The following is a 115,343-nucleotide window of genomic DNA, read 5'->3' as shown; positions in this document are numbered from 1 at the left end:
AAGATCATTGTTGATACCTATGGTGGCGCTGCTCGTCACGGTGGTGGGGCATTTTCGGGCAAAGATCCTTCAAAAGTGGATCGCTCTGCCGCTTATGCCGCACGTTATGTAGCAAAAAATATTGTTGCCGCCGGTTTAGCTGATCGTTGTGAAATTCAGCTTTCTTATGCCATCGGTGTGGCTGAGCCGACTTCCATTATGGTGGAAACCTTTGGCACGGGCAAAGTGAGCAATGCATTATTGGTAAATTTAGTGCGTGAGTTTTTTGATTTACGCCCTTATGGATTAATTAAAATGCTTGATCTCATTCAACCAATCTACCGCCAAACCGCAGCTTATGGGCATTTTGGACGTGAGCAATTCCCTTGGGAAAAAACGGATCGTGCTGAAGAATTGAGAGTTGCTGCAGGCATAAATTAAGATAGTCTGAAAAAGCGCTATTGCAATGATGTGTGATCTGCACCCCAAAAGTTGGACTAAACAACTAACTGATTAAGGTGCAGATTTTTTATGACGAAATATACTTAAAGTTTCAAACAACAAGTGCTTTGGGTCAGATCAGTGTAGTAGTGCTTTTTATTACTTAGGCTGGCTAAAAATAAGCGATAAAAATGTAAATAAGGCAATATGTGAGCTGGCGGAGAGTTTTGTTAAATTTAGTTTATTTTTATTTTCTTAGCAATTTTTTTATGATTGATTTTTGGTCAGTTATTTTTTATTCATTTTATTTATGTATAGATAAAACCTCGTAGCTATTATTTATAGCTATATTTAACCTACTTACTAGGTCTTGATATAAGGGAATATAACTTGAAAATTGAGAAATATTTATTGAAATGGTAAAAAGATTGGCGGAACGGACGGGACTCGAACCCGCGACCCCCTGCGTGACAGGCAGGTATTCTAACCAGCTGAACTACCGCTCCGAATCTAGGATGCTAAATTGGCGGAATGGACGGGACTCGAACCCGCGACCCCCTGCGTGACAGGCAGGTATTCTAACCAGCTGAACTACCACTCCGCATTAGCGAGAGGCATAATAATAGTGAACGAAAAGTTCGTCAAGCAATTTTTATGCCTCACTGTTTAACTGATTAATGAATGAGCGTTAATGTAAGGTTTCGTCCTCAGTTCGCTTCATCCATAGGCAATTATCTTTGCTTTTTTTGTTAATCAATTTTAAATAATCTAAATGTGCTTGCTCTTCTGCATCGTCAGGGGTAATCACCGTGAAATCTTGCGAAAAAAGCACCGCACTTTCAATTTGTACCTCTTCCTCAATTTGTTGTATTGGCTCTTCGGTTTCTGCTTCGTCAAATAAACTCGTTTGCCCACCGGTCATGGCTAAATAGACATCACCCAGGATCTCCGCATCAAGCAACGCCCCGTGTAAGGTACGTTTGCTATTATCAATGTGAAGGCGATCACAAAGGGCATCTAAGCTATTGCGTTTGCCGGGATATTGTTGGCGAGCCATTTGTAAGGTATCGGTAACGGTACAAATATCGCTGGTTTTCACATTGCATTTATGCTTTTGAAATTCATAATCCATAAACCCGACATCGAAGGGCGCGTTATGAATAAGCAATTCAGCCCCTTGGATAAAATCAATAAATTCCTGCGCAATTTCAGAAAAATTTGGTTTATCAGCCAACATTTCATCGGTAATCCCGTGAACTTTAATTGCCTCGGGATCAACGGGGCGATCTGGTTTGATGTATAAATGCAGTTTTCGCCCTGTGTATTTGCGATTGATTAATTCAACCGCACCAATCTCAATAATGCAATGTCCTTCATAGTGCGCACCAAATTGGTTCATCCCCGTAGTTTCGGTATCCAGTACAATTTGACGTTCAGGAAGAAGTGGCGTTGTCATAGTTTTCCTATCTCTTTACTCAATTTTGCGGTATTATCGCCCCATTTGAAAAAAAATTATAGCTAAATTTATTTGAATTTATGTTAAAGCATATTGACGTTTTCACTGATGGTTCGTGTTTAGGCAATCCCGGCAGGGGGGGCATTGGTATTCTATTGCGCTACAAACAGCACGAAAAACAAATTTCACAAGGTTATTTCAAAACAACAAATAACCGAATGGAACTGCGAGCCGTCATAGCGGCTTTAGCGAGCTTAAAAGAGCCTTGTCAGGTAACGCTACATAGTGATAGTCAATATATGAAAAATGGTATGACTAAGTGGATTTTTAATTGGAAAAAAAATAATTGGAAATCTAGCACGGGTAAACCTGTGAAAAATCAAGATTTATGGCTATTGCTCGATAATGAAACACAACGACACCAAATTCATTGGCAGTGGGTGAAAGGACATAGTGGACATCGAGAAAATGAAATTTGTGATCAACTTGCAAAACAAGGTGCAGAAAATCCAACGTTGGAAGATGTGGGCTATGAATCTTAAAAGTATAAAGCGGTGAAGGAAAGTTCACCGCTTTTTCTTGATGTGATAGCTATGTAAGGAGCGTTATAATTGTGTTGGTAACCTCGCAATCACAGCGTAGCCCTCTTCAATTCCTGTTATTGAATATTCTGAGTTTGCGCTGATAAAGGTGGATTGACCTTGTTTTAAGTGAAGTGCGGTGGAATTTTCGCTAATTTTTAATTCGCCACGCATTACTAATAAAATTTCTGCACTTTGTGAATGTAAACGATGTTGTTCACCTTGTTGATAGCTCACTTGAGTGAGGGCAAAGTCTTTTGCGGGTGTTTGGTAAGTAAAAACTGGCTCATTTTTTGGTGCAATAGGGATAATTTGCGGTATGACTTCTCGGTAGTCAATAACTTTCAACAATTCAGCAATATCAACGTGTTTTGGGGTTAAACCACCACGAATAACATTGTCGGAGCAAGCCATTAATTCAATATTTTGACCGCGTAAATAGGCGTGTGGAATCCCCGCATCTTGGAAAATACCTTCACCTTTTTTTACTTCGACAATATTAAATAAGTAGAAGCAAATCAGTCCTACATCAAGTTTTTCAGGTGGAATTTGCATCGCTTCCATCGTGTAAAGTACCCAATAATCAGGATTATCAAGGCTAAGTTGCTGTTGTGAATAAGCCGTTTGATTAGCTTGAATAATCGGATTAAGCCACATAGCGAGTGCTTGTTGCTCTGCTTGCATCAGATCAGCATAAAAATCCGCTAAAGATTGTTGTGCAAGTTTTTCAGCAAGCGGTACAAGAGACGGGCGAGCTTGTAGTGTTTTGATAATTGCTTGCTTGGTTTTGAAGCCGTGTAAGAGCCAAAAATTGGACAGCGCGATCATCATTTCCGGCTTATGATTATTATCTTTATAAGTTCGCGTTGGATCATTAAGTGCAATACCGAGGGCATTTTCTTTAGCAAAACCCGCTTCTGCTTGTGCTTTTGTTGGGTGAAGCTGAATTGAGAGGGGCTGTTTTACATCTAAAATTTTGAGTAAATAAGGTAAGCTGCGACCAAATTGAGCTTGGCTTGCTTCCCCAAGTGCGGTGGGATTTTTGGCTAAAAATGCGTTTAATGGTTGTGATGTACCATTTTCTTCAATGAGCGATGGCGCAGAATTGTGATCGCCTAACCACCATTCGGCGTAATATTGATTTTTTTGCGCAGGAATGCCCAGAAATTCTGGTAAAAATTGCTGTCCGCCCCAAACATAATGTTGAAGCTTGCCGTTTAATGGGTAAAGCATAGTTATTTTCCTTTTTTATTTTGTTTTTCGCTGTGGTGTGCGGTAGATTTTTGTTTTGCTTGCTCTACAGCATTTTGAGCTTGTGAAATGCGTCCGCTATCAGTGAGATATTGCAAAATTTTTTCCACATCTTTAGGATTTTGTGCGGCTAAAGATACCGCTTTTCCATTTTTTAGCACTAACTGCAAGAAACCATTTTCACCAATATTAATGGTATTAATGTAAGCATATTGCAAATAAAGATTATTTAAGAAAAAGCCTTCTTTTTTCAAAATAAAGACAGGGTAGCGGATAAAGAAATGATAAATCATTAAAATGCCAAACATTACCAATAAAAACATTGTGTAAGGTTCAATGCCTTGTGGTAAGGCTTGATAAATCGCGATACCAACTAGCGCAAGCATAATAATGCCTTCAATTTTTGATTTACGACGTAAACGCACATTTAAGACCGTTTCACCAAAGCGTTTTTCCATAAGGAATTGATCGTAGAAAGCATATAAAAAATAAAGAATGATAAAGACTAATAAAGCGGTATTGATCATAACAACGTCCGTATTCTGATTATGTAAAAAATAAACTCTCCACGAAAGTTCGAGGAGAGTTTAATTTTATCATTATTCTGTCTTTAAGTAACGATTAAGCGAGAATACCTGTTGCTGCACCGATGATACCGATGACAAAAATACCCACGATAATCCATAACGCATTGACACGATTGCGTAATAGCCACATACAAGCAAAGGTAAATAGCAATGGCAGTAAACCCGGCATCAAGCTATCGAGGATAGATTGCACGGTGGTAACCTCAATCGTACCATCTTGTTTTTCAATGGTAGAAACCACCAGAGGTACATTAATGCTTGTCCATTTTTGTACCAACGCCCCCATTATAAAGAGACCGAGAATAGATGCACCTTCGGTCAGTTTTTGCAATAATCCGCCACTCATATCTTGTACAACATCAAGCCCTTTCTTATAGCCATAAACCACACCGTAATAGCGGGTTGCTAAACGTACAAGGTTAAATAAAAAGAAGAATAATAATGGGCCAAGAATGCTTCCACTTAGTGCTAAACCTGCGCCGAGTGCAGCAAATACAGGGCGTGCTGTTCCCCAGAAAATCGGATCACCCACACCAGCTAGAGGCCCCATTAGCCCTACTTTAATCCCGTTGATTGCCGCATCATCAATTTCTTTCCCATTGGCTCGCTCTTCTTCCATCGCAATGGTTACACCAAGAACAGGTGCAGCAACAAAGGGTTGAGTATTGAAAAATTCTAAATGGCGTTTGATTGCATCTTTACGTTCTTGTGAATTCGCATCAGGGTATAAGCGTTTAATCACGGGAACCATTGAATAAGCAAAACCGAGCGCTTGCATACGTTCAAAGTTCCAAGAGCCTTGGAAAAGGTTAGAACGCATTACGACTTTATTTAAATCACTTTGGGTTACTTTTTTCATTTCTATTGTCATTTTTCTTACCCCATTAATCTAATCTGTTATCAAGATCATTGTTACCATTAGAAACCACTTGCACCACTTGTTTACTTTGGTTGTATTTTGGGTGAAGTTGGATATAAAGTGCTGCCATAATTGCACCTAGCACACCTAAGGCAACAAGGTTAAAATTCGTAAAGGCGGCAACCACAAAACCTGCGTAGAAAAATGGCATTAAATGCCCTGCACGCATCATATTAATCACCATTGCATAACCTACCACGGCGATAATTCCACCGGCAATTTTTAGACCTGTTGTAACTACTGCTGGAATCGCATTTAGCATTGATTGTACAGCGTCTGTTCCTGCGGTTAAGGCAACAATCAAGGCTGGAATAGCGATACGCATTGCTTGTAAAATTAAGGCACTGCAATGAATCCAGTCTAAGCGGTTTAAATTACCATCTTCAATGGATTTATCGGCAGCGTGTTGGAAACCAACGGTGATTGCACGCACAACATAAGTTAGCACTTGACCTGCGGCTGCAAGTGGGATAGCCAAGGCAATTGCGGTGGTAATTTCTTGACCGCCAACAATCACAAGGATCGTAGAAACGACGGAAGCAAGGGCGGCATCTGGCGCAAGTGCTGCACCAATATTCATCCAACCCAGAGCGAGTAATTCTAACGAACCACCAACGATAATCCCTGTTTTAATATCACCGAGGACTAAACCAACAAGCGTACAAGCAATTAATGGGCGGTGAGTTTGGAATTCATCAAGGATTGATCCCATACCTGAAATACAGGCAACAATAAAGACAAGAATAATTTGTAGTGTTGAAATTTCCATTATAGTCATCCCTTATACAAGATTGTTTTTCTTTAATAAATCCATCATATATTGACGGCTATCATTTGATACTTTACGCACATCAAGTTCCACACCCATTGCGTCAATGGCTTTGAATGCGTCAATATCTTTATCATCAACGGATACGGCACTGGTAATCATTTTTTTACCATCTTTGTATGCCATACCGCCAATATTGATCGATTTCATATCAAATCCTGCTTCAAGCAGTTTTAGCACATCGGTTGGATTAGTAAATAACAGCATCATACGCTCGCCAGCATATTCTGGGTTATTATAAACGCGGATCATTTTTTCTACGCCTACAACGTGTGCTGTTACCCCGGGAGGGGCAACGCTTTTCAGCATTGTGGCACGAACGCTATCTTTTGCTACATCGTCATTGACGACAACAATGCGAGAAACCTTGCTTTCTTTTGTCCAGCGAGTGGCAACTTGACCGTGAATTAATCGGTCATCAATACGCGCAAGCCCAATAACGAGATGTCCCTCTTTATTTGGCGTTACGACTTCTGGTTGGCTTGATGCAGGTGCGGCTTGAGCAACGGCTTGTGGCGCTTGCTCTGGCTCTTCTTCCACATATCTTAAGGCACGGACACCGGTTCGTCCTGTTTCTAAGGCGATTGCCACCAATTCTTGCAAACTAGGGCCATCATCGCGAGCCATAAAGGTTTCTACCAACATTGGCACGTTTACCCCAGTAACAATATCCATATTGTCTTTTCCTTCTGATACTCGGTTTGCCGCATTAAACGGACTACCACCCCAAGTATCGACAAGGAATAACACTTCATCACAATGCGCAAGCGTTGTGCTGAGTTTTTCCTGATATTTTGCCATAATCGTTTCTGCATTTTCGCCGGGAACAAAATCAATTGTGGCAACATTTTCTTGTTCACCAATCAACATTTCGGTCGTTTTGAGCAGTTGTTCTGCCGCTACGCCGTGTGTTGCGATGATGATCGCAATAGCCATAAGGACTCCTTATACAAGTGGTTATGGTTTAAGTACTATAAAATTAGGCGCGCATTCTAAACTAAAATGCTCCAAAATAATGTGATGAAGATCACGGATTTTGCACTGTATTAAATAAAAATTGTGATTCATCTCATCTTTTTTATTATGTGGTTAAAAAACACACTTTTTTTGATGAATTATTTCAATACTTTTTGGAGTGAAATTTTATAAATTCTTATCTTATTGAATTTTTTCAACAAAAAATGCTCAATAAAGTAGCAGAATATTTTTAATATGCAAGATGACTATTTATTTTTGCGATCTTGATCGTAAAAATAAAGTGCGGTGGTTTTTTTGTGGATTTTTTGGGATAGGCTAAACATAGCGACTGCGGATAAATGAACGAAGGAATAATGAAACTGTTTAATTGGCAAGCCTATAATTTTTTACAACAAAAACAACAAGGAATGATCGTGGCTGAGAATGTTGAAATGGCACGACAAGCTTTGTTTCAACGCCAGTTGCAAAATATCAAATTGCAGCGCAACTGGCAATTGCCGCGCAAGCCAAAAGCAAATGAGTTATATGAATTGATTAACCAGCTCGCATTATTGCTAAAATCTGCTGTGCCGATGAAGCAAAGTTTGCAGTTATTAGCACAGAATTGTACGGTCATTTCCTTAAATCTTTGGCTTGGGCAATTGATTAATGATCTTGAAAGTGGATTAAGTTTTTCACAAGGGATTGAAAAACAAGGAAAATATTTTTCACAGCAAGAACAGCAACTCATTCAAGTTGGCGAAATGACAGGCAAGCTCGCACAGGTGTGCGAGCAAATCGCCCAACATCGTCAGCGCTCTTTAATTTTGCAACGAAAAATCCAAAAAATTTTACTTTACCCAATGCTGGTGCTAGGTATTTCCCTGCTTTTAACGTTGTTACTGCTAATTTTTATCGTGCCACAATTTGCCGAGATGTACGCGAATAATAGTGCCAGTTTGCCTGTATTTACCGCGTTTTTATTGCATCTTTCAGAAGGGCTACAACAACACTTTTGGCAGCTAGGTTGTTTGTTTATACTTACTTTGGTCTTTATTCGTTTTCGTTTAAAACACTCGTCAATGTTGATCAAATGGAAAAATCAATGTCTCAGTAAAATGCCAATTTTAGGCAAGATCACGCAATTAGCGCGCCTGATTCGCTTTAGTCAAGCGCTTGCGTTAATGTTGCGTTCCGGTGTGCCGTTAAATGTGGCACTACAATCTTTTTTGCCAAAACGGCAAAGTTGGCAAGTAGAAAAAAATGATGTGGCAGATCAGGTGTTAAATCAAGCCGTAGAAACGGCGTTATATTGGCTTAATCAGGGCTATAAACTTTCTGACAGCGTAGCCAGTGATTTTTTTCCAATGACTGCGCAACAAATGCTAAAAATTGGTGAAGAAAGCGGACAGGTCGCCCAAATGCTACAACATATTGCTGATAAATATCAGCAAGATCTCAATCACCAAGTGGATCTCCTCTCTCAATTGCTTGAACCACTTTTGATGCTGATTATTGGTGGCCTGATCGGGGCTGTTTTACTCGGAATGTATTTACCAATTTTCAATATGGGATCAATGATTCAATGATAGATGTTGCGACATTTTTGTTTGGTGGATTAGTGGGGCTACTGATTTTTATATTTGTTGCTACATTTGCTCAACGATTAAAGCAAAGCGTGTGGCACGATTATTGTACACTTTTCCAACCACAGCAAAAAGAAATGCCTATGCCACATTCCTTGTGGCAAAATAAAAAGTGCGGTGGTTTTTTGTATTATATTTTTGCCTTTGCGGGACTATTTGTATTGTGTTGCAAGCTAAATACTGATCCTTATATCGCATTATGGTGGGCAATTTGGCTCAGTTTTGTTATTTTAATCAGTATTATTGATTGGCTTTACCGATTAATTTCTCCGTTGTTATGTATTTGGCTGTTCTTATGGAGCTTGCTAGGCGTACATTGGCAAATTGTATCTGTATCGTTAGCGCAAGGTTTAACAAGTGCGGTGATAATTTTGCTTATTTTTTATGGAATTTGTGGCATAAGCCAAATAATGTTGCATAAAACAATGTTAGGCGAAGGCGATGCTTGGCTTGCTTTTGCGCTTGGAGCGGGAATAGCCTTACCACAATTGCCCCACTTTGTTTTTCTTGCTTCTTTTTATGGGCTTCTTTTTTGTAGCATACAAAAATTACGTAAGCGTGATTATCAACAAATTCCTTTTGCGCCTTTTTTAAGTCTTTCGGCATTCAGCCTCTTATTGCTTCAGTAAACAAGAGCGCGTATGATTTAAGCAAAATAAGACAAAGGTAGAAAAGAATGAGCTATATTGTTGGCGTAACGGGGGGCATTGGCAGTGGTAAAAGTACCATTGTGGATTTATTTGCCGAGTTAGGGGTAGAAATTATTGATGCAGATATTGTGGCACGAGAGGTTGTGGCGAAAGGCTCTCCGTTACTGGGGAAAATTACTGAGCATTTTGGTGCGGAAATTTTATTGGATTCGGGGGAATTAAACCGCCAAGCCTTACGCCAAATTGTCTTTGAGTGTCCACAGGAAAAAGTTTGGCTGAACAATTTACTTCACCCAGCAATTCGTCGTGAAATGTTGCATCAGCTCGCTCAAAGTCAATCTCTTTATGTGTTGTGGGTTGTGCCGTTGTTAATCGAAAATGATCTCACCGCATTTTGTGATCGTGTGCTAGTTATTGATGTGTTGCCAGAAACCCAGTTGTTGCGTACTGCGAAGCGTGATCAAAATAAAATAGTCTTGATTAAAAAGATTATGGCATCACAAGTAAGCCGAGAAAAACGCTTATCTGTTGCAGATGATGTGGTGAATAACGAGCCAGAATTAAGCCAAAATCTGCCTTATTTAAGGCAAAAAGTGTTAGAATTGCACCATCAATATTTACAATTTGCGAAGGAAAAAACAAGAAATAATGCGTGAAGAAATTTTTGAAGTACCTTGTCCAGTGTGTCAAAAAGCCGTACCTTGGACGCCAGAAAGTCAGTATCGTCCTTTTTGTAGCAAGCGTTGCCAGCTTATTGATTTAGGTGAATGGGCAAATGAAGAAAAAGCCATTCCTTGTGAAACAGCGGATTTTGCCACCAATGCGAATTTCGATGAAGATTGGCGTGGCTAGTTAAAAAATATAGCAAATAAGGAAAAAAATGAATATTCAACATCAACAAAATGAACAAGATGGCGAGTTTTTTGTGCTTGATGATCAAGGGCAGAAAGTGGCAAAACTCACTTATTACTTTATTGATGCCCATAGCATTAATGCCAATCACACGTATGTATCGGAGCGTTTACGTGGGCAAGGGGTGGCAGATAAACTTTATCAAGCGTTAGTGCAATTTGTGCGAGAACATCAATTAAATTTAGTACCAAGTTGTAGCTATATCGAAAGAAAATGGCTGCGTGAAACCCGTTAATTCCTTACCCTCTCCAAATTTTCACTGGAAATTCATCTATTTTGCGTAGTAATAGTGTTTTATTAAAACAGCATTACTACCATTTTCTATACATTGCCGTCAATTCTCGTAAAGGGATTGAGAAATGAAAATTATCTTGTTAAAATCCACCGCACTTTTTTATAAAAGTATGTTCGGACGAAGGTAGCTGGAGAGTAGGGAATTAACCCTGCACCGACGAGGAAAAATCTTTCAGGTGCTATTAAGTTAGCGAGGACTGTTACTGGACGAACCCTTGGAGAGATCCATTGCATAGGCAAATGGACGCCGAAGGCGCAAAAGAGCGGTGTAAATTTTCATCGTTTTTCAAACGCTCAGGCAAAAGGACAGGGGCAAGAGATTATTTCAGGTGATATAACGCAAGGCTTTGTGTTGTCTTTTTTCTATTCGCCAAACTCTTTTCGCCTCCTTGTAAACCGCAATTTTTTTACGAGGAACATTCAATGTCAATGACACAATTATTATCATCAATTAACGCCTTTATTTGGGGACCGCCCTTATTAATTTTATTGTCTGGCGTAGGGCTTTATTTCACCTTTCGCTTAGGGTTTATTCAAGTCTTTCAATTGCCGAGAGCGTTAAGTTATTTATTTAAACGTGAAAAAGGGGCGCAAAAAGGAAAAGGTGATGTTTCCGCCTTCGCAGCTTTAAGTACGGCATTAGCGGCTACCATTGGAACGGGAAATATTGTTGGGGTAGCAACTGCCGTGCAGGCTGGTGGTCCCGGCGCAATTTTTTGGATGTGGTTAGTGGCATTGTTTGGTATGGCAACGAAATACGCCGAATGTTTACTGGCGGTGAAATATCGCATTATTGATAAACGTGGTTTTGTTGCCGGTGGCCCGATGTACTACATTGAACGTGGTCTAGGTATAAAATGGCTTGCAAAAATGTTTGCAATTTGTGGTATTTTGGTGGCCTTTTTCGGTATTGGGACGTTTCCGCAGGTGCAAGCCATTACGCACGCAATGCAGAATAGCTTTCATATTCCTGTGGAAATAATGGCGCCAATTATCACGTTATTGGTTGCCGCGATCATTTTAGGCGGCATTAAACGCATTTCTTCTGTGGCGGCCATCATTGTGCCTTTTATGGCCGTGCTTTATGTCGCGATTTCTATCGTCATTATCACCTTGAACTGGCAGCAAGTCCCTACCGCAGTAGGATTAATTATTGAAAGTGCGTTCAATCCACAATCCGCCTTAGGGGGAGCATTAGGCTATACCGTAATGAAAGCGATTCAATCGGGTGTGGCACGAGGCATTTTCTCAAATGAATCAGGCTTAGGAAGTGCGCCAATTGCAGCCGCTGCGGCACAAACCAAAGAACCTGCGCGTCAAGGTTTGATTTCAATGACGGGAACATTCTTAGATACCCTTATCGTTTGTACGATGACGGGCATTGTCATTGTGCTAACAGGTGCTTGGCAATCACCAGAAGCCGGTGCGGCAGTAACCAATCTTGCCTTTTCGGAAGGTCTGGGAACAGCAGCAGGTGGCACGATTGTAACCCTTGGATTATTATTCTTTGCATTCACCACGATTTTAGGCTGGTGTTATTATGGTGAGCGTTGTTTTGTGTATCTTGCTGGTGTTAAAGGGGTAAAAGCGTACCGTTTTATCTTTATTATTATGGTGGCTTGTGGGGCGTTTATTCATCTTGAAACCATTTGGATTTTGGCAGATATTGTAAACGGACTAATGGCATTCCCAAATCTTATTGCGTTAATTGGTTTACGCAAAGTCGTACTTGACGAAACAAGAAGCTATTTTGAACGTTTAAGCATTGCACATCAAGATGCAGACGATTAGAAAACGTTAAATAAACATTGGTCATTCATTGAAGCACAGTAGAAAATCGCCTTTTACTGTGCTTTTTGCTATTTTGAAAGAGAGAACCGGAAATTGATTGAACACATTGTTCAACGTTTATTTAGCGAATTGACACTTAAAAGAGAAGCTATTTATGAATATGAACCTAGGAATAATAACAACTTTTCCATAAAATGAAAGTCTCTTTTTTGAAATCTTCTACTTAGATCATAAATTTACATTTTTCTTTTTTATTCTTAAATAAAGCCCTTGAAAAGTTCTGCTAACAGGACTATGTTGTAGGTATGAGATTTCACACAAGTAGAAATACTTACAATCAAAAGAGAGGTAAATGCTATGACTCTAAATATCACAAGTAAACAAATGGACATCACCCCAGCAATCCGCGCTCATATTGAAGAAAGACTTGCTAAATTAGGAAAATGGCAAACTCAACTGATTAATCCTCATTTTATTTTGAATAAAGTACCAAAAGGCTTTGCGGTGGAAGCCTCTATCGGCACACCATTTGGTGATTTATTTGCAAGTAGTGAAGCTGATGATATGTATAAGGCGATTAATGAAGTGGAAGAGAAACTTGAACGTCAGCTGAATAAATTACAACATAAAAATGAATCTCGCCGTGCAGAGGAACGTTTAAAAGATTCGTTTAATTAAAAACTTTTCTATTTTAGCCCGCACTTTTGCGGGCTTTTTCTTTGCCTCATTTCCCCTTTGTTGTACAATATCGCCCTTATTTCGTGGCTGGATAAAATCTAGCTGTACCCGTGGTTCGCAACCCTCCCACGCAAAAAAACTAGGAAATTTTATGACAACATTCAAAAATCACAACCGTAAAGCGGTTGTTATCTTTTCTGGTGGGCAAGATTCCACCACCTGTTTAATTCAAGCTATTGCAGATTATGGTGTTGAAAATGTGGAAACAGTTACTTTCCACTACGGACAACGCCACGCCATAGAGTTAGAAAAGGCGAAATGGATCGCACAAGATCTTGGTGTAAAACAAACCTTCATTGATACCTCCGTGATTAAAGCGATCACAACAAATGCATTAATGAACAAAGACGCAGAAATCAAGCAAGAAAAAGATCAACTGCCCAACACCTTTGTAGATGGACGCAACGCATTATTTCTGCTTTACACCGCCATTTATGCAAAAGGACAAGGCATTTCTGACATTATCACGGGCGTGTGTGAAACCGATTTCAGTGGTTATCCTGATTGCCGTGATGTATTTATTAAGTCGATGAATGTAACGCTTAACTTAGCGATGGATTACCATTTTAATCTTCGCACACCGTTGATGTATCTTACCAAAGCCCAAACTTGGGCATTGGCAGATAGCCTAGGTGCGTTGGATTATGTTCGCAATCATACTCACACCTGTTATATGGGCGTAGAAGGTGGTTGTGGTGAATGCCCGAGCTGTGTATTGCGTAATAAAGGCTTAAGCGAATATTTACAACAAAAAAGTGCGGGGCAAAATGTTTAAAGTTTCTAAAGAATTCAGTTTTGATATGGCACATTTGTTAGATGGACACGATGGCAAATGTCAAAATCTGCACGGACATACTTATAAATTGCAAGTGGAAGTGCAGGGGGAGCTACACGCCAGCGGGGCAAAAAAAGGAATGGTGATGGATTTTTCTGATCTAAAACAGATCGTAAAAGAACAGATTCTTAGCCCAATGGATCACGCCTTTATTTATGATGAAACGAGCGAACGAGAAAGCAAAATTGCACGATTGTTACAAGATCTTAATTCCAAAACCTTTGCTATGCCAACCCGTACCACCGCAGAAGAAATGGCACGCTTTATTTTCCAACGATTAAGTATACACTTGCCGATTAGTGCCATTCGCTTGTGGGAAACGCCCACTTCATTTTGTGAATATCGGGAAGAGTAATGGTGGAATTGATCTCTAATCCAAGCTATCCCATTGTAGAAATTTTCCAGAGTTTGCAAGGCGAAGGGGCGAATACGGGAATGCCTTGTATTTTTATCCGCTTTGGAAAGTGTAATTTAACTTGTCCTTGGTGCGATACGCCCTACAATGATTTTGAGCCGTGGTCGTTACAGCAAATCTTAGCGAAAGTGCGGTTGTTTTCTGCGAAAAATATTATTATCACAGGAGGAGAGCCGACGATTCAACCGCAACTTAGCTTATTGCTTGAGCAACTTAAGGCGGACGGTTATTTTCTTGCCATTGAAACCAATGGATTAAAACCGATTCCCGCACAAATTGATTATATCGCCACCAGCCCTAAGCGTGCTTATGTTGAGAAATACCGCCAACGCTGTATTGCTCAAGCCAATGAAGTTCGCATTGTGGCAGATGCAGATGTACAAGCATTTTGTGCATTCATTGAAAAGCAAATTGAGGCAGAGCATTATTACCTTTCACCTTGCGAAACCAATGGCGAAATGAATTTGCTCCACACAATTACCCAATTAGGCTTACTAAACCAACGCCCGAATAAACCAAAATGGCAATTAAGTCTTCAAACACATAAGCTGATTGGGATTGAATAAAATCTAAGAAAAAGCCACCGCACTTTAGAAAGTGCGGTGGTTTTTTAACGAGTTTTAATTATTGTTGGTTGTAATATTGATATGCTTCATCAATGGAAGGAAAATCTAATAATTTTCCTTTTTCTAATACCTTAGCATTATCACAATATTCACGAATTGCAGAAGGACTGTGAGAAACCAGAATAATAGAACGATCTTTGCGTTTTTCAAAAAGCTCATAACGACATTTTGCACTAAAGCGAGAATCCCCAACGGCAATTACTTCATCAATAAGATAGCAGTCAAACTCTACGGATAAAGATAATGCAAAGGCTAAACGCGCTTTCATTCCCGATGAATAACTTCTTACAGGTTCATAAAGATAGTTACCTAATTCTGAGAACGCTTCGGTAAATGCTGTTACATAGTCAATATCAGCATTATAAATTCGGCAAATAAAACGCAAATTATCCATTCCCGTTAAGCTCCCTTGGAATGCCCCACTAAAAGCGAGTGGCCAAGATATGCTCATTTCACGGCGAATAATACCTGCTGTTGGCGCTTCAACCCCGCTCATTAAACGAATTAGAGTTGATTTACCTGCACCATTCCGTCCTAAAATCCCTACTTTTTCGCCTTTCTCCAGTTTAAAATTAATATTGTTTAAAACTGTGACAGAGCCTGTTCTTGTGTGATATTTCTTGTAAACATTTTCTACACTGATCATCTTGCATTAATCCTATTACTAAAACTGCGTACCATTAATAATCCAATTAAAAGCATGACTAAATCACAGGCAAGAAGGTAACTAGGTGATTCCATTGTCACAATGCTTGAGCCAAAATAGCCGTGCCTAAACATTTCTGTACCGTGAATCATTGGAAACCATAGCAACATAGATTGAGCATTGCTAGGTAAACTGCTTACTAAAAAGAATGCGCCTGAAATAGGAAACATCAAAAAGGTCAATGTTCCCCAGATCTTACCAAAAACTTCTAAATAATAAGCTAGCGAACAAATGATTAAACCTAGACCAATCGCAAACAGCGCCATTAAAAACCAAGCGAAAAGCATATATAGCACATCGTTTGGCATTTCAATCCAACCAATCATTACAAGAAAAGCAAGCATCAAAATCTGTGCAACGGTGGCCCCCATAATTTCCAACGTCATTCTGGAAAAAAGCGTATCTAAAGGACGAACATTACGGTGATATAATAAGGCCATATTCGCATCAATTGCACCAATAGCTCTATTAGACGCATTACGCCACATCATTAATAATGGATAGCCTGTGATAGCAAAAGCAACAATATTTAGCGTAGAAAATCTATCAGCCCTAAAAAAGTGCCACATTAATACAATCACAAGGGTCATCATAAAGGGTTCGACAAATAGCCATAAGAACCCTAAATTTTTACGCCCATAACGAGTAATAATTTCACGTAGCAATAATGCTTTTAACACTCGCCATTGAATCTGAAATGATTCTCGTAATGAAGTTTGTTCACCATACTGCATTAGTTTTTATGCTCTCTCACACCTGCTAATAATAGTGTTAATACACCATAAAGCACTAAGCCAAGAATCAATGTTGCTAAAATATTGTATAAACGATGTGGCTCTAAAGCCAAATCAGGATGATTAGGTTTAGCAATAATTTCCAAATATAATTGCTGTCTGCCTGCTTCTTCTTTTGCACTTTGCAATGCTGATATCGCTGCAGTTAATTGTTGCTTCGCTAAAGTATCATCTAAAATCAAACGCTGATACTCGGCAGATTGTGTGGTTAAAGATTTTTTCCCTTCAAATACCACATCTAACTGCTGTGATAATTCTTCACGAATACTTTTTTGTCTCGCTTGTAACACTTTGACTTGCGGGTTATTCGGCGATAATGCTCTTACTTGATCAAGTTGAGTTTGAATTGAAATTAATTCATTTTGTAATTTCTGTACCAACGTTAAAACAGATTCTGATTGGCTCGCTACATCAAAGATTGCATTTTTAACACGATATTGACTTAATGCGACAGAGGTTTGAGTTAAGTGATTTTCTGCCTCATTAACCGATTGCTCTGCAAATTTAATGGTATCTCTACGTGCACGATCATTCAGTTGATTTACTAATTTTTCTGCTAAATTAAGTAAAGCATTGTTTATTTGTTGCGCTGAGGTTGCATCAAAAGTACGCACCCTCAAGGTTGCAATGCCAGATAATGAATCAATACTGATGGATAAGTGATTACGGAAATATTGATAAAAAGCCTCTTTGGAATTGAATAACCCTAGCGGATCAAAACGACTAAAGAAATCCCCTTCGTTATAATATTTTCTAAGTGGCAAATCATTTTCTAAGGTGCTTAAGGCATTGCGAGAACGCATAAATTCCTGCACTGTAAAAGTATCATCTTGAGAGCGTGCAAAGCCGATGCTTTGTAATAATGCCCCCATTCCGCCTAAACTCGCTTGACTACGCGATGAACGCACAATAAAGCTAGATTCAGAAATATAGACATCTGAAGCCCAGATAGAAAAATAAAAAATTGAGCAGAAAGTAGGAATGATCACTGTTATCCACAATAGTGGATTAATTTTCTTTAAATTCAATTTTTTCTTACGTTTTGTAATGGGTTGATCAATATTTTGTTCCATTCTTTATATACCTACATTCTATTAATGCTATTGATCGTTGATAATGCTGGGTTTACTGTTCCAAAGATCATACGAATAAATTTTTGGTATTCAGCTAATGGTGCATTAGATACATAAACAATATCTTTATCTTTAATTGGAAATTGTTGAATCCAAAACATTGATTGAGGTTCAAGTAAATTTGCTTGATATACTGTTGGAATTTTCATTCCGTTGTGATATCCCTTGGCTTCCCATTCATTTTGTTTATTTAATGACATCTCTTCAAATGGAACATAACGGAAGATAAATACACCTCTTGGATCGGCACGATTATCATTCAAACCGCCAAGACGACCTATTGCCTCTGCTAAGCTTAAACCTTCTGCTGAAAAACGAATTTCTTTACTATTTCCTACCGCACCCATTGCCGTGAATGAAAGTGGATTATTTATTAAACTTAGGACATCACCGGAACGTAAAAGGATATTTTCTTGTGGATCCCGTGCTAATTTTGCTAAAGAAATGGTTCTTACTTGATGACTGCGAGTAAGTTGCACTGCAATATCTTGTAATTCTCCGCTTGTTCCACCTGCTGCGGTTACCGCATCTAGCACACGTTCACCATAAGTTGTTAATGGCATACGCACAGCTGATGATTTAGTTAATACAGTTACATTCGCAGAATTATTTTTTACAACGCGCACAATCGCTTGCGGCTGATTTGCGATAGACTGTAAACGATTAACAATGTCAGTTTGAATTTGCTCTGGCGTTTTTCCTGCCACACGCAAAGAACCAACAAATGGAATGGTAATGCGTCCATTATTGCTGACCATTTGCTCGGGCAAATGCGTACTTTGGCTAGATGATATACCACTTTCATTTAACACGCTACCAAATAAAATGGCAGGAGGTGCTTCCCACAGGGTAATATCAAGTAAATCACCTGAGCTTACCACGCCCTGATAACTTTGCTTAGAAGGAGATAGCTGTTTAAAAGATTGAGTTTGGAAAGAATTAGTTTTTACAACTTTATCATCTAACTCAATTAACTGGACAGCAGGAATATTGGCATTTTGCTGTTCTACTTTTTCAATGCTGCCTTTATTTGGTCCTGATGCGGGCAAATTTGCGCAGGATACAAGTAAACAGCAAGTGATTGTAATGAGAGATTTGTGCATAGGTTTTCCTTAGAATTTTTATATAATGTATTTTCCATCATAAATTATCCAATAGATGATAGGAGAAATAAAAAGGATCGGCAATAGTATAATACATAAATATGATTTATGGCTCATTTTTCTTACTTATCAATAATAAAATTGCATTAGTTTAGCGCAAAACAAAAAAAAGATTGGAATTGGAATAGTCACTTGGTACTTAATATTAGATAGGCTACTTAGTCTTGAGTAAAAATATTAATCATAAATTGACAAAATAATTATACTACGATACGATAAAAAATTTAAATTATTGGATGGTAATAGTATATGAAAGTATTAACAGTCTTTGGAACTAGGCCTGAAGCGATAAAAATGGCTCCATTGGTGCATGAATTAAAGCGCCATGCAAATATCATTTCTAAAGTTTGTGTAACCGCACAGCATAGAGAAATGTTAGATCAGGTGCTGAACTTATTTGATATCCAGCCCGATTATGATTTGGATGTCATGCAGAAAAAGCAAACATTAGAACAAATCACTACATCTATCATTGAAGGATTATCTCCGATATTGGAGGACTTTAGACCTGATTTTGTTCTTGTTCATGGAGATACAACAACAACTTTTGCAACAAGCCTCGCGGCATTCTATAAAAGAATAAAAATTGGTCATGTTGAAGCAGGGCTAAGAACTGGCAATTTATACTCTCCTTGGCCAGAAGAAGCTAATCGCTGTTTGACTTCGGTATTGTCAACTCTCCATTTTTCACCAACTGTTGGTTCCAAAAATAATCTCCTTAAGGAAAACATTGATGAAAATAAAATCTTTGTTACAGGTAATACTGTTATAGATGCATTACTAGAAGTTAGAGAAAAATTGAATGATGTAAACATCAAAGCACAAATGGAGTCTTTGTTTCCGTTTGTTAATAAGAATGATGAACAATCTAAGTTGATTTTAATCACAGCTCATCGTCGTGAAAATCATGGTAATGGAATTAAAAACATAGCTAAAGCGATTCACCTATTAGCTGATAAATATCCACAACTACAATTCGTACTACCACTACACTTAAATCCTGCTGTACGTAATACCTTTGAGGAATTTTTATCGAATCATCCAAACATTCATCTTATTGAACCTCAAGAGTATTTACCTTTCACTTATCTAATGTCAAATGCTCATATTATCTTGAGTGATTCAGGTGGAATCCAAGAAGAAGCGCCTACATTAGGAAAACCAGTTTTAGTATTACGTGATACTACTGAACGTCCTGCCGCAGTGGAAGCTGGCACGGTAAGGCTTGTAGGAACAAATATTGATTCCATTGTTGAAGAGTTCTCTAAGCTAATGGATAATCCTAAAGAATACCAAAGTATGTCAGAAGCAAAAAATCCATATGGTGATGGTACATCGGCAAAGCAAATTGTTAATACATTGTTACAATATTAAGGGAAAAATATGAGTCAAAAAATTATTTCTGTTATTGGTTTAGGTTATATTGGATTACCTGCCGCTGCTATGTTTGCAACTAATGGTGCGAAAGTAATTGGAGTCGATGTTAATCAATATGCGGTTGATACAATTAACCAGGGACAAATTCATATCGTAGAACCAGGATTACAAGAGATTGTCTCCGAAGCAGTGGCTAGTGGGCAATTATATGCAACTATTAAACCGGAACCTGCTGATGCATTTGTTATTGCAGTGCCTACCCCCTTTAAAGGCGATCATGAACCCGATCTAAGCTATATTGAAGCAGTTTCTAAAGCATTAGCTCCCGTCTTAAAGAAAGGAGATACTATTATTTTAGAATCAACTTCTCCAGTAGGCACAACTGAACAGCTAGTTAATTGGCTATCGGAAGCTCGACCTGAATTAAAATTCCCCCATGAATCAGATAATGGTGAGCCTGATATCTATGTGGCTTATTGTCCTGAACGTGTATTACCAGGACAAGTGATTAAAGAGCTTGTAGAAAATGATCGAATCATTGGTGGTATTACAGACATTTGTTCAGAAAAAGCGATTGAAATTTACAAAATCTTTGTCCAAGGCGAATTAGTAAAAACTAACGCCAGAACCGCAGAAATGAGTAAATTAACAGAAAATGCTTTTCGCGATGTAAATATTGCCTTTGCAAATGAACTTTCTTTAATTTCAGACCGCTTAAATATCAATGTATGGGAACTAATTTCTTTAGCAAATCGCCACCCTAGAGTTAATATTTTACAGCCTGGTTGTGGAGTGGGCGGACATTGCATTGCTGTAGATCCTTGGTTTATTGTTGATAAAACACCAGATCTAGCAAAAATTGTAAGATCTGCTCGTGAAGTAAACGATAGTAAACCTGAATGGGTGATTGAACAAGTAAAAAATGCGGCTACAAAAGTGGCAAAGCAAACGAGTAAATCCATTCATGATTTAAAAATCGTATGCTATGGCTTGGCATTCAAACCAGATATTGATGATTTACGCGAAAGCCCAGCCTTAATGATTACTGAAAAGCTCATGGATCTTTACCCGAACCAAGTCTATGCAGTAGAACCTAACTACTACAAAGACATAGAACATCATGGTAAAAAAGAAATCAATCTAGTCGATTATATAGAGAGTCAAGAAATTGCAGATGTAGCAGTACTATTGGTTAATCATAAAGAATTTATGGAGAATAAGCCTGATTTCTCTAATGATGTGGCTATTATAGATACAAAAGGAATTTGGGCTTAAATAATTTATATCTAGGTAAAGCTTTATGAAAAAGACTAAAAAAAGAAATAAATTTATACAAGAAAAACAATCTTCCGATAATTTAAATCTTGCTGAAGACTTAAACCTAATTAAGAAGGCTGTATCTGATTTACATCAAGAGTCTATTCAATCTTTTAATTTTATAATTAAAAAACAGAATCAACATTTTGATGAACTTTCTACAATAAAATCACTTCAGTTAAAATTAGAAACCTTACAAAAAGCTAATTCTGAACAAGAACATACTATCATTAAATTAAAAAAAGATTTAGCTAATACAGCAGAAAAAATAGCTCAAGCTAAAAAGAATGTTGAAAATACACTCTCTTTTAAGTTAGGTTATGCTCTTATCCATAGTACAAAATCATGGAGTAATTTTTATAATTTACCTACAACACTTTGGAATATAAGAAAGTTAGCTAAGAAACGAAAGGATTCGCCTAAAACTATATCCTCATCTAAAACTCTCCCAGATTTTAGTGTTATAGAAGGGAAATTTAAAAAACAATATGGATTCAGATTTATTTCAATTTTAGATGAAATTTCACATGTGTCATTCGGGAGCGAGTTTAGACTTTTTCCACTTAATAAAGCATCTTATGAACAGCAAATAAAAGGTTCAAGCTCATTAGGTTTCTTTATTGAAAGTTGCTGGAAAGGTAACTTTGGAGCGTGGGAGTATGCATTTACATCACCTAACTTACAACATAATAATGCACAAGCACTTCTTAAAGCACTTGAAATTTCAAAAAATAGGAATTTCCCAGTTATATTTTGGAATAAAGAAGATCCTATGCATTATGATAAATTTCTTCCTATAGCCAAAAAATGTGATTTTATATTCACTACAGATAGTAACAAAGTAGCGGATTATCAACGAGATGTCCCTAATGCTAAAGTAGAGGCATTGCTATTTGCAGCTAATATTAATATTTGTAATCCTGCTAATAGATTTAGAACTGAACAAGAAAATATTTGTTTTGCCGGTTCATACTATAGCGTTGGTCATGATGATCGTAAGAAACAAATGGATGCATTACTACCAGCTATTAAAAGCTGCAAGGGGGTTATTTATGATAGAATGTCTCAACTTGATAATAAACGCTATGCCTATCCTAGAAAATATAGAAAATATATTCGTCCAGCAGTTCCATTTAAAGAAATAGTAAATGTATATCGTAAATTTAAGATTTTTTTGAATGTTAATACAATAACAGACTCTCCTACGATGATGTCGCGTCGAGTATATGAGTTATTAGCTTGTGGAACACCCGTGATTTCAACTCCTTCATTAGCAATAGAAAAACAATTTAAAGGGATTGTTCAAATAGCTAGAACAGGAAAGGAGGCGAAAAAAATTGCTGATCGTTTGCTCAATAATGAATGGGAATGGCTAAGATTATCACATAGAGGATATAGAGAAGTGATGCTCTATCATACTTATGAGCAAAGAGCAATACAAATTGTTAATGCTCTTGGGCAAAAGATAGAGCAATATCAACCTTTAGCTAGTATTGTAATGGCATCTAATCGCCCCAAATTTATTGATAGAATTGTCGAGAATGTCACACAGCAAGTTTATCCTAATATCGAACTTATTATCATCGCACAGAATTATTCAGATGAACAAATCGGTGAATTAAAATCTAAAATTAATAAATCAGATAAGAAATTTATCAATGTTCATATCATTAAAAATGACAGCGATGATACTCTTGGAAATCGATTAAATCAAGCAATTCATCTTACAACAGGTGAATATGTTGCAAAATTTGATGATGATGATTTTTATTTTCCTCATTATCTTCAGGATATGCTAATACCATTCAAGTTTGGAGACTATGGTATAGTAGGTAAGAAAGAAATATTTATCTATTTAGAATCGCTTGATAAAACTTATGTACGATTTAAAGGCCAGCATCACCTAGAGACTAATTTCTTAACAGGAGCAACATTAGTTTTTTCTAGAAAAGCATTAGATAAACTAAAATTTGGTAATCTAAATAGAGGAGAGGACTCCAATATATTAGAACAAGCAAATAAATTAGGGATAAAAATGTATGTAGCTGATCCGTTTAATTTTATTGTATATCGAGCAAAAGATATCAATAATCATACTTGGCAAGTAAGCGATAACTTTTTTACAGAAAAAGGTGAGTTTATTGGAAATGAATTAGCAAGAGAGATTACGGTAGTTTAAATGAATATTATTATTTTTGGTAGTTGTGTAACTAGAGATGCATTCACATTTGCTAATGAAAGTGATTCTTTTAACTTAATAAGATATTTTGCAAGAAGTAGCCTTGCAACAGCTTTTGATTCAAACGAAATAGAAGATAATTATACATCGGCTCTTACTTCTCCTTTTCAGAAAAAAATTGTTGGAGCTGATTTTTCGAAAGAATTTAAAAAAGTTATCTCAACACAAACATTTGACTATCTTATATTAGATTTAATTGATGATAGATTTGATATCTTTAAATTTTTCTCAGGTGAGAAAGTTCTTTTATCTGATGAACTTAAAAACACTAATTTTTTAAAAGTTAATAAAGATAAAGGTAACACTATTGAAGCGTGGACTGATACTTGGTTTGAAGAATGGAAAAAAGGTTTTGATGAATTTATTCAGGTTGCGAAAAAATATAATTTTTTATCAAAAATTATTCTAAATAAGGTATTTTGGACATCAAAAGTTGATGAAGGAAAAGACATTGAAATTAAAAATAGAATAGAAAAAGCAAATATTTTCCTTAACAAACAGTATATAGTAATAGAAAAGGCTATTCAACAATATGGTAGTATAATTATACATGATAAATTTATTGCCAAAAGACAACATACTTGGGGATTAAGTCCTTTTCACTATACAGATGAATTATATTTAAATACAATATCAACTTTAAAAAGTTTATATAGCATTAAGGAAAAAGAGATGAATCCAGCTACTACAATTTCTACAGAATTCTCAAATTTTATCTACATAAAAACACCAGAAGTAATTGGTAACCAAGTTTTTTTCTCTTGGACTATTACTTATGAAGCCAATTATATGGCTGATAACTTTTTTGTTGATTACTATGATATAGATATTTCACAAGTTCCAATTGACATTCATTATAACACTGTAATTGGATTATTATTAAATAAACTGAAAAATCTAAAAACTACAAATATTATAATTACAGAAGCTCCTATCTCAACTGAGATTGCATCATTTTGGCTGAGCTATCATGACCTCAAAAATACTTATTTTGCAAATTTACATAATAATACAATAATAAAATCTCACTTCCTTAAAGATGAAAGTACAATTGGCATCTTATATGGTGGAGGAAAAGATTCCTATTCTGCATTAGATATATTTTCAAAAAATCCTGAAATAAAAAACATAAAGTTAATTTCTTTTGTGATACCTGCGGAACACAATAATGTAGAAGAACTAGAAAAAAGAAGAGATAAATTAATTCTTAATCCTATTTTAAATAAATTTAATGTTGATGTTATTAAAATAAAGACAAATGCTCGTTCTGCTATTCCTGACTATCATTTAGAATTATATTTTGCCCCCCTGGGCGTTTTAGCATGGCTGAATTGTTTTGATTATTTGACCTTTAGTTATGAGTTTTGTCACTATTATAATAGTTTAGATAACAAAGAAACTTTTGGGTTTAAACGTTCTCAAAGTAATTACATCAAGGCAATATCTTCATTTTATTCAACATATATTTCTAATAGAAGATTAACTATCTTTAATGCTAATCAACATATGACAGAATTATCTGGATTTGGATATTTAGCAAAGAGCAATCCTAATTTTTATAAAATGCTCGTTATGTGTGAATCAACAACTGATATAAACACAAAATGGTGCTGTTCCTGTACTAAATGTGCTGAATTTGTATTGTTTTCAATGTTTTATGAATTAGATCAAAATGAAATTAATATTGATGAGTTTTTTAGTTATTCTGGCTGGGTAAAAAAAATACTTGATAAAATTGAGAATTCGCCTAAAAAAGGAGCATTTTTTCCTGGTATAACTTTTATGCTTCATTTTGATTCATTTAAATTTGTGATAACTCAATTATCTAAAAGAAATATTCAATTTAATTCTGTTACTGCAAAGCAAAATTTTCAAAGACTAATAGATTATTTTTCTGATCATAGTGTTCAGTCAGAAGACTGTTTTTATCCTAGTGTATTAAAAAATATTTATCCTGTTGAATTGCAAGACTCAACTTTATCAATACTTATTAATCAGAAAATTACTGTTAGTGATTATCCAAGGAAGAAACATGCGGGTAATCAAATTATGACGTTTGATATCAACAATGAACCCAATATTAATTATTACACTCCAGATCTATCTCAGAATAAATTTTTCTCACTATTGACTAATAACCAATTCAGCGAGAGAAAGAAAGTTTCTAATGGTCTTTATACTTTTATTGAAATGGCTGAAATCATTACTTTAGGAAGTTTAAAAAATATTGAAATAATAAAGAATATTACTACAAAAGCCATAGATATTTATATTTCTAAAAATCCTATGTATGTTAATGATGGTTATGATTTACACTTTACTATTCCTAGAAAAGCATCTCAAAAAGCACTTTCATTTATAATAAAGGTTCCGCATTTTAGCGAAGAGCTAGAAAAACGTTTTTCATTAAAATTATCTATTAATGGGCAGCAAGTACATATCCCATTAAACAAATATAAAAATGTTAATGTTGTGTATAATTTAAAAAATGAAAATATTCAAGATGAAATAAGAATTGATTATAGTCTCACCGCATTGAAGAATGTTGAAAAATGGAATTGGGGCAAAGCAGCTAGAGTCATTTTTACCAATTTCATGCTATTCTCTAATATAGAGAATCTCAAAAATAATATGTCCACAGAGGTCCTCTATATTAATGATTAATATTTTATTGATTTCGGATAAGTTGACTAGCTCATCTTTGTTAATTTCTAACTCAGTGATAACTCAGTATATTAATAGTAATATTTTGAGCGCTTACCAGAGTATGAAAAATATTGATTTTTTACTAGTTGAGTCCGCCTGGCAAGGCTATAAAAATCGTTGGAAATATAAGATAGCTTCTTATCCAGATCATCCTAAACGCAATAATGATGCATTACGACGTTTAGTTGAAAGAGCAAAGGATAAAGGAATTCCTACTGTCTTCTGGAATAAAGAAGACAGTGTTCATTTTGATCGTTTTATTGATTCTGCTAAACATTTTGATCATGTGTTTACTGTAGATGAAAATTGTATTCCCAGATATAAGGCTATTATGGGTGAAAATGCCTCAGTACATACATTAATGTTTGCTGTACAACCTAAATTTCACTCATTTACCGGTTTTAATTTTAAATATAACCGAGCTAATTTTGTGGGAAGCTATAGCCATCACATCCACTCCTTACGTAGAGAATGGCAAAATCAATTATTTCATTCAGCATCTGAAACTGGTCTTGGCTTAACTATATTTGATCGTAATTCCGATCGAAAATCACCTAACTATCGTTACCCTATATTACCTAATATGGATATTTTCCCTGCACTGGAATATCAACAAACAGCTCAAGTTTATAAAGATTATCTAGTATCGTTGAACGTAAATACAATTACTGACTCAGCTACTATGTTTTCTCGCAGATTAGTGGAAATTTTAGCTTGTGGAGGTATTGCCATAACCACACCTGCTCTATCTGTGCAACGTCTCTTTTCCGATTATTGCTACATAGTAAATAATCCTGATGAAATGAAAGAACTATTTGCTCGCTTAAAATATGGGCCAAATAAAGAGGATCTAGAAAGAGCAAAAGCTGGCTCTGATTACGTTTTAGCAAACCATACTTGGGAGCATAGAATCCAACAAATTTTAAATGTAATTGGATTGTCATAATATGAGCCTATTAATCCCTTCTTTTGCCATAAAGAAAATTCCGAAGCTATTTACTTTTTTAGAAAAGGAAAAGTATTTAACTGAAAAGAAATATATTATTGGTTGGGGATTAAAATTTTCTGGAAAAAGAGCTAAGTGGCTAGGGAATTTCTTTAATTATACATGTATATTAATTGAAGACGGCTTTCTGCGTTCTACCGGATTAGGGGTTGAAGGATACCCACCATTTTCTTTGGTTGTGGATGATGTGGGTATTTACTATGCGGCAGAAAAGCCTTCACGGCTGGAAAAGTTAATTGCTGATTGCAACTTAAATGATGAGCAAGTCGAGCAGTCTCATCAAGCAATGGCATTGATTCGTGAATGGCAATTATCCAAATATAATCACGCACCTTGTGAGCCAATAGCTACAGAGCCTAAAAATCACATTGTATTAGTTATTGATCAAACATTTGGTGATATGGCGGTGCAATATGGTTTGGCTGATGGGAATAGTTTCCGTCAGATGTTGCAATCAGCTTTACAAGAAAACCCCAGTGCTGAGATTTGGGTGAAAACCCATCCTGATGTGATTGCAGGAAAGAAACGTGGATATCTAACTGATTTATTAGATCAACCGCGTGTGAGAATTATTAGCCAAGACATCAATCCACCAACCTTGTTATCGCAGGTAGATAAAGTGTATTGCGTTACATCCCAAATGGGATTTGAAGCATTACTACAAGGCAAAGAAGTCGTAACCTTTGGTGTGCCTTGGTTTGCCGGCTGGGGATTAACCGATGATCGACACCCTTTTGTTGCTGAACTGATCACACAACAACGCCGCAACTCGCGTGCGTTAAATGAAGTGTTTTATGCCGCTTATTTTCAGTATAGCCGCTATATTAATCCGTTTACGGGTGAAACTGGCGATATTTTTGATGTCATTCATTATCTAAGTTGGGTTAAGCATTGGCAATCTGTATTAGTAGGCGATTTTTATTGTATTGGACTTTCTTTGTGGAAAAAAACGGTATTAAAACCTTTTTTTCACTTGCCAAATTGTCAATTGCATTTCGTCCGTTCGTTTTCTAAATTTAAGAAAATCTCGCTGGGTGAAAATGCAAAATTATTGTTATGGGGACAAGGTAAAGATGAATTTATTACCTACGCTGAACAAAATAATATTCCAATTTGGCGAATGGAAGATGGCTTTATTCGTTCCGTTGGACTGGGTTCTAACCTTGTTGCACCACTTTCTTTAGTGGTGGATCCTTTGGGGATTTATTTTAATCCGCAACAACCTTCGCAATTAGAATCTATTTTGCAAAATGCAGATTTTTCAGAAAAAGATGAATATGTAGCACGAGAAATACAGCAACAATTAATCCAAGCGAATATCGGTAAATATAATGTAGGTTCTACTGGCTTTGCACGTCCAAATACGGAGAAAAAAATCCTTTTAGTGCCAGGGCAAGTAGAAGATGATGCCTCTATTCGTTTTGGTTCACCAAAATGTCAATCAAATCTCACCTTATTACAACAGGTTAGAAAAGCTCATTCTGATGCTTATATTATTTATAAACCACATCCAGATGTATTAAGTGGAAACCGAAAAGGTAATGTCACACAAGAACAAGCATTAACCTATGCTGATCAAATTGTTACTGATGCGAATATTTTAGATTGTATTCAAGCGGTCGATGAAGTACATACAATGACGTCCTTAGCCGGTTTTGAAGCGCTATTGCGGGGTAAAACGGTATATTGTTACGGTTCACCTTTTTATGCCCATTGGGGATTAACCATTGATGCTTATACGTTACCGCGCAGAAAAAGAAAATTAACATTAACGCAGTTAATCGCTGGAACTCTGTTATACTATCCACTTTACCTTAACCCTAATACAATGCAATTAACCAATGCAAGCACCGCAGTTAAGATATTGTTTGAACAAAAAAATCAATTGAAAGATACGGGCTTATATAAGAGTTGGTTAAGCAAAAAAATAGGGAAATATTGTTACTTTTTACGCACATTTTGGCTGAAATAGCTATTTTATACCTAAGGGAACACAATGGTTGTAAATAATTTAAACGAATTAGTGGTAAGCTCAAAACGGATTTTATTATTACAAGGACCTGTTGGACATTTTTTTAAAGAGTTTGCTGATTGGTTATCGGAAATACAGCAAAAAACAGTATATAAATTAAATTTTAATGCAGGGGATAAATTCTTTTTTTCCACCGCACTTAAAAATCAATTTATTTTTGACTATAACAACACATTAGAGCACTTTGATGCATTTTTATTGCAGTTTTGCAAAGAGCATAACATTGATACAATAGTGTGTTTTGGAGATAATCGCCGTTACCATCGTATCGCAAAGGCAGTAACTAAAAAATTAGGATGTGCCTTTTGGGTGTTTGAAGAAGGGTATTTTCGTCCACATTATGTTACCTTAGAAAAAGAAGGCGTAAATGCCTATTCATCATTGCCACGAGATAAACAATTCTTTTTACAACAAGTTAAAGATTTATCCCAAAATCCTCAACCTATTCCTGTTGCAAACGGGTTTTTCCCAATGGCGAAACTTGCTACAAAATATTATGTTGTCGCAAGAAATAAAGCAAACTACTTCCCTCACTATAAACACCATCGTATTTATAATCTTAATTATTATATAAAGTTATGGCTTATTTCAGGAATAAAGCATATTTATTATGCTACAAAAGAAAAATTTTTTATCCGTAAAATTGACCAAAATAAATTAGGTGATTTTTATATTTTACCGCTGCAAGTGTATGATGATAGCCAAGTAAAAGTACATTGTGATTTTGAAAGTGTGGAGCAGTTTTTAATTTACGTATTAGATTCTTTTGTAAAGTACGCCCCTCATTCACTCACGTTGATTGTAAAACATCATCCGATGGATAGGGGATTTATCAGTTATAAGCATATTATTACACGTTATCTCTCTAAATACCCCGAATTAAAAGAGCGGTTGTTTTATGTCTATGATATTCCAATGCCCGTGTTACTTCGCCACGGGAAAGGTATGGTAACACTCAACAGCACAAGTGGTTTATCAGCGTTAATCCATAATATGCCCGTGCTTACACTCGGACGTGCTCATTACGACATTCCTGATATCACTCATCAAGGCTCATTGGAAGAATTTTGGCATAATCCGCAAAAACCTGATGCAGAGGCATTCCAAGCTTATCATCTTTACCATTTACATAAAACCCAACTTAACGGCAGCTTTTACAATAAAGTTATTTTGCCTGAAGAAAAAATTGGTGGATAGCGATATGAGGCTATCAAAGTTGACGGGAAGGAAGTTAAATATTCTTTCTCTTTTAATCGTACATTGTATGATATATGATTTTATTGTTATAGGCCCTAAGTAAAATTTGATATATATACAATTATTGAGCAAGAAAGCTTTAAGAAAAAAGCAGAATAGCTATGGAGTGAAGAAGAAAGATCGATATTTTTTACTTTTATCGCTAACAATCCATTAGCTGGTGATGTTATTCCTAATACTAACGGTTTACGCAAAATTCGTTGGCGTATTTTAGGAAGAGGTAAGCGAGGAGGATTAAGAGTAATTTATTTTAACCTCTTAAATGATGGTATCATTGTTATGCTTGATATGTATGCTAAGAATACAAAGGAAAATGTTTCTCAAGCTGAATTAGGCAAATTAAAGCGAGGAAGAAAATGAGTGATATTCAAGAAAAAATTGCGTTTGCAACAAAAGGTTGGAATGTTGATGAAATTGTAAATGCGGTCATTGCTGATGACCCAGAAGCTGTGGTAATTAAGGATAGTTTAACGGACGCATTGGAGCAGACTAAGAAAGGCTATATAGCGAGAGAGAGAAAAATAAACTTATCTTCCATTGTTGAAACCCGAATAAAATCAGGACTTACACAAGATAAATTTGCTAATACATTAGGTATTTCAGTAAATACATTGCGATCTTGGGAGCAAGGTGTACGCAAACCTAGTGGTGCTGCAGAAACATTGCTTCGATTACTAGAAAAACGACCTGAATTAGTCGCTGAATTAAGTTTTTAATTGAATAAAAATCTTATAAAAAACCACCGCTCTTTCTAAAGTGCGGTGGGTTTTTACAAATTTTATCCTCTTGGGTGATATCTTTCGTGTAAGTGTTTTAAACGTTCTTTGGCAACGTGGGTGTAGATTTGTGTTGTGGAGAGATCGCTGTGACCTAATAGCATTTGTACGACACGCAGATCGGCACCGTGATTCACTAAGTGTGTGGCGAAAGCGTGGCGTAAGACGTGTGGGGAGAGGGCTTCGCTGTCGATATTCGCTAAAATTGCATAATGTTTAATGCGATGCCAGAATGTTTGCCTTGTCATTTGTGTACCTCGTCGGCTAGGGAATAACACATCTGAGCGTAATCCATCAAGTAATGCCATTCTGCCATAAAGGATAAATTGTTTTACCCAATAGGTTGCTTCTTCGCCGATGGGGACAATGCGTTCCTTGTTACCTTTACCAATAACACGCACAACGCCTTGTTGTACGCTGATGTTATCAAGGGTCAGTGAAACCAGCTCGGTAACCCGTAAACCTGTGGCATAAAGCAATTCTAACATCGCTTTATCACGTAATTCTAAGGGGACTTCCACACAAGGGGTGTTAAGTAAATCCGTAACCTGTTGTTCCGTTAAGTATTTGGGTAATCGGCTCGGTAATTTTGGTGAAGTTAAGAGGACACTTGGATCGTCCGCACGGTATTTTTCTCGATATAAATATTGAAAGAATTTCCGCAATGCACTCAATAATCGTGCGGTGCTTGTGGCTTTGTAACCCGCTTCCAATCGCTCTCCAAGAAAACCTTGTAAATCAATGGCGTCTAAGCTTTCAAAGGTGAGATTTTGTTTTTCCAGCCAATTTGCTACCGCACTAAGATCTAAGCGGTAGGATTGAATGGTATTCTCCGAAAGCCCTTTCTCTAGCCATTGTTCGTTAAGAAAAAGATCGATTAATGCACTGTCTTTCATTACGAATCCTATTCTACTCTTCGCACTAAAAAGGCTTCTACTTTACGCGGAATAATCGGCAACGCGAGCAAGGCAAAAATCATCATTGAAGTAAAGGCTATTTGTGGCGAAATCGGGTATAACACGCCAGCTAGCGCGGTGAGCAAGGCGATCACCGCCGAACCTGAAATACCATTATAAAGCCCTTGTAATTTAGCCATCGTATTTTGTGGCTGTGTGGTGATGTAACGCACCATAGCATAATGTCCGAGCGCATAGGTTAAGCTGTGCAATAATTGCACTAAGGCAATTAACCAAAGGCTTGTCGCATTTCCTAACACGCCCCAACGCACCACGCAGGCGATGGCTGCGCAGTAAAACAGTGTACTGACTTTCCAGAAACGGAATAATTTGGTCGAAAAGAAAAAGAGCAAAATTTCTGCGACGACACTTAAGCCCCATAGCAAACTGGTTGTTTGCACAGAAATGCCGATGCTTTGCCAATACAGCACGCTATATGCATAATAAGCCGCGTGTGATCCTTGAATGAGCGAAATGGCAATAATTAGACGTAGCGTGCATTTATTCTTTAATAATTGTAAAAATCCAACGGAATTTTCCACCGTACTTGCTTGGGTATCTTGTGGCAAAATCTTAGGCGTTGGTATTTGCATTATGGCATAAAGGGCTAAAAGTGCGGTTAAAATCCATACCGTAGAATGTTCACCAATAAAGCCAATGAGATTACCAAACAATGTTACGCCTACGACAAAGGCGGCTGAGCCGATCAATCGTGCTTTGCCGTAATCTAGATTGATTTGCTGTTGCCAAGTGGTTGCAAGGGTATCACTTAATGGCATTCCCGCCGCATTAATCATTGCAAATAAGGCAATGCCAAGGCAGAGCAAAGGGAAACTTTCCGCCACAAAGCTTATATAAAGCATTACGCCACAACTTGCCCAAGCGAGATAACGTAAGGCATTGAGCAAATGTCCTGCTTTTTTAATCATTGCGGAAAAGCCGATCCCGCCTAAAAAGCGGAAGACATAAGAGCTGGCAATAATAAAGCCAATAATTTCCTCGTTGTAAGATTGAGATTTTAACCACGCAGGAAAAAATGGCACAAACACGCCATAGGCACAGTAATAGCCAAAAAAGCTCAAGGCTAACCAATTAAAAGGGCTAATTTTCATTAAAATAATTTTTCCATTTCTTGTGAGCGTTGCACGCACGCTTCAATGGCTTGTTGCACCGTGTGCGATAATTGCTGTTGCTGGAAGACATTTAGTGCCGCTGCCGTTGTGCCACCTTTTGAGGTAACATTTTCCCGTAAGGTCGAAATTGCCATATCAGGCTGTTGTTGCACCATTTTTGCCGCGCCCAATGCCGATTGTTGTATCAATAGGCGAGCGGTTTGCGCTTCTAACCCTAAGTTTTTTAAGGCGTGTTCCATTGCTTCCATAAACAGAAAAAAATAAGCGGGGCTACTCCCAGAACCTGCGGTAACAAGATGCATTTGTGCTTCATCTTCTACCCAGCAAGATTTCCCCACCGCATTCATCAGATCCTGAGCAAAGGTTTTGAAAGGGGTAGGAACGTTCTTGTCTGCAAATAAGCCTGCCATTCCTTCAGAAACGAGCGCCGGCGTATTCGGCATTACACGAATAATATGCTGTGCAGAAGGTAAAAGTGCGGTCAGTTTTTGCACGGAAATCGCTGCCGCAATAGAAATCACTAATTTTTCGCCAAAATCCACCGCACTTAAGGGTTGGCACACTTCCGCAAGGGCTTGTGGTTTCACGGCTAGCACCACGACTTCCGCATTTTGTATGGCTTGTAGATTATTTTGCGAAATATTGACTTGGCGCTCAGCAAACAATGCCAGTTTATCTGCGTTAGGATCGCTCACGGTAATTTTATCCGCAGGATAGCCATTTTTCAGTAAACCAAACACAATTGCTTGTGCCATATTTCCGCCACCGATAAATGTAATCAATTTCTGTTGCATATTTTTGCCTTAGATCAGTTACAATAAGTTTTTATCTGCTCATTTTACCTGAATAAGTAAGGAATGCCTATGTGGTTTAAGAACGTTATGACCTATCGTTTAACAAAAGAATTAGATTGGTCAGCTGAATATTTACAAGCCCAGCTTGCGCAATGTGAGTTTCATCCTTGTGGACAGGGAGATATGCAAAAGTTTGGTTGGATTTCTCCATTAAAAACCAGTGAATTGTTGCATTTCTCTGTGGGAAAACAGATTTTATTCGTTGCACGTAAAGAAGAAAAAATGCTCCCTGCGCAAGTGATAAAACGCGAATTAGCGCAACGTATAAATGAACTTGAGCAAAAAGAAAATCGCAAATTAAAGAAAGTAGAAAAGCAAGCGCTAAAAGATGATGTGGTAGCAATGTTGTTGCCGCGTGCTTTTAGCAAGTATCAGGAAACGGCGATTTGGGTGGATAGTGAAAATCAGCTAATTTATGTCGATGCAGCCTCCAGCAAAAGAGCAGAAGATGCCTTAGCTTTATTGCGAAAATCTCTCGGTTCTTTGCCTGTTGTGCCACTTGCTTTTGCTTATGAGCCAAGTGCAGTAATGAGTAAATGGGTGAGCGAGGAAAATACGCCAGAATGGTTAATTCCTTTAGAAGATGCAGAATTACGGGGCGATCAAGATAATGCCGTCATTCGTTGCAAACAACAAGCATTAGATGCACAGGAAATTTTGTCGCTTTTACAATCAGGTAAAGTGATTACAAAGCTGGCTTTAGAATGGGAGGCTCATCTTATGTTTGTACTCAATGAAGATGGCACCTTAAAACGTTTGAAGTTTGCCGATGAAGTGCGGGAAAAAAATGACGATATTTTGAAAGAAGATGTCGCACAACGTTTTGACGCTGATTTTGTATTAATGACCGGTATTTTAGCCAAGCTGACAGAAAATCTACTTGATGAGTTTGGTGGTGAAAAAGAGCGGTTGTAATTTTATTCTTTTTTGTAATGGATAAAAGCAAAATGGCGGAACATCAGATTCCGCCATTTTTTTCTTTTAACAGCTTACAGCTTATTTCTTATATTGATAAGTCCCATTAGCCTGACGAATAAAGGTGCTGCCATTTGCTAAGCGAAGTTGTTCCACACGCCCTTGTGAATTGACTGAAATCTGTACTTTATCACCAGGTTTAAAGCTACTTAAGGCATTGCCAGCGCCATTTGCTTTTGTCATCGCATTCACATCTGAAATATTCAGGTTGTTATCACGGAATACCTGCATAAGCGATACGCCTTGTGGAATGGTCAGGGTTTTGCTCGTGCCAACTGTTTTGCTTGTCGCTGGTTTTGCTTCAACCACAGGCACTTTTTTCTCCACTTTCGCTTCCACTTTTTTCACGGTTTGTGCTTTGTTTTCCGCTTTTGGCTTAGCGGTATTGGTTGTTTGTGTTGTTGCTTTTACCACCGGTTTAGGCTGTGCTTTTGGTGTGGTTTGTGTAGCTGGTTTGCTTGCGGTTTTTGCTGTATCTACCACTGGTTTTGGCTCAACGGAGGTTGGTTGTGGTTTCACCGCTGGCACAGGTTGCTCTGTTTGAGCGCTTGGTTGCGCAACTGGTTCAGGGCTTGTAGATGGATTGCTTTGAGCATTGTCTGCATTATTTTCTGCACTTGCCGTTGTTGCCGTTTGGGCATTCTCATTGTTGCTTTGTGTGTTTTGTGCATCTGCTTGCTGTGCCGGTTGTTGCCCTTGGTTTAAGTTATCCAACACATTATTTTCTAAAGGTTGTTCTTGATTAAGTGATTGGAACTGGGTTGGAATGCTGTTTGATGGCTGTTCAAAAGCATTTACGGTATCCGCACTTGGTTTTAGCCAAGAGATAATCAATAAAATGATCACCGCAAGCAATAAAACAATAAAAATACGGCGGTATTTTGCTGGAATAAAGCCTAAAATTGCCCAACGTTCAGGTTTGTTTATTTTGCTAATAGGAGCTGGTTCATTTTGTGTTTGGGTGTTTTCTTCTGCAAGACTTTCTTCAACATTATTCTGCTCGTTGCCTGTGGTTGTTTCCGCAATCACGGGTTCAGCCTGTTCTGTTGCTTGTTCTTTTTTTCCTAACCCTTCCATTAGTGCTTTGGCTTTATCAAGTAAAGAGGGTTCGTGAGTAATGTGTTTTTTTGGCGTGATAGGCTCCATTTGATTAAATTCTAAATTTAATTCATTTTGAGCCGTGCTATCTGTGTTATTTTGAGGTTTATGTTGTTCAGTCACAGTGATTCCTTAATATTAATTAAAAGCACTTAGCGTAAGTGCGGTGTAAATTTCGCTTATTTTAAAGGATATTTTGTCATTGTTCTATGCCGAATTACGCGGAATATAATGTTTTATTTGGTTCATTGGCAATTTCGCGTGCTAATTTAGGCACTAAATAGCCTGACGTGAGTGTTTGTAATTCTTTGTAAATTTTTACCGCACTTTCATCATCAAGATAAAAATGGCTTGCCCCTTCCACTTTATCAAACAAATGTAAGTAATAAGGCAAAATACCAATGCGAAAAAGTTGCTCACCTAAGGTTTTAAGAGTGTGGGCGTTGTCATTAATCTTTTTCAGTATGACCGCTTGGTTAAGCAAAGTAATACCGGATTTTTTCAGCTTCGCCATTGCTTGTGCTAAATTTTCATCAATTTCATTGGGGTGATTGATGTGGGTAACCAGCACCGTTTGTAAGCGAGATTGTGCCAGCAACGCACAAAGTGTGGTGGTGATCCGCTGTGGAATAACCACCGGCAAGCGACTATGAATACGTAAACGTTGTAAGTGCGGAATTTTTTCTAATTGTTTTATGAGCCATTCTAGCTCGTGATCTTTCGCCATAAGTGGATCGCCACCTGAAAAAATCACCTCATCAATTTCTGAATGTTGCGCAATATAATCTAGGGCTTTTTGCCAATTTTTTTTATCTCCCTTGTTTTCAGCATAAGGAAAGTGGCGGCGAAAACAATAGCGACAATTAATTGCACAGCTATTTTTTACCATAAATAACAAACGATTATGGTATTTATGCAAAATATTGGACGCGGGTGTATGCTGTTCATCTAATGGATCTTTGCTAAACCCTTCTGCCTGCACAAATTCTAAATGGGAAGTCATCGCCTGTAAAAAGAGCGGATCGTTTGGGTTACCTTTTTCCATTCGCGCTACAAAAGGCAACGGAACACGCAAAGGAAACAGCTTGCGTGCGGCAAAATCTTTTTCAAAAAGAGAAAGAGGAAGGTTTAATTGTTCCAACAAGATTTTTGGATCTGAAATGGCATTGGCGAGATGATCAGCCCAATTTTCTACTTCTCTAATGGGGATATTTCGGGTTAAAATACACACTTTTAAAAACAATCTCTTTTTATTTGAGGATAATATGGCTACATATACTACCACTGACTTCAAACCAGGTCTAAAATTTATGCAAGATGGTGAACCTTGCGTTATTGTTGAAAATGAATTTGTAAAACCGGGTAAAGGTCAGGCATTTACTCGCACTCGTATTCGTAAATTAATTTCAGGTAAAGTGTTAGATGTCAACTTTAAATCGGGTACTTCTGTAGAAGCTGCAGATGTGATGGATCTTAACTTAACCTATTCTTACAAAGATGATGCGTTCTGGTATTTTATGCACCCAGAAACATTTGAACAATATTCTGCCGATGCAAAAGCAGTCGGTGATGCAGAAAAATGGTTATTAGATCAAGCAGATTGTATCGTTACTTTATGGAACGGTGCGCCAATTTCTGTTACCCCACCAAACTTCGTTGAATTAGAAATTGTAGAAACAGATCCAGGCTTAAAAGGCGATACAGCAGGTACAGGCGGTAAACCAGCCACATTAAGCACCGGTGCAGTAGTGCGTGTTCCATTATTCGTACAAACAGGCGAAGTCATCAAAGTAGATACCCGTTCAGGTGAATATGTTTCGCGTGTGAAGTAATCACAAAATTGAATGATTGAAAGCCGTTATGATTGACGGCTTTTTGTTTATATATAACTTATTAACGAAAGTGCGGTGCAAATTTTTCTGATTTTTGCACCGCACTTTCGTATTTATTCATCATCTTGCAAGAAATGATAAATTGGTACAATAGCGGCACCAATGGAAATATCTTCAAATTTTATCTTTGATGCGCTCAGTTGCGCTGAGGTGCGGTTGATGTTTTGTAGTTGTTCTGAATTTTTAACGTAATCAATTAGTTGATTGATTAAGGTTTGAGGCAACATTCCGGTTAGGGCGATGACTTTGGGATCAAGCCACGCAATGGCGGAGAGAATGAGAGATAGCACTTGGGGCTGGCTATGTGCTAGCCAAGTTTTTACCGCGGTGTTGTCTAATAAGTTTGTTTTATGATTATCTTCGCCAAGTTTTTCGGTGAGATCTTTCCAACTTGGTCTAGGCGAGTTATAGGGGAATAATAAGCCGATTTCTCCCGCGTTACCAAACCCACCACGGATCAGTTTACCTTGTGAAATAATGCCTGCGCCAATACCAAAATCAAGGCTGATAACTACCATATCGTCAATATCATTCCATAAACCTGAATAATATTCACCTAAGGCTACGGTGTTGATGTTGTTTTCAATATAACAAGGGTAGCCCAATTTTTCGCTCAATACTGTGGCTAAATTAGGAATATTTTGTAATAAAGGAAACCAAGGGGAGGAAATCGATTTGTCTTCCAAGAGATAGCCAGAAAGCGAGAAACCAATACCAAGGATTTTGGCTTCAGACAAAAATTTCTTTTCAAGCAATTGCGTAACAGCGCTATGAATTTTTTGGCATAATTCATCAAATTGTACGATGTTGTTATATACATAGCGTTCATTCGCAATTTTATTACCAACAAAATCCACAATCGCCAGCTGAAATGCGTGATCAGAAAAAGTAACCCCAATAGAGCAGCAGGCGTTGGGATTTAAGGTTAAATGAAAAGAAGGCGTTCCCCGTTTTTTTACCATTTTTTCCGTTTCTTTGATTAAGCCAAGAAACAAGAGTTTGCGACAATATTGTGTTACTGCCCCGGCGGTTAAGCCTGATAATGTACTGAGTTCCTTGCGTGAAGGGGCATATTGGCGAATAAGGCGTAATAACAATTTTTCGCTAGATTTTAAATTGAATACGGAATTATCTTTTTTCATTTTTCTGTCTTTATGAAATAAAAGCCTCACTTTGGCGATCAGAGAGGCTTCTCAGTCAATTTTACCTTAATTTACACAGATAAAAGTGTGGTATTATTTTAACGCATTTTCAACGGCTTGATAAAAATCAGCCATTTTACATAAACCTTGCGCATTGGTTGGGCAATCTTCTAGCTGTAAGGTAATACGATTTGGTGGATTAGTCAAAGTGAGTTTCGTGCCATTACGTAATTGGTCAATGGTTTGATAAACGTATTCTACTTTCATAAAGGCTTCGCCACTTGGCGCGACCCATTTTTCAAAGGCAACTTTGCCACTAATTGGTGTCGTTTCCAGTTGATCGGGCAGGTGGTAAGGTTTTACTTTTAATAATGGTAAGAGCGAACCAACATTAGAATCGTGTCCGACCAACAATACGACCTTGGCATTGCGTGCGTTTTCAATGTAAGGGTGTTGGTAACCGTAGTCTTTAAAACTGTTTTGAATAAAGGTGAGCAGCGGCGTGGCAGCTTCTTTTGCCATTACTTGCGTGCCGAATAATAATTGGTTGTAGCGTTCTTTGATATCAACAATTTTTTTCCAATCTTGCTGATTATTAATGCGACCCCAAGCCACATCTTTAGCAGGAAAGCCTTCGTAATATTGCAGTAGGAAGCTATCTGCTGCCCCTGTTCCATCGCGTAATGCACCTGTGGTTTTCGGTTGTTTTCCTTGAGTGAAGGTGAGGGTATTAGGTTCTTGGTCTAAATTACATAAGTGTTTTTCTTGGCATAAGGGTGATTGTGCTTGATTTAACGCTTGTGCAAGGGCGTTGAAATTACTTTGTAGATGTGCGTTTAGCTGAGCAAATCCTCCTTTACCGACTAATTCATCGACTGCGTTGCGGGCTTTTTGTTCAAAGGCTTTATCTACTTTGCTGCGAATTACGGGATTAAAGGTGTTATCCATCGTGTTATATTTGCCAAGATAATTCACTCTAATGGCGCAATGGGAATATGCTCCTTTAGCAAAACTTACCCCTGTATCAATGGTGCGTGGGCGAGCGTTGGTGTAAATAAAAAGATCATCTTTCGGGCATTGTGATGACAGAATGCCAGTTTGTTGCAACCATTCAGACCAGTAAGCCGCGAATAATTTTTCTAATCTTGCCCCTTTAGCAGTGAGATAGCCTGTTTTATCTTGCCATTTCACCCATTGATAGGGCGTGGCTTGAGATAAAATGCTGTCTTTTCCCACTAAGGGCGTGCGAATACCGTGTCGGCTGAAAATCACGATTTTTTCTAATTGTAGCGCTTCTGCTTGGTGATTGTCTGGCACATTAGGCGCCGCATTAAGATTTGTGGCATAAAAGAATGTGCTGCTAAGTAAACTAAGGCTTAAGGTGAGCTTTTTCATAGAATGTCCTCCAAGATTAGGATAGAAAGGAAAGGGCATTATTGGCACGAAATGCCCTAAAAATTGCAAAATTTTTAACCGCACTTTTGCACTAACGATATTAAATCTAACTTGATTTTGTTGGAACAATAATCAAAAAAAGAGAGAAAAAAATGAGTTAAGGCAGAACCTTAACTCATTAACAATGTTATTTGGCGATCACTTCTTTGGTGAAATCTGCAATCGCGGCTTTGCTCCAATCTAATGGGAAGAATGGAATATCCGCTTCGCCGACTTCCGCATTTAATGGGCGAATACCAAAATGAGCGGCTAATTTTTGTTGGGTTTCTGGTGAGACTAGCCAGTTGGCGAACACCAAACTTGCTGCTGGGTGTGGCGCATTTTGTGCGACAACGACGACATTCCCACCGCCCGGCATACCAAATTTTGGCACATAAAATTTCAATCTTGGTGTTACCGCACCTTGTTTTTGTAAGCTAAATAAATGATCTTGCCACGCAGAAACAATATCTAATTCCCCATCATTTAAGCGTGTTAAGCTATCTGCGTTAGAGGCGGTACGAACCATATTTTGTTTGTTTTGGTTAAACCAATCCCACGTGCTTTGCCAGTTTTTCGTTTGGGTAGCATCAAATGGCGTGTTTTGATAATCATATTGACCGCTTACATTAAGTAAGGCTTGGAAAATAAACGCTTTACCTGAAGCCCCACCATTTGGATCGGCATAACCAAATTTTTTCGGGTGAGTTTGAATGTAGGTAACGGTTTCTTGCCAACTTTGTGGTAATTGATCTTCTGAAACCCGTAATGGATCATAAGCAAAGCCTGTTTGATTACCCCAAAATCCCATTGCTTGATTGGCAAATTTTACCCCTTGTAAGGCGTGGTTAGCTTGGGCGAAATTTGGCAATTTATCGAGATTTCTTAATACCTCATTTTTCTGCACAATCGGGTAGTTATCCGCCGCAATGGCGATCACATCCATTTTGCCTTTGCTTAGTGATTTTTCAGCAATGAGCTTGTTCATATTGCCATCTAGCGTTCCTTCTGGGATTTTCACTTTGATGCCATAGGTTTTTTCAAATTCTTTCACAAAAAGACGGAATTGTGGTTGTAAATACCATACGCTAAAGGTGACGGAGCCTTCTTGTTTGGCTTGTGCCATAATATCTTCCCAGCTTTTTTGGCTGAGGTCTTGGGAGGCCGATACGGATAAGGCAGTGGTTAGCCCTAAACTGATTAATGCGGTTTTGATAAGACGAGTTTTCATCATTGTGTTCTCCTATGATTTACAAGGCTATGGTTTACAAAATTAGGCTTTACCTGTGGATTGAGATAAATAGTTACCTTTTAATAAACGTTCAATAATTAACAATAAGATCACGTTTGGAATTAATAAGATGATTGAGACCACGGCGGCATTTGGGCGAATGAAAGAATAGCCCAAGAAAGAATAAAGTATGGTTGGCACGGTGATAAAATCTGGCGAACCGATAACAAAGGAAATACTAAATTCTTCAATACTTTTGACTAAACAGAAAATAATGGACGCCAAAAATGCGGGTTTTAGCATTGGCAAGTACACATCTTTAAAGGTCGTAAATTTTGATGCCCCAAGATCGCGACTTGCATCAATCAGATCTTGCGGAACGGCTGAAAATCCTGAAGACAAAATACGAATAGCGTAGGGTAACGTCATTACCGTATGTCCGATAATAATACCGATCATTGGATTGTTAATATTTAACTGAATTAACACCGCACTAAAGAATAAGGCAATGATCATTCCCGGAATTACTAAGGGAATAAGGGTAATCAGTTCGGCAATTTTTTTACCGCGGAATTCCATTCGACCAAAAGCATAAGCGGTTGGCAAGGCGAGAGTGATGGCGATTAAAGAAACAATCGGCGCGATGGTGTAGCTATTAAACATCGCTTCTTTAAGTGCGGTGTTTTCCCATACATAACTCCAGCGTTCAAAAGAAAGCACGGGTGGAAAAATATCAGGGTAGCTCCAAGGGTGTTGTGGATCAACAAGCGACCATAAGCCCGCCATTAAGAAAGGCAAAACAAGCCAAACAAAATTCACCAGCACAAAAAAGATCAGCACAATGCGGTTAATTAAACGTGTGTTTTTGCTTTGTATTTTGTTCATTTTACCGCTCCTCGTTTAACAGATAATGGACGAATAATCAGCGTAATTAAAATTGAAGCAAGTGCAGAAGTGAGCATTATCACCATTGCGAGTACCGCACTTTGATTCCATTCTTCAAATTCATAAGCACTCATTTGCATAAAGCGAGCTAAAGAATAGGTATCACGTGGGCCTGCAATGCTATAAAAGGCGAAATCACCTAATGCACCGATAAAAATCAAAATAAACGAAACTTGTACTGCACTGAGAGTGAGTGGGAAAATCACATAAATAAAACGTTGCCAACTGTTTGAACCTAGGTTTGAAGCGGCATCAAAGAGATCGCTTTTTAACGAATTGACTGCACCGCCAACAAGAATTAAGGCGAATGGAATATTTTTCCACATTTGTAAAATCACAATTCCCCAACCAAAGCTGTCATTTTGCAAGGATTTTGGTTGTTCCCAAATGCCTAACCAAACTAAGGTTTCATTAAGAATACCGTGGTAGGAAATCATATTCATAAATAAGAATGCCGCCACTAATCCCGGCACAAGCATTGGCATACGGAAAAAGGTAACGATAAATTCTTTGCCTTTAATCGGATTACGTAACCATAATGCAATGGGGTAAGCCACTAAAATGGAAAATACCGCACCCAGAAAAGAAACCCGCACCGAATACCAAAATGATTTATGAAAGATAGGGTTACTTAACACTTCTTGCCAATAATCAAACGTGAAGTGAGACGGTTCGCCATACATATTCTGTAAGCCAAAGCTTTGGGCAACCACTAAATAAAAGGTCGAACCCATTAATAATAAAATGGTGCCAAGCCCTGTTCCAAGCAGTAGCCAGGCTTTGAGATCTTGTTTTAAGGATTTCATACCGCCTCCAAGAAACGAATGGCATCACGAGCAAGGGTGAAATGTAATTGTTCTGACTGATTTAATAACGGTGAAAACTTGGTTAATTGCAACCGCACTTTCTCATTTGGCAAGCCAGAGGTAACCAAGCCTTGCACTTCAGTCATATTACCCATAAAGGCGGTTTGTAGAACCTTGACACTAAATTTATTTTCTACATTGCTATCAGCTTCACAAGGGATCGCATCTTCAGGACGGAAACAAATATAAATATTCTCAGCCACAGGTTTATGTGCCGATTGCACAACGAATTTGCCCCATAAGGAATCCACCTGATAGAGATCCTCTTGCCAGTGTTTTACGTTTGCTTTGGTGATGTTTGCGACACCAATGAAATCAGCAATAAAGCGGTTGTTCGGTTGATAATAAATTTCTTGTGGTGTTCCCACTTGCTCAATTGATCCCTTATTTAGCACGATGATTTTATCTGACATTGACAAGGCTTCCGCCTGATCGTGGGTAACATAAATACTGGTCAGATTATATTGATGAGAAAGTTGCTTAATTTCAAAGCGTACGCTTTCACGCAGTTTGGCATCAAGATTAGAGAGTGGTTCATCGAATAAAATCACATCAGGACGGGTAACCATTGCACGGGCAAGGGCAACACGCTGTTGCTGACCACCTGAAAGCTCAGAAGGTAATTTTAGTTTCTGGGTTTCTAAATCCATTTGTTTTAATGCCACATTTAAGCGTGCGATTTGTTCATCAATAGGAATTTTCTTTTGTTTCAAGCCATAACAAATATTGTGGGAAACATTTAAGTGAGGAAAAAGCGCATAGGATTGAAAACACATTGCGGTATTCCGTTTTTCTGGTGGAATGTCATTGACTTGACGATCGCCAATGACAATTTCCCCCTCATCGGCACGGTGAAAGCCTGCAATTAATTTAAGCAAAGAGGTTTTCCCACAGCCACTAGGACCGAGTAGCGTAACGAATTCCCCTTCTTCAGCAGTAAAAGAGATGTTATTTGCTGCATAGAAATCACCAAATTTTTTGGTGATATTGCGTAATTCTAGTTTTGCCATAATCGATTTCTCCTCGATGATAATTTCGTGAATACTCTAAACTAGAAGATAAAGCGCGATCAATTACAATTTAAAAAATAAACTCATTTAAGTTTGTTTTTGTGAGTTTGATCACGAAAATTAGATATTTTTTCCATTTGATTGCAATAGTGTTTGCGTGATATTTCTATTGTCTCTAAAATGAGTTTAGTTTTTAAATTGAATGTAAGAGAGAGGTTAAAAATGGCATTTGAATTTAATGTAACAGAGAAAGGAATCATTCTCGCAAATAGCCACCGTGGTTATAGTGCCAAGTATCCAGAAAATACAATGCCTGCCTTTATTGGCGCATTAGAAGCGGGAACACATAGCATTGAACTTGATATTGCAATGACAAAAGATGAAAAAATTGTGGTTATTCACGATTTTTCGATTGAACGTGTTTCTAATGGTGAAGGATATGTGGAACAAATGACACTGGCTGAATTACAGCAGTATGATTTCGGTGAGAAATTTTCCCCCGCTTTCAAAGGCACGCACATTGTAGAGTTAGAAACAGTTTTAAAATGGGCGCAAGAAAATAATGTAGGGTTAATTGTAGAAGCTAAACAACGTCGCAATCATCAGCGTTTTGCGGAAGTCTTAGCTGAGATTTTGCAACGTACCAATACAGTGGATCAAATTTTATTATTAGGCTTTGATCACGTTTTAATTAATAAAGTGAAAGCCTTATTGCCAGCCTTGCGGTTGCAAGTGGTTACCCTTGCGCGCTATAACGATCAACTTAGTGCAGTATTGGGATCAAATGCCAGCAGCGTTTGTGTGGAATATCACTATGTCGGCAAAGAAGATTTAATTGCCTACAAAAAAGCGGGATTATCGGTGAGAATGTATTTGCACGAATCAAAAGAAATGCCTGTGCTAGCAATGTATAACCAAAAATATGGTTACGATACAGAAAGTGAAATTATCCAATGGTTACGTGAAGGCCTGATCGATATGCTAAGCCACGATGATATTCCGTATCTCAAATCATTAATTGAAAAAGCAGGCAAAACGCCTTATTGATGATTGAGTGGAGAATTATTTGCATCAAATTTAATCTGACAGCCTTCCATTTAAAACTGGCACCTGTCAGATTAATTTGAGTTTAAAAGTCTTTTTCTATTAACATCTGCACATATTTTTCTGAATAGGAAAACATTGAGGGAATATTGCTATTCTGCTTTTTCCAGCGGAATTGTACTTTTGGCACAAAACCCAAATACTGCCAATCTTGTTTCCATAATGTCAGATTTAGTGAATAGATCTTATCACGGCGGATTTTATCTAACGGCAAAATATTACCTAGCGAAGCAAAATCTTTATATTGTCTCAATGCTATTGATCCATTTATTTGGCTTGCTATTGCATACCCCCAATTTTGTCGCCAACCTAATCGTAACGCTTTCATATCATTGCTATATTGTTTAAGTTGCGTATTTTCACGAATAAAATCCGTTCCTAAATAATAATAGCCTTTTCCAGTAGGTTGCCAAATGAGTGTGGCAGAGGCCAGTTTAATCGTACCGCTTCGTTCAGTCTGTGTGAAATAACGTGGTTGGCTAAACTCTAATGCGGTCGAAATTTGCCAATGTTTTGAAAAGTTCAAACCATACTCAACTCTTAACCCATTCGCCCAGTTATAACGATGTCCACCAAACCATTGGCGTTCATAAAAGGGTTTTAGGTCAAATTGATATTTAGCATTTTGATATTTATAGCCGAAATAAGTGCGGTTGGCGATTTCATCATAATCGTGATTATCCCAATAATTTTTCCCATAAAGATTATTGGTAAAATAGAGATAGTGAGATCCTATGATATTCCAATTTTTTTGTGCATCAAAATAATAAGTAAAACCGTGAGCCGACTGTGGCAACATATCATCATTTTTTACAAAACCTGTATTTTCAATATGTCGTTCGTTAGACGTATTATTGACATTCTTGGTTTGTAGATAATTTGCACCTAAAGAAAATTGCCAGCTTTCGCGATTTTTAATTGCTTGTAAATAATCTTGAATAAGCAACTGTTCTTCATCAGTTAAATTGTTTTGCTCTTGTAATGTTTCAAAGGCTTTCCTTGCATTGTCATTTTGATAATCTAAAAATAGCACTCTTGCTTGTTTAATTTTTGCGTAATTCACTAATCTTGGACTATGCTCAGAAAAATTTTGATAGATAGGCAATAGGCGTTCCACCAAATCCATTCGCTCAATATTTAACATATCTGAAAGTAGTTTTTCGGTCAGAGCTTGATCGTGTTTTAATTGTGAAATAGAGTAGGTTGTTTCACTTGCAATAACAATGCTACTAAATAAATAAGATAAGAAAAAAAATTTATATTTCATATTTAAGAAATCCCACAATCAAAAAATTGTGGGAATATAATTACTGTCTATTTAAATCAGTTCCTGCGGAGTTATATCCACCAACAAATCCGTCACTATAATCTAAAGCACCTTCTTTTATTATACGATTTGAATCTTTTTCTGATGTTACTTTATATCCTGTACTCATTTCAGAGAATGGACTAGAGCTTCCATAAATGATACCAGCATATTGACCTGAGAATTTTTCTTGATTATGTGTGGCAGAAGCATTTCCTTTAAATTCATACATTTCATTATAGCTAGAGTAATGACCGTTGATATATCTAATAGTTCCTTTATACAGTGTTGTATTATTTAACGAAACATTCACATTCTTATCATCAATTTTCCCTACGGCACTACCTGAAATAGTTCTTTTATCAAAATCTGCATCTAATCTAATTGTGCTATTGGCAGATGCATAAGTCGCTTTACCTGTTGCATAGCCATCAGCCCCGACTTTAAATGTTGATGGAGTGATTGAAGGAACCGTAACTGTTGTATTAGGCTGAGTTGGGTTAGCTGAGTTATTTTCTGTGTTAGAATTATTCGTATCAACATTTGGCACAGTAATTGAAGTAGTACTATTCTGGTTTGAAGTTGTTGATTCATTTGAACCACCGCCACCACCTGAACCACAAGCAGTTAATCCTACCATTACAGTTGTTGTTAATAATGCTTTTGAGAGTGTTAATTTCATAATAAGCCTCTTATTGCTAGTTAATATTGTTGTTTATGTAAAGTGATCAAAAATTCCATTAAAACGGTAGTTTGATTAAAGATAAAATCAATCTCAATGCTTTCAAAACAAGCATTATGCTTGACATTTTCATTTTGATATTTCGTGAAAAAATCAAAGATAGTTGAAATATAAAGATTTTTAACTTCTACATTAATCTTATATTTATCTAAGAAATCACCTAATTCAGATTTCAAATTTTCTAATGATTTTTTTGTTCTAAGAATGCTATTAATCAAAGATTCAAAAGAATAACGCAAGTCATCAAGTAAGTTTCTCTCATAGATTTTGTTATTCTTTTTTTCAAATGCACTTTCATAATGCTTCTTTGTCTCAGGGTAATCATCTAACCAATGTCTAACTTGATTAACATTTTCTAAAATTTGCTCTGCGATCTTCTGTGGAGCTAAATGAGAATAACTTTTCACTAAAGCCAGCTTTAGCTCTTGTACTTTTGAATTATTGATAAATTTCTCTAAATCGCATAAATCCTGAATAATGACAAATTGTTCCTTCGGTTCAAAACAAGCTAGATTAGTTTCCAGTGCTTGTGCTTTGTTGATGCTTGATGTGCCTTTTTTAAAAGGTTGCTGTGTATATGTAATTGATTTTTCGTATCTAACAGCATATTGAACACAAAACTTGCAAATTTCTGAACCACTCAATCCTTCATTTGTATCAGCTAAAATACTAGCTGCATAGATTAAAAATTCATTATTAATCACCAATAATCCCATAAAGTTTTGGATAAACTCGGTGCAAATGTTATACTGCACCTCAAATTTCTACCACAAACCACCAGTATCAAAAACTCATCTGATACTGTTTAAAACTGCACTTTAAGGAAGTAAAATGGAAGTCCACGAAAAAATTCGCGTTATGAGAGAAATCAATCAATGGTCGCAGGAAGAAATGGCAGAGAAACTTTCTATGTCGCCGAATGGCTATGCCAAAATTGAACGTGGACAAAGCAGTATTAATTTAGATAAATTACAGCAAATCGCGAATGTTTTTAATATTGATATGGGGGAGTTAATTACGAGTAAGGATAGATCAATTTTTTTTGCAGTGGGTGGTGATAATTCTAATAACTTAACAAATAGCTATTTTGGCACAAATGAAGCGTTAACTATTGAAAATGAAAAGTTAAACAGTTTGCTGGAAATGAAAGATACTTTATTGGCTCAAAAGGATGAATTATTATCTCAAAAAGATGCAGAAATTATTGCTCTAAAAGAAATTATTGAATTGTTAAAATCAAGAAATAGTTAAATAATCTGTGAGTTAGATATTTTTCTAATCAAATTCCACATCACACATATGAGTATCTTTACGAATGTCTGCAAGAATTTGATCGAAATCTTCAATGTTTTTATCGCTAACACTTGTTGCAGGTTGTCCAAATAGCTCTTCAAAACTGGGTTCTGATCGTGCTTTGCGATAATCCTGATAGTTCGACAACACACTGACAATCTTTCCCCATTTGGTAATAAAAACAGGCTGGGTTTCAGAGAGTTTCAATACATAGCTAGCACGTTGATTAAATTCTTTTGAGGTAACAGTAATCGCCATATTGTCCTCCTTATTAAAATTGTAGTTATTTTACTACCTTTTGAACGTTTGACAAGCAAGTGTTTTTTACAAAAAGAACAATGCACATATTATAGAGTTTGATCTGTTCCAAATTAAAAGTGCGGTGGAATTTTTCAAAATTTTCCACCGCACTTTTATTTTAGGACTTTGTTTTGTAGTTAAGCGTTGGTAATTGCTACGGCTTCACGTACTAAACGGCCGATTTCTTCCCAGTTATGGCTGTTGATAAGGGATTTTTCTACGAACCACGAGCCGCCGCACGCCACGACATTTGGAATGGCGAGATAGTCTTTAATATTGTTTACGCTAATTCCGCCGGTTGGCATAATTTGTAATTGCGCATAAGGGCCAAGTAAGGCTTTGATCATTTTCACTCCACCAGAGGCTTCGGCTGGGAAGAATTTCACTGCGGTTATGCCTAGTTCTAATGCCGCTTCAATCGACATCGGGTTGTTCACCCCCGGCATAACGGGGATATTCAATTCTTGGCAAAGTTTGACAATTTTGGGATTGAAGCCCGGTGTAACAATGCAATCGGCACCTGCATTCTTGGCTTGAACAACTTGTTCACTGGTCAGTACCGTACCTGCCGCAATCAGAATATTCGGGTTATGTTGGCGAATTAAACGAATGGCTTCTTCGGCAGCCGCTGAGCGGAAAGTGATTTCCACTACGGGTAACCCATTATTGGCGAGGGTTTCCGCAAGTGGGATAATATCCTGTGCGTTGTCTAAGGCAATAACAGGAATGACTTTTAATTGACGAAGTTTTTCAACGATTTGCGTGGTATTCATTTTATCTTCCTTAGTTAAATTGATGAATGAGATGTTCGGTGGCGGTTTTATCAATAATCGCCCCCTTATGCTGAATGACGATACCCGCCACTTGATTACCTTGTTGACAGCATTGTTGTGCAGGTTTATTACGCAGGTAGCCATTTAAAAAACCGGCATTGAACGCATCACCTGCCGAAGTGGTATCAACCACATTGGTAACAGGCGTGGTACTTACATTCTGTTCGTTACCTTGTTCATCGCAGAATAATGCACCTTCTTTACCTTGCTTCAGGACAATATTTTTTACTCCAAGTTGTTTTAAACGTTGTATTGATTGTGCAGGTTGTTCATCTCCCCAGAGTGCTTGTTCATCATCAAAGGTAACTAATGCAAGATGAATGCACGGATAAAGTGCGGTGTAAATTTCTTGTGTTTTTTGTACTGATTCCCAAAGTTTTGGGCGGTAGTTACTGTCAAAAGCAATTTTTACCCCTTGTTTAGCCAGTTGTTGAAGCTGGCTAATGAGGGCATTACGATCTGCATCAGGCAAAATCGCAAGAGAGATTCCGCTCAAATAAATCATATCCATTTCAGCAAGGCTGTTTTGTACTTGAGGATACTCAGGGTGCTGGAGCAAATAACGTGCGGCAGATTCAGAACGCCAGTAAAGGAAAGTGCGTTCGCCAAATTTATCTAACTGGATTAAATAAAGCCCCGCTTGGCGTGAGGAATCAATCAGCACATTTTCCGTATGAATGTGATCTTGTTGCCAATGTTGGATCATTTGTTGGCTGAGTTTGTCATTACCCATTGCGGAAATGTAGTGAACTTCGATGTCGTGAGGGGAACTAATGCGAGAGAGATAAGTGGCGGTGTTTAAGGTATCACCTCCATAGGTTTGCCACATATTCCCGAATGGTTCACCGTTGAGTTCGATCATACATTCGCCGATAATTGCAATTTTTTTCACTGTTTTTCCTCCTTTTGTGATCAGGCAAGTGAAAATAAATAAATTATACGAGGATTTATTTTTTCTTTCAATAAAATTGAAATATAGTTTCATTTTGTTTTGTGGCTTTTCAAAATTATAGCTTGTGTTAATATATTGAGGACAATTGACTAAATTTTGAGATGTTACAGAAATATGGAAAAAGATACTCAACCCGATGTGGTTTCCTCCGTGCTAAAAGTATTTGGCATTGTGGATGCACTCAGCGAGAAAAAAGAAATTGGTGTAACAGAATTGGCTCAGCGTTTGATGATGTCCAAAAGCACCATTTACCGCTTTCTACAAACGATGAAATCCCTTGGTATTGTGGCACAGGAAGGAGATACAGATAAATATCGCCTCACTCTGAAATTGTTTGAAATTAGTGCAAGGGCGTTAGAATATGTGGATCTTATTGAGCTTGCCAATAAAGAAATGGAAGTGATTTCAAAGCAAACAGGCGAAACCTTGCATTTAGGTGCATTAGATGGCAATGAAATTGTTTATTTGCATAAAATTGATTCTACTTACAGCCTAAGAATGTATTCTCGTGTGGGGCGTAGAAACCCCACTTATAGTACGGCGATTGGAAAAGTATTGCTTTCTGCACTGACGGACGAGGAAGTGGAAGCCTTGCTGGAAAATGTTGAGTTTGTTCAACATACCGCAAACACGTTACCGAATGTTGAAGCGCTTAAACAAGAACTGGCGTTAGTACGCGAACAGCACTATGCAGAAGATAAAGAGGAGCAGGAAGTTGGCTTACATTGTGTTGCCGCACCTATTTATGATCGTCTAGGGCATATTGTTGCCGCGATTTCTCTCTCTTTACCGCTAGTTCGTTTTGAAAAAGAAAACCTTGCCCAGCTGGTGGAGATGCTTCATCAAGCAGGCAGAAATGTGTCTAAACAGTTAGGTTATCAGCATTATCCTGTCGCGGAATAGCATTGCAAAATTGGTTAAGGCGGATTATTCCGCCTTATTTTTTGCTAATTTATCCTTCGCATAAAACTGTCGCATAGAAAAGTGCGGTGGTTTTTTTGTTATTTTTTCTCTTTATTGGAAAGATAAAGAGAGAGTTTTGATGAAAATGTTGTTACCCCTTTTCGTAGTAAATTATTTTTGCCTCGAGTGGAACGCCCACAAAGCCATTCTATGATCTTCATTCGTCCATTTTGCTGTTGTAAACAGGCTTGCTGGAACGGCAAATTGGGGTATTGTTGATGCTGAAATTGGGCGATAATTTCTTGGGTTGCTTGTGTGCCAATAATGCGTAAATTAATCGCTGGGATTTGAATATCATAATCCTGTTTTTCAATGGCAAGTGGCTGTTCGGCAGTTTGCCAGAAATGAATCTTTTGACCAGCATAAAGTAATAAAATAAAAGGACGTAACGACCACAACCCACTTGCCGCACCGCTGTAAGGATCAACCAGTCGCCTATCTGTTTCAAAGAGTCCTTGGGTAACATTGCCTTGTTGAATAGCGTGCTGTTGAATCAAAAAATGGGTCAGTTGGGATAGGATACGTTTTCCTTGTCCATTCGTTTTTTCTTGCTGAATCATTGTGCTGATTAACGCCGTTGGTGCAGCAAAACGGTAAGGCAGGCTACGCCCAAAAAAAGCAAAACCTTGTGGCGCGAATAAATAATGAAAATCTTGACAAAATTGCACCGCACTTTGTTGAATAAAAGTGCGGTCAAAATCTGGAGCGATTTGATCGAGCCAAAATAACCCATAGTGAAAGCCCCAAGAATTGTAGTAATCGAAATTACCTTTTTCGCCATCTCTAAACCAGCCATTGCCAACATAAAATTCTTTAATACGTTGATAACGTTCTTGATTGATTTCATCAATGCCAGCAAGATCTTTGACGACCAATTGCACTAATAAGATAAACAAATGCCAGTTATTGTCTACCGTTTGCACGTGATTGATTTGACGTAGCCAATCAATAATCTGTTGCTGTTGTGAAGCGTTGTAGTGTTGCCAAATATGGGCTTTACTCAGCCAAAGGGAAAGGGCGAAATCAGCACTTTCGCAGATCGTTTGCTGAAAACTTTTTAACTTTCCCCAGTAACCTGAATGATGGGGATTGGTTGCATTGAGAAAACCCGTTGATAAAGCCTGTTGAACTTGCTGAAAAAGGGGATGAGAGGGAGCGGACTGATAATGTAAATAGGCGGCTAACAGAGGATAATTGCGTGCCGCCCCTTCAATAGAATCAGAAACCATTCCTTGTTCTGATGGATAACCGTGATAATCGGCACGGGCATAGTCATCATTGGCATAATGAAAAAAGGAGCGAATAAAATATTCAACCAGTAATTCAAACTTTTCTTGTGAAAAAGTGGAATCTTGCGTAAATGCCTGTTTTAGCTGTTTATCAATAAGAGGATCGGTTTTGCTAAAGCAGGCTTTTCGTTTTATTGAACGCTGCAATCTTTCCTTAAAGGCTCGCCAATAATCCTGAAATTGGGGATGTTCGTGAGCTAAATAAGGTCGTTCAGTAAAGCGAATTTTGGGATCTGTTGTCATTTATTTGCTCCTATATACTCTCACTGAAGACTCAAATAGCTTCAGTGAGAGCAATTAGCAACGATTAAGCTTTTGGTGTAGCACAGCTTTCAAGTTGCTTTTTCATTTTTTTCGTTGGGCCAGTAATAAACTCAACGGGACGCCAAGAATCGCCCGTTTTTTCTAACCACGGGATTAATTCTTCTTTGATTAATTTTTGTACCAATTCAGGATTGCTTTCCGCAATATTCTTCATTTGGTATGGATCAGCCACATTATCAAAGAGTGTGTATTTAAGCGGTTCACCATCTTGACGATCAATTTCTAAAGTGTGAGTTTTGGTCCGCACGCCACGACGACCAAATGATGGTTGACCATAAGGGACAAAGAGATAAAGTTGAGAAGTCGGGCTTTCACCTTTATCGTGTAATACCTGTTCAGCAAGGCTAACGCCTTCTACACTATCAGGGATACTGCCTTTCAAACCAAGTAAATCTAAGATCGTTGGATAAATATCTGGCGCAGACATTAAGCTCTCATTGACACCCGCAGGGATTTTACCCGGTAAGCGGAACATCATTGGCACACGCATAGATTCTTCATAGATATTATTTTTGGTTGGTTTACCGTGAGATCCCATACAGCAACCGTGATCAGAGAAGAAGACTACTAATGTATTATCCGCTAAACCTTGTTTGTCTAATTCAGCAAGGATACGGCCGAATTGTTCATCGACGCCTGAAACCATTGCAAGATATTCTTTGAAATATTGAGGGCCATAGCCTTCTTGATATTTTTTATCCCAATCGACATTTGGACGGCTGTTGAGTTCTTTAGAGCTTTGTGGGTACATATCCAAATATTTTTGTGGGACTTGATCATAAGGAGAATGTGGCGGGTTCATTGAAACCACTAATGCAAATGGTTTGTTTGGATCACGATATTTATTTTCTTCATTACGAAGGTATTTAATCGCCATATCCGCTTCGTGTTCTGGCCCCCATTGATCTACATATTGAGGATATTCACGTGGTGTGTCATTTCCCCAGTACATTGGTTTTAAATGGAGATCATAAGTACCATAAGAATACCAGAAATCAAAACCGTGGCGGCGATCTGGTGGTGTCCAGTCGTTCCAGTAGCGCCCTTCCATTGGGTTGTTGTAGCTTTTAATGTACGGCTCTTGTGGCACATCTAAATGCCATTTACCGATGTAACCTAATGAATAGCCTTCCTCTTTTAATACATCAGACCAACATTTTGCATAAGGTGATAACTCAATACCGACTTTACCACCATAGTCGTGCGTATTCCCTGTTACGCCACTATGTTGTGGGTATTTACCGGTCATAAACATACCACGGAATGGAGAGCATAATGGATAGTTAGAAACCATTTGATCCATCACTTTTGCTGTTTGAGCAAAGGCATCTAAATGTGGTGTGATTGCAGGATCTTGCTTTTTGAATCCTTGTGCCATTGCACGCATTTCATCAGGAAACACGATTAATAGGTTAAGTGGGGGATTGTTGGATTTTTTTGCCGACTCTTTAGCATTATTATTGGCGACTGCATTTACCGCAGTGCTTGACAGCGCAGCTACCGCACCCGTTGTCGCAACACCTTTAATAAAATTACGACGTGAAATACTCATCTGATTACTCCTTATCTTTGATTAAGTTGCACTTTGCGCTACGTCTTAATGAAACAAAGTGCGGTTATTTTTTCATAAAAAAATGGTAATCTCCATATTTTAAAACGTCGTTTTAGAAAAATTATTTTATTTTGTGAATTAGATCACAGATTTCGATTTTGGTGTTTTTATGTTTTGATTGCTTTCATTATAATTCAGTTAAAGTAATACGAAAGCGTGATTTCTTTCATCTTCATTAAACGAAATTTGACCCACCTAAAAGGAAGTAAACAAAAATGAGTATATTGCTCAACCTTATTAAAAGACATAAAGCAGGTGAAGTTGTCGGAATTTATTCTGTTTGCTCTGCTCACCCGCTTGTTTTAGAAGCCGCTTTATTACAAGCCAAAGAAGATAACACCCCTTTGTTGATAGAGGCAACATCCAACCAAGTGGATCAATTTGGTGGTTATACAGGAATGACACCAGCAGATTTTCGTCATTTCGTTGAACAATTAGCAGATCAAGTGGGTTTTCCAAGAGCGCAATTAATTTTAGGTGGCGATCATTTAGGGCCTAACCGCTGGCAAGGATTGCCGGCAGAAGAGGCTATGGTAAATGCAGAAAAATTAATTGAAGCTTATGTTACTGCAGGGTTTGAAAAAATCCACTTAGATTGCAGTATGTCTTGTCAAGGTGATCCTATTCCTCTTTCAGATAGCATTGTCGCAGAACGTGCTGCACGTTTAGCTGTAATAGCAGAACAAACCGCAGAGAAACAAGGATTAGCAAATCGTATCGTTTATATTGTTGGAACAGAAGTTCCTGTACCGGGTGGGGAAGCAGAAGAAATTGCAGAATTAGAGGTGACTTCGCCACAAGCTGCAAAAGCGACCATTAATGCACATCAAGAAGCCTTTTCTCGCGTTGGCTTAGATCATATTTGGCCACGTGTTGTTGGCTTAGTGGTACAACCGGGAGTGGAATTTGACCATACTAAAGTGATTGATTTTGTTCCTGAGAAAGCACAAGCATTAAGCCAAGTGGTGAATGATTATGAAAATCTTGTGTTTGAAGCGCACTCCACCGATTATCAAACAGAAGAAGCTTATAAGGCGTTAGTTAAAAATCATTTTGCTATTTTGAAAGTAGGGCCAGCGCTCACCTTTGCTTTACGTGAAGGTTTATATGCGCTGTGTGCAATGGAAGAATACTTATTCCCAGCCACACAATGTTCAAATTTACGTACTGTATTAGAAGCACAAATGCTTGCACACCCTGAAAACTGGAAAAAATATTATCACGGCAGCGAATTAGAACAGTGTTTTGCAAGAAGTTTTAGCTTTAGTGATCGTATTCGTTATTACTGGACGAATCCTGATATTGCTAAGGCAGTGGATAAATTATTTACCAATTTTGCTCAAATGGATATTCCACTTCCATTACTTAGCCAGTACTTACCAGAACAATATTTGGCTGTACGTGAAGGAAAAATATTGCCTAAAGCAAAAGATCTTGTGCTAGATAAAGTGCGTGCTGTGGTTAGACAATATGCCAAAGCCAGTTTTTTTAATCATTAAGGAAAGGATAGAAATATGACAACTTATTTAGGTATCTCGGAGAATGATTTAGTGGCAGGGAAAGCCATTATGACAGCAAAAGAGATCGAACAGCAGCCGCAAGCGTGGAAAGAAAGTTTGCAAATGTTGGATCAGCGCCGTCAAGAAATTCTCGATTTTATTGCCCCCGTAATAAATGCAACAAATGGACGCATTATTTTTACCGGCGCAGGAACATCGGCTTTTGTCGGGCATTCTTTGCAACCTTTTGTGCTTACAATGACGGATAAACGTGTTGAATCCATTGCGACAACGGATATTGTTTCTAACCCTTACCAATATTTCGCTCAAGATGTGCCAACATTACTTATTTCATTTGCTCGTTCTGGAAATAGTCCTGAAAGTGTGGCAGCAGTGGAATTGGCAAATCAATGTTTAACGAATTGCTATCATTTATTTATTACTTGTAACGAGCAAGGGGCGTTATATCAAAATGCGCAAAAAAATGACCGCACTTTAGCATTATTAATGCCACCTCAAACCAATGATGGTGGATTTGCAATGACATCTAGTTTTAGCTCAATGATGCTTTCTGCCTTATCCGTGTTTTTATTACCAAAAGGCTCAGTTACGGAGCAATTAGGTTTCATTACAGATGCCACAGCAAAATTAATTCCACAGTATGTTGAAGTTGCTCGTCAGTTAGCCACAGTGGATATTGATCGCATTATTTACCTCGGTAGTGGTGGATTACAAGGATTAGCACAAGAATCAGCACTAAAAATTTTAGAATTAACTGCGGGACGTATTGTTGCCACTTATGATTCTTCCCTTGGGTTCCGTCACGGACCAAAATCTATTGTTAATAATAAAACAACAGTGGTTCAATTCCTTTCAAATCAACCTTATACACGTTTATATGATATTGATTTATATAATGAATTATGCAGAGATGGTATTGCAACACGCATTGTGTGCTTAACCGCACAATCGGGCGTAGAAGGACGAGATGTAGTGAATATCGCAGGCTTTGCTGATGCACCAGATTATGCACTATTATTCCCGTACATTGTCTTTGCACAAATTAATTCATTTTATAGTTCGTTTACCCGTGGTATTACCACAGATAATCCTTGCCCAACAGGTGAAGTAAACCGTGTGGTTCAAGGCGTTATCATTCACCCATTTCATTCATAATTATTAAGGAGAGTTTTATGTCAACACCGAATATTGTATGGACGCGAATTGATGAACGTTTATTACACGGTCAAATTAAGATTACGTGGGGTAAGCATTCTGAAGCAAATTTAATTTTAGTCGCGAATGATGAAGCCGCAGAAGGTCCAAATGCCCCTTTTATGCAAGCAGGAATGAAAGCTTCAGCAGGTGGTGAATATGCAGTACGTTTTTTCACAATTCAAAAAACCATTGATGTGATTCATAAAGCCTCACCACAACAGAAAATTTTCATTTTATGCAACAACCCAACAGATGTTGCACGTTTAGTGGAAGGTGGTGTGCCAATCAAACACTGTAATATTGGGAATATGCACTATCATGAAGGTAAAAACCAAATTACTAAAACCGTTTCTGTTGATGAAAAAGATCTTGATGCTTTCCGTCGTATGGTGAATGCAGGAGTAACTTGCACAATCCAAAATACGCCAGATGCTCAAGAAATTGATATTAAACAGTATCTTTAATATTCGTAAGGAGCATTTATGTTAACTGAAGCATTATTAGTCGCCGTTTGGGCGTTCTTCTGCGGTATTGATAAATACGATGTCGCACTTAATATTCACCGTCCATTAATTACAGGCCCTGTTGTTGGCTTGATTATGGGAGATTTGCAATTAGGTCTTATTACAGGGGCAACATTAGAGTTAGCTTGGTTAGGTTTAGTGCCTAATGCAGGTGCGCAGCCACCTGATGTAACAATGGGGACGATTGCGGCGGTTGCCTTTGCGGTAATGACAGGACAAAGTGCAGAAGTGGCAATGGGTGTGGGTATGCCAATTGCTGTACTTATGCAAATGTTAGTAATTGGTTTCTTTGCTTTAACTTCATTTACTATGGGTAAAGCTGATGAATATGCAGAGCAAGCAAATACAAAAGGGATTGATTTCTTACTGATTTCAACAATTTCATTACGTTCTTTACTCTATGCAATTGTTGCATTTATTACCGTTTACTTCGGTGAACATGCAGCAGATTGGATCAACAATAATTCACCAAAAGAAATTTTGGAAGGATTAGGTTTAGGTGCGCGTTTAGTACCCGCTATCGGTTTTGCAATGTTATTGAAAATTATGTGGTCAAAACAAGTGGCAGGCGTATTTTTCATCGGTTTCGTTGCCACAACTTACTTAAAACTACCAATTATGGCGGTGGCAATTATCGGTGGATCAATCGCAGTACTTTATTTCTACTTCTCAGGTAATGGCAATAACAATAACCAATCTCAAGCACAGGAGTTCGAAGATGGAATCTAAAAATGTAAACAACCAAGTAGCAGAAAGCCTTGTTGATGATATTGATGCGTATCAAGATACGACTGTTCGTAAAGTGATCACAAAAGGTGATCTGTGGAAATGTGCAATTCGTGGTTTGTTCATGGAAGGAAACTTCAACTTTGAACGTATGCAAGCAGGTGGTTGGGCGTATTCAATCATTCCAGCATTGAAAAAAATCCACGGCAATAATAAATACGATTTAGCTAAATCATTGAAAAACCATCTTCAATTTTTCAATGCAAGTCCTAAGTTATTCACTTTCTTGCTCGGTACAGCGATTGCAATGGAAGAAAATAAAGAAAAACCTTCTACGATTAACGTAATGAAAGTAGCAGGTATGGGACCAACAGGTGGGATTGGTGATGGTATTGACCATATGACGATTATGCCATTAACCCTTGCACTAGGTTCATCTATTGCGATGGAAGGTTCAATTGCAGGTCCATTTGTCTTCTTTATCCTATATCAAATTATGCACTTCTTTGTGTATTTCAGCTTAATGTTTATGGGATATAAAGCGGGTACAGCCGCAATGGTGAGTATGAGCGATTCTACGGAACGTTTAGCTAAAGCGGCAAATATTATGGGGATTTTCGTTATCGGGGCATTGTGTGCCACCTTTATACGATTTAAAACCACCGCAAGTATTGAGATGGGTGGAAAAGTGGTGGAATTACAGACCGCACTTTTCGATAAAATTATGCCAAATCTATTACCGCTTGCACTGGTCTTCCTAATGTTTAAATTAGTGAAAGGAACAGGCTTTTGGGCAAAACCACCCGTATTGATTTTCAGTACACTTGCCTTCGGGGTAATCGGACATTTAATAGGTATTATTTAATCCATTAATGCTAAATTAAGGAAAATGAGGGAAACCTCATTTTCTTTCTAGAATAATATAGTCGTTTAGGTTTTGAAATGTTGCAAAACCGGATGATGATAAAAGACAAGAAGTAAGGACAGTTTATGTTAGGTATCGTAGTATCAGGTCATATCAATTTTGCCTCAGGTATGCGTTCTGCCGTAGAGGCGATAGTTGGGCAACAACCGCAATTAGAATTTGTCGATTTTTTAGAGTCAATGACAACAGATGATTTAGAGGCTCAACTTTTATCTGCAAAAGCGCGTGTGGATTCTGGTGATGGCGTATTGTTCCTTGTTGATCTTTATGGTGGCTCACCTTGTAATCGTGCCATCAATATCTTATTAAATGATCAAAATGTCGAAGTGATTGCAGGAACAAATTTATCAATGATTGTGAATGCTGCATTAGAACGTGAAGAGTTTTCACTGAAAGAATTAACCGAATGTTTGGCAAGAGGCGAATTTAGCCAAATAAAAGATTTACGTGAAGATATCAATAATCTTTCGCAAGATAATGATAGCGAAGAAGATGGGCTATAAATTAGCGCTAAATAAATTCAATTTAGAAAACAATAGCGTAAAAAAGAAAATATAAGGGGAAATAATATGACCGCTCAACAACAAACCCTTGCGGTAATGAAGAAAGTGTATCAATGGCAAGCGGCAAATCAAACCCGTACCGTGGTACGCCGTACAGGACGTATCCGTTTTATTAAAGATACAGATTGGGATAGAGCTGTATTTTGGGCGAGTGTGTCTAATGCGTGGAAAGTAACGGGCGAACAAGTTTTCTTAGATGGTGTGCTAAATTACACTTTGCATACCGGTTTCCGTACTGGACCACATGCACGTTTTGCTGATGATTTAGTATGCGCACAACCTTACCTTGATGTGTATCCACTATTTAACCAACCTGAAGCCTTAGAACCGACCATTAACTTTGTGGAAGATATGTTGGCGAATCCAAAACTGGGACGTGAAGATTGGTGGTGGTGTGATTCACTCTTTATGGCTCCACAAGTGTTTTTTACCCTTTCTACCTTAACAGGGGAAAGCAAATATCGTGATTATGCTAACCAAGCTTGGTGGGATTCGGTTGATCATCTACAAGATAAAGAAACAGGGTTGTTCTATCGTGATTATCGCTATATCCCAGATGGAAAAGGGGATGAATTACGTGAAGAAAATGGTGAGAAAGTCTTTTGGGGAAGAGGTGTAGGCTGGGTGATAGCTGCTATTCCTCGATTATTCCGTGATATGCCAGAAGATTTCCCTGAGCGTGAACGCTATCTTGATCTTTATCGTCAATTAGCGGAAATTGTATTGCCATTCCAACACGAAGATGGTTTCTGGCGAGCAAGTTTACTTGATCCACAAACATTCCCAGCGAAAGAAAGTAGTGCAACGGCACTTTTCTGCTATGCACTGGCTTGGGGAATTAATTCAGGCGTATTAGATCGTGCAACTTATCTTCCAGTGGTAGAAAAAGCGTGGGCTGGTTTAGTCAGCGTGGTCGATAATGACGGGAAATTAGGGTGGATTCAATTACCGGCCTTTAACCCTCGTGAAGTGAAAGCGGAAGATAATATTGATTATGGTGTAGGCGCATTTTTATTAGCCGGTGCCGAAATGTATCAATTACAAGCGAAATAAGCATAAATTTTTTTAATATAAAGGAAAGAAAAATGAAAATTGCATTAATGATGGAAAATAGCCAAGCGGCAAAAAACCCAATTATTTTAAATGAACTTAAAAATGTGGTCGAACCTAAAGGACACAGTGTTTATAACGTGGGGATGAATAGTGAAAAAGATCATCATCTTACTTATATCCACTTGGGTATTATGGCGAGTATTTTATTAAATTCTAAAGCAGTGGATTTTGTTGTTGCAGGTTGTGGTACGGGTCAAGGCGCATTAATGTCATTAAACCTTCATCCGGGGGTGGTATGTGGTTACTGCCTTGAACCAGCAGATGCGTTCTTATTCTCACAAATTAATAATGGGAATGCACTTTCATTAGCTTTTGCTAAAGGATTTGGTTGGGGGGCTGAACTCAATGTTCGCTATATGTTTGAAAAAGCATTTGAAGGTGAACGCGGTCAAGGTTACCCAGTGGAACGCCGCGAACCACAAGTGCGTAATGCAGGGATTTTAAATCAAGTCAAAGCAGCTGTGGCAAAAGAGAATTACTTAGATACTTTACGAGCCATTGATCCTGAATTAGTCAAAACAGCAGTAAGCGGAGAACGTTTCCAACAATGTTTCTTTGATAACTGCCAAGATGATGCAATTCGTGCTTATGTTACGGAAGTTTTAAATAGCTAATCCGATAAAAAGGGGGAAAGGAATTCCCCCTCTATTAATTTTTTTGTTTAACGAATTTCGTTGTTCTGACTATAGCCATTAATATTTAAAATAATACAAAGTAACGAACCAAAGATCATATCAGTAATATAGATTGATATAGAGAGGTGTAACAGCGATTATTTTAAAATTAAATGACGATAATTTCGCATTAGGAGGTGTTTATGCGTCAGTCCCCACCCGCTTATTTTCATATGATGGCAAAGCCGAGTAGCTTTCATTGTAATATCAAATGTGAATATTGCTTTTATTTAGAGAAAGAGCAGGTTCTAACGCATAATGTCCGCTTGATGTCAGAAGATACATTGAGAGATTACACCCGAAATTATATTCAATCCCACGCGGGCGATCAGGTTGATTTTGCTTGGCAAGGTGGCGAACCCACTTTATTAGGTTTGGATTTTTTTAAAAGAGCGGTGGATTTTCAGCAAGAATTTGCCAATGGGAAAACCATTACAAATAGTTTTCAGACAAATGGGATTGCATTAAATCGACAATGGGCAGAATTTTTTAAACAAAACAATTTTTTGATTGGTATCTCTGTAGATGGATTAAGTGATGTTCACGATCGCTATCGTATTTCCGTAAATGGACAACCGACCTTTGAACGAGTAAAAAAAGCCATTGATCTCTTGAAAGAGTATGAAGTGGAATTTAATACCTTAACGGTTATCAACGATAAAAATTGGCATAAAGGACGTGAAACATACCAAGCATTAAAAGCGCTCGGTTCAACTTTTATGCAGTTTATTCCTATCGTCGAAGTCGCCAATTATTCTTTACAACGTAGCGATTATAATCCGGGTAAAAATTATAGAATGACAGGATTTTCCGTTCCGCCTGATGGTTATGGACGCTTTTTGCTTGATGTGTTTTCTGTGTGGGTAAGAGAAGATGTTGGGCAAATTTTTGTCCGTGAATTTGATAATTTATTAGGGCAGTGGCTAGGTTATCCTTCAACGAGTTGTATCCAAACTGAAACTTGCGGTTCCGCATTAGTTCTGGAAGCAAATGGCGATGTTTATTCGTGCGATCACTATGTCTATCCTGATTATAGGATTGGTAATATCCACCATCAGCCATTATCAGAGATTGCACGTTCGCCAAAGCAACAAAAGTTCGGGCAGGCGAAAAAAGAAACCTTAACCAAAGCATGCGAGAAATGTGATGTACGAATGATTTGTCATGGCGGTTGCCCGAAACATCGTATTGTCAATTTAAAAGGTGAGAAATTTAAGCACAACTATTTGTGTCCATCTTATCAACTTTTCTTCCGTCAAACGGCACCTTTAATGCACCGAATGCGTGATATTATTCAACAAGGTGGGTTAGCGGCAGAGATTATGAAAATGATCAACTAGCATTTTTTGAGGAGGGCGTAATGAAACGTTCATTGCTTAGTACTTGTTTGTTATCTGCTATGGTGGCAGGTGTCAGTCAATTTTCTTTTGAGGCACAGGCGGCTGAACCAACCAGGCCAAATGTTTTAGTTATCGTTATGGATGACTTAGGTTCAGGGCAGTTAGATTTTGCGATAGATAGTTTAGACGCAGAGGCATTAAATCAGCGTCCAGTGGCAGCACGCTATCAAGGCGATATTAATAAAATGATTGAGGCGGCACAAAAAGCGATGCCAAATGTGTCTAAATTAGCCGCATCAGGTGTAAAAATGACAAATGCGTTTGTGGCACATCCTGTGTGTGGACCTTCTCGAGCAGGTATTTTTACTGGACGTTACCCTGCCTCTTTTGGTATTTACAGCAATGATGATTCCTTTAATGGCATTCCACTTGATGTGAAATTATTACCCGCATTATTCCAAGAAAATGGCTATGCCACAGCGAATATTGGTAAATACCATAATGCAAAAATAAACCGAGATCGTAAAATTGGCAGAATCACACAGCCAGAAGATCTCAGAACACGGGATTATCACGATAATTTTTCCTCAGTCCCAGAAAAAGGCTATTTCCCAACAGATCGTGGCTTTGATTACTCTTATAGTTATTTCGTTTCAGGGGCGGCGTTGTGGCATTCTCCTGCATTATGGCGTAATGACAAGCCTGTTGCCTCGCCGGGATATTTAACACACAACTTAACCAACGAAGCGCTACAATTTATTGATAAAGTCGGGGATAAACCTTTCTTTTTAAATTTAGCTTATAGTGTGCCACATATTCCTTTAGAAGAAGCTTCACCAGCAAAATATATGGATCGTTTTAATACAGGGAATGTTGAAGCAGATAAATATTTTGCAGCCATTAATGCGGCAGATGAAGGGATTGGCAAAATTATAGATAAATTAAAAGCAGAAGGAAAATTAGAGAATACCTTGATCTTCTTCCTTTCTGATAACGGTTCCGTACACGAAGCGCCAATGCCTTTAAATGGTATGGATAGAGGATTCAAAGGGCAGCTCTATAATGGCGGATTACGTGTCCCATTCATCGTATCGTGGCCAAATCATATTCCAGCCAATAGCCAAAATGATCAGCTTATTTCGGCAATAGATATTTTACCAACCGCACTTAAAGCGGCAAAAATTTCGTTGCCTGATTCGTTAAAATTAGATGGGAAAGATATTTTACCGATCTTATCAGGTAAAGAAACGGTCTCACCTCATCAATATCTCTATTGGGCAGGCCCCGGAGCCAAACATTATAGTGAAGAGAATCAGCAATTCTGGGCAGACTATTGGAAATATATTACCTACAATACCAATGAAGCACCGAAGAATCCACACTTAGAAAAATTATCAAAAAGTTCGTGGGCTATCCGTGATAAAGATTGGGCCTTGTATTTCTATAATGATGGTAGCAATCAATTACATTTGTATCACGACAAGGTGGATCCTGCTGAAAGCAAGGATGTAGCGAGCCAGTATCCAGAAAAAGTAAAAGAGCTACAAACAGCATTTCATCATTGGATTAGCAAACAACCTAAACCAATGGTATGGAATCCTGAAGAGTTTCAAGCGATTGAAGCATCAGCAGAAGTAAAATAATGTTGTTTATCAGCCACCGCGAGCGTGGCTGATTTTTTTAGGAGGAATAATGGTAAAACTCACACTAAGTATTATAGATAAAGAGAATAACATTAAATTTTGTAAAAGTGCCTTTGATTTTTTAATGTTTACTTATAAGGGAGAATATCAAGAAGGCGATCGTATCTGCATTGAAACAGATACCACACCTTGCTATTTAAAGTGTCGCTTGGAGGACAGTTTAGAAAGTAGCCTTATCTATTTAACTGAACCACGGATTGAGTATCACATTCCTTTTGGTGATAACAGACGGTTATTTAATAGTGACAAAGCCTTTCAAGGAGGCATTCACTTTTTATGGATACGCGTTGCAAGAGAGTATGAGATACAACAATATACAAACCTTGCCTTTAATCCTTATTTTCAACCGCACCAGAGCGGAATGTACCCACGCATTAGTAGTAATATCAAACCAAGCAATATTCGTTTTGCCCCTTATAACGTGATTGACGGCATTTTTGATAGCAATGCCCACGGCTCTTATCCTTTTACTTCTTGGAGTAATGCACAAGATCCTAATGCAGAATTAAACATTGAATTTGGTCGAAATGTGGAAGTGGATTGCCTGATTTTAATACTCCGCGCGGATTTCCCCCATGATGCGTGGTGGCAGAATATAAGTGTTCGATTTTCTGATGGCTCAGAGGAAATATTGACATTAGCCAGAACAGGACAACCGCAGGTATTTCATTTTGATAAACGTTATTGTGATCACCTCATTTTGACAAATTTTGTAAAAGGCGTTGATCCTTCGCCATTTACTGCCTTAACTCAAATTGAAGTGTTGGGGAAAAATGCTTGATTAATAAAATGAAGATAAAAGGAAGAAATCGAAAGCTTAAATAAATATTTTACGGATTAAAATTAATCTTTCACCCTGAATTTTAATTTCGTTTTGTTTCATTTTTCTTTATTTTACTCTATAATTTTTACACCAGATATTTCAATGAACGAAGATAAACAGATGAAAAGTGCAATAGAAAGACGTATGGAGATCGTTGCAATAGTCAATAAAAATTCTTCTGCCCGTGTAGAAGATTTGGCTGAAACCTTTTCTGTTTCTACCGTTACTATTCGCCAAGATCTCAATTTTTTAGAAAAAAATGGTTACATTGTTCGTTCTCATGGGGGCGCGATACCGAATAAAGGAATGATCTCCGAGCTGAGTAATTCGGAAAAAAGGCATCGAAATTTAGGCGCGAAAAATAAGATTGCAGAGGCGGCATTAAAGTTTATTAATGACAATGACATCATCATTTTAGATTCAGGCACCACAACCCGAGAAATTGCCACCGCATTGAAAAAATCAGCGATCAAAAATGTGCTTGTGATGACAAACGGGCTAGATATTGCTTCTGAATTAGCAGATGCTGAAAATGTTGAAATTTTAATGACTGGTGGAAAATTGCGTAAAAATGCAATGTCTTTTTCAGGGCCACAAGCCGATGCAAGCCTAGCAAATTATTGTTTTAGCAAGGTCTTTCTTGGTGTGGATGGGTTTGATATTCAAGCGGGCATCACCACACATAATGAACAAGAAGCGAATTTAAATCGTATTATGTGTGATATTTCCAGCCAAGTCATTGCCGTTACCGATTCCAGTAAATTTGATAAAAAAAGTTGCCACATTATCCGAAAATTTGCGGATATTGATGTGTTAATTACGGATTCTGGAATTTCTTCTGAATATTTAACCGCACTTCAAGAAAACAATATTGAAGTGATTATTGTCGATTAAGAGGAAAAACGAATGCGTTATGCGATTAAAGCCGAAAAAGTAATGACCGCATCAGGCGAATTACTGAATAACTATGTGGTGATAAATCAAGGTAAAATTGAACGTATCCAAGAAGACAAGCCCACAGATTGCGATGTGCATTATTATCCAGACAGCTATCTTTCAGCGGGATTTATTGATGTGCATATTCACGGACGCGCAGGGGCAGATGTGATGGATGAAAATAACACCGCACTTCAAACGATTGCACAGGCTTTACCACAAACAGGCGTTACCGCGTGGGTAGGAACGACAGTTTCAGCCCCTTGGCAAACTATTCTGTCATCAATGCAACGAATGAAAGATTACATTCAACAAGGTCATCAATCTGGTGCAGAATTGTTGGGCAGTTTTATGGAAGGTCCTTATTTCACGGAACGTCATCGTGGTTCACACCCAACAGAATATTTAATGCCCCCAACCATTCCTCAACTTGAAGAATTATTGCAAATTTCCGACCGCACTTTATTACGCGTAGCCATCGCGCCTGAAATAGAAAATGCGGAACCTGCGATTAAATGGCTAGTGGAAAATGGCGTAAAAGTATCTGTGGCACACACTAACGCCACCTTTGAACAGGTCACCAAAGCTTATTATTTAGGCGCGGATTGTGGCGTACATTTATTCAACGGAATGAGTGCGTTGCATCACCGTGAACCGGGGTGTACGGGCGCCGTGTTATATCACGATATGCTGGCAGAAATTATTGCAGACGGCATTCACGTTCACCCAGCGGTATTGAGTTTAGCGTATAAATTAAAAACTTATCGCCGAATGGTGTTGATTACAGACTGTATGCGTGCAGGCGGTTTACCTGATGGTGAATATACCTTAGGCGTACAAACGGTACGTGTACAAAATGGGCAAGCAAGAACCTTTGATGGCTCGCTTGCAGGTAGCACTTGCAGCTTAGATCAAGCGTTGCGCAATATGGTGTTTAAAGCCAATGTACCAGTATGGGAAGCCATTCAAATGGTTACCACCATTCCCGCCACTTATTTAGGCGTAGCAGATCGCATTGGCGATATCGCAGTAGGTAAAGAAGCCAATTTCACCTTATTAAACAAAGCATTACAAGTGCAAGCCACTTATATTCAAGGTAAGCCAGTATATCAGTGCGGTGAAAAAATTTAATATTTTTTATAGTTACAAAGATGGAGAGAAAATAATGTCAAATTTAAGAACTGAACGTTTAAAAAAATTATGTAGCCAAGACAATTTAATTGCCGCATTGGCAATTGACCAACGTGGCGCATTACGCCGTATGCTTGGTGAAGATGCTACAAATGCTCAATTAGCAGAATTTAAAGTCTTGGTTTCAGAGTATTTAACCCCTTATGCGTCATCTATTTTATTAGATCCTGAGGTGGGTTGGAATGCCGCACAAAAACGTGCAGAAAATGCCGGATTATTAATGGCATACGAAAAAACAGGTTATGACAAAACACAACCGGGTCGTTATCCTGATTTAATTGATGATGTATCCGTACAACGCTTAAAAGCACAAGGCGCAGATGGCATTAAATTATTACTTTACATTGATATTGATGAAGGAAAAGAGGTCAATGATCGCAAAGAAGCCTTTGTTGAACGTGTTGCCTCAGAATGTAAAGCAGAAGAAATGCCATTTTTCCTTGAACTTGTAAGCTATGACGCAACTATTTCTGATCCAAAAGAATATGCGAAAATCAAACCACGCAAAGTGATCGAGGCAATGAAACGCTTTTCCGAACCCCGTTTTGGCGTTGATGTGTTAAAAGTGGAAGTGCCAGTCGATATGAAATTTGTTGAAGGTTTTGCAGAACAAGAAGCTGTATATAGCCAAGAGCAAGCAAAAGCCTACTTCAAAGAACAAAGTGAGGCGACTTCTCTTCCATTTATTTTCCTCAGTGCAGGCGTGAGCGCACAGCTATTCCTAGATACCTTACGTTTTGCTAAAGCGGCTGGCTGTGATTTCAATGGCGTACTATGCGGACGTGCCACTTGGGCAGGGGCTGCTGAAATTTTTAAAGCGCAAGGTGCCGAAGCGGCAAAACAATGGCTACTTACTGAAGGCAAAGCCAATATTGAAGCATTGAATAGCGTATTAAAAGAAACAGCTCAGCCGTTAGACATTTAATCTTATCGTGTAATGAACAGAAAAGCGGTCTATTTTAGACCGCTTTTTATTTAAAACATCGTTTTGAAAATTTTAGATCAAGATCACATAATCAAAACTTACTCATAGACAGAATGGCTATTCTCATTTAAATTCAGGTTTATTTATGTTACTCAGCTGGGTTTTGTTTCATCTTTCAGTGAGAATTTTAGTGGGCAGGTTATTTGAAAACACGCCTATCGTGATATATCCCATCACCATTATTCGCTTAATGCGACAAAAACAGAGATAAATGTTTTATTTACTATAGGAGAAATTGTTATGAAAAAATTATTACTTGCGACCCTTTGTACAGCGGCATTTTCAATGAATGTTGCAGCAGAAGGCCCAGCCAAAACCTATAATGTCGCATTTGAATCGCAAACTCCCGTGTTAGATGGGAAATTGGATGATGCGGTATGGGGTAAAGTAAAAGGTGTTACTGATTTTGTGAATCCTTGGGAACAAGCGGAAATGCCAAAAACGGAGTTCAAAGCGTTTCACGATGATGAAAATTTCTATTTTTCATTTGATGTTGAAGATCCAAATGTGGTGGTTTATGACAGCACTGATCACGAATGGATGGTTGCCCGTGAAGATCGCGTAGAATTATTTATGGCACCCGGTGAAATTGATAAACCCCAAGCTGACGGTAAATATCCAAAATATGTCGCATTAGAAATGGACTACAAAGGTCGTAGCTTATCTATGCTGCGTGATGTCGAAAAAAACATTAATGCAGAATGGGATCCTAAAACCTTACAAACCGTTGGGGTTCGTACTGAAAAAGGTTATACCCTAGAAGGTAAAATTGCGTTAAGTGAATTAAAAGAACATCATTTAATTCAAGGTAATAAAATTCGCGCAGGTGCTTATCGTGCAGAATTTTCTATTATTAAAGGGAAAGGTAAAGAACAAGCAAATTGGATTACTTGGGTTGATCCAAAAACAGAGAAACCAAATTTCCACATTAATTCTTCTTTTGGTGAATTTGTGTTAGAACCTAAAAAATAATAGATATTCATAAAAAAACGCCGTTGGAAAACGGCGTTTTTATTGTGCATTTGATTTTATTCAGCAAATGGATCACGAAGAATCATTGTTTCGACACGATCTGGCCCAGTTGAAAGAATATCTACAGGCACGCCAGTTACTTCTTCAATACGTTTGATGTAGTTACGTGTATTTTCAGGCAGTTTATTCACATCTGTCACGCCAAAGGTGCTTTCTTTCCAGCCGGGTAATGTTTCATAAATAGGTTCAACGCCTTCCCAATCTTTTGCCGCCAGTGGCGCAAATTCAGCAATTTCCCCATTTGGCATTTTGTAACCGACACAGATTTTGATTTCATCAAAGCCATCTAATACATCCAGTTTTGTCATACAGAAACCGGAAATAGAGTTTACTTGGATCGCTCGACGCATTGCTACTGCATCAAACCAACCACAACGACGTGGACGACCTGTTACCGCACCAAATTCATTACCTTTACGTGCAATGTCAGCGCCAACTTCATCAAATAATTCTGTTGCAAATGGTCCACCTCCAACACGCGTACAGTAGGCTTTAATAATGCCTAAAACATAGTCAATATGGCGAGGTCCAAAGCCCGAACCTGTGGAAACACCGCCAGCGGTGGTATTTGAACTGGTTACATAAGGATAGGTACCTTGGTCAATATCAAGCATTGTACCTTGCGCACCTTCAAAAAGAATGTTGTCACCATTTTTGCGCGCTACATCAAGAATGGCCGTAACATCAGCCACCATACCTGTAATAATCGGTGCAACAGCAATCACATCATCTAATGTTTTTTGATAATCAACAGGCTCTGCTTTGTAATAATGTACTAATTGGAAATTATAATAATCTAAGATTGCTTTAAGTTTTTCAGCAAAATTTTCTAGGTCAAATAAATCACCCACACGTAAACCACGGCGAGCGACTTTATCTTCATAGGCAGGACCAATACCACGTCCTGTTGTGCCGATCGCTTTTTTACCTAATGCGGCTTCACGTGCTTTATCCATTGCTACGTGATAAGGTAGGATTAATGGGCAAGCTTCAGAAATAAGTAAACGTTCACGAACATTAATGCCACGTCCTTCAAGTTCTCCCATTTCTTGCATTAATGCATCAGGTGCAAGCACCACACCATTACCAATTAAACAAGTTACATTATCACGTAAAATACCTGATGGAATAAGACGCAATACTGTTTTTTCGCCATTGATAATAAGGGTATGCCCTGCATTATGTCCGCCTTGATAACGAACAACATATTTTACGCGATCTGTTAATAGATCAACGATTTTTCCCTTACCTTCATCGCCCCATTGAGCGCCTAAGATAACGACACTTTTTCCCATAAAATCCGCCTTAGCTGAGTTGTAATGAATGAAAAACAGTGAGCTACTTTACTATTTTATGCCCATAATCTCAACGTAAAATAACGATTTGTGATAGATTTTTTATCCAAAGTGCGGTTTAAAATTTATTCATTTTGGCGATTAGAAAAATCCTGCCTTATCAATGAAAATTGAAATGGGTGATTATTTATGCTTTAATTTAACTCTCTTTTGATAAGTCGTATTAAGGTTTAATCGATGTATTCAGGTTTCATTATTGGGCTAATATTAGGCTTTCTATTACAACGTGGGCAATTTTGCTTTGTCTCAGGTTTCCGCTCTCTCTATCAACAAAAAAATTTGCGTTTTTGTACCGCACTTTTAATCGCCATATCCATTCAATCGATCGGGATTTTTACCCTCGCTGAATTTAATTTAATTCATATTCCAACAAGCCAGCTTCCTGTCTTAGCTACGATACTAGGTGGGCTATGTTTTGGTGTTGGAATGACACTGGCAAATTGCTGTGCAAGTGGGGCATGGTTTCGTAGTGCAGAGGGTGCAGTCGGGAGTTATCTTGCTTTAATTAGTTTTACTTTAACAATGGCAGCAACACAGTCTGGTTTTTTAAAGCATATCATTAATCATTTTACCGCCGATCCTACCGCATGGGATAACATCTATCTTACATTGAACCTTTCTCCTTGGAGTTTGGTCAGTTTATTGATTTTTATCACCGCACTTTTGTATTACTACCAGTATAAAAATCCTCGCTATCATTTTCCGAAACCTCCAACACCAGCAAAGATTTTGCCCAACATTTTTGCACATTATTGGTCTCCCTTTTTTACCGCGGGAGCAATAGGCTTATTAGGTATTATTGCATGGTATTTTAGTTCTAAGAGTGGGCGTAACTTTGGTTTTGGTATTGCTGTGCCTTCTGCTAATGTGGTGCAGTATATTGTAACTGGGCAACAGCGTTATCTTAATTGGGGAATGTTATTTGTACTTGGTATTCCTATTGGCAGTTATCTGAGTGCTTGGCTAGCTGGGGATTTTAAATGGCGAATGCCTGAACCAAAAGGTGTTATGCAACGTGTTTTAGGTGGTGTAGCGATGGGAATAGGCGCCGCCCTTGCCGGTGGTTGTACGATCACTAATGCCTTTGTTTCTACGGCTTATTTCTCGTGGCAGGGGTGGCTTGCAACTTTAATGATTTTATTGGGTAGCTGGCTTGCCTCATTATTCACAAAACCTACACAATGTGGGATTTAATTTAACCTACAATAAAAAGGAAATCTTATGAAAATGAAATCAATCTTATTGGCGGTCGCTGTGAGCTTGGCATTATCTGCTTGTGATGATCGTGATATCAAAGTGATCGAAACATCAGCATTACTCAATCAACTTGATAATCCAAATTTTGTGATTATCGATACAAGGCAAGATAGTTTATATAACGGATTTAAAGATAAAAATGCCATACGAGGTGGGCATATTAAAGGGGCAGTGCAATTTCGCTGTGAATGGATTGAAAATATTCAACCCGAAAAATTTGTCTCTTTTGCCACAGGAAAAGGCATAACCAAAGAGAAAAAACTAGTATTTTATGATAGTGACCCAGAGAGTTTAGATTGTATTACCGCAGAATTTGCAGCTAAAGGTTATGATGTCTATCGCTTTAATGATTTTATCAATTACGCCAATGCAAATTATCCGCTTGAATCTTTTGAAAATTTTAAATATAGCGTTTCCCCACAATGGGTGAATGCTGCAATTAACGGAGAAAAGCCAGAAACCTTAGAGAATGAAAAGGTGATGCTTTTTGAAGTCTCTTGGGGAAGTTTAGAAAATGCTAAATCTTATACCCAACATATTTCAGGTGCTTATCATTTTAATACCGATTGGGTGGAAAATGATCCTGTCTGGAATTTATCCGCACCTGATATAATCGAGAAGAATTTACTGAAAAATGGCATAACAAAAGATAAAACAGTGATTCTATATTCTGATAACCAGCTCGCTGCTTACCGCATTTTTTGGGCATTAAAATGGGCAGGTGTGGAAGATGTACGTGTGCTAAACGGCAATCTCGAAACGTGGATGGATGCAGGTTTTTCCACAGAAACCAAAGTCAATATCCCTCAACCAGAACGCCAATTTGGCACAAAAATCCCAGCTAACCCACAAATTGATATAGCTATGCCACAGGAAGTTATTAATGCACAAAAACAGGGATTAAAGCTAATTAGTAACCGTGCTTGGGACGAATACATAGGCAAGATTAGCGGTTATGATTACATTCCCGGAAAAGGGGAACCAGAGGGAGCAATTTGGGGCTTTGCTGGCACAGATTCTTCTAACCTATCAGATTATTACGATCCCGATAATACCTTACGCAACCCAAATGAAATCTTTACATTATGGAAAACACAAGGTATTCACAAAGGAGATAAATTAGCCTTTTATTGTGGAACAGGTTGGCGGGCAGGCGTATCTTGGTTTATCACCCAATTAGCAGGCTGGCCAAATACGATGATTTATGATGGTGGCTGGAATGCGTGGCAAATGGATAGTCAATACCCAATACAAAAGGGCGCATCTCATCAACAAAATAAACCTGATAGCAAAAATGATTTTGGTAAAGTGATGAAAAAAGGCAATTCTTGCAAGAGCTAGGAGAAATCAAACATCAGGGGCGAATTAATATTCGCCTCTGTTAATTAGGGAGAGATTTTTGTGATTATTTAAGTTTAAAAGAAGATAACAAGCTGAAAAGAGTAAAAAAGCAATCGAAGAAGAGCGCAAAATGATCGTAGTGGCTCGTCTTTTCATACTATCTGTCTGTACACACTACATTGAGCTATATTAGCTTATACCAAACTGGAACATTCCATTTATTTTATCCATTCAGTTTCTCACTCTGAAACCTTTGAATGAATAACCAATTCCTCCGCCACCGCTTCTGCTTGTTTAAGTACAAATTCAATGGCTTCAGTGGCAAGATCGGGCGGATATTTATATTTTAATAATGTGCGTCTAATTAATACTCGCATTTTAGCGCGAACGGCCTCTTTTCGCTGCCAATCTATCGTAACGGAACGGCGTAGTTGATCGGTGATTTCTTTAGCAAGAAGAATCAAGGCGGAATCTTCCATTTTTTCCACCGCACTTTGGTTACGAATCAACGCATCGTAAAAAGCAAGTTCAGTATGAGTTAGCCCTAATTTCTCCCCTTTAGCGAGTTGATATTCAATTTCTTTAGCAAGCTCAACTAATTCACGGATGATTTCCATGACAGTCAAATTATGATTGTTATATTGGTTCATCATCTCTTTGAGTTTTTCCTCAAAGGTTTTTTGCATAGCAATATTGTTACTTGCTTTATTACGAATTTCGCTTTTTAAATAGCCTTCCATTGCACAAGCCCATAGGGTAGGCGTGTTGCTATGTTTTACCATTCCAATAAAATCTTCAGAAAGAATTGAAAGATCAGGGCGTTCTTCCCCCATCAGCTCAAATAAATCAACCACGCCATCAGAATGAACAGCTTGATTAAGTAAACTGATTAATTTAATTTGCTTTTCCTTTGTGGAACTTGTGTGATTGCCTTGATTTTCTGCTTTCATAATGGTGGCACGTACGGCATCAAAAAAGGCGAGCTGTTGGCGATAAGGCTGAATATTTGGCATTGAACTACAAAGCATAAAGCCTTTTTTGGCTAAACGCACCGCTTGCAGAAAGGCTTTTTTGCGTGGTGTATCGGTATGGTGAGAAAAATCTTGGGAAAATTCCACCGCACTTTGTGAATGATTTTTTTGATAATCTAAGGCTAAAATATGGTTTGCACCAAAGCGAATGGCATTGAGTAATGCACTCGGATCATCTAATGTTAATACCTTAGCTAAATCAAAAGGGTTACCATTAACAGGTGTTGCAAATTGGCCACGAATAATATCAATATATTCAAGCATTTTTTGAAAGACTTGTTCAATATCGGTTTTAACCTGATCTTTACCCCCGGCATTTGTATATTGCTTGGTTGCTTGTTTTAATTCTTCGGCTAAACCCACATAATCCACAATTAAACCGCCATTATCACGGCTTTTATTGCGGAATACACGATTCACCCTCGCAATCGCCTGCATTAAATTATGCCCTTGCATTGGTTTATCAATATACATCGTATTACATACTGGGGCATCAAACCCCGTTAGCCACATATCTCGCACAATGACTATTTTTAGTGGATCATCAGGATCTTTAAAACGTTTTTCTAAGGTTTTACGATCTTGCGAAGTATAAATATGCTTTTGCATTGTTTCGGGATCGCTGGCATTACCCGTCATCATAATTTTAATCGCCCCTTGATTGATATCATCACTATGCCAATGAGGGCGTAATTTAATTATCTCATCATACAGTTTTACGCAAATTTTACGGCTCATTACCACTGCCATGGCTTTACCCTCTTCGAGTTCAGTCCGCCTCTCAAAATGCCGCACCAAATCTTCAGCTAATTTTGCGATTCTTTCATCTGTTCCCATTAACTGTTCACGCAAACGGAAAGAATAACTTTCTTCGTCATCATCAAGTAAACGTTGTGCTTCTTGCACAGCGTGTCGAAAGGCTTGACTTTCTTGTAATGGAATTTGTCGTGCTTCATAAATAATCGGTACTGTGGCACCATCTTGCACAGCATCTTGAATATCATAAATAGAAATATATCTACCGAACACTTCTTGCGTATCACGGTCTTCTAAGCTCACAGGCGTACCAGTAAAGCCGATAAAACTCGCATTGGGTAATGCCGTACGCAAATATTTTGCATAGCCCTCACGATAAGTCCCCTGTTGATTAATTTTCTGACTAAATCCATACTGCGAACGGTGGGCCTCATCGCTAATCACAATAATATTATGGCGTTCATTTAATACAGGGTGTTGCAGCTCACCTTCACGTAAAGCAAATTTTTGAATGGTGGTAAAAATAATGCCGCCGCTTTCTCGTTTGGCCAATTCTGCCCGCAATGCTTCTCGATCATCTGCTTGAATGGGCGTTTGTCGTGTTATTTCCTGATCTTGGCTAAAGGTAGCAAAAAGCTGTCCATCTAAATCATTACGATCTGTTACCACCACAATAGTTGGGTTTTTTAATTCAGGCTGAGTAATCAGCTTACCCGCATAAAACAACATTGAAAGCGATTTCCCAGAACCTTGCGTATGCCACACCACACCTATTTTACGGCTATCACTTAACTGCGCAGCAATGGTGGCTTCGACAGCCGCATTCACCCCATAAAATTGATGATAAGCGGCAATTTTTTTCACCGTTGTTCCTTTATTATCCGCCTCAAACACAACGAAAGATTGCAGATAATCAAGCAATACCTGAGGCGAAAACAGCCCTTGTAATAAGCCTGAAAGCTCATTTTCAAAGTTTATACGCAGGCTGCCTTGGCTTTCATCCACCACACGCCAAGGCATAAAACGCTGAAAATCAGCCGTGAGCGATCCTAGGCGTGCGATTGTACCGTCTGAAATCACCATTAATTGATTAAACACAAAGAGATCCGGCATTTCTCGTTTATAGGTTTGCAGTTGGTTGAATGCTTTATCTAAATCCGCACTCACATCAAGGGGATTTTTAAGCTCAAAGATAACCAATGGTAAGCCATTAATAAAACAGAGAATATCAGGGATACGCTTGCCTTTATCCCCTTCAATTTCCAATTGATTAACCACATAAAAGAGATTATTTTCAGGCTGTTTAAAATCCACCAGCAGTGCCACATCGTGCTTTTCTTGCCCATCTTCCTGATAATGTACTTTTATCCCTTGCTTTAACTGATGGTAAAATCGCTTGTTGCGTTCTTCTACTGAGAGAATATCAGGCTGTGTAATTTGCTGTACAACACCTTGCAAGACAGATTGAGGCAAGTGAGGATTAATCTGGCGTAAACTTTGTAATAAGTGAGGTATTATTACCACTTCCGTTAGACTTTCTCGCCAAGGGCAATCCTGTTCAGCCAATACCTCCTTGCCATAGGCATATTGCCAACCAAGAGATTGCAATTGTTCAATGGCAAGATTTTCAATGGTGGATTCGTTGATGTGCATTGGGGATCCTTTGTTTTATAACTGTTATTTAAGGGACGAACCGATGTGTTCGTCCGTTTTTATATTTTCCCCGTTTATTGTATGGGGAATTTAGTTTCGGGCGGACACATCGATCCGCCCCTACGGGGTAATATGTGTGAAAAAATCTGTGATTTTTTTACCGCACTTTTATAGTGAGTTTTTTGGGAAAACTTTCCCTTATTTTTGTTTCTATTTATATTTAAAAATATCGTTTTGTATCCTTGTAGGGGCGAACCGATGTGTTCGTCCGTTTTTATATTTTCCCGTTTATGCAAGGGGAGTTTTGTTTCGGGCGGACACATAGGTCAGCCCCTACGGGGTAATATGTGTGAAAAAATCTATGATTTTTTTACCGCACTTTTATAGTTAGTCTTTTGGGGGAAACTTTCCCTTATTTTTGTTTCTATTTATATTTAAAAATATCGTTTTGTATCCTTGTAGGGATGAACCTATGTGTTCGTCCGTTTTTATATTTTCCCCGTTTATTGTATGGGGAATTTAGTTTCGGGCGGACGCATCGGTCCGCCCCTACGAGGTAATATATGGTGAAAAAATCTGTGATTTTTTTACCGCACTTTTATAGTTAGTCTTTTTGGGGAAGCTTTCCCTTATTTTTGTTTCTATTTATTATTTAAAATATCGTTCTGCATCCTTGTAGGGACGAACCTATGTGTTCGTCCGTTTTTATATTTTCCCGTTTATTATATGGGGAATGTTGTTTCGGGCGGACACATAGGTCCGCCCCTACGGGATAATATGTGTGAAAAAATCTGTGATTTTTTTACCGTATTTTTTATTTTTATTGATTTTTCCAAAATCTATTTATTCCTGCGTAGGGGCGAACCTATGTGTTCGCCCGTTTTATGGAGCGTAAAATTATTTATTGAACTCAGATAATTTTAAAAGAATAGATGTTAAATTATCAAAGTCTTGCTGAGTAATCGCTGGGAAAGCTTCATTGTAAGTCCATACTTCTCCGCGGAACTCACATCGCTCTAATAAAGAAACTAAAGATTCTATATCTTTAATATTATCACTAGATATATGGTTATAAATAATTTCATTTCCTTTCTCTAGTAAAGGAATAAAATTAGCAGGAGGATAAAAGCGATCTCTATGTTTTAGCTGTTTTGCAAGAGTATAAAATATATTCCATTTTGTTTGGATTAGTTTTACTTCTGTCATGGTGTCAATTCTCCGTTAAGTAATTTGGGTAATAATAAATCCCGAACTTTAGATAAAGTACGGTTCTCTTTTCTCAAGTTTAATGTATGCTGAATATATTTTTCAGCAATAGTATTAAACGCTGAGAGTACATTATTAGTAGGAATATAAATATTCATACCAATAAATGTTTTGGAATTTAAAGAACTTCTTGTTGAAGCAAGTGAGGCTGAAAATAAAAATTCTTGCGTCTTTTTTTGCATAAAATACCAACGAAGAAATTCTTTAAATAAAATATTTTTAGGTTTGATTTTCGCTAAAGCAACATTATAAGCACCTGAAATACCAAACCTTACCTTGCCAGCTTCGCCATATTTATCCATTAAAATATCTGTTTCAGAGCAAAGCTTATTTTTCTTAGAAACGGGAATATAAGTTTTATGATTTTCATTAGCATAATCCCTATTTTGAATAAATCTTACATACCCTTCTTTTTTTTCGTAAATATGCTCGGATTTTGGTGGCTGTGAACCGCCTTGAAAATCAAATTGATCAATTAATGGCTTCACCTCCCACCCCTCTGACACTAAACCTAATTCGCTGTCGGTAAAGGCGCTGGGGAAGGCTTGGGCGGTTTGTCGTAAGGTTTGATACGCATCGGGATCGCTTTGGGCTAAGGCGGTGATGGCATCAGGGGTTTTGCCGCTTAGGGAAGCCATGGCGGCAAGCTCGGCATCTTCGGCACTGCCGCCTGCTGCCAAGACTTCCGCCTTGGCGTGTACGGGGGCAAAATCAATAAACCAATGTTTAAAAATCGCTTGAGCAATCGCTTCTAGGGTTTGATTGGTTTGGGTGTTCAGGGCGATTTTGTTATCAAAGATAGATAAATATTCACCAATTTTTTCGCGATCACTTTGTAATTTTGGTATTCTAATTCTCACTGAATGAGCATTATCTCTATTTAATCCTGGTACTGCACTATCGGAATTCATTTCATGTAAACCCAGTGTTTGTAGCAAAAAATAGGTAAATTTTAATTCTAGTATGCTTTCTTTAATCACATAGAAAGAAGTATCAATAGCCCAAAATGGAGTTAAAGATAAATGAATAGCTCCAAGGCTTCCTTTCCGCCCAATGATAACTCCGTGTGATTGCACGCTAGGTGTTTTGTGATAACCAACAATTCCATTTGAGCCATATACAGGGTAGTTTCCTTTTACTCGCTTAGTTTGTGGTAGTGCTTTACCATAAGAAAAAGGGCAATATTCCCCAATAGTTGTTTCAATCCATTCCATTATTAGTACCCTACAATACCTAAACTCTTCTTAATCGCTTCTTCTAGCTCTCGTCCTTGGGCAAACTGTTCCGCCAGTTTTGTCGTCAGTTCTGCCATTTTTTCTTCAAAGGGGATGCCGTCATCTTCCTCTTCAGGTGTGCCGACATAACGCCCGGGGGTGAGAATGAAATCATTATTGGCGATTTCTTCAAGGCTTGCGGTATAGCAGAAGCCTTCTTGGTTCTCATAGTCGCTGCCCTTTTGCCATGCGTGGTAGGTTTCGGCAATGCGGGCGATGTCGGCGGCGGTAAAATCACGCAAGGTGCGGTCTTTCATATAGCCCACTTGCCGTGCATCAATAAACAGTACTTCGCCTTTACGGGCTTTGGCTTTGTTGAAAAACCAAATACAAGCGGGAATCTGAACATTGGTAAAAAGCTGGCTAGGCAGGGCAACCATCGCTTCCACTAAATCCGCTTCAATTAAGCGTCGGCGGATTTCGCCCTCGCCCCCTGCTTGGCTGCTCATTGAGCCGTTTGCCAGCACAATGCCCATTCGCCCTTGTGGCACAAGGTGGTAGAGCATATGCTGAATCCACGCAAAGTTGGCGTTGCCTTTTGGTGGCACGCCGTATGCCCAGCGTGGATCGCCTTGTAGGGATTCGTCCCACCAGTCTTTTACGTTAAATGGCGGATTAGCCATTACAAAATCCATTTTCATATCAATATGTTGTGGATTAGTGAAGCTGTCGCCGCGTCTACCAAAGTTAAATTCAATGCCGCGGATTGCCATATTCATTGCAGCTAGCTTCCAAGTGGTGGGGTTGTATTCTTGTCCGTAGATAGAGACTTGGTTGATATTGCCTTGGTGCGCCGCGATAAATTTTTCTGTTTGCACAAAGAAACCACCCGATCCCATTGCTGGGTCATAAATACGTCCGTGGTAAGGTTCAAGCATTTCAACAATCAGGCTGACAATGGATTTAGGGGTGAAATATTCCCCACCTTTTTGTCCTTCTTTCGCGGCAAATTCACCAAGGAAATATTCATATACGTGGCCAAGAATATCTTTTGCCGCCATTGAAATCGGTGCGCCGTTATAAGTAGGTTGGCTGAAATCGGTATCAGAAAAGGTGTTAAGCAAGCCGATCAGCGTTTTATCATTGATGTCGTAACCTGAAATACGTTGGATAATCCCCTTAAGTTTTGGATTTTCATTTTCAATGGCAGAAAATGCGTTATCAATAAGATTTGCCACGCCACGGAATGAGCCACCCCAAGGTAATTGGCTACCTTGATTGAGCGTTGCGATGTTGCGAATGGTTTCCCAACGAGCTTGTTGTGGTACCCAGAAGATATTTTCTGCGGTGTAGTTGTCTTGTAGCTCCATTTCACTATTGAGGAGGTTTTGATATTCTTCAGCAGAATAACCATTTGGATTAAGATAAAGGAGGTCTTGTGGATCTTGTAGCTTGATGTGAAGTTTTTTGCGAAATGTGGTGAAGCTATCAGAAACGTATTTTAAGAAAATTAAGCCTAGAACGATATGTTTATAATCAGAGGCGGAAAGTTGGCTACGCAGTTTATCTGCTGCTTGCCATAGACGGGCATCTAAATCATTTAAAAAGGCTTGCTGTTGTGCCAGGCTGGCACTACAATCTTGCTGTGCTGTGCTGTGCTGTGCTGTGCTGTGCTGTGCTGTGCTGTGCTGTGCTGTGCTGTGCTGTGCTATTATTCATAAAACGTGAGTTCTCCTACTAATAGTGATTTTTGTAGCATTATATCATTCCACTTTTGAATGAAAAGGTGAATTTCCTTTAATCCTTTTTAGCCTATAAATGCTCACTTGAGTGTTGTTTTCGCTTTGGCATTAAGATGATAATCATTCGCTTTAATTGAGCTATTGCACGAAAAGTGCGGTGCAATAAATGTGCTTTTTTGTGTAAATATAGAGGGAAATAAAAACCGCCGCGAGGTGAATCGCGGCGGTGATGAGGGGTTATTCAAATAGATTTTGATGTAATGCTCTTACCACATCATCTGCTTGTTCGCTTTGTACTAGCATACAGATATTATTTGTGCTTGCACCGTAGCTTATCATTCTTACATTATAGGCTTCTAAGGTATCAAAAATTTGTTTTGCGATACCACTGGTAATATGTAAGTTATTACCGACTAATGCCACTAAAGAAAGCCCTGTATCCACTTTCACACTTGACACTTCTCGGAGTTCAGCCAGTAATTCAGGGGAAAGCATTTCCGCACCTGATGAGGCAGAGCCGGTTTTGTCTAAGGTGAGGGCGACACTCACTTCTGATGTGGTGATGGTATCCACGGAAATTTTGTGTTTAGCGAGGATATTAAAAATATTCGCGAGGAAGCCTTGTGCGTGTAGCATACTGAGGCTTGAGAGGGTAACCAATGTTTGATCACGGCGTAATGCAATGGCACGGAATGTTGGGCGTGGTTGTGGATCTTTGGTTACCCAAGTACCACCATCTTGTGGGGCTTTGCTTGAGCCAACAAACACCGGAATGTTACTACGCACCGCTGGAAGTAGGGTAGCAGGGTGTAACACTTTCGCGCCGAACGTTGCCATTTCTGCGGCTTCAGCAAAGCTCATCGTGTCAATGCGTTTTGCATTCGCTACAATGCGTGGATCGGTGGTGTAGATCCCCGCGACATCGGTCCAAATTAAGACATCTTTCGCATTTAAGACTTCAGCTAAGAGAGCCGCTGAATAATCACTACCGCCACGTCCTAAGGTGGTGGTTTTGCCTTGTGGATCACGTCCGATGAAGCCTTGTGTAATGATCATTGTGTCATTATCTTGCGCTAATAAAGGTTTTAATAAGGTATCGCTATTTTTTTGTGTTTGCGCATCATCGGGTGCTGCCTTACCAAAGTGGCTGTTTGTGGCAACGATGGTACGCACATCAACCCAAGTGGCTTTCGCGCCAAGCTCTTTTAATACTTGAACAAAGAGTAGGGTGGACATCATTTCACCTTGGCAGATTAGTTCGTCTGTTAATGCTGGGGAAGTTGCAACACTGGCGGCATCGGCTAAGGTTTCGATATGGCTTAAAATCTCTTCGATTTTTGCCCGCACTTGGCTGTCGTCTTGCAGTTCAGCAAGGATATTTTCTTCAATTTGACGCACTTCTGCGATTAATTTTTTACGCTCTTCGGCTTCTTTACCATTAGCAAGCGCCACCAGTAAATTAGTGATCCCTGCTGAGGCTGAAAGGACAACCACGCGCGTATTCGGATCGGCGATGACAATGTTCGCACAGGCACTCATTGCGCTATGATTTGCAACACTGGTGCCACCAAATTTTGCTACCGATAGATGAGACATAATTCATTCCTTCTGATAAAAATAAAAGATGTTGTATTTAAAGCCTTAGAAATAACGATTTCACCAAACATTGTCAAATAATATTTTATGAAATCCAATAAAAAACGCCATTTCTAAAATGACGTTTCGATATTTTAAGATTTTACCCCTGATAATCAAATAATTTTCAATTAAGGGCGAGAAAGGTAATCGCCAACGCCCACCCATTTATAGGAAGTAAGGGCTTCTAATCCCATTGGCCCACGAGAATGTAATTTTTGCGTACTCACCGCGACTTCTGCACCAAGACCAAATTGTCCACCATCGGTAAAACGTGTGCTTGCATTGACATAAACCGCCGCACTATCGACTTGATTGATAAATTGTTGTGCTAAACGCTGTGAGCTGGTTAAGATCGCATCGGAATGTTGCGTACCATATTGATTAATAAAGGCGATAGCTTCATCAATATCTTTTACAATCACTACGTTAAGATCCGGCGATCCCCATTCTTGTTGTAATGCTTCGGTGTTTAATGGCTCAACCTCTGCCCCGGCTTTGCTTAATAAGGAAAGTGCGGTGCTATTTGCGTGAAATTTTATTTTCGCTTGGTTAAATTCAGCCAGCATCGGTAAAAATTGTTCGGCGATGCTTTCTTGTACTAAAAGTGTTTCCAGTGTGTTGCAGGTGCTTGGGCGTTGTGTTTTTGCATTATTAATCACGGCTAAGGCACGTTGTAAATCAGCACTTTCTTCCACAAACGTATGGCACACGCCAACACCGCCAATAATCACTGGAATGGTGGCGTTTTCTTTACAGAGTTGATGTAGCGCTGCACCACCTCTTGGAATAAGCATATCCACATAGCGATCTAATTTCATTAATTGCATTACAAGTTCACGGTTAGGATCGCGAATGGCTTGCACAGCATACTGCGGTAAATTAGCTTGTAATAGGGCTTGCTGTATCACTTCCACTAAGATGTTGTTAGAATGTTGGGTTTCTTTTCCACCGCGTAGAATGACGGCGTTGCCTGTTTTTAAGCAAAGGCTTGCCACATCAATGGTAACATTCGGGCGTGCTTCATAGATGGTGGCAACAACACCAAGTGGGACACGAACACGTTCAATTTTTAACCCACTTTCTAGCGTACCGCCATCAATAATTTTGCCAACAGGATCGGGCAGAGAAATAATATGGCGAACATCTTGTGCAATAGCGTGCAAGCGTTCTGGGGTGAGCAATAGGCGGTCGATTAATGCGTCAGATAAGCCATTTTGTTTGGCAATTTGAATGTCTTTAGCATTTTCAGCCAGAATGCGATCGGCTTGTTGTTCTAACTGATCCGCAATGCACTGTAAGGCGTGATTTTTTTCTTTTTCGCTACATTGTGCCAGTACAAAAGCCGCTTGTTTGGCTTGTTTTCCCATTTGTTCTAAATTCATTGTATTATCCTTCATTATTTTATTTTTTTCGGTAATTTGTCATTGCTATGCTTTTCTGCGATTTCTTGTTCTTGATAATCAAAGACGGGTAAATGCCATTCAAAACGAATTGCCAATAGCCGAATCGTAAAGCCACTGATTAGGGTAACAATTACAACAAGGCTATGATTAAGCGTTAATTGGCTTAAACCAATATAAATACTTGCGGCAAATAATGCAACGCTGGCGTAGAGCTCTTTTTGGAACACAAGGGGGATACGGTTGCATAAAAGATCACGTAGTACGCCCCCAAATGCGCCCGTAATAATGGCGGCGATAATGGCAATGGTAAAGCTATGCCCCATATCTAATGCAATTTGCGTGCCAATAATGGAAAACACGATAAGCCCTAAGGCATCTAATACCAAGAAAATGGTGCGAAAATAACGCATAAAATGGCGAATAAACGGGGCAATAAATACAGTTAATACCGCCGCACTGGCAACAATTAAAAAATAATGAGGGTTTTTCACCCAGCCAAGTGGATAATGCCCAAGCAACACATCTCGCACCGAGCCGCCGCCAATGGCGGTCATTGAAGCGATGATAATTACGCCAAAAATATCCATTTTTTCGCGTCCTGCGGCTAAAGCCCCTGTGATTGCTTCAGCAGTAATGCCGATAATATATAAAATGCTCAGTAGCATAATCGCCTTCATTAAAGTGCGGTGAAAATTTCTGTTATTTTAGAGGGGAATAGGCGGTGTAACAAGGATAAAAATACAGAGATTTTTGACCGCACTTTTAAATTTCTGCATAATGTGCCACTTATTACGATAGAAAGGAAAAATTATGTCAGAAAGTCGCTCTCAATCTTTGACCTTTATACTGAGTGCAATCCCACTTTGTTTGTTACTTTTACTGGATAACTTTGCCTTATATTTACAAGGACAGCCGAAAGTCATTTCTCATTTGAGCTTAGCGGTGCTTACGGCACAATTAGTCTGTTTACTGGTGTTTTATAAAGGGCAAATTTGTAATGGGCAACGAAGTCGATTAGTTGCAGTGAATGGCTATTTGTTCGTTTATTGGGGATATTGGCTACTGCTGAGTGTATGCTCAAATCATCATTATGTGCTGACTGATATGGTGAGTTTATGCGGTATTGGTCTTTCGCTGGCAATCTGGTTTCAACCAGCGGATATGCAATTACGCAAAGCCATTTTAGTGTTTGCTAGCTTGTTTGGCGTGCTTGGTGTGGTGGTTTATGGCTTGATCTTTTTGCAACTACCTTGGCTTGCTTTGTTGCCTTACAATTTCTTTGGGCAATGCTTTATTGGGATCATTCTGGCAAATCTTTTTTTAGTGATTGCTAAAAATCGCTTGCAAAGTTTTATTGCCTTATTGCCACTTGCGATGATGATTTTCTTATTATTAAATGGTGTGTTGTCTACGTTATTGATCTACTTTGCACATCAAAGTGCGGTGATTTTTCCGAATAAATTTGCCTTAGCGCTTTATTTTTTCTTGCATTTGGTTGTAGTAGCAATGATTGCATTGCCGATTTTGACGAAAACCAAGTTCAGTTATCAAACGCTGTTGTTGCTCTTTTTTATCGCCTTGAGTTTGCCTATTTGGGCGAATTTTAGTTTGATTGCAGGATAGAAAAATAGGGCAGAATGTTCTGCCCTAATTATTTATGGTTTATAGATGATTTCTACGCCTTCATCATCTTCTTCTGACCAATCGTCCCAATCCTCATCTTCATCATCAAATTGATGTTCAGAAAGTTGTTCTTGGTGATAATCGTCCCATTTGAATTTTACTTCTTCTGGATTTTCAGATTCTTTCTCTTCTTCCCTTGGATGGGCATCGAGATAATCCATAATATCACGGCAAAGTGGCTCAACATTTTTGCCAGTGGCGGCGGAAATTAGATAATAATCACCGTCCCAATCTAAGCGTTGCAGAATCTCTTTAGCGCGCTCGTGCGCTTCTTCATCAGACATTGTGTCGATTTTGTTAAACACTAACCAGCGTGTTTTTTCTGCTAGTTTTTCGCTATATTGGAAAAGCTCACTTTCAATAATTGCAATGTTATCCGCAGGATCGCTACCGTCAATTGGATTGATATCTACGAGGTGAATCAGCACGCGACAACGCTCCAAATGTTTTAAGAAACGGATCCCTAAGCCCGCCCCCTCTGAAGCTCCTTCAATTAAGCCCGGAATATCAGCCACCACGAAGCTACGATGCGCATCAATACGTGCTACCCCTAAACTTGGTACAAGTGTGGTGAAAGGGTAGTCCGCCACTTTCGGTTTTGCCGCAGAAACGGCTCGGATAAAGGTGGATTTGCCCGCATTGGGTAAGCCGAGCATTCCCACATCGGCAAGTAACATTAGCTCTAATAAAAGATCCCGTTTTTCCCCCGGTGTGCCATTCGTTTTTTGGCGTGGCGCACGGTTTACTGAAGATTTAAAACGGGTGTTACCTAAGCCGTGATAGCCCCCTTTGGCAATGAGCATTTTTGCCCCGTGTTGGGTTAAATCGCCCAGAATCTCTTTGGTATCATTGTCTATGGCTCGTGTTCCTACCGGCACTCTTAAGGTAATATCTTTACCACGACGACCTGTACAATCTGAGCTACGACCATTTTCGCCCCGTTGTGCCGCAAAACGTTTTTCAAAACGGTAGTCAATCAGGGTGTTAAGGTTTTCATCGGCAATTAAATAAACATCGCCACCATCACCACCATCACCACCATCAGGACCACCTTTCGGGATAAATTTTTCACGGCGAAAGCTCACGCAACCATTTCCACCATCACCTGCCTCGACACGAATCAAGGCTTCATCAATAAATTTCATTTTTTCTCCTATTTCTTATTCTTTATAAATTTGTGTCCAATCGCTGAGAACATTGCACCAATCACCACTACAAATGCACCAATATAACTAAGCTGATTTAACTCTGGCTCAGCAAAGTGAGTGGGGCTAAGGTGATGTAAAAGATGGGAAAATACAATAGTAAACAAAGGAACAAGGGTAACCACAACGCTTACTTTGGCCACTTCCCAGCGATTTAAGGCTTCGGCATAAGCGCCATAGCCAATCAAGGTATTTAAACAGCAGTAAAGGAAACAAGCGAGGGTTAAACCACTTAATCCTTGCACTTGTGAAACCTGTGTAAAAGGGGTAAATACTATCGCACAACCAAAATAAAACATTAATAAAACTTGCTGGGCAGTAAATTGACGGAGGAGTAATTTCTGTGCAAGCCCATAAGCAACCCACACTAATGCGGCACAAATACTTAATGATACACCAATAAAATAGCTATTTAATTGTGCTAACTCACCCAATTTGTTATTAAAGAATAAACCTAGCCCGATAATTAATACCGCTAGTCCAATTTTTTGGTGCAAACCTAACCGCTCTTTGAAAATAATGACACCGCAAATCAGCATTGCAAATGATGAAAGGTGGATAAAAATCTGTGCCACTGAGGGTTCAACAAACTTTAATGATGTATTAAATAAAGAAAAATTGCCAGAAAGCCCAATCACCCCAAAAATAAATAGTCCAATGTAATAGCGATTAAAGTTTGCTAATTTGGGTAGCTTTTTACTGATACCTAACAATAACAAGAGGACAACACTGGCGGTAATAAAACGATACCAAACAATAGTTTGTGGGCTCATCACATTTAATACTTGCTTTAATGCAATGGGTAATGATCCCCAAGCCATTGCTGTAATTAGGGCGAAGATAAAGCCTAATAGGGGTTGTTGTTTCATTATGCTGCCTCCTTAATCGAAATCAGCCTTAACGCTTGAAATTGCTATGTGAAGCTATGTTTGTCATAGCTATCTTACTCGGTAATGTTTTGAGGTGGAATGTTTTATTTATAAATAATAAAAAAGCCCCACAAAACTGTGAGGCATTTTATTCTGTTTATTTGTAAGATTATTCAGCTACGATACTCACGTATTTACGGTTTTTCTCGCCTTTAACTTCAAATTTTACTTTACCATCAGCAGTTGCGAATAAAGTGTGATCTCTACCCATTCCTACATTAGCACCAGCGTGGAATTTAGTACCACGTTGACGAACGATAATGCTACCTGCTAATACAGATTCGCCACCGAAGCGTTTCACACCAAGGCGTTTAGCTTCAGAATCACGACCGTTACGAGTTGAACCACCAGCTTTTTTAGTTGCCATCTACTTGATCTCCTCTGAAATTATGCTTGAATCCCAGTGATTTTCACTTCTGTGAACCACTGACGATGACCTTGTTGTTTACGACTGTGTTTACGACGACGGAATTTAACGATTTTTACTTTATCGCCACGACCGTGAGTTACAACTTCAGCCACTACTTTTGCGCCAGCAACAACTGGTGCACCGATTTTAACATCTTCACCATTAACGACCATTAACACTGAGTCGAATTCAACGCTTTCGCCAGTTGAAACTTCAAGTTTTTCTAAACGAACAACTTGACCTTCGCTTACTCGGTGTTGTTTACCGCCACTTTGGAAAACTGCGTACATAAATACTCCGCTATATATTGTGCTTTAATGTTAATTTCATTGCGCACATTAAAATTCATATAAATAGGTCGCAAATTCTACGGAAAAACAAATCTGATAGCAAGAACTTATTTACAATAAAATAAAAAAAGTTAGATTTTTGCTGGTTTGATTTCAGAAAGCCAAGAAAATCAGGTAAAATCAACCGCACTTTAGGCAATGGTAGATATTCACGATGACAGATAAACGCAATCTTATGGATATAAACGCAATCCAAATGTTAATTAATGAAGATATGCAGAAAGTGAATGCCAAAATTTTGGCACAGCTTAATTCTGAGGTTTCATTGATTAATCAGCTTGGTTATTACTTAATTCAAAGTGGTGGCAAGCGCATTCGCCCAATGCTTGCTGTCTTGGCCGCGAATGCTTTGGGGTATCAAGGAGAGGGGCATATTAACTGTGCAACCTTTATTGAGTTTACTCACACAGCAACATTATTACATGATGATGTTGTTGATGAATCTGCTATGCGTCGCGGTAAGCCAACGGCAAATAGTGAATTTGGCAATGCGGCGAGCGTATTGGTTGGGGATTATATTTACACACGTTCTTTCCAATTAATGACACAAACCGATTCGCTACAAATTCTTAAAATAATGTCAGATGCCACCAATGTGATTGCCGAAGGGGAAGTTCAACAATTAATGAATATGAACGATCCCGATACCAGCGAAGAAAGTTATATGCAGGTGATTTACAGCAAAACAGCCCGTTTATTTGAAGCCGCAACCCAATGTGCTGCGATTATTGCTGGTGCTAATCAAGCGCAAGAGCTTGCCTTACAACAATACGGGCGTTATCTTGGCACCGCATTTCAATTAATAGATGATGTGTTAGATTATCAAGCCGATGCGCAAACGCTTGGCAAAAATATTGGTGATGATCTGGCGGAAGGCAAGCCAACCTTACCATTATTACACGCGATGCACAGCGGTGATGAAACGCAACGTCAATTAATTCGCAATGCCATTGAACAAGGCGGACAACGTGAAATTTTAAATGACGTCTTAGTGATAATGGCACAATATGGTTCTATTGAATACACCATTGAACGCGCCCGCCAAGAGGCACAAAAAGCGGTGGATGCGATTGCCATTTTGCCACAAAGTGATTATAAACAAGCGTTAATTTCCCTTGCTTATTTATCTGTTGATAGAACAACCTAATTTTATTTTTTGTTATTATTTATTATGGAACAACAAACCAATTACGAAACAGACCAAAGTGCGGTGCAATTTTCGCAAAAATCTAACCGCACTTCACGCAAAGCCAAAAAAGATCCTAATGCCCCTTTTGTGCGTGAAAAATTGAGTTTACCAAATGGGCATAACAAACTTTTATTACATTCTTGCTGCGCCCCTTGTTCAGGCGAGGTGATGGAAGCTATTCACGCCTCAGGCATTGAATTTACCATTTATTTCTACAACCCGAATATTCACCCATTGAAAGAATATTTAATCCGCAAAGAAGAAAATATCCGTTTTGCAGAAAAATGGGGAATTCCATTTATTGATGCTGATTATGATCGACAAAACTGGTTCGACCGAGCTAAAGGTATGGAAAACGAGCCGGAGCGAGGTATTCGTTGCACAATGTGTTTTGATATGCGTTTTGAAAAAGCAGCACAATATGCGCACGAAAACGGTTTTCCGGTATTTACCAGCTGTTTAGGTATTTCTCGTTGGAAAGATATGAACCAAATTAACGGCTGTGGACACCGTGCCGCAGCGAAATATGATGATGTGGAATATTGGGACTACAACTGGCGTAAAGGAGGTGGCTCACAACGAATGATTGAAATCAGCAAACGTGAACGTTTCTACCAACAAGAATATTGTGGATGCGTGTATTCCTTACGTGATACTAATAAATGGCGTGAAGCAAACGGAAGGCAGAAGATCGAAATTGGTAAGTTGTATTACACTAACGACTAAGTGAGCAATAAAAAATAGAAGGGAATGAATGAGCATTCCCTTTGTTTTATGTTTCGTGTGATTTCTAAAATAGATTTTATATCGCTATATAACATAAAAATAGTGAAGTAAGCACAAAGGGTTTAGAACTCAACCAATCAAGTTTAATACGAAACAAACAATTGTTACTGTATCGTTTAGAACGATTATTAGCAGAATAGATATCAATATAAAGGTGGAACTTATGCTTAAACTAAAGAAAGATAGTCTTGAAGCAAAAGGTTTTTCGATTCAAATTTATACTGAAGATTTTAAAAATGATTATATAAGTTTAACTGATATTGCTAGATATAAAAGTGATGAGCCAAGTGATGTTATTAAAAATTGGATGAGAAGGAAAGATACTATTGAATTTCTTGGCTTATGGGAAAGTTTGAATAACGTAAATTTCAATTCGGTCGAATTCGACCGAATTAAATCAGATGCTGGATATAATTCATTTACCTTGTCTCCTAAGAAATGGGTAGAGAACACCCAAGCAATTGGCATTATTTCAAAAGGAGGGCGATACGGTGGTGCATTTGCTCATACAGATATTGCTTTTGAATTTGCTTCTTGGATTTCTGCTGAATTTAAAATGTATGTAATCCAAGATTACAAGAGGCTTAAATCAGATGAAAATTCTAAATTATCATTAAATTGGAATTTGAATAGAGAAATTTCAAAAATTAACTATAAAATTCATACAGATGCAATCAAAGAATATCTTCTAAAGGATCTTACAAGTGAGCAGCTATCTTATAAGTATGCAAGTGAAGCAGATATGCTTAATGTTGCTTTATTTAATAAACGAGCGAAACAATGGCGTGAAGAAAATCCAGATTTAAAGGGGAATATGAGAGACTATGCAAGTCTAAATGAACTGTTAGTGCTTGCAAATATGGAAAGCTACAATGCCGTCTTAATAGGCAAAGGAATTGAGCAAAAAGAAAGAATGGTTGAACTGAGAAAATTAGCAAGAACACAGTTGATGTCAATTGAAAAATTGAGCAATACTGGACTTAAACGTTTAGAGGAAAAGTCAAAAAAATAGAGGGAGAGAAGATTGTTATGCTGTGATATAGCAGACCAAACCCAACCCGATGATTTCGTTTAGAAACCTATATTTAGCAGATTAGATTTGATCTTCTATAATTTATTTTTTTACACGCTCAGCGTGTGCTTTTTTCTGCTCTTTCATTTTAGCGCTAATTTCACGGCGTTGTGTAGCAAGTTCGGCATTACGAATGCGGTAGTCATCAACACGGCCATCATAGTCTTCACGCATATTTTCGATAATCACACGAATATCTTCCACACTCATATCATCACGGATATATTGATTAAGATTGTCTAATAATAGAACACGTTTTTGGTTGTCACGGATTTTGCGGTTATTGTCATCAATATCACGCAATAGTTTGTTTTTTAAACGATACATACGCACATACTCCAAGACATCTTGGAAAGACTGTTTATTGACTGTTTCCATAAGTTTCAACTCTCTAATAGATTAATAATAAATTCAATAAGATTTATCGATTGCATTGCGTTAATTAATGTAGTCTTTTTTACTTTTTTCGTCAAAGACTTCCGTGCTTTTTTGTGGATAAGATCAAAAATTTTTCTGAATTAAATAAAAGTCATTGATTCGCTTTCTTTGAGGTGATAAAACTAGCAGATTATTTTTACACAACAATCATCATTAGGAATGGAAAATGACACAGGTATTTAATTTTAGTGCGGGGCCAGCAATGATGCCTCGTGAGGTGTTAGAGCAAGCACAAGCAGAATTATTAAATTGGCAAGGTCAGCATACTTCTGTTATGGAAGTGAGCCATCGCGGTAAATTATTTATGGAATTAATCACTCAAGCTGAAAAAGATTTCCGTGAGCTGTATCACATTCCTGATAATTATAAAATCCTCTTTTTGCAAGGAGGCGCCCGTGGGCAATTTGCCGCCATACCGATGAATTTAATTGGTGAAAAAGGCAAAGCTTTATATTTAACCAGTGGGCATTGGTCTTCGACTGCCGCAAAAGAGGCACGTTTGTTTTGTGAAGTGGATGAAGTCAATATTTTATCGCAAGGTAATGAATTAAGCGTAGAACAGCTTGATTTCAGTGATATTGCGGAACAGTATGATTATGTACATTATTGCCCGAATGAAACCATTAGTGGGGTAGAAATTTTTGATGTGCCAAAAGTGGGGAAGGCGGTATTAGTGGCGGATATGTCTTCGAATATTCTTTCTCGTGAAGTGGATATTAACCAATTTGGGATTATTTATGCAGGAGCGCAGAAAAACCTAGGGCCTGCGGGTATTACTATTGTCATTGTGCGTGAAGATTTAATTGGTAAGGCACGCGAAGCCACACCATCTATTTGGAATTATGCCGTGCAAGCCAACAGTGATTCAATGATTAACACGCCACCTACGTTTGCTTGGTATCTCTGTTCTTTAGTCTTTAAGTATTTATTAGCAAAAGGGGGCGTGAAAGCGGTCGAAAAACGCAATCAAGAAAAAGCCCAGTTGCTTTATGATTATTTAGATCAAAGCGATTTCTATCACAATTCTGTGGCAAAAAACAACCGCTCTTTAATGAATGTTACTTTCAGCACAGGCAATGATGAACTCAATATGAAGTTTGTTACTGAAGCCACAGAAGTTGGCTTACAAGCATTAAAAGGGCATAAAGTGATTGGTGGAATGCGGGCGTCCATTTATAACGCAATGCCGATTGAAGGGGTAAAAGCCTTAATTGCGTTTATGGAAAAATTTGCTACTGAAAATCGTTAATTTTATTAATTATCAAAGGCTTGCTAATTGATATGGGCAAGCCTTCGCTGTATCAACATTAAACACAAGGAACAAAAATGCAATTTATTGATGTTGCGAATGAAGGGGTGAAATCCCTTTCCCCTTATCAAGCAGGTAAACCAATTGAAGAATTAGAACGTGAACTTGGCGTGCAAAATATTGTGAAATTAGCCTCTAATGAAAATCCTTTTGGCTTTCCACAAAGTGCCATTGATGCCATTCAAGCACAGTTGCCACATCTCACTCGTTACCCCGATGCCAACGGTTTTGAATTAAAAACCGTCATTGCTGAAAAATTTGGCGTTAAAGCAGAACAAATTACCCTTGGTAATGGATCAAACGATTTATTGGAATTATTCGCCCACACATTTGCCAGTGAAAAAGATGAAATTATTTATTCGCAATATGCTTTTATTGTTTATCCTTTGGTTACCAAAGCCATTAATGCAGTGGCAAGAGAAATTCCGGCAAAAAATTGGGGACACGATTTAGACGGCTTTTTGCAAGCCATTAATGACAAAACAAAACTTATCTTTATTGCTAACCCAAATAATCCAACAGGAAATTTTCTTACACAGCAAGAACTTGAGCAATTTTTGGCTCAAGTACCAGCCCATATTATTGTTGTGCTAGATGAGGCTTATACCGAATTTACCCGTCCAGAAGAACGTATTGATTCTTTTGCATTAGCAAAAAAATATCCAAATTTAATTATTTCTCGCTCTCTTTCTAAAGCCTATGGATTAGCAGGATTACGTATTGGCTATGCGGTGTCTCACCCTGAAATTGCCGATTTATTAAACCGCGTGCGCCAGCCGTTTAACTGTAATGTACTGGCACTTTCTGCCGCTAGTGCTGTGTTGAAAGACGATGCTTTCGTAGAAAAAGTGGCAGCAAATAATCGCACTGAAATGCAACGCTATGAGCAATTTTGCCAGCAACATCAATTGGAATATATTCCGTCCAAAGGCAATTTCATTACCATTGATTTTAAACGTCCTGCTCAGCCTATTTATGAAGAATTATTGCGTGAGGGGGTGATTGTTCGCCCTATCGCAGGTTACGGAATGCCTAATCACTTGCGTGTGAGTATTGGTTTACCGGAAGAAAATGGTAAATTTTTCACCGCACTTTTAAATGTATTAAATAAGGGCTAAAGAGAAGATGGAAAAATTAACACTACAACCTATTTCTTTGGTAGAGGGAGAAATTAACCTCCCGGGGTCAAAAAGTTTATCAAATCGTGCTTTGTTACTTGCGGCGCTTGCGAAAGGCACAACAAAAGTAACCAATTTACTTGATAGCGATGACATTCGCCATATGCTCAACGCCTTGCAAGCCCTTGGGGTGAAATATCAGCTTTCTGAAGATAAATCCGTGTGCGAAATTGAAGGCATTGGCGGTGCGTTTCAATGGCAAAGTGGCTTATCTCTCTATTTAGGCAATGCAGGTACAGCAATGCGCCCTTTGGCAGCAGCATTATGTTTAAAAGGCGAACAGCCTGCTGAAGTGGTTCTTACTGGCGAACCTAGAATGAAAGAGCGTCCAATCAAACATTTGGTGGACGCATTACGCCAAGTCGGGGCGAATATTCGCTATTTAGAAAATGAAGGCTATCCCCCTGTTGCCATTCAAAATACAGGGTTAAAAGGCGGAAAAGTGCGAATTGATGGTTCAATTTCGTCGCAATTTTTGACCGCACTTTTAATGGCTGCCCCATTGGCAGAAGGGGATATGGAGATAGAGATCATCGGAGAGCTGGTTTCCAAACCTTATATTGACATCACGCTAGCAATGATGAAAGATTTTGGGGTAACCGTACGTAACGATAATTACCATACCTTTTTTGTGCAAGGTAACCAGTGCTATATCTCACCTAAACGCTATTTGGTGGAGGGCGATGCCTCTTCGGCTTCTTATTTTCTTGCGGCAGGTGCAATTAAAGGCAAGGTGAAAGTAACAGGCATTGGTAAACACGCCATTCAAGGCGATCGTTTATTTGCCGATGTGTTAGAAAAAATGGGTGCAAAAATTACTTGGGGAGAGGATTTTATTCAAGCCGAAAAAGGGCAATTAAAAGGCATTGATATGGATATGAATCATATCCCTGATGCCGCAATGACCATTGCAACGACAGCATTATTTGCCGAAGGCGAAACGGTTATCCGCAATATTTATAATTGGCGCGTCAAAGAAACAGATCGCTTAAGTGCAATGGCAACCGAACTGCGTAAAGTTGGCGCTGAAGTTGAAGAAGGCGAGGATTATATCCGTATACAACCGCTCTCTTTAACGGATTTTAAACACGCAGAAATTGAAACTTATAATGATCACCGAATGGCAATGTGCTTTGCACTTATCGCTCTTTCAAATACACCAGTCACTATCCTTGATCCGAAATGTACAGCAAAAACATTCCCCACTTTTTTCGAGGAGTTTGGGAAGATTGCTTTTGCATAGATAAAAATTGCGCCGATAGTGGCGCAATTTATTCATTATTTCGCTTGATAAATGAGTACTGCTCTGTCATCGAAGCTATAATTTCCTTTTGCTACTCCTTTGGTGGAAGGATGCTTGATCCTCAGCTTATCTGTTTCCAATACGTGATGTAATGCCTTTTCGTAAGATTCAATCGTTGCTTCTTTTGGGTAGGTTTCATAACCATCAGAACTCAGTTCAATAATTTTAGGGCGATTATCAAATTTCCAGACACGTAATTCAGAAGGAGGAATATCAAACCCATCAATTGCCCAAAATTGAAATGCTTTTGGCGCATTTGGATTATTTTGGAATTCAGCTTGGCGTTTTAGTAATGGAAGAATATAGAAACGACCTAAATCATTATCTGCTACTTGCTGGTCTGTTAAACCAAGTTCTTTGATTACCTTTACACGCAATGCACTATTGAGAGTATCTACTAATTTTTCTTCATCATTATAAGCGGTACCATTGATTCTTGCTTTTGAATCACCAATTGCAACAAGCTCATTTGTATCAAAATTATACCAAATTAATGTCGCAGTTGGACGGAAGAGAGGATTTTTCTCAAAATCAATATCTTTATTTTGTGCATAGAATTTTTGGTATTCCTGATTGATCCGTTTTAGTACGTCTTCTTTTGGTGTATTTGGAGGCAAAGATTGAAATACAGATTGGATAATATCACGGCTGACACGTCCCCCTTTCTTTCCATCATATTTTTTACCTGATTTATCAGTTGCGCCATCAAATACAGCAAGATAGTGATCATTGAAAAATAATCCATCTTCACATTGCGCATTATTTTTTTCTCCAGCTCCTATCTTAGATTGAATAAAATATTCAATTTTGCCGTGAGATAGGGATTGTTGTTGTGGTTTATCATAGACTAAATTATCTGTCGCAAAGGTTTGTAAAGGCAATATACTAAGTAGGCATAAAGTAAATTTCTTCATAGTTTTCTCCTTATTTAAAATAATTTTTTGCATTATTAAAACAGATATTTTTTACCATTTGTCCTAGCAAATTGAGATCGTTTGGCGCTTCACCTTTTTCTACCCAAGTACCAATCATTTCACATAAAATACGGCGAAAATATTCATGGCGAGTAAAAGAAAGGAAACTACGGGAGTCAGTTAGCATACCAATAAATTGGCTTAATAAACCTAATTGAGAAAGTTGTTGTAATTGGCGTTCCATACCATCTTTTTGATCGTTAAACCACCAACCAGAGCCAAATTGAATTTTCCCAGCTATTCCGCCAGTTTGAAAATTACCAATCATACTTGCGATCATTTCATTATCACGTGGATTTAAGCAGTAGAGTACAGTTTTAGGAAGTTGATCTGTTTGATCCATTAAATCTAATAATTTAGCCAAAGGTTCTGCATAGATACGATCTCCGATAGAATCAAAACCGCTATCAGCACCCAGTAAACGAAACATCCGAGTATTGTTATTGCGTAAAGCACCAATATGCATTTGCATTACCCACTGACGCTTAGCGTATTGTTCCGCAAGCCACACTAGAAGTGCGGTACTAAATTGTGCGATTTTTTCTTCCTCTAATATTTTTCCTTGCAAACGTTGTTGTAGGATATGATCTAGTACTGCATCTTCAGGAATTGGAGCAAAACGCACAATCTCCATGCCATGATCAGCAGATTTACATCCATAAAGATCAAAGTGATTCAGTCGTTTTAATAAGGCTTGCTTTAATGTATCAAAAGTATGAATATCAACATCACTGACTATCGAGAGTTGGGCAATATATTCTGGAAATCCGTCAAGTTCAATTTTGAGAGCTTTATCAGGTCGCCAACTAGGGATAACTTCAATATTAAAGTTAGGATCATTGGCAATTTGTTGATGATAATTGAGATTATCAATAGGATCATCTGTTGTACCTGATAGATGGACGTTCATCTGTTGCATAATTCCACGTGCAGAAAAATCAGGCTGTTGGAGCATTTCATTACATTGGTACCAAATTTTGTCTGCAGATTCTGGATTAAATAGAGTATGGGAGATACCAAAAGGTCGGCGTAATTCTAAATGTGTCCAATGATAAATAGGATTGCCGATACATAATGGTACAGTCCTAGCCCAAGCTAAATATTTTTGATAATTATCTGCTTTTCCTGTAATGAATGTTTCATCTATACCTGCTGTTCGCATTGCTCGCCATTTATAATGATCGCCTTCTAACCAAATTTCAGTGAGATCTTTAAATTGTCGGTTTTCAGCAATATCTTTTGGACTTAGGTGGCAGTGATAATCAAAAATAGGTTCAGGAGCTGCATACTGATGATAAAGTTGCTTTGCTGTATCGCTAGATAGTAAAAAATCTTCGTCCATAAATGTTTTCATTTTATACCCCACTATAAGCTGAGAAGCCGCCATCAACAGGGATAATCACACCATTAACAAAACTAGAATATTCAGTGTCAATTAAAAAGAGTAATGCACCTAGTAATTCCTCTGGTTCACCAAATCTTGCCATTGGTGTATTAGTTAGGATTTTATTCGCTCTTGGTGTTGGTTGCCCGTTATTATCAAAGAGTAATGCACGGTTTTGATTACTGACTAAAAAGCCTGGTGCAATAGCATTACAGCGAAGTCCAACTTTGGAAAAATAAACAGCAAGCCATTGGGTAAAATTACTGATTGCTGCTTTAGCTCCAGAGTAAGCAGGAATTTTAGTTAAAGGTGTAAAGGCATTCATACTTGAAATATTTACAATATTTGCCCCTTTTTTCCCCATCATATCTTTAGCAAATACTTGCGTTGGTAAGAGTGTGCCTAAATAGTTTAGGTTGAAGACAAATTCGATACCTGATTTATCTAATTCAAAAAAACTTTTAGTATGTTCTGGTAAATCAAATTCATGAAATTCATTATCAGTTGTGGCTTTGGGATTATTCCCGCCAGCTCCATTAATCAAAATATCACAAGTACCAAGCTCTCTTTCAATGGCATTGCGTGTTTGTTGGATACTTTCTAATTCCAATACATTAGTTTTATAGGCTTTTGCGATACCTCCTGATTGTTCAATTTCTTGAGCTACTTGGTTTGCCGCATCAAAATTGATATCTAATAATGCAATTTTTGCCTGTGTTTTTGCGAGGGCTTTGGCTAAAAAGGCACATAGCACCCCTCCTGCACCTGTAATAACGATGAGTTTATCTTTTAAATTATGGTTTTTCGCAATGGTTAACGCCATAGTAAGATCCTCTATTAGTAAATTAGTAAAAGTGCGGTAAAAAAAACCGCACTTATTTATGAATTATTCACCTAATACTTCAATACGTTCAATATAAGGTTTTAATAACGTATTTTGTTTTGCTGTATCATGCATTGATTTTACCGCTTGTACGAAAGGGGCTTTATCAACTTTAACAAATTCAACATTGAGCTGTTTTTGGGCTTTTGCTCTTTCCTCTGCAATCATTTTTGTCCATAAATCTTTATGGAATAACATTGAGTTATCAGCAGCTTGTTTTAATATTTTTTGTTGCTCTGGCGTTAATTTATTCCAAGATTTTGTACTGATTAATAATACATCAGGAATCATTGTGTGCTCATCTTCACTAAAGTATTTCGCTACTTCTCCATGGCGAGCAAGGGTTAATGCTGTTTCATTATTTTCGGCACCATCAACAACTTTTTGCTGTAATGCAGTATATAGTTCACCATAAGCAAGAGGTGTTGGTGAAGCTCCCATTAATTTGATCATTTCTACTGCAGTAGGACTAGGTTGTACCCGAATTTTCATTCCTTTTAGGTCGTCAGGAGATTTAATAGGTTTATTTGCATAAAAGCTTCTCGCGCCACCATCATAGTAAGTTAGTCCGATAAAACCTTTATCCTTTGAATTTTGTAAAATTTTTTGTCCGACATTTTCATCAGCTAATGTGCGATAGTAATGTTCTCGATCTTTAAATAAATAAGGTAAGTTAAATGCGCCATAAGAAGCTTCAAATGCCTCCATTTCACTTGCATTTGATTTTGCCATATCAAGGGAGCCAGACTGGAGCAATTCCATTGACTCTCTTTGTGAACCTAGTTGGCTATTTGGGTAGATCCTGATAATAATTTCTCCCTGTGTGAGTTGTTTTACCTCATCAGCCATATGTTGCATGGATATATGAACCGGGTGAGTTTTATCATTATTATGACTAACTTTTAAAACTGTTTTAGCTTGAGAAGATAATGCAATTCCCATTGATAACATTGTCATTAACGCAGTGGAAAGAATCGTTTTTTTCATAAAATACTCCAATTGGTTAGATCAATTCATCAATGAAAGTGGTGATAAGACATTTCACTTTCATATGTACCACAAGCTATTTTGCTGTACTTATGGATGGTTTAAATATAGCCATCTTTATTAATAGTTCAATCCAATTTTTTAAAATTGGTGAACCAGATCACAAAAATAACTATTTTTTATTGCGATTTTTTTCTATCAAAGTAAAAATTGGAATACCAAAAAAAGAATGGTGAGGTGAATAAATGGAAAATTTTATAAATCTAATTAATCGAATTCTATCAATAATGTGTGTGGTTCTTTGTTCTGTGCTTGTTGCTTGTGTCGTTTGGCAAGTATTTTCTCGATATATTTTAAATACGCCAAGTACCTACACAGATGAAATGGCTAGGTTCTTATTCATTTGGGTTGGGCTAATTGGTGCCGCTTATGCCTTAGGGCAGAAGAAGCATCTTGCTATTGATCTGTTAGCAACTAAATTTGAAAATTCAATAAAAAATACTAATCAATTAGCGTTAATAATTAATTTGATCAGCCTCTTTTTTGTTTCATCTATTATGTTTTATGGCGGGATTAATTTAGTGCAAGATACTATGGCACATGGTCAGATTTCGCCTGTTTTAGGCATTGAGATGGGGTTAGTTTATTTAGCTATTCCTATTAGTGGTTTATTTATGCTGCTCTATTTAATCAGAGATATATTTAATAACCTTAAACATATAAGTTTAAAGTAATGTAGGGGATATATTATGGAATGGTCAACTGTTATTGTACTTAGCGTGAGCTTTTTTACACTTCTTTTTATTGGTGTTCCAATTTCTTTTTCTATTGGTATTGCTTCACTCTTTACGATTATGCTATCACTTCCGTTTGATTCTGCGATTGCAGTCATTTCTCAAAAAATGGCATCAGGATTAGATAGTTTTTCATTATTAGCAATTCCGTTTTTTATTCTCGCAGGGAATATTATGAATAGAGGAGGAATCGCATTACGTTTAATTGAATTTGCTAAAGTTATAGGTGGCAGATTACCTGGTTCTTTAGCGCATGTGAATGTATTAGCGAATATGATGTTTGGCTCTATTTCTGGATCAGCAGTTGCGTCTGGAGCAGCAATGGGAGGAATTATGTCGCCTTTACAAAAGAAAGAAGGTTATGATCCCGCATTCTCTGCAGCGGTAAATATAGCTTCTTGTCCAACGGGATTATTAATTCCACCTAGCAATACTTTTATTGTGTATTCTTTAATTTCAGGGGGGACATCTATAGGGGCATTATTTTTAGCAGGGTATATTCCAGGAATTTTAATGGGATTATCTATTATGCTCATTATTGGTTTTATTGCTAAAAAACGCCATTATCCTGTATCTCCACGACCAACAATGAATGAAGCAGTGAAAAAAACATTGGATGCATTGCCAAGTTTGGGGCTGATCATTGTTATTATGGGCGGTATTATTGGTGGAATATTTACAGCAACAGAAGCTTCTGCTTTTGCTGTAGTTTATACATTAGTTCTAGCAATGATCGTTTATCGTGAAGTTAAATTAAAAGAGCTTCCTAAAATTATTCTTGATTCAGTTATTACCACGGCAATTGTTTTATTATTAATTGGAACATCAATGGGAATGTCTTGGGCAATGGCCAATGCTGATATTCCTTATACGATTAGTGATGCCTTGCTTGCAATTTCAGAAAATCCAATTGTAATTCTCTTGATTATTAATTTAATTCTTTTAGTAGTTGGTATTTTCATGGATATGACACCAGCGCTTTTGATTTTTACACCAATATTTTTGCCAATCGTTACAGAATTAGGAATGGATCCTGTTCATTTTGGTATTGTGATGGCATTTAACCTTTCTATTGGAATTTGCACACCTCCTGTTGGGAGTGCATTATTTATAGGGTGCTCTGTAGGTGGGATTAAAATAAATCAAGTGATTAAACCACTGTTACCATTTTATTGTGCTCTTATTTTAGCACTGCTACTTGTTACATATATTCCTGATATTAGCTTATTTTTACCAAGAATGTTATTGGGGTATTAATTAAGGGGATAGTATGAAAAATTTAAAACATTGGACGATCAAAAAACAAGATAATAATAGAATTGATATAGCGTGTGAATATGGTTTATCGCTACATTTGTTTATTCTAGAAAATGATTTATTTAGGGTTGCGTTTTCTCGTCATAATCAGTTTCGTCTGCCTCATACTTGGGCGATTACACCAAGTCAATCTGATATTGACTGGCAAGGAAGGGATAAATGGAGTACGGAGGGATTTTCTCTTCCTCAATATACATTGATTGAAATTTCAAATGGTGTAGAAGTTTTTACAAGTAAATTAAAAGTGATAATTCATCACCCTCTTTGGTTAGAATGGCAATATCTTACAGAAGATATAGGATGGCAGACTATTGCACAAGATAGAAAGAGCGGTGCTTATTTAATGGGAATTTCTCAACCTACGATTACTCATTTTATGCAAAGGAAAGAGCAAGAACGTTATTATGGCTTAGGTGAGAAATCGGGCGATTTAAATCGTTATGGGCGTCGTTTTGAAATGCGTAATTTAGATGCAATGGGCTACAATGCTGAAAAAACAGATCCATTATATAAGCATATTCCATTCTATATTACTTACACTTCAGAAGCGAGTTATGGATTATATTATGATAATCTCTGTCATTGTTGGTTTGATTTAGGAAATGAGTTGGATAATTATCATTCTGCCTATCGTCTTTATCGAGCTGATGATGGCGATTTAGATTATTATTTTATTCTCGGTCCACAAATTCTTGATGTGATAAAAAAATATTCCGAATTAACAGGAGGAATGGCTTTTAGTCCTAAATGGAGCTTAGGGTATAGTGGCTCAACAATGCATTATACAGATGCTTCAAATGCGCAGGAACAACTAAAAAACTTTGTTAATTTATGCCGCACTTATGATATTCCTTGTGATTCTTTTCAGTTATCTTCTGGTTATACATCAATTGGGGAAAAACGTTATGTCTTCAATTGGAATCATAATAAATTTCCCAATCCTAGAAATATGGTAGATTACTTTCATCAGTCAGGGATGAAGTTAGCTGCAAATATTAAACCTTGTTTATTACAAGATCATCCAATGTACGATGAAGTGGCTCAAAAAAGGTTATTTATTAGAGATTCATTGTTAGATATACCTGAAAAATCAATGTTTTGGGATGGTGAAGGATCTCATTTAGATTTTACTAATCCTGAAACTATTTTATGGTGGAAACAAAAGATTACTGCACAATTATTAGAATATGGAATTGATTCAACTTGGAATGATAATAATGAATTTGAAATTTGGGATGATCAAGCTCGTTGTTGCTATTTCGGTAGTGAAAAACCAATAAAATTACTTCGTCCTTTGATGCCATTATTAATGATGAAAGCGTCCTATGAAGCTCAAATAACTTATCAACCAGAGTTACGCCCATATCTTATTTCTCGCTCTGGCTCTACAGGTATGAATCGTTATGTACAAACTTGGAGTGGTGATAATCGTACTAATTGGAATACATTAAAATACAATATCAAGATGGGATTAGGTATGAGCCTTTCTGGATTATATAATTTAGGGCATGATGTTGGTGGTTTTTCTGGCCCTAAACCAGATCCCGAGCTTTTTATCCGTTGGGTACAAAATGGGGTAATGCATCCCAGATTTACAATTCACTCCTGGAATGATGATTATACAGTTAATGAGCCATGGATGTATCCTGAGGTAACCCATATTATCCGTAGTGCTATTCAATTGCGTTATAAATTAATCCCCTATTTATATCATTTATTATGGAAAGCACATCAGTATCATGAACCGATATTACGCCCTACCTTTTTGGATCATGAACAAGATTTGAATACATTTGAAGAAAATGATGATTATTTGCTAGGTACAGATTTACTCATCGCTTCTGTTGTTGAACCAAATCAAAGAGAAAGAGAGGTTTATTTACCTGATAATAAAGTAGGATGGTATGATTTCATTACACATAAATGGTATGACGGGGCAAGACATATTTGTGCTCCTGCACCATTAGAATATATTCCTATTTTTATTAAAGCAGGTTCTGTTATACCTTGTAATCCGTCTAATAGACTAAATACGCAACAGGATAATTATAGAGAATTATTAGTTATGCCATTTAATCGTAAAGGAGAATGTGATATCCAGATCTTTGATGACGATGGAAAGACTTTCGATTATCTTAATGGGCATTTTCTCTTACTTGATATTCACTTATTTTGCGATGAAAGGCAGATTACGATGACAATTCGACGTACTGGTTCTTTTAAACCACAATATAAAAAGCTACATTTTCGCATTCCTCAACATGAACAACGGTCGTTATATGTGAATGGGCGCTTGGTAGCAAATAATTCTTATATTCTTTTGTCAGAAATAGACTAGGAAACCACATATGATAACAGATGATTTACGTTCCTATAAAAAAATCGGTAATGAGCTGAAAAAACAGTTAAAAAGTGGCACTTATCAAATAGGAGATAAATTGCCTCCAGAACGAGAATTAGCTGAGTTTTTTAATGTAAGCCGTACTGTAATTCGAGAAGCCTTAATTATGTTGGAAATTGAAGGGTTTGTTGATGTAAGAAAAGGCTCAGGCGTTTATTTAATTGCCTTACCGAGGATAGCTGAAAATGATGAATTTTTAGAACAAATTGATGTAGGGCCTTTTGAGTTATTACAAGCTCGGCAATTGTTGGAAAGTAGTATTGCTGAGTTTGCCGCAATACAGGCTACACGGGCAGATATCACACGTTTAAAAGAAATTTTATTAAGAGAGAGGGAAACCTTAGAACATGGTGATGAAGATTATATTGCCGATGAAGATTTTCATCGAACAATTGCTGAAATTACTCAGAATGAAGTTATTGTACAGATGCAGAAATCTCTTTGGGAACTTAGAGTAAATAGTAAAATGTGGAAAGGTTTACATTCTCATATACCACACCAAAACTACCGTTATTTATGGATAAAAGATCACGAAAATATTGTATTAGCTATGCAGAAAAAAGATCCTATGCTAGCAAAGAAGGCAATGTGGCAGCATTTAGAAAATGTGAAGCAAAAATTATTTGAATTATCAGATGTCGATGACCCTAATTTTGATGGATATTTGTTTAACCTCAGTCCTGTGGTTGTTGGGATTGATGTGAAATAACTTTTTACTAAGGAGTAAGAAAATGGAACAAACTTGGCGTTGGTATGGACCGAATGATCCAGTGTCATTAGCAGATATTAGACAGGCTGGAGCTACTGGTATTGTTACGGCATTACATCATATTCCGAATGGGCAAATTTGGTCTATTGAGGAACTAGAAAAGCGTAAACAGCAAATTGAGCAAGCTGGATTAACTTGGTCTGTGGTGGAGAGTGTGCCTGTTCATGAGGAGATTAAAACCCAGACAGGAAATTATCAGCAATGGATTGAGAATTATAAGCAAACATTGCGTAATTTATCACACTGCGGTATTGATACGGTTTGCTATAATTTTATGCCAGTTTTAGATTGGACAAGAACCGATTTAGCTTATCAATTACCTGATGGCTCTAAAGCACTTCGTTTTGATCAGATTGCATTTGCAGCTTTTGAACTATATATTTTGAAGCGTCCTAATGCTGACCAAACTTACACAGAACAAGAACAAGGAGAAGCTAAGAAATATTATGAAAATATGTCTGAGGAACAAATTCTCCAGTTAACTCAGAATATTATAGCTGGATTGCCTGGTGCAGAGGAAGGTTATACCTTAGAGGAATTTCAAGCGCAATTAGATCGTTATCAACATATTAGCCCAGAAAAATTCCGTTCTCATTTAGCTTATTTTTTAAATGAAGTTGTACCTGTTGCGCAGGAGGCAGGGATAAAATTAGCTATTCATCCTGATGATCCACCACGTCCAATTTTAGGGTTGCCACGCATTGTTTCAACGATTGAGGATATGCAATGGTTTGTGGATACTCAACCACTCCCAGCTAATGGATTTACAATGTGTACGGGATCTTATGGTGTTCGCTCTGATAATGATTTGGTTGAAATGACTACTCGTTTTGCCGATCGGATTTATTTTGCTCATTTACGTTCTACTTGCCGTGAAGATAATCCATTAAGTTTTCATGAAGCTGCTCACTTAGAAGGTGATGTAGATATGTTTAATGTTGTAAAGGCTTTATTGACTGAGGAATATCGTCGTTTAGGGCAAGGACAAACTCGCCTTATTCCTATGAGACCAGATCATGGGCATCAAATGCTTGATGATTTGAAAAAGAAAACTAACCCTGGTTATTCAGCCATTGGGCGTTTGAAAGGATTGGCAGAGTTTAGAGGATTAGAAATGGCATTAAAAAAAGTGTTTTTTAATCATCAATAATAGATTGAATAAAGCCTTGGGTATCAAGGCTTTTTAATTTTTACTCTGTTGCTCAAGAGATTTATGTTGGATGCTAACATTTTTCCCTTTTGCTTGAAAATATTCGCCAAGTTGTTGAGCTATATAGACTGAACGATGTTTCCCACCTGTACAGCCGATCGCAATGGTGAGGTAGCTACGGTTATTTTGTTCAAGCATTGGAAGCCAGGTTTCAATATAGTTTCGGGTAAGATAGATAAAGTGATTTACCTCATTGTGTTTATTGAGAAAATCTATTACTAGCTGGTCTAATCCTGTCATTGGTCGAAGCTCTGGATTCCAATGGGGATTAGGGAGAAAGCGCACATCAAAAACGTAATCAGCATCAAGTGGTATGCCGTATTTAAAGCCGAAAGATTCTACAATGATTTTTAATTCTTTTTGTTTATATCCGAGTAAAAATTCACGCAGGCGTTCTGCCAGTTCGTGGGTGGAAAGATGGGTAGTATCAATAATTAAATTGGCAGCATCAATGAGTGGGGTAAGATAGTGTTGTTCTGCATCAATCGCGGCTTCAAGAGAAAGTGAATCAGATGAAAGTGGGTGCAAACGACGTGAATCACTATAACGCTTAATCAAGGCGTTTCGTTCACTATCAAGGAAAATAATTTTTACTTGATAGGTCTGTTGCAGTTGCTCAAGGCTTTGTTCTAGCTCTGTTTGTGAGGAAGGAAGATTGCGAATATCAATACTAATAGCAACAGAAGATTGTTGCTTTGCCAAAATAGTAGCCAGTTCAGGAAGAAGTGTAACAGGGAGATTATCAACGCAATAGTAACCAATATCTTCTAAAGCCCGTAATGCAACAGATTTACCTGCACCTGAGCGTCCGCTAATAATGATGATTTCCATCTGATTTCTCCCCTGAATGATGATTACTGTTCAGTTTCTGTTTCTATCGCTTGTTCATTATTCTGATTTTCTTGTTCGTCATCAGAATGGTTATCGATATATTCAAAAATTTGCCAAATTTCTTCCGCACTTTGTGCCGCTCTTAATTGCTTACAAAGCGATTTATCCAACAATTTTTCGGCTAATTCAGGTAGAACAGATTGGGAAAACTCGCCACACACCTCGGAAGGAATAAGCAAGGCAAAAATTAAGTCCACATCACGGTGATCTGCCGCCTCATAATCAATAGGAGTGGCGAGTTGCAAAAATACGGCGATAGGTTTATCGCCTGTATGTAAACGCCCTTTTGGCATTGCAACACCATTTCCCAAACCAGAGTTGCCTAATTTTTCTCGGTTAAATAAGCAATCAAAACTGCTATGCTCGGGATCTTCATCGCCTTGAATTTGATCTGCCACAATACGGCTGATTGTTTCAAACACACGTTTCTTGCTAGAACAAACCAGTCCTTGGCGAATATTTTCAAGACTCAGTAATTGTGTAAATTTAGTCATAAGTTATAGTTTAAATTCTTCACCCAGATAAACCCGTTTCACCTGTTCGTTATTCATCACTTCTTCAGGTGTACCAGTGGCGATCATTTTTCCTGCGCTTACAATGTAAGCACGCTCGCACACATCAAGGGTCTCACGCACGTTATGATCGGTTATTAATACACCTAATCCGCGATCTCGTAAATCCATAATAATTTTTTTAATATCAATGACGGAAATGGGATCAACCCCTGCAAAGGGTTCATCAAGTAAAATGAACTTGGGATTGGCGGCTAAAGCACGAGCAATTTCCACACGGCGACGTTCCCCGCCCGAAAGCGATTGACCTAGATTATCGCGGATATGACCAATGTTAAATTCTTCAATCAATTCTTCCGCACGTTGTTGCCGTTGCTGTTTATTTAAGTCTTTACGAATTTCAAGCACAGCCATTAAGTTATCATATACACTTAGGCGACGGAAAATTGAGGCCTCTTGGGGTAAATAGCCTACGCCTTTTCTTGCGCGATCGTGCATTGGTAATAAGCTAATGTCTTCATCATCAATACGAATGTTGCCTTCATCTTGTTGCACCAAGCCGACAACCATATAGAATGTCGTGGTTTTGCCTGCACCATTAGGCCCAAGTAATCCCACAATTTCATTGGATTTCACGTTTAAACTCACATCAGAAACCACGTTTCGGCTCTTGTAGCTTTTGGCTAAATGTTCTGCATAAAGCGTTGGCATAAGGCTTGTCCTATTTGTTTTTATTATTTAATTGTGCCGGAATTAATACGGTTTTCACGCGAGACTTACTGGAACCGGTGGCTTTTAGTTGTTGTTTTTTTACATCGTAAGTAATGCGTTGTCCCGTAATTTTACTGTCTAGTTGTTTTAATTCTGCATTTCCTGTGAGGGTTAAAAATTCAGTACCAAGATCGTAATGGACTTTATTGGCTTTGCCATCTACTGGCTTACCATCGTCTAATTGTTGATGGAACGTTACTGGGCGTCCATAAGCATCGACGGTTTCTTTTTTGTTACTATTTTCATCTGGACGAGTAATGACAACTTTATCGGCTTTAATTAAAATTGACCCTTGGGTGATCACAACGTTATCTGTAAAGGTAACGGTTTTATTTTCCATATCAAGTGCTTGGTTGTTTGATTCAATATTAATCGGTTGATTTGTATCATCTTTTAAAGCAAAAGCTGACATTGAAGTCATCAGTGTGGCAAAAAATAAAAGCGATTTACTTGTTAATTTCATAGTGAGTTTTCACCTGTTCCTTTAAGGTTGCAATTTGTTGCTGTAAATTCCCAGTGAGTTGCGAACCACTGGAAGTAAAATTTAAGCCAGTAATGGTTGCCATTGTATCAGAGTGAATATCTTGCGTCTTTAGGTTTATTGTCGCGCGTTCTGTACTAACACGCTGTAAACGGGAATCGCGCAATAGACTTTGTACCAATACATCACCGTCTAAATATAAAAGATTATCTTTGGTTAATTTGGCATTTTTAGCACTGATCTTCCAACTTTGTGAGCCTAAGGTTTCATCTTGTACATTATAGAGATAAACCACAGGATTCTGAAAATCGGTGTTTCCATTAGAGGTATAGTGTTCCACTTTGTCAGCGAGTGCAACATATTGCTTTTCTCCGGTCGGAGAATAAACCGTAGTTTGCATTTTCTCACCGATATACTCAGGACTATCTTGCGATTTAATCAAGCCGGCAAGTTTTTCTGTATCCGTCTGTTGAAGGTTATAAAACCAAGCAAGTAATGCAAGGGCAATCACCGACAAAACAATATTCAAGCGAATATTCATAGTTTGAATGGCTCATTTCTTCAAGATTAATGTAAGTGCGAAATGATAGCATAATTTTGCCAAAAGCAAGAATAATTCCGCGTAAATCAAAGTGCGGTATAAATTTTTACAATTTTTTACAAAGTTTATTTTCAGCGAAATTCAGCTAAAAAGGACTAAGTTTGCATACTTTTATTGTATTTTAAGCTTAATTCACCGCAAAATGAATAAAGAAAATAGGAAAACAGCCTTTGACATTCTGCTTGCATCGCATATCATTGCCACATTTTGAATAATACAGGTGAATAAACGTGCTATGGCTCGTTCTTTTGTAGAAGTAAAAAATCTCACTTTTAAACGCGGTGAGCGTATCATTTATGAACGCCTAAATTTACGCGTTGAACAAGGGAAAATTACCGCCATAATGGGGCCATCAGGGATTGGCAAGACGACATTATTGCGCCTTATTGGTGGACAGCTTTCGCCTGATAGCGGTGAAATTCTCGTTGATGGCAAAGATATTTGTCGAATGTCCCGTGCAGAGCTGTATAAATTACGTCAGCGTATTGGTATGTTATTTCAATCTGGGGCATTATTTACCGATATGTCTACTTTTGATAATGTCGCTTTTCCGATTCGTGAACATACAACTCTGCCAGAGCAATTAATTCGAGAAATGGTATTAATGAAACTTGAAGCAGTTGGATTGCGAGGGGCGGCAGAGTTAATGCCCTCTGAGTTATCTGGCGGTATGGCAAGACGTGCCGCGTTAGCGAGAACCATTGCCCTTGATCCTGAATTAATTATGTATGATGAACCTTTTACTGGGCAAGATCCTATAAGTATGGGGGTAATTGTCAGCTTAATTAAACGATTAAATGAAGCGTTACAACTCACCTCGATTGTCGTATCTCACGATGTGCAAGAAGTATTAAGCATTGCTGATTATGCTTATATTATTGCGGATAAAAGGGTGATTGCAGAAGGAAAACCTGAAGCCTTATTAGCAAGTCAAGATCCACAGGTACAGCAATTTATCCGCGGAGAGGCGGACGGTCCAGTACGTTTTCATTATCCTGCTGGAGACTATATTCAGGAGTTATTTAATGATAAGTGAGATGATTCGCGCACTGGGTCGTAGTGCAATTAATTTCTGTAAAGGGACTGGGCGTTCAGGGTTTATGCTGTGGGGCGCGCTGATTGGTACACCGCAATTGAGAAAACATTTTCCGTTACTTATTAAACAACTATATGTTTTAGGTGTACAGTCTTTACTTATTATTATGCTTTCGGGCTTGTTTATTGGTATGGTGCTTGGACTGCAAGGCTATGTGGTGTTAGTGGATTTTTCTGCTGAAACGAGCCTTGGGCAATTGGTCGCGCTTTCCTTATTGCGTGAATTAGGGCCTGTGGTTACTGCATTATTGTTTGCGGGACGAGCTGGCTCAGCGCTAACGGCTGAAATAGGATTGATGAAAGCAACGGAGCAACTTTCAAGCCTCGAAATGATGGCAGTTGATCCTCTTCGCCGTGTGATTTCACCACGTTTTTGGGCGGGGGTGATTGCAATGCCAATTTTATCAATAATTTTTATCGCTATTGGTATTTGGGGCGGTTCATTGGTTGGTGTGGATTGGAAAGGCGTTGATGCGGGGAGTTTTTGGTCGGTAATGCAAAACGCCGTAACTTGGAAAACGGATATTCTCAATGGTTTAATTAAGAGTATTTGTTTCGCTATTGCCGTGGTGTGGATTGCTTTATTTAATGGTTATGACAGTTTGCCAACGTCTGAGGGTATTAGCAAAGCGACTACCAAAACCGTGGTGAATGCGTCTTTGGTTGTGCTAGGGTTAGATTTTATTTTAACTGCAATGATGTTCGGTGGAAGTTAATTATTTGACTCACCGAACGATTTCGTTTCATTCAGAAAATCCGTACAATATTAAAGTGCGGTGTAAAATTAAGGTAGTTTTTATGCGACAAACAGCAAAGTATGAATTTGGGGTAGGGTTATTTTTATTGCTTGCCATTGGCGCCTTGGTCTTTTTAGGTTTAAAGGTGGCGAATGTGCAAGGATTTAGCCAAACAAAATCTTATCAAGTTAGTGCAACTTTTGACAATATTGGTGGACTAAAAGTGCGTGCGCCATTAAAAGTGGGCGGCGTGGTAATTGGGCGAGTGACCGATATTGAGCTTGATCCACAAACTTATTTGCCTGTGGTAAAGATAGCAATTAATCAAGAATATAATGAAATTCCTGATAATAGTTCATTATCAATTAAAACCTCAGGTTTATTAGGCGAACAGTATATTGCGTTAAGTATTGGATTTGACGATGGGGAAACCACTAAAATGCTCAAAGAAGGGAGCAAAATTGTGGATACCAAATCGGCAATGGTGTTAGAAGATTTAGTGGGTCAATTCCTATATGGCGATAAGAATAAATCTGATGACAGCAAACCTGAAACGCAACAATAATTTCTTTTTTCGTTTTACGGAGGAATCGATGTTAAAACAAACAATGACAAACTGGTTAAGAAAAACATTAGTTATTTTCACCGCACTTTTTGCACTGCACGCAATGGCGGATGATACCCCATACGACTTAATGCAAAAAGCATCAGACAAATTGTTTAGCGATATTGCTAACAGTCAAAGTCAGATTAAGCAAAATCCAAATTATTTAAGAACTATTGTGCGTCAAGATTTAATGCCTTATGTACACGTGAATTATGCTGGTTCATTGGTGTTAGGTCAGTATTTTAAAACGACCACACCAGAACTGCGTACAAAATTTTTCGCTGCGTTTGATCAATTTATTGAGCAATCTTATGCACAAGTTTTAACGCTGTATAAAAACCAAAAAATTGACATTGAAAAACCGAAAAATGTTTCTGATAACCAAATGAGCATTCGGGTGAAAGTGGTACAAAATGGTAATGCGCAGCCGATTAATTTAAACTTCTTTTGGCGTAAAAATAGCAAAACAGGTCAATGGCAAGTCTATGATATGGCAGCTGAAGGCGTGAGTATGGTTAATACTAAAAAACAAGAATGGAGTGCGACTTTACGCAAAGATGGGATCGAAGCACTAACCCAACAAGTGCAAAAAGCGGCGAATGTGCCTGTTACATTGGGTAAATAATCAATGCACAACACATCAGGTTTAACCTCAAGTTTAACTTGGGCATTTGAACAAAATGATGATAAGATAACGCTCCGCTTGACTGGGGCGTTATCCAGAAAAACGTTGTTGCCGTTATGGGAACAACGTTATTCTTTTTTATCAGCAGATAAAATCGCACGCCAGCAAGTTATTTGGGAACTTGCCGATTTAACGCGAATTGACAGCGCAGGTTTTGCATTATTATGTGATTTTCTTCATCATTGCCAAACGCAAGCAGAGATGCAAATCATTCAAAATGCACCTGAGCAATTTCTCACGTTGGCTGATCTTTTTGGGTTATCAAAATGGATTGACCCGTTTTTACAACAGAATGGAAAAAATTAATGGAAACGCAAGAAATTGAACAAATTTTAAAAGAGGCTTTAGGGCTTGAAGAAATTTATGTACAAGGCGAGAATGCTCATTTTGGGGTGATTGTGATTGATGATGAAATTGCAGGATTATCAAGATTAAAGCAGCAACAAACCATTTATGCGCCGCTAATGCAATATTTTTCCTCAGGGGAAATTCACGCATTAACTATCAAAACCTTTACCCAAGAAAAGTGGAAGCGTGAGCGTTTACTTAATCCCATTAATTAATTTTTAGGACGTTGTTATGCAAAAATTTCGTGTTTATGGGCAATCTCGTTTAAGTGGAGATGTCAAAATCTCAGGGGCAAAAAATGCCGCATTACCTATTTTATTTGCCGCTATTTTAGCGGAAGAGCCAGTTACCTTAACCAATGTACCTGAACTAAAAGATATTGAAACCACACTAAAGATCTTGCGTCAGCTTGGTATGCAAGTAGAACAAAAAGACGGTGGTGTAGTACATTTAGACGGTTCGAAAATTAA

Annotated in this window: 112 protein-coding genes, 2 tRNA genes and 2 riboswitches (2 of these 116 only partly in view); of the genes, 61 read left to right on the top strand and 53 right to left on the bottom strand. The window is 38.1% G+C overall.

What is annotated here, in order from left to right:
* Positions 1-420, top strand: partial view of a methionine adenosyltransferase gene (gene metK, locus L4F93_RS01275; RefSeq protein ID WP_250350756.1) — the end only. 735 nt of this gene lie to the left of the window's left edge; the window shows 420 of its 1,155 coding nt (coding positions 736-1,155); its start codon lies beyond the left edge, outside the window; its stop codon occupies positions 418-420.
* A 429-nt stretch (positions 421-849) separates the two neighbouring features.
* Here the strand turns inward: metK and L4F93_RS01270 are convergent.
* The 3 genes from L4F93_RS01270 to dnaQ all read right to left on the bottom strand — a co-directional run bounded on the left by L4F93_RS01270 (position 850) and on the right by dnaQ (position 1,876).
* Positions 850-926: transfer RNA gene (locus tag L4F93_RS01270), tRNA-Asp, on the bottom strand.
* Positions 927-944: 18 nt separating this feature from the next.
* Positions 945-1,021, bottom strand: a tRNA-Asp gene (locus L4F93_RS01265).
* A gap of 87 nt (positions 1,022-1,108) precedes the next feature.
* Positions 1,109-1,876, bottom strand: a complete 768-nt coding sequence (dnaQ, locus tag L4F93_RS01260; protein ID WP_250350755.1) for a DNA polymerase III subunit epsilon — start codon at positions 1,874-1,876, stop codon at positions 1,109-1,111.
* 80 nt (positions 1,877-1,956) lie between these two features.
* Here dnaQ and rnhA point away from each other — a divergent pair, with 80 nt between their 5' ends.
* Positions 1,957-2,418, top strand: coding sequence for a ribonuclease HI (gene rnhA / locus L4F93_RS01255; protein WP_250350754.1), 462 nt, complete (start codon positions 1,957-1,959; stop codon positions 2,416-2,418).
* A gap of 63 nt (positions 2,419-2,481) precedes the next feature.
* Here the strand turns inward: rnhA and manA are convergent, their stop codons facing one another.
* The 5 genes from manA to manX form a co-directional block, all read right to left on the bottom strand.
* Positions 2,482-3,690, bottom strand: coding sequence for a mannose-6-phosphate isomerase, class I (manA, locus tag L4F93_RS01250; RefSeq protein WP_250350753.1), 1,209 nt, complete (start codon positions 3,688-3,690; stop codon positions 2,482-2,484).
* Positions 3,691-3,692: 2 nt separating this feature from the next.
* A complete protein-coding gene (locus tag L4F93_RS01245; protein WP_250350752.1) occupies positions 3,693-4,235 on the bottom strand; it encodes a YobD family protein in 543 nt (180 codons plus the stop codon).
* A gap of 94 nt (positions 4,236-4,329) precedes the next feature.
* Positions 4,330-5,166 carry a PTS mannose transporter subunit IID gene (locus L4F93_RS01240; RefSeq protein ID WP_250350751.1) on the bottom strand — a complete coding sequence of 279 codons (837 nt, stop codon included), beginning with the start codon at positions 5,164-5,166 and terminating at the stop codon, positions 4,330-4,332.
* Between the two features lie 13 nt (positions 5,167-5,179).
* Positions 5,180-5,983: a PTS mannose/fructose/sorbose transporter subunit IIC gene (locus tag L4F93_RS01235; protein WP_250350750.1), complete on the bottom strand. Its 804-nt coding sequence runs from the start codon at positions 5,981-5,983 to the stop codon at positions 5,180-5,182.
* Positions 5,984-5,995: 12 nt separating this feature from the next.
* Positions 5,996-6,979: a PTS mannose transporter subunit IIAB gene (gene manX, locus L4F93_RS01230; RefSeq protein ID WP_250350749.1), complete on the bottom strand. Its 984-nt coding sequence runs from the start codon at positions 6,977-6,979 to the stop codon at positions 5,996-5,998.
* Positions 6,980-7,374: 395 nt separating this feature from the next.
* Here manX and L4F93_RS01225 point away from each other — a divergent pair, with 395 nt between their 5' ends.
* The 10 genes from L4F93_RS01225 to L4F93_RS01180 all read left to right on the top strand — a co-directional run bounded on the left by L4F93_RS01225 (position 7,375) and on the right by L4F93_RS01180 (position 14,847).
* Positions 7,375-8,589, top strand: a complete 1,215-nt coding sequence (locus L4F93_RS01225) for a type II secretion system F family protein (protein WP_395897130.1) — start codon at positions 7,375-7,377, stop codon at positions 8,587-8,589.
* Entirely contained in the window at positions 8,586-9,275 is a 690-nt protein-coding gene (locus L4F93_RS01220; RefSeq protein ID WP_250350747.1) for a prepilin peptidase, read from the top strand. Before L4F93_RS01225 ends, L4F93_RS01220 begins: the two co-directional genes overlap by 4 nt.
* A gap of 47 nt (positions 9,276-9,322) precedes the next feature.
* Positions 9,323-9,952, top strand: coding sequence for a dephospho-CoA kinase (coaE, locus tag L4F93_RS01215; protein WP_250350746.1), 630 nt, complete (start codon positions 9,323-9,325; stop codon positions 9,950-9,952).
* Entirely contained in the window at positions 9,945-10,148 is a 204-nt protein-coding gene (gene yacG, locus L4F93_RS01210) for a DNA gyrase inhibitor YacG (RefSeq protein WP_250350745.1), read from the top strand. The genes coaE and yacG overlap by 8 nt, the downstream gene beginning before the upstream one ends.
* 28 nt (positions 10,149-10,176) lie before the next feature.
* A complete protein-coding gene (locus tag L4F93_RS01205) occupies positions 10,177-10,443 on the top strand; it encodes a GNAT family N-acetyltransferase (protein ID WP_250350744.1) in 267 nt (88 codons plus the stop codon).
* 264 nt (positions 10,444-10,707) lie between these two features.
* A riboswitch (glycine riboswitch) is annotated at positions 10,708-10,822 on the top strand.
* A 103-nt stretch (positions 10,823-10,925) separates the two neighbouring features.
* A complete protein-coding gene (locus L4F93_RS01200; protein WP_250350743.1) occupies positions 10,926-12,293 on the top strand; it encodes an alanine/glycine:cation symporter family protein in 1,368 nt (455 codons plus the stop codon).
* Between the two features lie 357 nt (positions 12,294-12,650).
* Complete coding sequence (gene hpf, locus L4F93_RS01195) at positions 12,651-12,971, top strand: ribosome hibernation-promoting factor, HPF/YfiA family (protein WP_250350742.1); 321 nt, start codon at positions 12,651-12,653, stop codon at positions 12,969-12,971.
* A 104-nt stretch (positions 12,972-13,075) separates the two neighbouring features.
* Positions 13,076-13,120, top strand: a riboswitch (PreQ1 riboswitch).
* A gap of 2 nt (positions 13,121-13,122) precedes the next feature.
* Positions 13,123-13,806 (top strand): 7-cyano-7-deazaguanine synthase QueC, encoded by a 684-nt coding sequence (gene queC / locus L4F93_RS01190; protein ID WP_250350741.1) that lies wholly within the window; start codon positions 13,123-13,125, stop codon positions 13,804-13,806.
* Complete coding sequence (queD, locus tag L4F93_RS01185) at positions 13,799-14,221, top strand: 6-carboxytetrahydropterin synthase QueD (protein ID WP_250350740.1); 423 nt, start codon at positions 13,799-13,801, stop codon at positions 14,219-14,221. Before queC ends, queD begins: the two co-directional genes overlap by 8 nt.
* Positions 14,221-14,847, top strand: a complete 627-nt coding sequence (locus L4F93_RS01180) for a 7-carboxy-7-deazaguanine synthase QueE (RefSeq protein WP_250350739.1) — start codon at positions 14,221-14,223, stop codon at positions 14,845-14,847. The genes queD and L4F93_RS01180 overlap by 1 nt, the downstream gene beginning before the upstream one ends.
* 58 nt (positions 14,848-14,905) lie before the next feature.
* On the opposite strand, the gene L4F93_RS01175 is transcribed toward L4F93_RS01180, so the two are convergent.
* The 4 genes from L4F93_RS01175 to L4F93_RS01160 are packed head-to-tail and all read right to left on the bottom strand — an operon-like array spanning position 14,906 to position 18,643.
* Entirely contained in the window at positions 14,906-15,553 is a 648-nt protein-coding gene (locus tag L4F93_RS01175) for an ABC transporter ATP-binding protein (protein WP_250350738.1), read from the bottom strand.
* On the bottom strand, positions 15,550-16,347 hold the full coding sequence (locus tag L4F93_RS01170; RefSeq protein ID WP_250350737.1) for an ABC transporter permease: 798 nt from the start codon (positions 16,345-16,347) through the stop codon (positions 15,550-15,552). The genes L4F93_RS01175 and L4F93_RS01170 overlap by 4 nt, the downstream gene beginning before the upstream one ends.
* Complete coding sequence (locus tag L4F93_RS01165; protein WP_250350736.1) at positions 16,347-17,480, bottom strand: capsule biosynthesis protein; 1,134 nt, start codon at positions 17,478-17,480, stop codon at positions 16,347-16,349. The genes L4F93_RS01170 and L4F93_RS01165 overlap by 1 nt, the downstream gene beginning before the upstream one ends.
* An 11-nt stretch (positions 17,481-17,491) precedes the next feature.
* The gene (locus tag L4F93_RS01160; protein WP_250350735.1) at positions 17,492-18,643 is read right to left on the bottom strand and encodes a polysaccharide biosynthesis/export family protein; all 1,152 of its coding nucleotides are present in this window, start codon (positions 18,641-18,643) and stop codon (positions 17,492-17,494) included.
* Positions 18,644-18,952: 309 nt separating this feature from the next.
* Here L4F93_RS01160 and wecB point away from each other — a divergent pair, with 309 nt between their 5' ends.
* The 8 genes from wecB to L4F93_RS01120 all read left to right on the top strand — a co-directional run bounded on the left by wecB (position 18,953) and on the right by L4F93_RS01120 (position 31,353).
* Positions 18,953-20,077 (top strand): non-hydrolyzing UDP-N-acetylglucosamine 2-epimerase, encoded by a 1,125-nt coding sequence (gene wecB / locus L4F93_RS01155; RefSeq protein ID WP_250350734.1) that lies wholly within the window; start codon positions 18,953-18,955, stop codon positions 20,075-20,077.
* Positions 20,078-20,086: 9 nt separating this feature from the next.
* Entirely contained in the window at positions 20,087-21,355 is a 1,269-nt protein-coding gene (wecC, locus tag L4F93_RS01150; protein WP_250350733.1) for a UDP-N-acetyl-D-mannosamine dehydrogenase, read from the top strand.
* 25 nt (positions 21,356-21,380) lie between these two features.
* Positions 21,381-23,576, top strand: coding sequence for a glycosyltransferase family protein (locus tag L4F93_RS01145; RefSeq protein WP_250350732.1), 2,196 nt, complete (start codon positions 21,381-21,383; stop codon positions 23,574-23,576).
* The gene (locus tag L4F93_RS01140; RefSeq protein WP_250350731.1) at positions 23,577-26,300 is read left to right on the top strand and encodes a DUF6270 domain-containing protein; all 2,724 of its coding nucleotides are present in this window, start codon (positions 23,577-23,579) and stop codon (positions 26,298-26,300) included.
* Positions 26,293-27,288, top strand: a complete 996-nt coding sequence (locus L4F93_RS01135) for a CgeB family protein (protein ID WP_250350730.1) — start codon at positions 26,293-26,295, stop codon at positions 27,286-27,288. Before L4F93_RS01140 ends, L4F93_RS01135 begins: the two co-directional genes overlap by 8 nt.
* A gap of 1 nt (position 27,289) precedes the next feature.
* Positions 27,290-29,320: a capsular polysaccharide biosynthesis protein gene (locus L4F93_RS01130; RefSeq protein ID WP_250350729.1), complete on the top strand. Its 2,031-nt coding sequence runs from the start codon at positions 27,290-27,292 to the stop codon at positions 29,318-29,320.
* Between the two features lie 24 nt (positions 29,321-29,344).
* Positions 29,345-30,577 carry a capsule biosynthesis protein gene (locus L4F93_RS01125; RefSeq protein ID WP_250350728.1) on the top strand — a complete coding sequence of 411 codons (1,233 nt, stop codon included), beginning with the start codon at positions 29,345-29,347 and terminating at the stop codon, positions 30,575-30,577.
* A 416-nt stretch (positions 30,578-30,993) separates the two neighbouring features.
* A complete protein-coding gene (locus L4F93_RS01120; RefSeq protein WP_250350727.1) occupies positions 30,994-31,353 on the top strand; it encodes a helix-turn-helix domain-containing protein in 360 nt (119 codons plus the stop codon).
* A gap of 62 nt (positions 31,354-31,415) precedes the next feature.
* Here L4F93_RS01120 and xerD read toward each other — a convergent pair whose 3' ends face one another.
* Genes xerD through proC form a run of 3 tightly spaced genes read right to left on the bottom strand, consistent with a single transcriptional unit; the run spans position 31,416 to position 34,296 of the window.
* Complete coding sequence (gene xerD, locus L4F93_RS01115; RefSeq protein ID WP_250350726.1) at positions 31,416-32,309, bottom strand: site-specific tyrosine recombinase XerD; 894 nt, start codon at positions 32,307-32,309, stop codon at positions 31,416-31,418.
* 8 nt (positions 32,310-32,317) lie between these two features.
* Positions 32,318-33,481: a 3-phenylpropionate MFS transporter gene (locus L4F93_RS01110; protein ID WP_250350725.1), complete on the bottom strand. Its 1,164-nt coding sequence runs from the start codon at positions 33,479-33,481 to the stop codon at positions 32,318-32,320.
* Complete coding sequence (gene proC, locus L4F93_RS01105) at positions 33,481-34,296, bottom strand: pyrroline-5-carboxylate reductase (protein WP_250350724.1); 816 nt, start codon at positions 34,294-34,296, stop codon at positions 33,481-33,483. The genes L4F93_RS01110 and proC overlap by 1 nt, the downstream gene beginning before the upstream one ends.
* Positions 34,297-34,365: 69 nt before the next feature.
* Between proC and rdgC the strand changes: the two genes are divergently transcribed.
* Positions 34,366-35,271 carry a recombination-associated protein RdgC gene (gene rdgC, locus L4F93_RS01100; RefSeq protein WP_250350723.1) on the top strand — a complete coding sequence of 302 codons (906 nt, stop codon included), beginning with the start codon at positions 34,366-34,368 and terminating at the stop codon, positions 35,269-35,271.
* A gap of 81 nt (positions 35,272-35,352) precedes the next feature.
* Here rdgC and L4F93_RS01095 read toward each other — a convergent pair whose 3' ends face one another.
* Both L4F93_RS01095 and epmB read right to left on the bottom strand, forming a co-directional pair.
* Positions 35,353-36,552: a LysM-like peptidoglycan-binding domain-containing protein gene (locus L4F93_RS01095; RefSeq protein WP_250350722.1), complete on the bottom strand. Its 1,200-nt coding sequence runs from the start codon at positions 36,550-36,552 to the stop codon at positions 35,353-35,355.
* Positions 36,553-36,646: 94 nt separating this feature from the next.
* Entirely contained in the window at positions 36,647-37,660 is a 1,014-nt protein-coding gene (epmB, locus tag L4F93_RS01090) for an EF-P beta-lysylation protein EpmB (protein ID WP_250350721.1), read from the bottom strand.
* 34 nt (positions 37,661-37,694) lie between these two features.
* Here epmB and efp point away from each other — a divergent pair, with 34 nt between their 5' ends.
* A complete protein-coding gene (efp, locus tag L4F93_RS01085) occupies positions 37,695-38,261 on the top strand; it encodes an elongation factor P (protein ID WP_103854617.1) in 567 nt (188 codons plus the stop codon).
* Between the two features lie 113 nt (positions 38,262-38,374).
* Here efp and L4F93_RS01080 read toward each other — a convergent pair whose 3' ends face one another.
* The 6 genes from L4F93_RS01080 to L4F93_RS01055 all read right to left on the bottom strand — a co-directional run bounded on the left by L4F93_RS01080 (position 38,375) and on the right by L4F93_RS01055 (position 44,949).
* A complete protein-coding gene (locus L4F93_RS01080) occupies positions 38,375-39,463 on the bottom strand; it encodes an ROK family protein (RefSeq protein WP_250350720.1) in 1,089 nt (362 codons plus the stop codon).
* Positions 39,464-39,556: 93 nt separating this feature from the next.
* Complete coding sequence (locus tag L4F93_RS01075) at positions 39,557-40,858, bottom strand: histidine-type phosphatase (protein ID WP_250350719.1); 1,302 nt, start codon at positions 40,856-40,858, stop codon at positions 39,557-39,559.
* A gap of 187 nt (positions 40,859-41,045) precedes the next feature.
* Positions 41,046-42,128, bottom strand: coding sequence for an extracellular solute-binding protein (locus tag L4F93_RS01070; RefSeq protein ID WP_250351717.1), 1,083 nt, complete (start codon positions 42,126-42,128; stop codon positions 41,046-41,048).
* A 42-nt stretch (positions 42,129-42,170) separates the two neighbouring features.
* Entirely contained in the window at positions 42,171-43,013 is an 843-nt protein-coding gene (locus L4F93_RS01065) for an ABC transporter permease (RefSeq protein WP_250350718.1), read from the bottom strand.
* On the bottom strand, positions 43,010-43,879 hold the full coding sequence (locus tag L4F93_RS01060; RefSeq protein ID WP_250350717.1) for an ABC transporter permease: 870 nt from the start codon (positions 43,877-43,879) through the stop codon (positions 43,010-43,012). The genes L4F93_RS01065 and L4F93_RS01060 overlap by 4 nt, the downstream gene beginning before the upstream one ends.
* The gene (locus L4F93_RS01055; protein WP_250350716.1) at positions 43,876-44,949 is read right to left on the bottom strand and encodes an ABC transporter ATP-binding protein; all 1,074 of its coding nucleotides are present in this window, start codon (positions 44,947-44,949) and stop codon (positions 43,876-43,878) included. Before L4F93_RS01055 ends, L4F93_RS01060 begins: the two co-directional genes overlap by 4 nt.
* Positions 44,950-45,171: 222 nt before the next feature.
* Here L4F93_RS01055 and L4F93_RS01050 point away from each other — a divergent pair, with 222 nt between their 5' ends.
* Positions 45,172-45,996, top strand: coding sequence for a glycerophosphodiester phosphodiesterase (locus L4F93_RS01050; protein WP_250350715.1), 825 nt, complete (start codon positions 45,172-45,174; stop codon positions 45,994-45,996).
* Positions 45,997-46,078: 82 nt separating this feature from the next.
* Here the strand turns inward: L4F93_RS01050 and L4F93_RS01045 are convergent, their stop codons facing one another.
* Genes L4F93_RS01045 through L4F93_RS01035 form a run of 3 tightly spaced genes read right to left on the bottom strand, consistent with a single transcriptional unit; the run spans position 46,079 to position 48,805 of the window.
* On the bottom strand, positions 46,079-47,320 hold the full coding sequence (locus L4F93_RS01045) for a surface lipoprotein assembly modifier (RefSeq protein WP_250350714.1): 1,242 nt from the start codon (positions 47,318-47,320) through the stop codon (positions 46,079-46,081).
* 40 nt (positions 47,321-47,360) lie between these two features.
* Positions 47,361-48,041, bottom strand: a complete 681-nt coding sequence (locus L4F93_RS01040; RefSeq protein ID WP_250350713.1) for a hypothetical protein — start codon at positions 48,039-48,041, stop codon at positions 47,361-47,363.
* A 20-nt stretch (positions 48,042-48,061) separates the two neighbouring features.
* A complete protein-coding gene (locus L4F93_RS01035; protein WP_250350712.1) occupies positions 48,062-48,805 on the bottom strand; it encodes a hypothetical protein in 744 nt (247 codons plus the stop codon).
* Between the two features lie 127 nt (positions 48,806-48,932).
* On the opposite strand from L4F93_RS01035, the gene L4F93_RS01030 reads away from it, so the two are divergent.
* Entirely contained in the window at positions 48,933-49,352 is a 420-nt protein-coding gene (locus tag L4F93_RS01030) for a helix-turn-helix domain-containing protein (RefSeq protein WP_250350711.1), read from the top strand.
* Between the two features lie 24 nt (positions 49,353-49,376).
* On the opposite strand, the gene L4F93_RS01025 is transcribed toward L4F93_RS01030, so the two are convergent.
* The 3 genes from L4F93_RS01025 to L4F93_RS01015 all read right to left on the bottom strand — a co-directional run bounded on the left by L4F93_RS01025 (position 49,377) and on the right by L4F93_RS01015 (position 51,419).
* The gene (locus L4F93_RS01025; RefSeq protein ID WP_250350710.1) at positions 49,377-49,652 is read right to left on the bottom strand and encodes a type II toxin-antitoxin system Phd/YefM family antitoxin; all 276 of its coding nucleotides are present in this window, start codon (positions 49,650-49,652) and stop codon (positions 49,377-49,379) included.
* A 179-nt stretch (positions 49,653-49,831) separates the two neighbouring features.
* Positions 49,832-50,467, bottom strand: coding sequence for a bifunctional 4-hydroxy-2-oxoglutarate aldolase/2-dehydro-3-deoxy-phosphogluconate aldolase (locus tag L4F93_RS01020; RefSeq protein WP_250350709.1), 636 nt, complete (start codon positions 50,465-50,467; stop codon positions 49,832-49,834).
* Between the two features lie 10 nt (positions 50,468-50,477).
* The gene (locus L4F93_RS01015) at positions 50,478-51,419 is read right to left on the bottom strand and encodes a sugar kinase (protein ID WP_250350708.1); all 942 of its coding nucleotides are present in this window, start codon (positions 51,417-51,419) and stop codon (positions 50,478-50,480) included.
* Between the two features lie 174 nt (positions 51,420-51,593).
* Here L4F93_RS01015 and kdgR point away from each other — a divergent pair, with 174 nt between their 5' ends.
* Positions 51,594-52,382: a DNA-binding transcriptional regulator KdgR gene (gene kdgR / locus L4F93_RS01010; protein WP_250350707.1), complete on the top strand. Its 789-nt coding sequence runs from the start codon at positions 51,594-51,596 to the stop codon at positions 52,380-52,382.
* A 98-nt stretch (positions 52,383-52,480) separates the two neighbouring features.
* On the opposite strand, the gene L4F93_RS01005 is transcribed toward kdgR, so the two are convergent.
* Entirely contained in the window at positions 52,481-53,974 is a 1,494-nt protein-coding gene (locus L4F93_RS01005) for a DUF2264 domain-containing protein (protein WP_250350706.1), read from the bottom strand.
* Between the two features lie 64 nt (positions 53,975-54,038).
* Positions 54,039-55,607, bottom strand: coding sequence for a sulfatase-like hydrolase/transferase (locus L4F93_RS01000; RefSeq protein WP_250350705.1), 1,569 nt, complete (start codon positions 55,605-55,607; stop codon positions 54,039-54,041).
* A 275-nt stretch (positions 55,608-55,882) separates the two neighbouring features.
* On the opposite strand from L4F93_RS01000, the gene kbaZ reads away from it, so the two are divergent.
* The 15 genes from kbaZ to L4F93_RS00925 all read left to right on the top strand — a co-directional run bounded on the left by kbaZ (position 55,883) and on the right by L4F93_RS00925 (position 70,859).
* Positions 55,883-57,166, top strand: coding sequence for a tagatose-bisphosphate aldolase subunit KbaZ (gene kbaZ / locus L4F93_RS00995; protein ID WP_250350704.1), 1,284 nt, complete (start codon positions 55,883-55,885; stop codon positions 57,164-57,166).
* Between the two features lie 15 nt (positions 57,167-57,181).
* Entirely contained in the window at positions 57,182-58,342 is a 1,161-nt protein-coding gene (locus tag L4F93_RS00990) for an SIS domain-containing protein (protein ID WP_250350703.1), read from the top strand.
* 17 nt (positions 58,343-58,359) lie between these two features.
* On the top strand, positions 58,360-58,848 hold the full coding sequence (gene agaV, locus L4F93_RS00985) for a PTS N-acetylgalactosamine transporter subunit IIB (RefSeq protein ID WP_250350702.1): 489 nt from the start codon (positions 58,360-58,362) through the stop codon (positions 58,846-58,848).
* Positions 58,849-58,866: 18 nt separating this feature from the next.
* Positions 58,867-59,637 carry a PTS N-acetylgalactosamine transporter subunit IIC gene (agaW, locus tag L4F93_RS00980; protein WP_250350701.1) on the top strand — a complete coding sequence of 257 codons (771 nt, stop codon included), beginning with the start codon at positions 58,867-58,869 and terminating at the stop codon, positions 59,635-59,637.
* Positions 59,627-60,499 (top strand): PTS system mannose/fructose/sorbose family transporter subunit IID, encoded by an 873-nt coding sequence (locus tag L4F93_RS00975; protein ID WP_250350700.1) that lies wholly within the window; start codon positions 59,627-59,629, stop codon positions 60,497-60,499. The genes agaW and L4F93_RS00975 overlap by 11 nt, the downstream gene beginning before the upstream one ends.
* A 125-nt stretch (positions 60,500-60,624) precedes the next feature.
* Entirely contained in the window at positions 60,625-61,062 is a 438-nt protein-coding gene (agaF, locus tag L4F93_RS00970; protein WP_250350699.1) for a PTS galactosamine/N-acetylgalactosamine transporter subunit IIA, read from the top strand.
* A 66-nt stretch (positions 61,063-61,128) separates the two neighbouring features.
* Entirely contained in the window at positions 61,129-62,175 is a 1,047-nt protein-coding gene (locus tag L4F93_RS00965) for a glycoside hydrolase family 88/105 protein (RefSeq protein WP_250350698.1), read from the top strand.
* Between the two features lie 32 nt (positions 62,176-62,207).
* Positions 62,208-62,849: an RpiB/LacA/LacB family sugar-phosphate isomerase gene (locus tag L4F93_RS00960; RefSeq protein ID WP_250350697.1), complete on the top strand. Its 642-nt coding sequence runs from the start codon at positions 62,208-62,210 to the stop codon at positions 62,847-62,849.
* A gap of 203 nt (positions 62,850-63,052) precedes the next feature.
* Positions 63,053-64,249: an anaerobic sulfatase maturase gene (locus tag L4F93_RS00955; protein WP_250350696.1), complete on the top strand. Its 1,197-nt coding sequence runs from the start codon at positions 63,053-63,055 to the stop codon at positions 64,247-64,249.
* 20 nt (positions 64,250-64,269) lie between these two features.
* Positions 64,270-65,892 (top strand): sulfatase family protein, encoded by a 1,623-nt coding sequence (locus tag L4F93_RS00950; protein WP_250350695.1) that lies wholly within the window; start codon positions 64,270-64,272, stop codon positions 65,890-65,892.
* Positions 65,893-65,941: 49 nt separating this feature from the next.
* Entirely contained in the window at positions 65,942-66,733 is a 792-nt protein-coding gene (locus L4F93_RS00945; RefSeq protein WP_250350694.1) for a hypothetical protein, read from the top strand.
* A gap of 144 nt (positions 66,734-66,877) precedes the next feature.
* Positions 66,878-67,669, top strand: a complete 792-nt coding sequence (agaR, locus tag L4F93_RS00940; RefSeq protein WP_250350693.1) for a transcriptional repressor AgaR — start codon at positions 66,878-66,880, stop codon at positions 67,667-67,669.
* Positions 67,670-67,681: 12 nt separating this feature from the next.
* Positions 67,682-68,842, top strand: a complete 1,161-nt coding sequence (nagA, locus tag L4F93_RS00935) for an N-acetylglucosamine-6-phosphate deacetylase (RefSeq protein ID WP_250350692.1) — start codon at positions 67,682-67,684, stop codon at positions 68,840-68,842.
* Positions 68,843-68,876: 34 nt separating this feature from the next.
* Positions 68,877-69,827: a tagatose 1,6-diphosphate aldolase gene (locus tag L4F93_RS00930; RefSeq protein WP_250350691.1), complete on the top strand. Its 951-nt coding sequence runs from the start codon at positions 68,877-68,879 to the stop codon at positions 69,825-69,827.
* Between the two features lie 300 nt (positions 69,828-70,127).
* Positions 70,128-70,859, top strand: a complete 732-nt coding sequence (locus L4F93_RS00925; protein ID WP_250350690.1) for a carbohydrate-binding family 9-like protein — start codon at positions 70,128-70,130, stop codon at positions 70,857-70,859.
* A 56-nt stretch (positions 70,860-70,915) separates the two neighbouring features.
* Here L4F93_RS00925 and purA read toward each other — a convergent pair whose 3' ends face one another.
* Positions 70,916-72,214, bottom strand: a complete 1,299-nt coding sequence (purA, locus tag L4F93_RS00920; RefSeq protein WP_250350689.1) for an adenylosuccinate synthase — start codon at positions 72,212-72,214, stop codon at positions 70,916-70,918.
* A gap of 237 nt (positions 72,215-72,451) precedes the next feature.
* Here purA and L4F93_RS00915 point away from each other — a divergent pair, with 237 nt between their 5' ends.
* Positions 72,452-73,468 carry a YeeE/YedE family protein gene (locus L4F93_RS00915; RefSeq protein WP_250350688.1) on the top strand — a complete coding sequence of 339 codons (1,017 nt, stop codon included), beginning with the start codon at positions 72,452-72,454 and terminating at the stop codon, positions 73,466-73,468.
* Positions 73,469-73,495: 27 nt separating this feature from the next.
* A complete protein-coding gene (locus L4F93_RS00910; RefSeq protein ID WP_250350687.1) occupies positions 73,496-74,872 on the top strand; it encodes a rhodanese-like domain-containing protein in 1,377 nt (458 codons plus the stop codon).
* A 239-nt stretch (positions 74,873-75,111) separates the two neighbouring features.
* On the opposite strand, the gene L4F93_RS00905 is transcribed toward L4F93_RS00910, so the two are convergent.
* The 7 genes from L4F93_RS00905 to L4F93_RS00875 all read right to left on the bottom strand — a co-directional run bounded on the left by L4F93_RS00905 (position 75,112) and on the right by L4F93_RS00875 (position 86,240).
* The gene (locus L4F93_RS00905; protein WP_250350686.1) at positions 75,112-78,312 is read right to left on the bottom strand and encodes a type I restriction endonuclease subunit R; all 3,201 of its coding nucleotides are present in this window, start codon (positions 78,310-78,312) and stop codon (positions 75,112-75,114) included.
* Positions 78,313-79,209: 897 nt separating this feature from the next.
* A complete protein-coding gene (locus tag L4F93_RS00900) occupies positions 79,210-79,518 on the bottom strand; it encodes a hypothetical protein (RefSeq protein WP_250350685.1) in 309 nt (102 codons plus the stop codon).
* Complete coding sequence (locus L4F93_RS00895) at positions 79,515-80,792, bottom strand: restriction endonuclease subunit S (RefSeq protein WP_250350684.1); 1,278 nt, start codon at positions 80,790-80,792, stop codon at positions 79,515-79,517. Before L4F93_RS00895 ends, L4F93_RS00900 begins: the two co-directional genes overlap by 4 nt.
* A gap of 2 nt (positions 80,793-80,794) precedes the next feature.
* On the bottom strand, positions 80,795-82,417 hold the full coding sequence (locus L4F93_RS00890; protein WP_250351716.1) for a class I SAM-dependent DNA methyltransferase: 1,623 nt from the start codon (positions 82,415-82,417) through the stop codon (positions 80,795-80,797).
* A gap of 354 nt (positions 82,418-82,771) precedes the next feature.
* On the bottom strand, positions 82,772-84,130 hold the full coding sequence (lysC, locus tag L4F93_RS00885; RefSeq protein ID WP_250350683.1) for a lysine-sensitive aspartokinase 3: 1,359 nt from the start codon (positions 84,128-84,130) through the stop codon (positions 82,772-82,774).
* 170 nt (positions 84,131-84,300) lie between these two features.
* Positions 84,301-85,554 carry a glutamate-5-semialdehyde dehydrogenase gene (proA, locus tag L4F93_RS00880; RefSeq protein ID WP_250350682.1) on the bottom strand — a complete coding sequence of 418 codons (1,254 nt, stop codon included), beginning with the start codon at positions 85,552-85,554 and terminating at the stop codon, positions 84,301-84,303.
* A 14-nt stretch (positions 85,555-85,568) separates the two neighbouring features.
* On the bottom strand, positions 85,569-86,240 hold the full coding sequence (locus L4F93_RS00875) for a trimeric intracellular cation channel family protein (protein ID WP_250350681.1): 672 nt from the start codon (positions 86,238-86,240) through the stop codon (positions 85,569-85,571).
* 145 nt (positions 86,241-86,385) lie between these two features.
* Between L4F93_RS00875 and L4F93_RS00870 the strand changes: the two genes are divergently transcribed.
* Positions 86,386-87,198 (top strand): hypothetical protein, encoded by an 813-nt coding sequence (locus tag L4F93_RS00870; protein ID WP_250350680.1) that lies wholly within the window; start codon positions 86,386-86,388, stop codon positions 87,196-87,198.
* Positions 87,199-87,230: 32 nt separating this feature from the next.
* On the opposite strand, the gene cgtA is transcribed toward L4F93_RS00870, so the two are convergent.
* From cgtA to rplU, 4 genes are all read right to left on the bottom strand, one after another.
* On the bottom strand, positions 87,231-88,403 hold the full coding sequence (gene cgtA / locus L4F93_RS00865) for an Obg family GTPase CgtA (protein ID WP_250350679.1): 1,173 nt from the start codon (positions 88,401-88,403) through the stop codon (positions 87,231-87,233).
* 8 nt (positions 88,404-88,411) lie between these two features.
* Positions 88,412-89,332 (bottom strand): DMT family transporter, encoded by a 921-nt coding sequence (locus L4F93_RS00860; protein ID WP_250350678.1) that lies wholly within the window; start codon positions 89,330-89,332, stop codon positions 88,412-88,414.
* A gap of 169 nt (positions 89,333-89,501) precedes the next feature.
* Complete coding sequence (gene rpmA / locus L4F93_RS00855) at positions 89,502-89,759, bottom strand: 50S ribosomal protein L27 (protein ID WP_103853279.1); 258 nt, start codon at positions 89,757-89,759, stop codon at positions 89,502-89,504.
* Between the two features lie 20 nt (positions 89,760-89,779).
* Entirely contained in the window at positions 89,780-90,091 is a 312-nt protein-coding gene (gene rplU, locus L4F93_RS00850; protein WP_250350677.1) for a 50S ribosomal protein L21, read from the bottom strand.
* A 235-nt stretch (positions 90,092-90,326) separates the two neighbouring features.
* On the opposite strand from rplU, the gene ispB reads away from it, so the two are divergent.
* The 3 genes from ispB to L4F93_RS00835 all read left to right on the top strand — a co-directional run bounded on the left by ispB (position 90,327) and on the right by L4F93_RS00835 (position 93,138).
* Positions 90,327-91,298, top strand: a complete 972-nt coding sequence (ispB, locus tag L4F93_RS00845; RefSeq protein ID WP_250351715.1) for an octaprenyl diphosphate synthase — start codon at positions 90,327-90,329, stop codon at positions 91,296-91,298.
* A gap of 24 nt (positions 91,299-91,322) precedes the next feature.
* On the top strand, positions 91,323-92,066 hold the full coding sequence (locus tag L4F93_RS00840) for an epoxyqueuosine reductase QueH (protein ID WP_250350676.1): 744 nt from the start codon (positions 91,323-91,325) through the stop codon (positions 92,064-92,066).
* Between the two features lie 223 nt (positions 92,067-92,289).
* Positions 92,290-93,138 carry a KilA-N domain-containing protein gene (locus L4F93_RS00835; RefSeq protein ID WP_250350675.1) on the top strand — a complete coding sequence of 283 codons (849 nt, stop codon included), beginning with the start codon at positions 92,290-92,292 and terminating at the stop codon, positions 93,136-93,138.
* Between the two features lie 102 nt (positions 93,139-93,240).
* Here L4F93_RS00835 and L4F93_RS00830 read toward each other — a convergent pair whose 3' ends face one another.
* Positions 93,241-93,576: a DUF496 family protein gene (locus L4F93_RS00830; RefSeq protein ID WP_250350674.1), complete on the bottom strand. Its 336-nt coding sequence runs from the start codon at positions 93,574-93,576 to the stop codon at positions 93,241-93,243.
* 226 nt (positions 93,577-93,802) lie between these two features.
* On the opposite strand from L4F93_RS00830, the gene serC reads away from it, so the two are divergent.
* The 3 genes from serC to aroA all read left to right on the top strand — a co-directional run bounded on the left by serC (position 93,803) and on the right by aroA (position 97,366).
* Positions 93,803-94,885, top strand: a complete 1,083-nt coding sequence (gene serC, locus L4F93_RS00825; RefSeq protein ID WP_250350673.1) for a 3-phosphoserine/phosphohydroxythreonine transaminase — start codon at positions 93,803-93,805, stop codon at positions 94,883-94,885.
* A 77-nt stretch (positions 94,886-94,962) separates the two neighbouring features.
* Complete coding sequence (hisC, locus tag L4F93_RS00820; RefSeq protein WP_250350672.1) at positions 94,963-96,063, top strand: histidinol-phosphate transaminase; 1,101 nt, start codon at positions 94,963-94,965, stop codon at positions 96,061-96,063.
* A gap of 7 nt (positions 96,064-96,070) precedes the next feature.
* Positions 96,071-97,366, top strand: a complete 1,296-nt coding sequence (gene aroA / locus L4F93_RS00815; protein ID WP_250350671.1) for a 3-phosphoshikimate 1-carboxyvinyltransferase — start codon at positions 96,071-96,073, stop codon at positions 97,364-97,366.
* Positions 97,367-97,401: 35 nt separating this feature from the next.
* Here aroA and L4F93_RS00810 read toward each other — a convergent pair whose 3' ends face one another.
* The 4 genes from L4F93_RS00810 to L4F93_RS00795 form a co-directional block, all read right to left on the bottom strand.
* On the bottom strand, positions 97,402-98,340 hold the full coding sequence (locus L4F93_RS00810; RefSeq protein WP_250350670.1) for a hypothetical protein: 939 nt from the start codon (positions 98,338-98,340) through the stop codon (positions 97,402-97,404).
* 10 nt (positions 98,341-98,350) lie between these two features.
* Entirely contained in the window at positions 98,351-99,754 is a 1,404-nt protein-coding gene (gene uxaC, locus L4F93_RS00805) for a glucuronate isomerase (protein ID WP_250350669.1), read from the bottom strand.
* A 1-nt stretch (position 99,755) separates the two neighbouring features.
* Complete coding sequence (locus L4F93_RS00800) at positions 99,756-100,607, bottom strand: SDR family oxidoreductase (protein ID WP_250350668.1); 852 nt, start codon at positions 100,605-100,607, stop codon at positions 99,756-99,758.
* Positions 100,608-100,670: 63 nt separating this feature from the next.
* The gene (locus L4F93_RS00795) at positions 100,671-101,654 is read right to left on the bottom strand and encodes a TRAP transporter substrate-binding protein (protein ID WP_250350667.1); all 984 of its coding nucleotides are present in this window, start codon (positions 101,652-101,654) and stop codon (positions 100,671-100,673) included.
* A gap of 245 nt (positions 101,655-101,899) precedes the next feature.
* Here L4F93_RS00795 and L4F93_RS00790 point away from each other — a divergent pair, with 245 nt between their 5' ends.
* The 5 genes from L4F93_RS00790 to uxuA are packed head-to-tail and all read left to right on the top strand — an operon-like array spanning position 101,900 to position 108,085.
* Entirely contained in the window at positions 101,900-102,388 is a 489-nt protein-coding gene (locus L4F93_RS00790) for a TRAP transporter small permease (RefSeq protein ID WP_250350666.1), read from the top strand.
* A gap of 15 nt (positions 102,389-102,403) precedes the next feature.
* Positions 102,404-103,705 (top strand): TRAP transporter large permease, encoded by a 1,302-nt coding sequence (locus L4F93_RS00785; RefSeq protein WP_250350665.1) that lies wholly within the window; start codon positions 102,404-102,406, stop codon positions 103,703-103,705.
* Between the two features lie 13 nt (positions 103,706-103,718).
* Entirely contained in the window at positions 103,719-106,103 is a 2,385-nt protein-coding gene (locus tag L4F93_RS00780) for a glycoside hydrolase family 31 protein (RefSeq protein WP_250350664.1), read from the top strand.
* 10 nt (positions 106,104-106,113) lie between these two features.
* Positions 106,114-106,875 carry an FCD domain-containing protein gene (locus L4F93_RS00775; protein WP_250350663.1) on the top strand — a complete coding sequence of 254 codons (762 nt, stop codon included), beginning with the start codon at positions 106,114-106,116 and terminating at the stop codon, positions 106,873-106,875.
* Between the two features lie 22 nt (positions 106,876-106,897).
* Entirely contained in the window at positions 106,898-108,085 is a 1,188-nt protein-coding gene (gene uxuA / locus L4F93_RS00770; RefSeq protein WP_250350662.1) for a mannonate dehydratase, read from the top strand.
* A gap of 33 nt (positions 108,086-108,118) precedes the next feature.
* Here uxuA and rapZ read toward each other — a convergent pair whose 3' ends face one another.
* Genes rapZ through lptC form a run of 5 tightly spaced genes read right to left on the bottom strand, consistent with a single transcriptional unit; the run spans position 108,119 to position 111,341 of the window.
* Entirely contained in the window at positions 108,119-108,976 is an 858-nt protein-coding gene (rapZ, locus tag L4F93_RS00765; RefSeq protein ID WP_250350661.1) for an RNase adapter RapZ, read from the bottom strand.
* Between the two features lie 23 nt (positions 108,977-108,999).
* A complete protein-coding gene (gene ptsN, locus L4F93_RS00760) occupies positions 109,000-109,530 on the bottom strand; it encodes a PTS IIA-like nitrogen regulatory protein PtsN (RefSeq protein WP_250350660.1) in 531 nt (176 codons plus the stop codon).
* A gap of 3 nt (positions 109,531-109,533) precedes the next feature.
* Positions 109,534-110,259, bottom strand: coding sequence for an LPS export ABC transporter ATP-binding protein (gene lptB, locus L4F93_RS00755; RefSeq protein ID WP_250350659.1), 726 nt, complete (start codon positions 110,257-110,259; stop codon positions 109,534-109,536).
* 10 nt (positions 110,260-110,269) lie between these two features.
* Positions 110,270-110,782, bottom strand: a complete 513-nt coding sequence (lptA, locus tag L4F93_RS00750) for a lipopolysaccharide transport periplasmic protein LptA (protein ID WP_250350658.1) — start codon at positions 110,780-110,782, stop codon at positions 110,270-110,272.
* Positions 110,766-111,341: an LPS export ABC transporter periplasmic protein LptC gene (gene lptC / locus L4F93_RS00745; RefSeq protein ID WP_250350657.1), complete on the bottom strand. Its 576-nt coding sequence runs from the start codon at positions 111,339-111,341 to the stop codon at positions 110,766-110,768. Before lptC ends, lptA begins: the two co-directional genes overlap by 17 nt.
* Before the next feature lie 295 nt (positions 111,342-111,636).
* On the opposite strand from lptC, the gene mlaF reads away from it, so the two are divergent.
* The 7 genes from mlaF to murA all read left to right on the top strand — a co-directional run.
* Positions 111,637-112,437 carry a phospholipid ABC transporter ATP-binding protein MlaF gene (gene mlaF, locus L4F93_RS00740; RefSeq protein ID WP_250350656.1) on the top strand — a complete coding sequence of 267 codons (801 nt, stop codon included), beginning with the start codon at positions 111,637-111,639 and terminating at the stop codon, positions 112,435-112,437.
* A complete protein-coding gene (mlaE, locus tag L4F93_RS00735; RefSeq protein WP_250350655.1) occupies positions 112,427-113,212 on the top strand; it encodes a lipid asymmetry maintenance ABC transporter permease subunit MlaE in 786 nt (261 codons plus the stop codon). The genes mlaF and mlaE overlap by 11 nt, the downstream gene beginning before the upstream one ends.
* Before the next feature lie 82 nt (positions 113,213-113,294).
* The gene (gene mlaD, locus L4F93_RS00730) at positions 113,295-113,798 is read left to right on the top strand and encodes an outer membrane lipid asymmetry maintenance protein MlaD (RefSeq protein ID WP_250350654.1); all 504 of its coding nucleotides are present in this window, start codon (positions 113,295-113,297) and stop codon (positions 113,796-113,798) included.
* Between the two features lie 28 nt (positions 113,799-113,826).
* Positions 113,827-114,465 (top strand): phospholipid-binding protein MlaC, encoded by a 639-nt coding sequence (mlaC, locus tag L4F93_RS00725; RefSeq protein ID WP_250350653.1) that lies wholly within the window; start codon positions 113,827-113,829, stop codon positions 114,463-114,465.
* A gap of 3 nt (positions 114,466-114,468) precedes the next feature.
* Positions 114,469-114,831, top strand: coding sequence for an STAS domain-containing protein (locus tag L4F93_RS00720; RefSeq protein WP_250350652.1), 363 nt, complete (start codon positions 114,469-114,471; stop codon positions 114,829-114,831).
* Entirely contained in the window at positions 114,831-115,088 is a 258-nt protein-coding gene (locus L4F93_RS00715) for a BolA family protein (protein WP_250350651.1), read from the top strand. Before L4F93_RS00720 ends, L4F93_RS00715 begins: the two co-directional genes overlap by 1 nt.
* Positions 115,089-115,104: 16 nt before the next feature.
* Positions 115,105-115,343, top strand: the start of a protein-coding gene (murA, locus tag L4F93_RS00710; protein ID WP_250350650.1) for a UDP-N-acetylglucosamine 1-carboxyvinyltransferase. Its footprint extends 1,039 nt past the window's final position; the window shows 239 of its 1,278 coding nt (coding positions 1-239); its start codon is at positions 115,105-115,107; its stop codon lies off the right edge, out of view.

This window comes from Avibacterium sp. 20-132 (assembly GCF_023611925.1).
Taxonomy (GTDB): domain Bacteria; phylum Pseudomonadota; class Gammaproteobacteria; order Enterobacterales; family Pasteurellaceae; genus Avibacterium.
This window is presented reverse-complemented; position numbering and strand designations above follow the sequence as displayed.

Bases quoted from the DNA above. Each gene is read 5' to 3' on its own strand.
- dnaQ (WP_250350755.1), bottom strand. From the start codon at position 1,876: ATGACAACGCCACTTCTTCCTGAACGTCAAATTGTACTGGATACCGAA.
- rnhA (WP_250350754.1), top strand. From the start codon at position 1,957: ATGTTAAAGCATATTGACGTTTTCACTGATGGTTCGTGTTTAGGCAAT.
- manA (WP_250350753.1), bottom strand. From the start codon at position 3,690: ATGCTTTACCCATTAAACGGCAAGCTTCAACATTATGTTTGGGGCGGA.
- L4F93_RS01245 (WP_250350752.1), bottom strand. From the start codon at position 4,235: ATGATCAATACCGCTTTATTAGTCTTTATCATTCTTTATTTTTTATAT.
- L4F93_RS01240 (WP_250350751.1), bottom strand. From the start codon at position 5,166: ATGACAATAGAAATGAAAAAAGTAACCCAAAGTGATTTAAATAAAGTC.
- L4F93_RS01235 (WP_250350750.1), bottom strand. From the start codon at position 5,983: ATGGAAATTTCAACACTACAAATTATTCTTGTCTTTATTGTTGCCTGT.
- manX (WP_250350749.1), bottom strand. From the start codon at position 6,979: ATGGCTATTGCGATCATCATCGCAACACACGGCGTAGCGGCAGAACAA.
- L4F93_RS01225 (WP_395897130.1), top strand. From the start codon at position 7,375: ATGAAACTGTTTAATTGGCAAGCCTATAATTTTTTACAACAAAAACAA.
- L4F93_RS01220 (WP_250350747.1), top strand. From the start codon at position 8,586: ATGATAGATGTTGCGACATTTTTGTTTGGTGGATTAGTGGGGCTACTG.
- coaE (WP_250350746.1), top strand. From the start codon at position 9,323: ATGAGCTATATTGTTGGCGTAACGGGGGGCATTGGCAGTGGTAAAAGT.
- yacG (WP_250350745.1), top strand. From the start codon at position 9,945: ATGCGTGAAGAAATTTTTGAAGTACCTTGTCCAGTGTGTCAAAAAGCC.
- L4F93_RS01205 (WP_250350744.1), top strand. From the start codon at position 10,177: ATGAATATTCAACATCAACAAAATGAACAAGATGGCGAGTTTTTTGTG.
- L4F93_RS01200 (WP_250350743.1), top strand. From the start codon at position 10,926: ATGTCAATGACACAATTATTATCATCAATTAACGCCTTTATTTGGGGA.
- hpf (WP_250350742.1), top strand. From the start codon at position 12,651: ATGACTCTAAATATCACAAGTAAACAAATGGACATCACCCCAGCAATC.
- queC (WP_250350741.1), top strand. From the start codon at position 13,123: ATGACAACATTCAAAAATCACAACCGTAAAGCGGTTGTTATCTTTTCT.
- queD (WP_250350740.1), top strand. From the start codon at position 13,799: ATGTTTAAAGTTTCTAAAGAATTCAGTTTTGATATGGCACATTTGTTA.
- L4F93_RS01180 (WP_250350739.1), top strand. From the start codon at position 14,221: ATGGTGGAATTGATCTCTAATCCAAGCTATCCCATTGTAGAAATTTTC.
- L4F93_RS01175 (WP_250350738.1), bottom strand. From the start codon at position 15,553: ATGATCAGTGTAGAAAATGTTTACAAGAAATATCACACAAGAACAGGC.
- L4F93_RS01170 (WP_250350737.1), bottom strand. From the start codon at position 16,347: ATGCAGTATGGTGAACAAACTTCATTACGAGAATCATTTCAGATTCAA.
- L4F93_RS01165 (WP_250350736.1), bottom strand. From the start codon at position 17,480: ATGGAACAAAATATTGATCAACCCATTACAAAACGTAAGAAAAAATTG.
- L4F93_RS01160 (WP_250350735.1), bottom strand. From the start codon at position 18,643: ATGCACAAATCTCTCATTACAATCACTTGCTGTTTACTTGTATCCTGC.
- wecB (WP_250350734.1), top strand. From the start codon at position 18,953: ATGAAAGTATTAACAGTCTTTGGAACTAGGCCTGAAGCGATAAAAATG.
- wecC (WP_250350733.1), top strand. From the start codon at position 20,087: ATGAGTCAAAAAATTATTTCTGTTATTGGTTTAGGTTATATTGGATTA.
- L4F93_RS01145 (WP_250350732.1), top strand. From the start codon at position 21,381: ATGAAAAAGACTAAAAAAAGAAATAAATTTATACAAGAAAAACAATCT.
- L4F93_RS01140 (WP_250350731.1), top strand. From the start codon at position 23,577: ATGAATATTATTATTTTTGGTAGTTGTGTAACTAGAGATGCATTCACA.
- L4F93_RS01135 (WP_250350730.1), top strand. From the start codon at position 26,293: ATGATTAATATTTTATTGATTTCGGATAAGTTGACTAGCTCATCTTTG.
- L4F93_RS01130 (WP_250350729.1), top strand. From the start codon at position 27,290: ATGAGCCTATTAATCCCTTCTTTTGCCATAAAGAAAATTCCGAAGCTA.
- L4F93_RS01125 (WP_250350728.1), top strand. From the start codon at position 29,345: ATGGTTGTAAATAATTTAAACGAATTAGTGGTAAGCTCAAAACGGATT.
- L4F93_RS01120 (WP_250350727.1), top strand. From the start codon at position 30,994: ATGAGTGATATTCAAGAAAAAATTGCGTTTGCAACAAAAGGTTGGAAT.
- xerD (WP_250350726.1), bottom strand. From the start codon at position 32,309: ATGAAAGACAGTGCATTAATCGATCTTTTTCTTAACGAACAATGGCTA.
- L4F93_RS01110 (WP_250350725.1), bottom strand. From the start codon at position 33,481: ATGAAAATTAGCCCTTTTAATTGGTTAGCCTTGAGCTTTTTTGGCTAT.
- proC (WP_250350724.1), bottom strand. From the start codon at position 34,296: ATGCAACAGAAATTGATTACATTTATCGGTGGCGGAAATATGGCACAA.
- rdgC (WP_250350723.1), top strand. From the start codon at position 34,366: ATGTGGTTTAAGAACGTTATGACCTATCGTTTAACAAAAGAATTAGAT.
- efp (WP_103854617.1), top strand. From the start codon at position 37,695: ATGGCTACATATACTACCACTGACTTCAAACCAGGTCTAAAATTTATG.
- L4F93_RS01080 (WP_250350720.1), bottom strand. From the start codon at position 39,463: ATGAAAAAAGATAATTCCGTATTCAATTTAAAATCTAGCGAAAAATTG.
- L4F93_RS01075 (WP_250350719.1), bottom strand. From the start codon at position 40,858: ATGAAAAAGCTCACCTTAAGCCTTAGTTTACTTAGCAGCACATTCTTT.
- L4F93_RS01070 (WP_250351717.1), bottom strand. From the start codon at position 42,128: ATGAAAACTCGTCTTATCAAAACCGCATTAATCAGTTTAGGGCTAACC.
- L4F93_RS01065 (WP_250350718.1), bottom strand. From the start codon at position 43,013: ATGAACAAAATACAAAGCAAAAACACACGTTTAATTAACCGCATTGTG.
- L4F93_RS01060 (WP_250350717.1), bottom strand. From the start codon at position 43,879: ATGAAATCCTTAAAACAAGATCTCAAAGCCTGGCTACTGCTTGGAACA.
- L4F93_RS01055 (WP_250350716.1), bottom strand. From the start codon at position 44,949: ATGGCAAAACTAGAATTACGCAATATCACCAAAAAATTTGGTGATTTC.
- L4F93_RS01050 (WP_250350715.1), top strand. From the start codon at position 45,172: ATGGCATTTGAATTTAATGTAACAGAGAAAGGAATCATTCTCGCAAAT.
- L4F93_RS01045 (WP_250350714.1), bottom strand. From the start codon at position 47,320: ATGAAATATAAATTTTTTTTCTTATCTTATTTATTTAGTAGCATTGTT.
- L4F93_RS01040 (WP_250350713.1), bottom strand. From the start codon at position 48,041: ATGAAATTAACACTCTCAAAAGCATTATTAACAACAACTGTAATGGTA.
- L4F93_RS01030 (WP_250350711.1), top strand. From the start codon at position 48,933: ATGGAAGTCCACGAAAAAATTCGCGTTATGAGAGAAATCAATCAATGG.
- L4F93_RS01025 (WP_250350710.1), bottom strand. From the start codon at position 49,652: ATGGCGATTACTGTTACCTCAAAAGAATTTAATCAACGTGCTAGCTAT.
- L4F93_RS01020 (WP_250350709.1), bottom strand. From the start codon at position 50,467: ATGAATACCACGCAAATCGTTGAAAAACTTCGTCAATTAAAAGTCATT.
- kdgR (WP_250350707.1), top strand. From the start codon at position 51,594: ATGGAAAAAGATACTCAACCCGATGTGGTTTCCTCCGTGCTAAAAGTA.
- L4F93_RS01005 (WP_250350706.1), bottom strand. From the start codon at position 53,974: ATGACAACAGATCCCAAAATTCGCTTTACTGAACGACCTTATTTAGCT.
- L4F93_RS01000 (WP_250350705.1), bottom strand. From the start codon at position 55,607: ATGAGTATTTCACGTCGTAATTTTATTAAAGGTGTTGCGACAACGGGT.
- kbaZ (WP_250350704.1), top strand. From the start codon at position 55,883: ATGAGTATATTGCTCAACCTTATTAAAAGACATAAAGCAGGTGAAGTT.
- L4F93_RS00990 (WP_250350703.1), top strand. From the start codon at position 57,182: ATGACAACTTATTTAGGTATCTCGGAGAATGATTTAGTGGCAGGGAAA.
- agaV (WP_250350702.1), top strand. From the start codon at position 58,360: ATGTCAACACCGAATATTGTATGGACGCGAATTGATGAACGTTTATTA.
- agaW (WP_250350701.1), top strand. From the start codon at position 58,867: ATGTTAACTGAAGCATTATTAGTCGCCGTTTGGGCGTTCTTCTGCGGT.
- L4F93_RS00975 (WP_250350700.1), top strand. From the start codon at position 59,627: ATGGAATCTAAAAATGTAAACAACCAAGTAGCAGAAAGCCTTGTTGAT.
- agaF (WP_250350699.1), top strand. From the start codon at position 60,625: ATGTTAGGTATCGTAGTATCAGGTCATATCAATTTTGCCTCAGGTATG.
- L4F93_RS00965 (WP_250350698.1), top strand. From the start codon at position 61,129: ATGACCGCTCAACAACAAACCCTTGCGGTAATGAAGAAAGTGTATCAA.
- L4F93_RS00960 (WP_250350697.1), top strand. From the start codon at position 62,208: ATGAAAATTGCATTAATGATGGAAAATAGCCAAGCGGCAAAAAACCCA.
- L4F93_RS00955 (WP_250350696.1), top strand. From the start codon at position 63,053: ATGCGTCAGTCCCCACCCGCTTATTTTCATATGATGGCAAAGCCGAGT.
- L4F93_RS00950 (WP_250350695.1), top strand. From the start codon at position 64,270: ATGAAACGTTCATTGCTTAGTACTTGTTTGTTATCTGCTATGGTGGCA.
- L4F93_RS00945 (WP_250350694.1), top strand. From the start codon at position 65,942: ATGGTAAAACTCACACTAAGTATTATAGATAAAGAGAATAACATTAAA.
- agaR (WP_250350693.1), top strand. From the start codon at position 66,878: ATGAACGAAGATAAACAGATGAAAAGTGCAATAGAAAGACGTATGGAG.
- nagA (WP_250350692.1), top strand. From the start codon at position 67,682: ATGCGTTATGCGATTAAAGCCGAAAAAGTAATGACCGCATCAGGCGAA.
- L4F93_RS00930 (WP_250350691.1), top strand. From the start codon at position 68,877: ATGTCAAATTTAAGAACTGAACGTTTAAAAAAATTATGTAGCCAAGAC.
- L4F93_RS00925 (WP_250350690.1), top strand. From the start codon at position 70,128: ATGAAAAAATTATTACTTGCGACCCTTTGTACAGCGGCATTTTCAATG.
- purA (WP_250350689.1), bottom strand. From the start codon at position 72,214: ATGGGAAAAAGTGTCGTTATCTTAGGCGCTCAATGGGGCGATGAAGGT.
- L4F93_RS00915 (WP_250350688.1), top strand. From the start codon at position 72,452: ATGTATTCAGGTTTCATTATTGGGCTAATATTAGGCTTTCTATTACAA.
- L4F93_RS00910 (WP_250350687.1), top strand. From the start codon at position 73,496: ATGAAAATGAAATCAATCTTATTGGCGGTCGCTGTGAGCTTGGCATTA.
- L4F93_RS00905 (WP_250350686.1), bottom strand. From the start codon at position 78,312: ATGCACATCAACGAATCCACCATTGAAAATCTTGCCATTGAACAATTG.
- L4F93_RS00900 (WP_250350685.1), bottom strand. From the start codon at position 79,518: ATGACAGAAGTAAAACTAATCCAAACAAAATGGAATATATTTTATACT.
- L4F93_RS00895 (WP_250350684.1), bottom strand. From the start codon at position 80,792: ATGGAATGGATTGAAACAACTATTGGGGAATATTGCCCTTTTTCTTAT.
- lysC (WP_250350683.1), bottom strand. From the start codon at position 84,130: ATGTCTCATCTATCGGTAGCAAAATTTGGTGGCACCAGTGTTGCAAAT.
- proA (WP_250350682.1), bottom strand. From the start codon at position 85,554: ATGAATTTAGAACAAATGGGAAAACAAGCCAAACAAGCGGCTTTTGTA.
- L4F93_RS00875 (WP_250350681.1), bottom strand. From the start codon at position 86,240: ATGCTACTGAGCATTTTATATATTATCGGCATTACTGCTGAAGCAATC.
- L4F93_RS00870 (WP_250350680.1), top strand. From the start codon at position 86,386: ATGTCAGAAAGTCGCTCTCAATCTTTGACCTTTATACTGAGTGCAATC.
- cgtA (WP_250350679.1), bottom strand. From the start codon at position 88,403: ATGAAATTTATTGATGAAGCCTTGATTCGTGTCGAGGCAGGTGATGGT.
- L4F93_RS00860 (WP_250350678.1), bottom strand. From the start codon at position 89,332: ATGAAACAACAACCCCTATTAGGCTTTATCTTCGCCCTAATTACAGCA.
- rpmA (WP_103853279.1), bottom strand. From the start codon at position 89,759: ATGGCAACTAAAAAAGCTGGTGGTTCAACTCGTAACGGTCGTGATTCT.
- rplU (WP_250350677.1), bottom strand. From the start codon at position 90,091: ATGTACGCAGTTTTCCAAAGTGGCGGTAAACAACACCGAGTAAGCGAA.
- ispB (WP_250351715.1), top strand. From the start codon at position 90,327: ATGGATATAAACGCAATCCAAATGTTAATTAATGAAGATATGCAGAAA.
- L4F93_RS00840 (WP_250350676.1), top strand. From the start codon at position 91,323: ATGGAACAACAAACCAATTACGAAACAGACCAAAGTGCGGTGCAATTT.
- L4F93_RS00835 (WP_250350675.1), top strand. From the start codon at position 92,290: ATGCTTAAACTAAAGAAAGATAGTCTTGAAGCAAAAGGTTTTTCGATT.
- L4F93_RS00830 (WP_250350674.1), bottom strand. From the start codon at position 93,576: ATGGAAACAGTCAATAAACAGTCTTTCCAAGATGTCTTGGAGTATGTG.
- serC (WP_250350673.1), top strand. From the start codon at position 93,803: ATGACACAGGTATTTAATTTTAGTGCGGGGCCAGCAATGATGCCTCGT.
- hisC (WP_250350672.1), top strand. From the start codon at position 94,963: ATGCAATTTATTGATGTTGCGAATGAAGGGGTGAAATCCCTTTCCCCT.
- aroA (WP_250350671.1), top strand. From the start codon at position 96,071: ATGGAAAAATTAACACTACAACCTATTTCTTTGGTAGAGGGAGAAATT.
- L4F93_RS00810 (WP_250350670.1), bottom strand. From the start codon at position 98,340: ATGAAGAAATTTACTTTATGCCTACTTAGTATATTGCCTTTACAAACC.
- uxaC (WP_250350669.1), bottom strand. From the start codon at position 99,754: ATGAAAACATTTATGGACGAAGATTTTTTACTATCTAGCGATACAGCA.
- L4F93_RS00800 (WP_250350668.1), bottom strand. From the start codon at position 100,607: ATGGCGTTAACCATTGCGAAAAACCATAATTTAAAAGATAAACTCATC.
- L4F93_RS00795 (WP_250350667.1), bottom strand. From the start codon at position 101,654: ATGAAAAAAACGATTCTTTCCACTGCGTTAATGACAATGTTATCAATG.
- L4F93_RS00790 (WP_250350666.1), top strand. From the start codon at position 101,900: ATGGAAAATTTTATAAATCTAATTAATCGAATTCTATCAATAATGTGT.
- L4F93_RS00785 (WP_250350665.1), top strand. From the start codon at position 102,404: ATGGAATGGTCAACTGTTATTGTACTTAGCGTGAGCTTTTTTACACTT.
- L4F93_RS00780 (WP_250350664.1), top strand. From the start codon at position 103,719: ATGAAAAATTTAAAACATTGGACGATCAAAAAACAAGATAATAATAGA.
- L4F93_RS00775 (WP_250350663.1), top strand. From the start codon at position 106,114: ATGATAACAGATGATTTACGTTCCTATAAAAAAATCGGTAATGAGCTG.
- uxuA (WP_250350662.1), top strand. From the start codon at position 106,898: ATGGAACAAACTTGGCGTTGGTATGGACCGAATGATCCAGTGTCATTA.
- rapZ (WP_250350661.1), bottom strand. From the start codon at position 108,976: ATGGAAATCATCATTATTAGCGGACGCTCAGGTGCAGGTAAATCTGTT.
- ptsN (WP_250350660.1), bottom strand. From the start codon at position 109,530: ATGACTAAATTTACACAATTACTGAGTCTTGAAAATATTCGCCAAGGA.
- lptB (WP_250350659.1), bottom strand. From the start codon at position 110,259: ATGCCAACGCTTTATGCAGAACATTTAGCCAAAAGCTACAAGAGCCGA.
- lptA (WP_250350658.1), bottom strand. From the start codon at position 110,782: ATGAAATTAACAAGTAAATCGCTTTTATTTTTTGCCACACTGATGACT.
- lptC (WP_250350657.1), bottom strand. From the start codon at position 111,341: ATGAATATTCGCTTGAATATTGTTTTGTCGGTGATTGCCCTTGCATTA.
- mlaF (WP_250350656.1), top strand. From the start codon at position 111,637: ATGGCTCGTTCTTTTGTAGAAGTAAAAAATCTCACTTTTAAACGCGGT.
- mlaE (WP_250350655.1), top strand. From the start codon at position 112,427: ATGATAAGTGAGATGATTCGCGCACTGGGTCGTAGTGCAATTAATTTC.
- mlaD (WP_250350654.1), top strand. From the start codon at position 113,295: ATGCGACAAACAGCAAAGTATGAATTTGGGGTAGGGTTATTTTTATTG.
- mlaC (WP_250350653.1), top strand. From the start codon at position 113,827: ATGTTAAAACAAACAATGACAAACTGGTTAAGAAAAACATTAGTTATT.
- L4F93_RS00720 (WP_250350652.1), top strand. From the start codon at position 114,469: ATGCACAACACATCAGGTTTAACCTCAAGTTTAACTTGGGCATTTGAA.
- L4F93_RS00715 (WP_250350651.1), top strand. From the start codon at position 114,831: ATGGAAACGCAAGAAATTGAACAAATTTTAAAAGAGGCTTTAGGGCTT.